87 protein-coding genes, 1 tRNA gene, 1 rRNA gene and 1 pseudogene (1 of these 90 cut by a window edge) are annotated in these 108,870 nt (G+C 70.5%); 58 read left to right on the top strand and 32 right to left on the bottom strand.

Annotation, left to right across the window (positions count from 1 at the left end):
* The 3 genes from rrf to ACZ7P3_RS35865 form a co-directional block, all read left to right on the top strand.
* A 5S ribosomal RNA gene (rrf, locus tag ACZ7P3_RS35875) occupies window positions 1-86 on the top strand; the annotation flags it as partial.
* 114 nt (window positions 87-200) lie between these two features.
* Window positions 201-863 carry a DegT/DnrJ/EryC1/StrS family aminotransferase gene (locus tag ACZ7P3_RS35870; protein ID WP_472088161.1) on the top strand — a complete coding sequence of 221 codons (663 nt, stop codon included), beginning with the start codon at window positions 201-203 and terminating at the stop codon, window positions 861-863.
* Window positions 864-947: 84 nt separating this feature from the next.
* A tRNA-Thr gene (locus ACZ7P3_RS35865) sits at window positions 948-1,023 on the top strand.
* A 98-nt stretch (window positions 1,024-1,121) separates the two neighbouring features.
* Here the strand turns inward: ACZ7P3_RS35865 and ACZ7P3_RS35860 are convergent.
* A complete protein-coding gene (locus ACZ7P3_RS35860; protein ID WP_472088155.1) occupies window positions 1,122-3,878 on the bottom strand; it encodes a SpoIIE family protein phosphatase in 2,757 nt (918 codons plus the stop codon).
* 413 nt (window positions 3,879-4,291) lie between these two features.
* Here ACZ7P3_RS35860 and ACZ7P3_RS35855 point away from each other — a divergent pair, with 413 nt between their 5' ends.
* The 9 genes from ACZ7P3_RS35855 to ACZ7P3_RS35815 all read left to right on the top strand — a co-directional run bounded on the left by ACZ7P3_RS35855 (window position 4,292) and on the right by ACZ7P3_RS35815 (window position 18,954).
* On the top strand, window positions 4,292-9,751 hold the full coding sequence (locus ACZ7P3_RS35855; RefSeq protein WP_472088153.1) for a HAMP domain-containing protein: 5,460 nt from the start codon (window positions 4,292-4,294) through the stop codon (window positions 9,749-9,751).
* A gap of 274 nt (window positions 9,752-10,025) precedes the next feature.
* The gene (locus tag ACZ7P3_RS35850; RefSeq protein ID WP_472088151.1) at window positions 10,026-10,706 is read left to right on the top strand and encodes a response regulator; all 681 of its coding nucleotides are present in this window, start codon (window positions 10,026-10,028) and stop codon (window positions 10,704-10,706) included.
* A 124-nt stretch (window positions 10,707-10,830) separates the two neighbouring features.
* Window positions 10,831-13,605, top strand: a complete 2,775-nt coding sequence (locus ACZ7P3_RS35845) for a DNA translocase FtsK (RefSeq protein ID WP_472088149.1) — start codon at window positions 10,831-10,833, stop codon at window positions 13,603-13,605.
* Window positions 13,606-14,059: 454 nt separating this feature from the next.
* Complete coding sequence (locus tag ACZ7P3_RS35840; RefSeq protein ID WP_472088147.1) at window positions 14,060-14,902, top strand: helix-turn-helix domain-containing protein; 843 nt, start codon at window positions 14,060-14,062, stop codon at window positions 14,900-14,902.
* Window positions 14,903-14,995: 93 nt separating this feature from the next.
* Entirely contained in the window at window positions 14,996-16,468 is a 1,473-nt protein-coding gene (gene rimO, locus ACZ7P3_RS35835) for a 30S ribosomal protein S12 methylthiotransferase RimO (RefSeq protein ID WP_472088145.1), read from the top strand.
* The gene (pgsA, locus tag ACZ7P3_RS35830; RefSeq protein WP_472088143.1) at window positions 16,465-17,259 is read left to right on the top strand and encodes a CDP-diacylglycerol--glycerol-3-phosphate 3-phosphatidyltransferase; all 795 of its coding nucleotides are present in this window, start codon (window positions 16,465-16,467) and stop codon (window positions 17,257-17,259) included. The genes rimO and pgsA overlap by 4 nt, the downstream gene beginning before the upstream one ends.
* A complete protein-coding gene (locus ACZ7P3_RS35825; RefSeq protein WP_472088142.1) occupies window positions 17,256-17,801 on the top strand; it encodes a CinA family protein in 546 nt (181 codons plus the stop codon). The genes pgsA and ACZ7P3_RS35825 overlap by 4 nt, the downstream gene beginning before the upstream one ends.
* Window positions 17,802-17,910: 109 nt before the next feature.
* The gene (locus tag ACZ7P3_RS35820) at window positions 17,911-18,285 is read left to right on the top strand and encodes a helix-turn-helix domain-containing protein (RefSeq protein WP_189983870.1); all 375 of its coding nucleotides are present in this window, start codon (window positions 17,911-17,913) and stop codon (window positions 18,283-18,285) included.
* 198 nt (window positions 18,286-18,483) lie between these two features.
* Window positions 18,484-18,954: a Dps family protein gene (locus ACZ7P3_RS35815; protein WP_472088140.1), complete on the top strand. Its 471-nt coding sequence runs from the start codon at window positions 18,484-18,486 to the stop codon at window positions 18,952-18,954.
* A 442-nt stretch (window positions 18,955-19,396) separates the two neighbouring features.
* Here ACZ7P3_RS35815 and ACZ7P3_RS35810 read toward each other — a convergent pair whose 3' ends face one another.
* Genes ACZ7P3_RS35810 through ACZ7P3_RS35800 form a run of 3 tightly spaced genes read right to left on the bottom strand, consistent with a single transcriptional unit; the run spans window position 19,397 to window position 26,085 of the window.
* A complete protein-coding gene (locus tag ACZ7P3_RS35810) occupies window positions 19,397-20,161 on the bottom strand; it encodes an SDR family NAD(P)-dependent oxidoreductase (RefSeq protein WP_472088138.1) in 765 nt (254 codons plus the stop codon).
* 32 nt (window positions 20,162-20,193) lie between these two features.
* Entirely contained in the window at window positions 20,194-21,039 is an 846-nt protein-coding gene (locus tag ACZ7P3_RS35805; RefSeq protein ID WP_472088136.1) for a DNA-formamidopyrimidine glycosylase family protein, read from the bottom strand.
* Between the two features lie 45 nt (window positions 21,040-21,084).
* The gene (locus tag ACZ7P3_RS35800; RefSeq protein WP_472088134.1) at window positions 21,085-26,085 is read right to left on the bottom strand and encodes an ATP-dependent helicase; all 5,001 of its coding nucleotides are present in this window, start codon (window positions 26,083-26,085) and stop codon (window positions 21,085-21,087) included.
* Between the two features lie 103 nt (window positions 26,086-26,188).
* Here ACZ7P3_RS35800 and ACZ7P3_RS35795 point away from each other — a divergent pair.
* The 3 genes and pseudogenes from ACZ7P3_RS35795 to ACZ7P3_RS35785 all read left to right on the top strand — a co-directional run.
* A pseudogene (locus tag ACZ7P3_RS35795) lies at window positions 26,189-27,019 on the top strand (AraC family transcriptional regulator); the annotation flags it as partial.
* 31 nt (window positions 27,020-27,050) lie between these two features.
* On the top strand, window positions 27,051-27,806 hold the full coding sequence (locus tag ACZ7P3_RS35790; RefSeq protein WP_472088132.1) for an AzlC family ABC transporter permease: 756 nt from the start codon (window positions 27,051-27,053) through the stop codon (window positions 27,804-27,806).
* Window positions 27,803-28,111 carry an AzlD domain-containing protein gene (locus ACZ7P3_RS35785; RefSeq protein WP_472088130.1) on the top strand — a complete coding sequence of 103 codons (309 nt, stop codon included), beginning with the start codon at window positions 27,803-27,805 and terminating at the stop codon, window positions 28,109-28,111. Before ACZ7P3_RS35790 ends, ACZ7P3_RS35785 begins: the two co-directional genes overlap by 4 nt.
* Before the next feature lie 12 nt (window positions 28,112-28,123).
* On the opposite strand, the gene ACZ7P3_RS35780 is transcribed toward ACZ7P3_RS35785, so the two are convergent.
* The gene (locus ACZ7P3_RS35780) at window positions 28,124-29,068 is read right to left on the bottom strand and encodes a prenyltransferase/squalene oxidase repeat-containing protein (protein ID WP_472088128.1); all 945 of its coding nucleotides are present in this window, start codon (window positions 29,066-29,068) and stop codon (window positions 28,124-28,126) included.
* Between the two features lie 80 nt (window positions 29,069-29,148).
* On the opposite strand from ACZ7P3_RS35780, the gene ACZ7P3_RS35775 reads away from it, so the two are divergent.
* From ACZ7P3_RS35775 to recX, 4 genes are all read left to right on the top strand, one after another.
* Window positions 29,149-29,343, top strand: coding sequence for a DUF3046 domain-containing protein (locus tag ACZ7P3_RS35775; protein ID WP_472088127.1), 195 nt, complete (start codon window positions 29,149-29,151; stop codon window positions 29,341-29,343).
* A gap of 49 nt (window positions 29,344-29,392) precedes the next feature.
* Entirely contained in the window at window positions 29,393-30,649 is a 1,257-nt protein-coding gene (locus tag ACZ7P3_RS35770; RefSeq protein ID WP_472088125.1) for an AI-2E family transporter, read from the top strand.
* Window positions 30,650-31,006: 357 nt separating this feature from the next.
* On the top strand, window positions 31,007-32,137 hold the full coding sequence (gene recA / locus ACZ7P3_RS35765) for a recombinase RecA (RefSeq protein ID WP_472088123.1): 1,131 nt from the start codon (window positions 31,007-31,009) through the stop codon (window positions 32,135-32,137).
* Window positions 32,138-32,140: 3 nt separating this feature from the next.
* Window positions 32,141-33,034 carry a recombination regulator RecX gene (gene recX, locus ACZ7P3_RS35760; RefSeq protein ID WP_472088122.1) on the top strand — a complete coding sequence of 298 codons (894 nt, stop codon included), beginning with the start codon at window positions 32,141-32,143 and terminating at the stop codon, window positions 33,032-33,034.
* Window positions 33,035-33,245: 211 nt separating this feature from the next.
* Here recX and ACZ7P3_RS35755 read toward each other — a convergent pair whose 3' ends face one another.
* The 5 genes from ACZ7P3_RS35755 to ACZ7P3_RS35735 form a co-directional block, all read right to left on the bottom strand.
* Complete coding sequence (locus ACZ7P3_RS35755) at window positions 33,246-33,665, bottom strand: rhodanese-like domain-containing protein (RefSeq protein WP_472088160.1); 420 nt, start codon at window positions 33,663-33,665, stop codon at window positions 33,246-33,248.
* Window positions 33,656-34,195: a cupin domain-containing protein gene (locus ACZ7P3_RS35750; protein WP_472088120.1), complete on the bottom strand. Its 540-nt coding sequence runs from the start codon at window positions 34,193-34,195 to the stop codon at window positions 33,656-33,658. The genes ACZ7P3_RS35755 and ACZ7P3_RS35750 overlap by 10 nt, the downstream gene beginning before the upstream one ends.
* Before the next feature lie 67 nt (window positions 34,196-34,262).
* Window positions 34,263-34,424, bottom strand: a complete 162-nt coding sequence (locus ACZ7P3_RS35745) for a putative leader peptide (RefSeq protein WP_472088118.1) — start codon at window positions 34,422-34,424, stop codon at window positions 34,263-34,265.
* A 2-nt stretch (window positions 34,425-34,426) separates the two neighbouring features.
* Window positions 34,427-36,028 (bottom strand): FAD-dependent monooxygenase, encoded by a 1,602-nt coding sequence (locus tag ACZ7P3_RS35740; protein ID WP_472088116.1) that lies wholly within the window; start codon window positions 36,026-36,028, stop codon window positions 34,427-34,429.
* A gap of 145 nt (window positions 36,029-36,173) precedes the next feature.
* A complete protein-coding gene (locus ACZ7P3_RS35735; protein WP_472088114.1) occupies window positions 36,174-36,776 on the bottom strand; it encodes a response regulator transcription factor in 603 nt (200 codons plus the stop codon).
* 314 nt (window positions 36,777-37,090) lie between these two features.
* Between ACZ7P3_RS35735 and ACZ7P3_RS35730 the strand changes: the two genes are divergently transcribed.
* A complete protein-coding gene (locus tag ACZ7P3_RS35730; protein WP_472088112.1) occupies window positions 37,091-37,567 on the top strand; it encodes a hypothetical protein in 477 nt (158 codons plus the stop codon).
* An 81-nt stretch (window positions 37,568-37,648) separates the two neighbouring features.
* Complete coding sequence (locus tag ACZ7P3_RS35725; protein WP_472088110.1) at window positions 37,649-38,095, top strand: hypothetical protein; 447 nt, start codon at window positions 37,649-37,651, stop codon at window positions 38,093-38,095.
* A 63-nt stretch (window positions 38,096-38,158) separates the two neighbouring features.
* Here the strand turns inward: ACZ7P3_RS35725 and ACZ7P3_RS35720 are convergent, their stop codons facing one another.
* The 4 genes from ACZ7P3_RS35720 to ACZ7P3_RS35705 all read right to left on the bottom strand — a co-directional run bounded on the left by ACZ7P3_RS35720 (window position 38,159) and on the right by ACZ7P3_RS35705 (window position 41,679).
* On the bottom strand, window positions 38,159-39,079 hold the full coding sequence (locus tag ACZ7P3_RS35720; protein ID WP_472088109.1) for an amino acid ABC transporter permease: 921 nt from the start codon (window positions 39,077-39,079) through the stop codon (window positions 38,159-38,161).
* Window positions 39,076-39,723 (bottom strand): amino acid ABC transporter permease, encoded by a 648-nt coding sequence (locus ACZ7P3_RS35715; RefSeq protein WP_472088107.1) that lies wholly within the window; start codon window positions 39,721-39,723, stop codon window positions 39,076-39,078. Before ACZ7P3_RS35715 ends, ACZ7P3_RS35720 begins: the two co-directional genes overlap by 4 nt.
* 147 nt (window positions 39,724-39,870) lie before the next feature.
* The gene (locus tag ACZ7P3_RS35710; protein WP_472088105.1) at window positions 39,871-40,788 is read right to left on the bottom strand and encodes a glutamate ABC transporter substrate-binding protein; all 918 of its coding nucleotides are present in this window, start codon (window positions 40,786-40,788) and stop codon (window positions 39,871-39,873) included.
* Between the two features lie 114 nt (window positions 40,789-40,902).
* The gene (locus tag ACZ7P3_RS35705) at window positions 40,903-41,679 is read right to left on the bottom strand and encodes an amino acid ABC transporter ATP-binding protein (protein WP_472088103.1); all 777 of its coding nucleotides are present in this window, start codon (window positions 41,677-41,679) and stop codon (window positions 40,903-40,905) included.
* Between the two features lie 294 nt (window positions 41,680-41,973).
* Between ACZ7P3_RS35705 and ACZ7P3_RS35700 the strand changes: the two genes are divergently transcribed.
* Window positions 41,974-42,660, top strand: a complete 687-nt coding sequence (locus ACZ7P3_RS35700; protein ID WP_472088102.1) for a response regulator transcription factor — start codon at window positions 41,974-41,976, stop codon at window positions 42,658-42,660.
* 9 nt (window positions 42,661-42,669) lie between these two features.
* Window positions 42,670-44,151 (top strand): sensor histidine kinase, encoded by a 1,482-nt coding sequence (locus ACZ7P3_RS35695; RefSeq protein ID WP_472088100.1) that lies wholly within the window; start codon window positions 42,670-42,672, stop codon window positions 44,149-44,151.
* Here the strand turns inward: ACZ7P3_RS35695 and ACZ7P3_RS35690 are convergent.
* Window positions 44,141-45,139 carry a TAXI family TRAP transporter solute-binding subunit gene (locus ACZ7P3_RS35690; protein WP_472088098.1) on the bottom strand — a complete coding sequence of 333 codons (999 nt, stop codon included), beginning with the start codon at window positions 45,137-45,139 and terminating at the stop codon, window positions 44,141-44,143. The two genes, ACZ7P3_RS35695 and ACZ7P3_RS35690, sit on opposite strands and share 11 nt — an antisense overlap.
* A gap of 107 nt (window positions 45,140-45,246) precedes the next feature.
* Here ACZ7P3_RS35690 and ACZ7P3_RS35685 point away from each other — a divergent pair, with 107 nt between their 5' ends.
* Window positions 45,247-45,654: a pyrophosphohydrolase domain-containing protein gene (locus ACZ7P3_RS35685; RefSeq protein WP_472088097.1), complete on the top strand. Its 408-nt coding sequence runs from the start codon at window positions 45,247-45,249 to the stop codon at window positions 45,652-45,654.
* 15 nt (window positions 45,655-45,669) lie between these two features.
* Here ACZ7P3_RS35685 and ACZ7P3_RS35680 read toward each other — a convergent pair whose 3' ends face one another.
* From ACZ7P3_RS35680 to ACZ7P3_RS35670, 3 genes are all read right to left on the bottom strand, one after another.
* Entirely contained in the window at window positions 45,670-47,085 is a 1,416-nt protein-coding gene (locus ACZ7P3_RS35680; RefSeq protein WP_472088095.1) for a hypothetical protein, read from the bottom strand.
* A 581-nt stretch (window positions 47,086-47,666) separates the two neighbouring features.
* Window positions 47,667-48,125 (bottom strand): MarR family winged helix-turn-helix transcriptional regulator, encoded by a 459-nt coding sequence (locus tag ACZ7P3_RS35675; protein WP_472088094.1) that lies wholly within the window; start codon window positions 48,123-48,125, stop codon window positions 47,667-47,669.
* Between the two features lie 89 nt (window positions 48,126-48,214).
* A complete protein-coding gene (locus tag ACZ7P3_RS35670) occupies window positions 48,215-48,574 on the bottom strand; it encodes a DUF6204 family protein (RefSeq protein WP_472088092.1) in 360 nt (119 codons plus the stop codon).
* Between the two features lie 319 nt (window positions 48,575-48,893).
* Between ACZ7P3_RS35670 and ACZ7P3_RS35665 the strand changes: the two genes are divergently transcribed.
* Both ACZ7P3_RS35665 and ACZ7P3_RS35660 read left to right on the top strand, forming a co-directional pair.
* Window positions 48,894-49,643, top strand: coding sequence for a PP2C family protein-serine/threonine phosphatase (locus tag ACZ7P3_RS35665; protein ID WP_472088090.1), 750 nt, complete (start codon window positions 48,894-48,896; stop codon window positions 49,641-49,643).
* A gap of 27 nt (window positions 49,644-49,670) precedes the next feature.
* A complete protein-coding gene (locus tag ACZ7P3_RS35660) occupies window positions 49,671-50,438 on the top strand; it encodes a hypothetical protein (protein ID WP_472088088.1) in 768 nt (255 codons plus the stop codon).
* A 55-nt stretch (window positions 50,439-50,493) separates the two neighbouring features.
* On the opposite strand, the gene cynS is transcribed toward ACZ7P3_RS35660, so the two are convergent.
* Both cynS and ACZ7P3_RS35650 read right to left on the bottom strand, forming a co-directional pair.
* Window positions 50,494-50,964: a cyanase gene (gene cynS / locus ACZ7P3_RS35655; RefSeq protein WP_472088087.1), complete on the bottom strand. Its 471-nt coding sequence runs from the start codon at window positions 50,962-50,964 to the stop codon at window positions 50,494-50,496.
* Window positions 50,965-51,073: 109 nt separating this feature from the next.
* Window positions 51,074-51,667, bottom strand: a complete 594-nt coding sequence (locus ACZ7P3_RS35650) for a carbonic anhydrase (protein WP_472088085.1) — start codon at window positions 51,665-51,667, stop codon at window positions 51,074-51,076.
* A gap of 128 nt (window positions 51,668-51,795) precedes the next feature.
* Here ACZ7P3_RS35650 and cynR point away from each other — a divergent pair, with 128 nt between their 5' ends.
* The 3 genes from cynR to ACZ7P3_RS35635 all read left to right on the top strand — a co-directional run bounded on the left by cynR (window position 51,796) and on the right by ACZ7P3_RS35635 (window position 55,246).
* Window positions 51,796-52,704, top strand: a complete 909-nt coding sequence (cynR, locus tag ACZ7P3_RS35645) for a transcriptional regulator CynR (protein ID WP_472088083.1) — start codon at window positions 51,796-51,798, stop codon at window positions 52,702-52,704.
* Between the two features lie 205 nt (window positions 52,705-52,909).
* Window positions 52,910-54,436 carry a tRNA (N6-isopentenyl adenosine(37)-C2)-methylthiotransferase MiaB gene (miaB, locus tag ACZ7P3_RS35640; RefSeq protein WP_472088081.1) on the top strand — a complete coding sequence of 509 codons (1,527 nt, stop codon included), beginning with the start codon at window positions 52,910-52,912 and terminating at the stop codon, window positions 54,434-54,436.
* Between the two features lie 96 nt (window positions 54,437-54,532).
* Window positions 54,533-55,246 (top strand): class III extradiol dioxygenase subunit B-like domain-containing protein, encoded by a 714-nt coding sequence (locus tag ACZ7P3_RS35635; protein WP_472088079.1) that lies wholly within the window; start codon window positions 54,533-54,535, stop codon window positions 55,244-55,246.
* A gap of 343 nt (window positions 55,247-55,589) precedes the next feature.
* Here the strand turns inward: ACZ7P3_RS35635 and ACZ7P3_RS35630 are convergent, their stop codons facing one another.
* A complete protein-coding gene (locus ACZ7P3_RS35630; protein WP_472088077.1) occupies window positions 55,590-55,862 on the bottom strand; it encodes an antitoxin in 273 nt (90 codons plus the stop codon).
* A gap of 25 nt (window positions 55,863-55,887) precedes the next feature.
* A complete protein-coding gene (locus ACZ7P3_RS35625) occupies window positions 55,888-56,163 on the bottom strand; it encodes a hypothetical protein (RefSeq protein ID WP_472088075.1) in 276 nt (91 codons plus the stop codon).
* 176 nt (window positions 56,164-56,339) lie between these two features.
* On the opposite strand from ACZ7P3_RS35625, the gene miaA reads away from it, so the two are divergent.
* The 6 genes from miaA (at window position 56,340) to hflX (ending at window position 64,870) form a co-directional block, all read left to right on the top strand.
* The gene (gene miaA / locus ACZ7P3_RS35620; RefSeq protein WP_472088074.1) at window positions 56,340-57,278 is read left to right on the top strand and encodes a tRNA (adenosine(37)-N6)-dimethylallyltransferase MiaA; all 939 of its coding nucleotides are present in this window, start codon (window positions 56,340-56,342) and stop codon (window positions 57,276-57,278) included.
* Window positions 57,279-57,386: 108 nt separating this feature from the next.
* On the top strand, window positions 57,387-57,899 hold the full coding sequence (locus ACZ7P3_RS35615; RefSeq protein ID WP_472088159.1) for a hypothetical protein: 513 nt from the start codon (window positions 57,387-57,389) through the stop codon (window positions 57,897-57,899).
* A 173-nt stretch (window positions 57,900-58,072) separates the two neighbouring features.
* Window positions 58,073-58,942, top strand: coding sequence for a diaminopimelate epimerase (dapF, locus tag ACZ7P3_RS35610; RefSeq protein ID WP_472088072.1), 870 nt, complete (start codon window positions 58,073-58,075; stop codon window positions 58,940-58,942).
* 282 nt (window positions 58,943-59,224) lie between these two features.
* Window positions 59,225-61,585, top strand: a complete 2,361-nt coding sequence (locus tag ACZ7P3_RS35605; protein ID WP_472088070.1) for a RelA/SpoT family protein — start codon at window positions 59,225-59,227, stop codon at window positions 61,583-61,585.
* Between the two features lie 85 nt (window positions 61,586-61,670).
* Complete coding sequence (locus tag ACZ7P3_RS35600; RefSeq protein ID WP_472088068.1) at window positions 61,671-63,242, top strand: M1 family metallopeptidase; 1,572 nt, start codon at window positions 61,671-61,673, stop codon at window positions 63,240-63,242.
* A gap of 134 nt (window positions 63,243-63,376) precedes the next feature.
* Window positions 63,377-64,870: a GTPase HflX gene (hflX, locus tag ACZ7P3_RS35595; protein ID WP_472088066.1), complete on the top strand. Its 1,494-nt coding sequence runs from the start codon at window positions 63,377-63,379 to the stop codon at window positions 64,868-64,870.
* 313 nt (window positions 64,871-65,183) lie between these two features.
* Here hflX and ACZ7P3_RS35590 read toward each other — a convergent pair whose 3' ends face one another.
* Together ACZ7P3_RS35590 and ACZ7P3_RS35585 are read right to left on the bottom strand one after the other, a co-directional pair.
* On the bottom strand, window positions 65,184-66,380 hold the full coding sequence (locus ACZ7P3_RS35590) for a trypsin-like serine peptidase (protein WP_472088064.1): 1,197 nt from the start codon (window positions 66,378-66,380) through the stop codon (window positions 65,184-65,186).
* A gap of 149 nt (window positions 66,381-66,529) precedes the next feature.
* Window positions 66,530-67,768, bottom strand: a complete 1,239-nt coding sequence (locus ACZ7P3_RS35585) for a trypsin-like serine peptidase (protein ID WP_472088062.1) — start codon at window positions 67,766-67,768, stop codon at window positions 66,530-66,532.
* A 267-nt stretch (window positions 67,769-68,035) separates the two neighbouring features.
* Between ACZ7P3_RS35585 and ACZ7P3_RS35580 the strand changes: the two genes are divergently transcribed.
* The 6 genes from ACZ7P3_RS35580 to htpG all read left to right on the top strand — a co-directional run bounded on the left by ACZ7P3_RS35580 (window position 68,036) and on the right by htpG (window position 73,281).
* The gene (locus ACZ7P3_RS35580; protein ID WP_472088158.1) at window positions 68,036-68,455 is read left to right on the top strand and encodes a cold-shock protein; all 420 of its coding nucleotides are present in this window, start codon (window positions 68,036-68,038) and stop codon (window positions 68,453-68,455) included.
* A gap of 211 nt (window positions 68,456-68,666) precedes the next feature.
* A complete protein-coding gene (locus ACZ7P3_RS35575) occupies window positions 68,667-69,119 on the top strand; it encodes a cold-shock protein (protein WP_472088060.1) in 453 nt (150 codons plus the stop codon).
* A 118-nt stretch (window positions 69,120-69,237) separates the two neighbouring features.
* Entirely contained in the window at window positions 69,238-70,734 is a 1,497-nt protein-coding gene (locus ACZ7P3_RS35570) for an acyl-CoA carboxylase subunit beta (RefSeq protein WP_472088059.1), read from the top strand.
* 47 nt (window positions 70,735-70,781) lie between these two features.
* Window positions 70,782-71,006, top strand: coding sequence for a DUF5988 family protein (locus ACZ7P3_RS35565; protein WP_472088057.1), 225 nt, complete (start codon window positions 70,782-70,784; stop codon window positions 71,004-71,006).
* 40 nt (window positions 71,007-71,046) lie between these two features.
* Entirely contained in the window at window positions 71,047-71,262 is a 216-nt protein-coding gene (locus ACZ7P3_RS35560) for a biotin/lipoyl-binding carrier protein (RefSeq protein WP_472088055.1), read from the top strand.
* A 180-nt stretch (window positions 71,263-71,442) separates the two neighbouring features.
* Window positions 71,443-73,281, top strand: coding sequence for a molecular chaperone HtpG (htpG, locus tag ACZ7P3_RS35555; RefSeq protein WP_472088053.1), 1,839 nt, complete (start codon window positions 71,443-71,445; stop codon window positions 73,279-73,281).
* A gap of 231 nt (window positions 73,282-73,512) precedes the next feature.
* Here htpG and ACZ7P3_RS35550 read toward each other — a convergent pair whose 3' ends face one another.
* On the bottom strand, window positions 73,513-74,280 hold the full coding sequence (locus ACZ7P3_RS35550; RefSeq protein ID WP_472088051.1) for a thioesterase II family protein: 768 nt from the start codon (window positions 74,278-74,280) through the stop codon (window positions 73,513-73,515).
* Between the two features lie 247 nt (window positions 74,281-74,527).
* Between ACZ7P3_RS35550 and ACZ7P3_RS35545 the strand changes: the two genes are divergently transcribed.
* Window positions 74,528-74,911, top strand: a complete 384-nt coding sequence (locus ACZ7P3_RS35545; RefSeq protein WP_472088049.1) for a hypothetical protein — start codon at window positions 74,528-74,530, stop codon at window positions 74,909-74,911.
* 1,352 nt (window positions 74,912-76,263) lie between these two features.
* Window positions 76,264-77,229, top strand: coding sequence for a transcriptional regulator (locus tag ACZ7P3_RS35540; protein ID WP_472088048.1), 966 nt, complete (start codon window positions 76,264-76,266; stop codon window positions 77,227-77,229).
* A gap of 220 nt (window positions 77,230-77,449) precedes the next feature.
* Here ACZ7P3_RS35540 and ACZ7P3_RS35535 read toward each other — a convergent pair whose 3' ends face one another.
* Window positions 77,450-78,364 carry an ABC transporter ATP-binding protein gene (locus ACZ7P3_RS35535; RefSeq protein WP_472088046.1) on the bottom strand — a complete coding sequence of 305 codons (915 nt, stop codon included), beginning with the start codon at window positions 78,362-78,364 and terminating at the stop codon, window positions 77,450-77,452.
* A gap of 224 nt (window positions 78,365-78,588) precedes the next feature.
* Between ACZ7P3_RS35535 and ACZ7P3_RS35530 the strand changes: the two genes are divergently transcribed.
* Window positions 78,589-78,759, top strand: coding sequence for a hypothetical protein (locus ACZ7P3_RS35530; protein WP_472088044.1), 171 nt, complete (start codon window positions 78,589-78,591; stop codon window positions 78,757-78,759).
* Between the two features lie 561 nt (window positions 78,760-79,320).
* Here ACZ7P3_RS35530 and ACZ7P3_RS35525 read toward each other — a convergent pair.
* Window positions 79,321-80,646, bottom strand: coding sequence for a sensor histidine kinase (locus ACZ7P3_RS35525; RefSeq protein WP_472088042.1), 1,326 nt, complete (start codon window positions 80,644-80,646; stop codon window positions 79,321-79,323).
* A 793-nt stretch (window positions 80,647-81,439) separates the two neighbouring features.
* Here ACZ7P3_RS35525 and ACZ7P3_RS35520 point away from each other — a divergent pair.
* The 4 genes from ACZ7P3_RS35520 (at window position 81,440) to ACZ7P3_RS35505 (ending at window position 88,556) form a co-directional block, all read left to right on the top strand.
* Entirely contained in the window at window positions 81,440-82,948 is a 1,509-nt protein-coding gene (locus ACZ7P3_RS35520) for a diaminobutyrate--2-oxoglutarate transaminase family protein (RefSeq protein WP_472088157.1), read from the top strand.
* 296 nt (window positions 82,949-83,244) lie between these two features.
* Window positions 83,245-85,185 carry an IucA/IucC family protein gene (locus ACZ7P3_RS35515; protein ID WP_472088040.1) on the top strand — a complete coding sequence of 647 codons (1,941 nt, stop codon included), beginning with the start codon at window positions 83,245-83,247 and terminating at the stop codon, window positions 85,183-85,185.
* Between the two features lie 72 nt (window positions 85,186-85,257).
* On the top strand, window positions 85,258-86,106 hold the full coding sequence (locus ACZ7P3_RS35510) for a GNAT family N-acetyltransferase (RefSeq protein ID WP_472088038.1): 849 nt from the start codon (window positions 85,258-85,260) through the stop codon (window positions 86,104-86,106).
* A 473-nt stretch (window positions 86,107-86,579) separates the two neighbouring features.
* Window positions 86,580-88,556, top strand: a complete 1,977-nt coding sequence (locus tag ACZ7P3_RS35505; protein ID WP_472088037.1) for an ATP-dependent DNA helicase — start codon at window positions 86,580-86,582, stop codon at window positions 88,554-88,556.
* A gap of 156 nt (window positions 88,557-88,712) precedes the next feature.
* On the opposite strand, the gene lexA is transcribed toward ACZ7P3_RS35505, so the two are convergent.
* Window positions 88,713-89,492 (bottom strand): transcriptional repressor LexA, encoded by a 780-nt coding sequence (gene lexA / locus ACZ7P3_RS35500; RefSeq protein ID WP_333772146.1) that lies wholly within the window; start codon window positions 89,490-89,492, stop codon window positions 88,713-88,715.
* A gap of 573 nt (window positions 89,493-90,065) precedes the next feature.
* Here lexA and nrdR point away from each other — a divergent pair.
* Together nrdR and ACZ7P3_RS35490 are read left to right on the top strand one after the other, a co-directional pair.
* Window positions 90,066-90,617 carry a transcriptional regulator NrdR gene (gene nrdR / locus ACZ7P3_RS35495; RefSeq protein ID WP_472088035.1) on the top strand — a complete coding sequence of 184 codons (552 nt, stop codon included), beginning with the start codon at window positions 90,066-90,068 and terminating at the stop codon, window positions 90,615-90,617.
* A gap of 165 nt (window positions 90,618-90,782) precedes the next feature.
* The gene (locus tag ACZ7P3_RS35490; protein WP_472088033.1) at window positions 90,783-93,677 is read left to right on the top strand and encodes a vitamin B12-dependent ribonucleotide reductase; all 2,895 of its coding nucleotides are present in this window, start codon (window positions 90,783-90,785) and stop codon (window positions 93,675-93,677) included.
* Between the two features lie 141 nt (window positions 93,678-93,818).
* On the opposite strand, the gene ACZ7P3_RS35485 is transcribed toward ACZ7P3_RS35490, so the two are convergent.
* The gene (locus ACZ7P3_RS35485; protein ID WP_472088031.1) at window positions 93,819-94,352 is read right to left on the bottom strand and encodes a TerD family protein; all 534 of its coding nucleotides are present in this window, start codon (window positions 94,350-94,352) and stop codon (window positions 93,819-93,821) included.
* A gap of 151 nt (window positions 94,353-94,503) precedes the next feature.
* Here ACZ7P3_RS35485 and ACZ7P3_RS35480 point away from each other — a divergent pair, with 151 nt between their 5' ends.
* The 3 genes from ACZ7P3_RS35480 (at window position 94,504) to ACZ7P3_RS35470 (ending at window position 96,827) form a co-directional block, all read left to right on the top strand.
* Window positions 94,504-95,109: a YdbC family protein gene (locus ACZ7P3_RS35480; RefSeq protein ID WP_472088030.1), complete on the top strand. Its 606-nt coding sequence runs from the start codon at window positions 94,504-94,506 to the stop codon at window positions 95,107-95,109.
* Between the two features lie 140 nt (window positions 95,110-95,249).
* Window positions 95,250-95,909, top strand: a complete 660-nt coding sequence (locus tag ACZ7P3_RS35475; RefSeq protein ID WP_472088028.1) for a histidine phosphatase family protein — start codon at window positions 95,250-95,252, stop codon at window positions 95,907-95,909.
* Between the two features lie 12 nt (window positions 95,910-95,921).
* Window positions 95,922-96,827: an ADP-ribosylglycohydrolase family protein gene (locus ACZ7P3_RS35470; RefSeq protein ID WP_472088026.1), complete on the top strand. Its 906-nt coding sequence runs from the start codon at window positions 95,922-95,924 to the stop codon at window positions 96,825-96,827.
* A gap of 497 nt (window positions 96,828-97,324) precedes the next feature.
* On the opposite strand, the gene ACZ7P3_RS35465 is transcribed toward ACZ7P3_RS35470, so the two are convergent.
* Entirely contained in the window at window positions 97,325-98,872 is a 1,548-nt protein-coding gene (locus ACZ7P3_RS35465; RefSeq protein ID WP_472088024.1) for an MFS transporter, read from the bottom strand.
* A 185-nt stretch (window positions 98,873-99,057) separates the two neighbouring features.
* Between ACZ7P3_RS35465 and ACZ7P3_RS35460 the strand changes: the two genes are divergently transcribed.
* The 3 genes from ACZ7P3_RS35460 to ACZ7P3_RS35450 all read left to right on the top strand — a co-directional run bounded on the left by ACZ7P3_RS35460 (window position 99,058) and on the right by ACZ7P3_RS35450 (window position 101,164).
* Entirely contained in the window at window positions 99,058-99,681 is a 624-nt protein-coding gene (locus ACZ7P3_RS35460; protein WP_472088022.1) for a TetR/AcrR family transcriptional regulator, read from the top strand.
* Between the two features lie 80 nt (window positions 99,682-99,761).
* Entirely contained in the window at window positions 99,762-100,463 is a 702-nt protein-coding gene (locus tag ACZ7P3_RS35455) for a ribonuclease HII (protein WP_472088021.1), read from the top strand.
* A 68-nt stretch (window positions 100,464-100,531) separates the two neighbouring features.
* Window positions 100,532-101,164: a hypothetical protein gene (locus ACZ7P3_RS35450; RefSeq protein WP_472088020.1), complete on the top strand. Its 633-nt coding sequence runs from the start codon at window positions 100,532-100,534 to the stop codon at window positions 101,162-101,164.
* 443 nt (window positions 101,165-101,607) lie between these two features.
* On the opposite strand, the gene ACZ7P3_RS35445 is transcribed toward ACZ7P3_RS35450, so the two are convergent.
* A complete protein-coding gene (locus ACZ7P3_RS35445) occupies window positions 101,608-102,228 on the bottom strand; it encodes a hypothetical protein (protein ID WP_472088018.1) in 621 nt (206 codons plus the stop codon).
* Window positions 102,229-102,513: 285 nt separating this feature from the next.
* Window positions 102,514-104,679, bottom strand: a complete 2,166-nt coding sequence (locus ACZ7P3_RS35440; RefSeq protein ID WP_472088017.1) for a RecQ family ATP-dependent DNA helicase — start codon at window positions 104,677-104,679, stop codon at window positions 102,514-102,516.
* Between the two features lie 163 nt (window positions 104,680-104,842).
* Between ACZ7P3_RS35440 and ACZ7P3_RS35435 the strand changes: the two genes are divergently transcribed.
* Both ACZ7P3_RS35435 and ACZ7P3_RS35430 read left to right on the top strand, forming a co-directional pair.
* Complete coding sequence (locus ACZ7P3_RS35435) at window positions 104,843-106,420, top strand: DUF4192 domain-containing protein (RefSeq protein ID WP_472088016.1); 1,578 nt, start codon at window positions 104,843-104,845, stop codon at window positions 106,418-106,420.
* 599 nt (window positions 106,421-107,019) lie between these two features.
* Window positions 107,020-108,870 carry the 5' portion of a glycogen debranching N-terminal domain-containing protein gene (locus tag ACZ7P3_RS35430; RefSeq protein WP_472088014.1) on the top strand. It continues 360 nt past the right edge of the window, so only the first 1,851 of its 2,211 coding nucleotides appear in the window; its start codon is at window positions 107,020-107,022; its stop codon lies beyond the right edge, outside the window.

The raw sequence follows: 108,870 nt of genomic DNA, 5'->3' as shown, positions 1-108,870 counted from the left end.
GTTACATTCCGAACCCGGAAGCTAAGCCTCACAGCGCCGATGGTACTGCAGGGGGGACCCTGTGGGAGAGTAGGACGCCGCCGAACAAATTTTGAAAAGGTCGGATCCTGAACTTCGGTTCGGGGTCCGGCCTTTTTTTGGTTTGCTTAACGTGTCGTTCACGTTGCGCCCCCAGCATCCAGCACATGGGTACTGCTGCAATGCTCAGGGCCGCCGGTGTCGGAGTCGGTGACGAGGTCGTCGTACCGGCCTTCGGGAACGTCGAGGTCGCCGAGGCTGTGGCCCTGGCGGGTGCGCTCCCGGTGTTCGCCGACATAGATCCGGTCACCTACTGCCTCGCCCCGTCCTCCGTGGAAGCGGCCGTAACGTCCCGTACGGCGGCCGTAGTTGTGGTCCACCGCTTCGGCCGGCGCGCCGACATCGCGCGGCTGCACGAGGCCGGACAGCGGCACGGACTGCTCGTGGTGGAGCAGGGCGAGTCCGAGGCGCCGTACGACGAGATGGCGCAGCGCAGGGAGCGGGCCGCCTATCTCGACGCCAAGCTCAAGGGCGTGCAGACGCCCGACGGCGGTGACGGACACACCTACCAGCAGTACGTGGTGCGGGTCCCGGGCAACGGCAGGCCGGACCGTGACGCTTTCGCACGGGCCTTGCGGGCCAAGGGAGTCGAGTGCCGGGTTCCGGTGAAGACGCCCGTGCACCGACTGCCCGAATTCCGGCGCTGTGTGGCGCTTCCGGAGACCGAGCGTGCCGCGGACGAGACTCTTGCGCTTCCCGTGGAGGCCGCGCTGACGAAGCGTGAGATGCAGCGGATCGTCTCGGCCTGCAACGCCCTTGGCGGACTGCTCCAGCCCGCCTTCTGAGCGGGTGCCGAACGAATTTGGGAACTCGGACCTGTTCAGGGTAGTCTTTTCTTGTCGCCGCGAGGGAAACCTCGAAAACGACAGGCCCCTATAGCTCAGTCGGTAGAGCGTCTCCATGGTAAGGAGAAGGTCAACGGTTCGATTCCGTTTGGGGGCTCCAGAAAATAAGGCCTCGCCCTTTCGGGCGGGGCCTTATTGCGTGTTCAGGTGCCGGTGTGTCCGGGCCCGCCCGGGCGGGCCCGGGCGGCCCCGGGGGCTTCAGTCCTTGTGAAGCCCTGGGACCCGCATCGCCAGGATCGCCATGTCGTCGGACGGGGCGTCGGACGCGAAGCGTTCCACCGCGCGCATGATGCGTGCCGCCACCGCGCCCGCCGTGAGGCCCGTGCAGGTGGTGAGGACGTCGGCGAGGCCGTCGTCGCCCAGCATGCGGGTGCCCTCGCGGCGTTCGGTGACGCCGTCCGTGACACACAGCAGGACGTCACCGGGGTCGAGGGTGACCGTCTCCTCGTACAGCTCCAGGTCCTCGATGACGCCGAGCAGCGGCTGGGGTTCGGCCGATGCGACCACCGTGCCGTCCTGGCGCAGGCGGAGCGGGAGCGGGTGGCCGGCGCAGACCACCTTCAGCTCGGCGCTGCCGTCCGGCTGCGGACGCAACTCGCCGTACAGCAGCGTCAGGAAGCGGCTGCGGTCGCCCTCGTCGAGGATCGCGGAGTTCAGGCGCTCGAGAACCGCCGGGCCGGAGAGTCCCTCGCGGGCCAGCAGGCGTAGTGCGTGCCGGGCCAGGCCGGTGACCGCGGCCGCGTTGGGTCCGGTGCCGCAGACGTCTCCGATGGCGAAGCCGTAGGCGCCGTTGCCGATGGGGAAGAGGTCGTAGAAGTCGCCGCCGACCTCGTTGCCCTCGCCGGCCGCGCGGTAGATGACCTCGACCTCGACGCCGTCGATGTGGGGCGTGCCGGGCGGCAGCAGACTGCGCTGGAGGGCCTGGCTGATGGCCGTGCGCTCCGAGTACAGACGGGCGTTGTCCAGGGCGAGGGCGGCCCGGCGGCTGAGGTCCTCGGCCAGTTCGAGGATCTCCTGCCGGAAGTGCTCGTCGGTGGGCTTGCCGAGAGTCAGCATGCCGATGACGCGGTTGCGCGCGACGAGCGGCAGCACGACCGTCTCGCCGCCGACCGCGGAGGCCGTGGCGAGGGTCGGGCCGATTCCCGCGGCCACCTGCTGGATGGGGCCGCCGGCCAGGCCGAGGCTGCGCATCGAGGTGCGCAGGGCCGCCTGGTGGGCCACCTCGCCGGGGGCGGTCCAGACCCGGGCACCCGGCGTCGGTACCGGGTCGGGCGGCGGCATCTTCGACAACAACGACTTGATGCCGTCGATGAGTTCCTCGTCCTCGTGCAGGACGTACGACAGGTACGGCTCGGAGGCCTGGTCGGCGATGGTGTAGACCGCGCACCAGGTCGCCAGGGTCGGGACGGTCATCTGGGCCATCAGGGCCAGGGTCTGGTCCCGGTCCAGGGTGCCGGCCAGCAGGTCGGAGGCCTCGACGAGGAAGCTCAGGGAGCCGCGGCGCAGCCGCTCCAGCTCGCCCAGGCGGGCCGATTCGACGGCCAGGGCGATGCGGTCGGCGGCGAACTGCAGGCGCAGTGCCTCCTCGTTGGAGTACCGGCCCGGTGCCTCGGCCGCGACGCCGAGGGAGCCCGTGAGGCGGCCCTCGACCTTCAGCGGGACCGTGACCACCGAGCGCATGCCGGTGCCGGCCAGGAGCGGTACGGCACCGGGCACGGCGGTGAGGTCGTCGTGGACGGCCGGCATGCGCGCGGAGCCGTAGCGGCCGGGGCCCGCCTCGACGGGGACGCGGGCGAACCGCTGTCGGGCGGAGGGCAGGCCGGTGGAGGCGCGGACCTCCAGCTCCGTCTCGTCGTCGGTCGCAAGGAGCAGGAAGGCCGAGTCGGCGTCGAGCATGTCGCGAGCCCGCTCCACCGTGCGCTGCAGCAGGCCGTCGAGGTCGTCCGGGGCGGGGGAGCCGATGAACACCTCGAAGGGGTCGGTGCTCTGGCCGTCGGAGGCCGGCGACTGGTCGGTGGCGGGGACGCGCGAGGGTGTCTGCAGGACGGCGCGTTCGTGGTCCCGGACCAGCAGGCAGACGGTGGAGGGCTCGCCGCCGGTGTCGCGGACCCTGAGGTGGGAGGCGTACACCGGGGCCACCCGGCCGTCGGCGCCGCGGATGCCGTAGCTGCCCTCCCAGCGCGAGAGCTGGAGGGCCTCGGCGATTCCCGTGCCGGTGCCCGGGGTGTGCGGCCAGGCGGCGAGGTCGGTGAGGGGCTTGCCGATGACCTCGTCCGCGGGGTGGCCGAAGAGTTCCTCCGCGTCCTCGTTCCAGGCGTTGATGGAACCTTTTCGGTCGATCTGGAGAACGGCGACGCGGACCCGGCTGTCGGCCAGCGGGAGCAGCTCGGCGGGGAGCGCGGGGCCGGCGGTGCGGGTGCCGACCGCACGTTCGGGCAGATCGAGGTGGAACCAGACGTTCTTGTGCGTGGGGGTGTAGTCCACGCCCCAGCGGGCGGCCAGGGCCGCGCACAGCTGGAGGCCGCGGCCGCCCTCGCGGTCGGGGCTGCCCATGGCGGCGGGGGAGCTCTGGAGGGGGACCTCGCGCTCCGGGTAGCGGTCGGCCACCTCGATGCGCACGCCGTCCTCGGTGCGCAGGCACAGGACGTCCGCGTGCGTGCCCGCGTGCACCACCGCGTTGGTGACCAGTTCGCTGGTCAGGACCACCGCATCGTCGACGATGTCGGCGAAGCCCCACCCCTGGAGGGTGTCGCGGACGAAGGAGCGGGCGGTTGCCACCGACCGCCCGACGGGCTCGAAACTGGCGGCCGCACGCGCGGTGATCACAGAACTCCTCGGCCGGTTGTCGACGGGCAGGGCTGCATGGCCGACCGGCTCGCGCCGCTGCTGCGGCATCCGCTCGCCCGTCGGCCGTGGCTCCGGGGGATGTCCCCCGGGGATCAGTCCGGTGGTCATGGTCTGCGGCCGCCCCTCCGATGCCCGCTCGTTCTCGTGCCACCGCCCAGGCCGGTCGGAGCCGGTGCGGCTGGACAGCCGGATGCAAGGTTACTTACCTTCGCCGTCCGAGCGGATGCCGGTCGCCGGTGTTTACGCCCCCAGGGTGTGCGGACGATGTGCGAAGCTGCCGAACTGTTATGGCCTGGTTCGGCCGGGGTGAAACACTGGGCAAGCTTCTGATGAAGGTCGGATCAGACTGCGTGTGTTCCGTGCACGGCGGGCAGCAGCCTCTGGTGTGGCCGGATCTCGTCTGGCAGAAATACCAAGCAGTAATGGGTACGCGGAAGTGACCGGTGGGCAGGGTTTCGGCCTGGACCGGGGCGAAGCGGCCGAGCACGGCAGTAATGGTCTACCCCTTCGGGAGGGACACAGTGGAGTCTGGCGCAGCGACGCGGGGCACAAAGGCGCGCGCGAAGGGCGGACCGTCCCTGGGCAGGCGCGGGGGTACCACCGCCGTGGACACGGCTGCCCTGCACCGGCTGCTGGCGGCCCTCGTGTCGATGCGGGACGGCAACTTCCGCAAGCGGCTCACGGTGAACGGCGACGGCGTGATGTCCGAGATCGCGGCCGTCTTCAACGAGGTGGCCGACCGGAACATGCACCTGACCGGTGAGCTGTCGCGGGTGCGGCGCATGGTGGGGCGTGAGGGAAAACTCACGGAGCGGCTGGAGACGGGCGCCTGTGAGGGCTCCTGGGCGAGCGCGATCGACAACTCCAACGCGCTGGTCGACGATCTCGTGTGGCCGGTGTCCGAGGTCAGCCGGGTGCTGACGGCGGTCGCCGAGGGGGATCTCTCGCCGCGCATGGATCTGCGCACGCAGGCGCCGGACGGCACCGGGCATCCGCTGCGGGGCGAGTTCCTGAAGGTCGGCCGTACCGTCAACAATCTGGTCGACCAGCTGTCGACGTTCACGGACGAGGTCACGCGCGTGGCCAGCGAGGTCGGCACCGAGGGCAAGCTGGGCGGGCAGGCCCGGGTGCGCGGTATGTCCGGTTCGTGGAAGGACCTGACCGAGTCCGTCAACACGATGGCGAACCGGCTGACCGCCCAGGTGCGGGACATCGCCCTGGTGACGACGGCGGTCGCCCGCGGTGATCTCTCGCGCAAGGTCACCGTCCATGTCGCCGGCGAGATGCTGGAGCTGAAGAACACCGTCAACACGATGGTGGAGCAGCTGTCCTCCTTCTCCTCCGAGGTGACCCGGGTCGCCCGGGAAGTGGGCACCGAGGGCATCCTGGGCGGCCAGGCGCAGGTGCCCGGGGTGGCCGGCGTGTGGAAGGAGCTGACCGACTCCGTCAACACCATGGCGGGCAACCTGACCGCTCAGGTGCGCGGGATCTCCCAGGTGACGACGGCCGTCGCCAACGGCGATCTCTCGCAGAAGGTGACCGTGCCGGCGCGCGGCGAGGTCGCGCAGCTCGCCGAGACGATCAACCAGATGACCGAGACCCTGCGGATCTTCGCGGACGAGGTCACGCGCGTGGCCAACGAGGTCGGCGCGGAGGGACGGCTCGGCGGGCAGGCGAACGTGCCGGGCGCGGCGGGTACCTGGAAGGACCTGACGGACTCCGTCAACACGGTGTTCCGGAACCTGACCACGCAGGTGCGGGACATCGCCGCGGTGACCACCGCGGTGGCCAGCGGTGATCTCTCGCAGAAGGTCACGGTGGACGTGGCCGGCGAGATGCTGGAACTGAAGAACACCGTCAACGGCATGGTGGACCAGCTGTCGGCATTCGGTGCCGAGGTGACCCGGGTCGCGCGGGAGATCGGTGTCGAGGGCGAGCTGGGCGGCCAGGCGCAGGTGTCGGGCGCGGCGGGTACCTGGAAGGACCTGACGGACTCCGTCAACACGGCGTTCCGCAACCTGACCGGTCAGGTGCGCAACATCGCCCAGGTGACCACGGCGGTGGCCAACGGCGACCTCTCCCAGAAGGTCACCGTCGACGTCTCCGGTGAGATGCTCCAGCTGAAGAACACCGTGAACACGATGGTGGACCAGCTGTCGAGCTTCGCCGACCAGGTCACGCGGATGGCCCGGGACGTGGGCACGGAGGGCCGCCTGGGCGGTCAGGCCCGCGTGGACGGTGTGTCGGGCACCTGGAAGGAGCTGACGGACTCCGTCAACTTCATGGCCGGCAACCTGACCTCCCAGGTGCGCCAGATCGCCCAGGTGACGACGGCCGTGGCGCGCGGTGACCTGTCGCAGAAGATCGACGTGGACGCGCGCGGGGAGATCCTGGAGCTGAAGAACACCATCAACACGATGGTCGACCAGCTCTCCGCCTTCGCCGACCAGGTGACCCGGGTCGCCCGGGACGTGGGTACGGAGGGCCGCCTGGGCGGTCAGGCGCAGGTGCCGGGCGTCGCCGGTGTGTGGCGCGACCTCACCGACTCGGTGAACGGCATGGCCGGCAACCTCACCGCACAGGTGCGCAACATCGCCCAGGTTGCCACCGCGGTGGCCCGTGGTGACCTCTCCCAGAAGATCACCGTGGATGCGCGCGGGGAGATCCTGGAGCTGAAGAACACCCTGAACACGATGGTCGACCAGCTGTCGTCCTTCGCCGAGGAGGTCACGCGGGTGGCCCGTGAGGTGGGCACGGAGGGCATGCTCGGCGGGCAGGCCGAGGTCCAGGGCGTCTCCGGCACCTGGAAGGACCTCACGCAGTCCGTGAACTTCATGGCGAACAACCTGACCATCCAGGTCCGCAACATCGCCGAGGTCACCACCGCGGTCGCCAAGGGCGACCTGTCCAAGAAGATCACCGTTGACGCGAAGGGCGAGATCCTCGAACTCGTCACGACGGTCAACACCATGGTCGACCAGCTGTCCAGCTTCGCCGAGCAGGTGACGCGGGTGGCCCGTGAGGTGGGCACCGAGGGCATCCTGGGCGGCCAGGCGCACGTACCGGGTGTCACGGGCATCTGGAAGGACCTGAGCAACAACGTCAACCTGATGGCCAACAACCTGACCATGCAGGTGCGGAACATCTCCCAGGTGGCGGCGGCGGTCGCCAACGGCGATCTGACGCGGCAGGTGACCATCAAGGCGAGCGGCGAGGTCGCACAGCTCGCCGACACCATCAACACCATGGTGAAGACGCTGAGTTCGTTCGCCGACCAGGTCACCAAGGTGGCCCGCGAGGTGGGCACGGACGGCATCCTGGGCGGCCAGGCGCACGTACCCGGTGTGGCCGGCACGTGGAAGGACCTCACCGAGTCGGTGAACGGTATGGCGTCCAACCTGACCGGCCAGGTGCGCAACATCGCCATGGTCACCACGGCCATCGCCAAGGGCGACCTGACGAAGAAGATCGACATTGACGCCCGCGGTGAGATCCTCGAGCTGAAGACGACGATCAACACGATGGTCGACCAGCTGTCCAGCTTCGCCGAGGAGGTGACCCGGGTCGCCCGCGAGGTGGGCACCGAGGGGCAGCTCGGCGGCCAGGCGCGCGTGCGTGACGTCGACGGCACCTGGCGGGACCTGACCGAGTCGGTGAACGAGATGGCCGGGAACCTGACCCGGCAGGTGCGCGCCATCGCGCGCGTGGCGACCGCGGTGACCCGCGGCGACCTGAACCTGAAGATCGACGTCGACGCGTCCGGCGAGATCCAGGAGCTGCAGGACTACATCAACAAGATGATCGCCAACCTGCGCGACACCACGATCGCCAACGAGGAGCAGGACTGGCTCAAGGGCAACCTCGCCCGCATCTCCGCGCTGATGCAGGGACGCCGGGACCTGGAGGACGTCGCCTCGCTGATCATGAGCGAGCTGACGCCGGTGGTCTCCGCGCAGCACGGCGCGTTCTTCGTGGCGATGCCCCTCATGGAGGGCCAGGAGCTGAGCGGCGACGCCGAGGAGCAGTACGAGCTGCGGATGCTCGGCTCGTACGGCTACTCGATGGGCTCCATGCCGACGTCGTTCCGGCCCGGCGAGGCGCTGATCGGCACGGCCGCCGAGGAGAAGCGCACGATCCTGGTGGAGAACGCGCCCAGCGGCTATCTGAAGATCTCCTCCGGGCTCGGCGAGGCCCCGCCCGCGCAGGTGATCGTGCTGCCGGTGCTCTTCGAGGGCAAGGTGCTCGGCGTGATCGAGCTGGCGTCCTTCACGCCGTTCACGCAGATCCAGAAGGACTTCCTCAACCAGATCGCCGAGATGATCGCGACCAGCGTCAACACCATCTCGGTCAACACCAAGACCGAGCAGCTGCTGAAGCAGTCGCAGGAGCTGACCGAGCAACTGCGTGAGCGGTCGGCGGAGTTGGAGAACCGGCAGAAGGCGCTGCAGGCCTCCAACGCCGAACTGGAGGAGAAGGCCGAGCTGCTGGCCCGGCAGAACCGCGACATCGAGGTGAAGAACACCGAGATCGAGGAGGCGCGGCAGGTCCTGGAGGAGCGCGCCGAGCAGCTCGCGGTGTCGATGCGCTACAAGAGCGAGTTCCTCGCCAACATGTCGCACGAGCTGCGTACGCCGCTCAACTCGCTGCTGATCCTGGCCAAGTTGCTCGCCGACAACGCGGACACCAACCTCACCCCGAAGCAGGTCGAGTTCGCCGAGACCATCCACGGTGCCGGTTCCGACCTGCTCCAGCTCATCAACGACATCCTCGATCTGTCGAAGGTCGAGGCGGGCAAGATGGACGTCTCCCCGACGCGCATCGCGCTCGTCCAGCTCGTGGACTACGTGGAGGCCACTTTCCGGCCGCTGACGGCGGAGAAGGGCCTGGACCTGTCCGTACGGGTCTCACCGGAGCTGCCGGCGACCCTGCACACCGACGAGCAGCGGCTGCTCCAGGTGCTGCGGAACCTGTTGTCCAACGCGGTGAAGTTCACCGACTCGGGGTCGGTGGAGCTCGTGATCCGGCCCGCCGGTGCGGACGTTCCGCAGACCATCCGGGAGCAGCTGCTGGAGGCCGGCGCGCTCACCGACCCGCATGGCGACCTGATCGCCTTCTCGGTGACCGACACCGGCATCGGCATCGCGGCCAGCAAGATGCGGGTGATCTTCGAGGCGTTCAAGCAGGCGGACGGGACGACCAGCCGCAAGTACGGCGGCACCGGCCTGGGCCTGTCGATCTCGCGGGAGATCGCCCAGCTGCTCGGCGGTGAGATCCATGCACAGAGCGAACCGGGCCGCGGCTCGACGTTCACGCTGTACCTGCCGCTGCACCCGAGCGAACTCCCGCCCCAGGGCTACCAGCAGTCGGTGCCCGCGCTGGAGGCCGTCGAGCTGGTCGCCTCCGAGGCCCGCAGGTCCTTGGAGCTGTCCGCCGCGGAGATCGAGACGCCGGCCGAGGTGAAGTCGTACCAGGAGACCCAGAACGGGCCGGCCGCGCTCTTCCGGCGCCGCCGCCGGAGCCTGCCGTCGGCCGAGCAGCGGCCCGAGCCGTGGACGATGGTCGCCGAGCAGGAGAGCGGTCCGCAGCAGGCCCGCGCGGTGCGGTTCGGTGGCGAGAAGGTGCTGATCGTCGACGACGACATCCGTAATGTGTTCGCGCTCACCAGCGTCCTGGAACAGCACGGGCTGTCGGTGCTGTACGCCGAGAACGGCCGGGAGGGCATCGAGGTGCTGGAGCAGCACGACGATGTGGCGGTCGTGCTGATGGACATCATGATGCCCGAGATGGACGGGTATGCGACGACCACGGCGATCCGTCGGATGCCGCAGTTCGCCGGGCTGCCGATCATCGCCCTGACCGCGAAGGCGATGAAGGGGGACCGGGAGAAGGCGATCGAATCGGGCGCCTCCGATTATGTGACGAAGCCGGTCGACCCCGATCACCTGCTCGCGGTCATGCGGCAGTGGATGCGGGAGGAGTGACCCGACGGCTGGAGTCGATGTGAACGCTGCGGGAACCTCGGGTGTGCGCGCGGAGTTCCCCTTATCGGGAAGCCCGAAGGTGTGTAGGAATCCCGGATTCCGGGAACCTTCCGATCTCCTGCGGCGTTTCTCTTACGTGCACAGTGACATCGCGGTGACAGGGTGTGGCGACGGGCGGGGTGCGGCTACGATGACCGGCACAAGGACGGGCGGCGAAAGGGAGTCGTCCTCTGGGGCGGCGCCCGGTGTATCGCCGGGGCGAGGAGGGCGGGCCATGGTGCAGAAGGCCAAGATCCTCCTGGTCGATGACCGGCCGGAGAATCTGCTGGCGCTGGAGGCCATCCTCTCTGCGCTCGATCAGACGCTGGTGCGGGCATCTTCCGGGGAGGAAGCGCTCAAAGCACTGCTCACGGACGATTTCGCGGTCATCCTGCTGGATGTCCAGATGCCGGGCATGGACGGTTTCGAGACCGCCGCGCACATCAAGCGGCGTGAGCGGACCCGGGACATCCCGATCATCTTCCTCACCGCGATCAACCACGGCCCCCACCACACCTTCCGGGGTTACGCGGCGGGCGCGGTCGACTACATCTCCAAGCCGTTCGACCCATGGGTGCTGCGCGCCAAGGTCTCGGTGTTCGTGGAGCTGTACATGAAGAACTGCCAGCTGCGGGAGCAGGCGGCGCTGCTGCGGCTCCAGTTGGAGGGCGGCGGCAAGGGCGGGGTCGGCGGGAAGGAGTCCGCCGGGCTGCTCGCCGAGCTGTCCGCGCGGCTCGCGGCCGTCGAGGAGCAGGCGGAGGCGCTGTCCAAGCAGCTGGACGACGAGTCCGCGGATGCGGCGGCGGTGGCCACGGCGGCCCATCTGGAGCGCAAGCTCACCGGGTTGCGTCGCGCGCTCGACGCCCTGGAGCCGGGAGCGGGCAGCGGCAGCGCATCGGTGCCGACGCAGAACTGACGTCCGGCGGGAGCGCAGTTGCCCATGAGGGTGCGTCAGTTCTCCGCCCGGCGGCGGGCGACACGAACGGGTGAAGCAGTGGGCACACGTGTCCGCTGTCGTCTCCCCCGGTAACCTCAGCTCCATGGCCTCACGTCCCTCCGCCGCCAAGAAGCAGCCCGCGAAGAAGGCGGCCGCTCCCGCGAAGGCTGCGGCGGGGAAGGCGGCCGCGAAGAAGAAGGCGCCCGCCAAGAAGGCACCCGCCAAGAAGGCACCCGCCAAGAAAGCCCCGGCGAAGAAGGCCGCGCCGCCCAAGCCGGCACCGAGCCCCACCGGGGGCGTCTACCGGCTGGTGCGCGCCCTGTGGCTGGGGCTCGCGCACGCCGTCGGCGCCGTCTTCCGGGGCATAGGGCGGGGCGCCAAGAACCTCGACCCGGCCCACCGCAAGGACGGCATCGCGCTGCTGCTGTTCGCCATCGCGCTGATCGTCGCCGCCGGCACCTGGGCGGATCTGCGCGGTCCCGTCGGCGACCTGGTGGAGATCCTGGTCACCGGCGCCTTCGGCCGGCTCGACCTGCTGGTCCCGATACTGCTCGCGGTGATCGCCGTACGGTTCATCCGGCACCCGGAGCAGCCGGATGCCAACGGCCGGATCGTGATCGGTCTGTCCGCGCTCGTCATCGGCGTGCTCGGGCAGGTCCACATCGCCTGCGGCTCGCCCGCCCGCAGCAACGGCATGCAGGCGATAAGGGACGCCGGCGGCCTCATCGGCTGGGCGGCGGCGACCCCGCTGACGCGCGCCATGACCGACGTGCTCGCCGTACCGATGCTGGCGCTGCTGACGCTCTTCGGCCTGCTCGTGGTGACCGCCACCCCGGTCAACGCCATTCCCCAGCGGCTGCGCGCACTCGGTGTGCGCCTGGGCGTGGTGCACGAGCCCGAGCCGGAGGAAGACACCGAGGACGACGAGCGCTACGACGAGCAGTGGCGCGAGGCGCTGCCCGGGCGTCCCCGGAAGCGCCGGGGCGCGCCCGAGGCGTACGACACCGAGGACGCCGAGCAGGAGGCCCTCTCGCGGCGCCGCGGCCGCCCCAGGCGCTCCGCGGTGCCGCAGCCCGATCTGCAGCGGCAGATGGACGCCGTGGACGTCGCGGCGGCCGCCGCCGCCGCGCTCGACGGAGCCGTGCTGCACGGCATGCCGCCGTCCGCGCTCGTCGCCGATCTCACCCAGGGGGTGAGCGTGGGCGACCGCGAGGAGACCACACCCGTACCCACGCCGGCCCCGGTTCCGGCGCCGGCCGCGCGCCCCCGGCAGGAGGGGCTCAAGCAGGAGAAGCCGAAGCAGGAGAAGCTGAAGGTCGAGAGCGTCCCCGACCTGACGAAGGCGGCTCCGGACGCGCCGCGGGACCTGCCCGCGCGCGCGGAGCAGCTCCAGCTGTCCGGAGACATCACCTACGCACTGCCGTCGCTGGACCTGCTCACGCGCGGCGGCCCCGGCAAGGCGCGCAGCGCGGCCAACGACGCGATCGTCGATTCCCTGCGCAACGTGTTCAGCGAGTTCAAGGTGGACGCCGACGTCACGGGCTTCACCCGCGGACCGACCGTCACCCGCTACGAGGTCCAGCTCGGCCCCGCCGTGAAGGTCGAGCGGATCACCGCGCTGACCAAGAACATCGCGTACGCCGTCGCCAGCCCCGACGTGCGCATCATCAGCCCCATCCCCGGCAAGTCCGCGGTCGGCATCGAGATCCCGAACACCGACCGGGAGATGGTCAACCTCGGTGACGTGCTGCGCCTCGCGGACGCGTCCGAGGACGACCATCCCATGCTGGTGGCGCTCGGCAAGGACGTCGAGGGCGGCTATGTCATGGCCAACCTCGCCAAGATGCCGCACGTCCTCGTCGCCGGAGCCACCGGTTCCGGCAAGTCGTCGTGCATCAACTGCCTGATCACGTCGGTCATGGTGCGGGCGACCCCCGAAGAAGTGCGGATGGTCCTGGTCGACCCCAAGCGCGTCGAGCTGACCGCCTACGAGGGCATCCCGCACCTGATCACGCCGATCATCACCAACCCCAAGCGGGCCGCCGAGGCGCTCCAGTGGGTCGTGCGCGAGATGGACCTGCGCTACGACGACCTGGCGGCCTTCGGCTACCGGCACATCGACGACTTCAACGCGGCCATCCGCGAGGGGAAGGTGAAGCTGCCGGAGGGCAGCGAGCGCGAACTCCAGCCGTACCCGTACCTGCTGGTGATCGTGGACGAGCTGGCCGACCTGATGATGGTCGCCCCGCGTGACGTCGAGGACGCGATCGTGCGCATCACGCAGCTCGCGCGCGCGGCCGGTATCCACCTGGTGCTGGCCACCCAGCGCCCGTCGGTCGACGTGGTCACCGGCCTGATCAAGGCCAACGTGCCCTCCCGGCTGGCCTTCGCCACCTCCTCGCTCGCCGACTCCCGGGTCATCCTCGACCAGCCCGGCGCCGAGAAGCTGATCGGCAAGGGCGACGGGCTGTTCCTGCCGATGGGGGCCAACAAGCCGACCCGTCTGCAGGGCGCGTTCGTGACCGAGGAAGAGGTCGCGGCGATCGTCCAGCACTGCAAGGACCAGATGGCGCCGGTCTTCCGGGACGACGTCACCGTCGGCACCAAGCAGAAGAAGGAGATCGACGAGGACATCGGCGACGACCTCGATCTGCTGTGCCAGGCCGCCGAGCTGGTGGTCTCGACCCAGTTCGGGTCGACGTCCATGCTCCAGCGCAAGCTGCGCGTCGGCTTCGCCAAGGCCGGGCGCCTGATGGACCTCATGGAGTCCCGGAACATCGTCGGGCCCAGCGAGGGCTCGAAGGCGCGTGACGTCCTCGTGAAGCCCGACGAGCTGGACGGCGTGCTCGCGGTGATCCGCGGGGAGTCGGACGGGTAGGGCGGTGCGGCCGCGCCGGTCCGCGCGCCGGCCCGTGCGCCGGTCCCTGCACTGGTCCGCGCGCCGGTCCCTGCCTTGGTCCGGCGGGTGGTTCGGCAGGCCAACGCTGGTCCGCGCGGGGTCCGGCGGGTGGGCCGGTGGGCTCGCGCCGATCCGTTGGGAGCCAGACGGAGCAGGGGGGCGTGCGCCCGGCGTGTCGCCTTTACGCCGGGTGGCGGCACGGCCGTGATCCACCCGTTAGAGAGCTGCGGGCAACCGTTTCCCTTTGTCGTACGTCAAGTTGAGCGAAAGGACAGCTACGGATCCCATCCTGGGGTACGTGTATGTCCCACCATCGGATTGTCCGGTCATTCCGATGGCGTACAAAGTCCTACCGCCCGGTCGCCCCACGCTTTCGCACCCCCCTAGACTGAACCTCCAGCACAGGTGGCTTAAACGCTCGAAAGGCGCCCCCGTGTCCATCGGCAACTCCCCTGAAGACGAGCGTCCGTTCCAAGACGAGTCCGAGGAAGCCCGTCCCTCCGTGGGCCGGGCCCTGCAGCAGGCCCGCATCGCCGCCGGGCTCACCGTCGACGACGTCAGCAGCGCCACCCGTGTCCGTATCGCCATCGTGCACGCCATCGAGGCGGACGACTTCGACCCCTGTGGGGGTGCCGTCTATGCCCGCGGGCACATCCGCACGCTGGCCAGGGCCGTACGCCTCGACCCCGCGACGCTGATCGCGCAGTACGACGACGAGCACGGGGGACGGCCCGCGCCCACGCCGGCCGCGCCGCTGTTCGAGGCGGAACGTATCCGCCCCGAGCGCCGGGGGCCGAACTGGACGGCGGCCATGGTCGCCGCGATCGTCGCCGTCGTCGGTTTCGTCGGGTTCACCGCGTTCAAGGGCGGTGACAGCGGGAACGACGCCAAGTCGCAGGTCGCCGAGGGTGCCACCGCGACCCCCACCCAGTCCGCCTCGCCCACTCCGACGAAGGACAAGCCCGCCGCGCCGACGTCCGAGGCGTCGGACAGTGCCATCGCGGCCGCTCCGCAGGACAAGGTGACCGTCCAGGTCAGCGCGGCCGGCGGGCGCAGCTGGATCTCCGCCAAGGACCACAACGGCCGGATGCTCTTCGACGGGCTGCTGAAGCAGGGCGAGTCCAAGACCTTCCAGGACAGCTCCAAGATCAACCTGATCCTCGGCGACGCCGGCGCGATCCAGCTGTACGTCAACGGCAAGAAGATCGAGGACAACTTCCAGAAGGGCGCGGTGGAGCGCCTCACATACACCAAGGGCGACCCCGAGGCCGGCTGAGAGGTCCTCGGGGAAGCGGATCCGAAGGGGTTGGCCAAGATCGGCCAACCCCTTCGACATGGGGTGTCAGACAGACAAAGTAGTCTTGAGCCCATGCCTGAACGCCGTACCGTCGCACTAGTCACTCTCGGCTGCGCCCGTAACGAGGTGGACTCGGAGGAGCTCGCAGGCCGTTTGGAGGCGGACGGCTGGCAGCTCGTCGAGGACGCCGCGGACGCCGACGTCGCCGTGGTCAACACCTGTGGCTTCGTCGAAGCCGCCAAGAAGGACTCCGTCGACGCCCTGCTGGAGGCCAACGACCTCAAGGATCATGGCAGAACCCAGGCCGTCGTGGCGGTGGGCTGCATGGCCGAGCGGTACGGCAAGGAGCTGGCCGAGGCGCTGCCCGAGGCCGACGGCGTGCTCGGCTTCGACGACTACGCCGACATCTCCGACCGCCTGCAGACCATCCTGTCCGGCGGCATCCACGCCGCCCACACCCCCCGCGACCGCCGAAAACTGCTGCCGATCAGCCCGGCCGAGCGCCAGGAATCGGCCGCCTCCGTCGCGCTGCCCGGCCACGGCCCGGCCGACCTCCCGGAGGGAGTCGCGCCCGCCTCCGGCCCGCGCGCGCCCCTGCGCCGCCGTCTGGACGGCGCCCCGGTCGCCTCGGTCAAGCTCGCCTCCGGCTGCGACCGCCGCTGCTCCTTCTGTGCCATCCCGTCCTTCCGCGGCTCCTTCATCTCCCGCCGCCCGAGCGACGTGCTGAACGAGACGCGATGGCTGGCCGAGCAGGGTGTGCAGGAGATCATGCTGGTCTCCGAGAACAACACCTCCTACGGCAAGGATCTCGGCGACATCCGCCTGCTGGAGTCCCTGCTGCCGGAGCTGGCCGAGGTCGACGGCATCGAGCGCATCCGCGTGAGCTACCTGCAGCCGGCCGAGATGCGCCCGGGCCTGATCGACGTGCTCACCTCCACCCCGAAGGTCGCCCCGTACTTCGACCTGTCCTTCCAGCACTCCGCGCCCGACGTGCTGCGCGCCATGCGCCGCTTCGGCGACACCGACCGCTTCCTGGAGCTGCTGGACACCATCCGCAGCAAGGCGCCCGAGGCCGGCGTGCGCTCCAACTTCATCGTCGGCTTCCCCGGCGAGAGCGAGTCGGACCTGGCCGAACTGGAGCGCTTCCTGAACGGCGCCCGGCTGGACGCCATCGGTGTCTTCGGCTATTCCGACGAGGAGGGCACGGAAGCGGCCACGTACGACAACAAGCTCGACGAGGACGTCGTCGCCGAGCGCCTCGCCCGTATCTCCCGGATCGCCGAGGAACTCGTCTCGCAGCGCGCCGAGGAGCGCGTCGGGGAGACCGTGCGCGTCCTCGTGGAGTCCGTCGACGAGGCGGAGGGCGTGTACGGCCGTGCCGCGCACCAGGCGCCGGAGACGGACGGCCAGGTGCTGCTCACGAGCGGCGAGGGTCTGAGCGTCGGACGTATGGTCGAGGCGAAGGTGGTCGGTACGGAAGGTGTCGACCTGGTGGCCGAGCCGCTGACGGGCTCGTTCGCATGGAGCGAGGAGGCGGGCAGATGACCGGAGTCCCGGCATCCGCCGCGGGCGGCTCCCCCGGTGCGCAGGGCGCCCGGGGTTCCGCCGCCGCTGCCGACGGCGCTGCGTCCGAGGTCTCCGGTTCTGCATCTGGTCCCGCCGCTGCCGGCTCCGCCGGCGCTCAGGAGAGCCTTCAGGAAGGCGCCAGGCCCGCGCGAGGAGCGAAGATCGCGGCCGCGGCCGTCAACCAGGCCAGCGTGTGGAACGTCGCCAATCTGCTGACGATGCTCCGGCTGCTGCTCGTGCCCGGCTTCGTGGTCCTGATGCTGGCGGACGGCGGCTACGACCCGGCCTGGCGCTCGCTCGCCTGGGCGGCGTTCGCCGTCGCCATGATCACCGACCTGTTCGACGGGCATCTGGCGCGCACCTACAACCTGGTCACCGACTTCGGGAAGATCGCCGACCCCATCGCCGACAAGGCGATCATGGGGGCGGCGCTCATCTGTCTCTCGGCCCTGGGCGATCTGCCGTGGTGGGTGACGGCCGTGATCCTCGGCCGGGAACTCGGCATCACACTGCTGCGTTTTCTGGTCATTCGCTACGGCGTGATCCCGGCGAGCCGGGGCGGCAAGCTCAAGACGCTCACCCAGGGCGTGGCGGTCGGGATGTACGTCCTGGCGCTGACGGGGTGGCTGGCAACCCTGAGGTTCTGGGTGATGGCCGCGGCGGTCGTCCTCACCGTCGTCACAGGCCTCGACTACGTGAGACAAGCCATTGTGCTGCGCCGGCGGGGAATCGCCGAGCGGAAGGCAGCGTTGGAGGAGAAGCAAGCGTGAGTTCCCCCGCCACCGAACTGGTGCGACTACTGACCGTGAGGGGCGAGAGCCTCGCCGTCGCGGAGTCGCTCACCGGTGGTCTGGTCGCGGCGGAGATCACGGCCGTCCCCGGGGCGTCCAAGGTCTTCCGGGGTTCGGTCACCGCCTACGCCACCGACCTGAAGCATGAGGTGCTGGGGGTCGACGCCACCCTGCTGGCTCAGCGTGGAGCCGTGGATCCGCAGGTCGCGGGCCAGATGGCGGGCGGTGTACGCAAGGCGTTGGGGGCCGACTGGGGCCTTGCGACGACCGGTGTCGCCGGGCCCGAGCCGCAGGACGGCCAACCCGTCGGGACGGTCTTCGTCGCCGTCGACGGACCGCTCACGGACGGATCCGGTTCTGCCGGTGGCAGAAAAGTAGAGGCCCTGCGGTTGAACGGCGACCGTGCGGAAATCCGTATGGAGAGTGTACGGAGCGTACTCGCACTGCTTCTGAGGGAGCTTGCGGGCGAACAGACTGGGAATGAGCGGGCACAGGATACGGAACGGAACGGGGGGTTTTGATGTTTGCAGCCCTGAGTGAACACGACATCGCTCCCCGCACGGCCGCGGCGCAAGGCGGTACGGTGGGGCGAGAAGGATGCGGCTACGCGGTCCGAGGAGGGAGCCACCGATGATTCTGCTCCGTCGCCTGCTGGGTGACGTGCTGCGTCGGCAGCGCCAGCGCCAGGGCCGTACTCTGCGCGAAGTCTCCTCGTCCGCCCGAGTCTCACTCGGCTATCTCTCCGAGGTGGAGCGGGGGCAGAAGGAGGCTTCCTCCGAGCTGCTCGCCGCCATCTGCGACGCGCTGGACGTACGGATGTCGGAACTCATGCGAGAGGTGAGCGACGAGCTTGCGCTCGCCGAGCTGGCTCAGTCCGCCAGGGCGACCGAGCCCGTACCCGCGCCGGTCCGTCCGATGCTGGGTTCTGTGTCGGTGACCGGTGTGCCACCGGAACGGGTGACCATCAAGGCCCCCGCCGAAGCGGTGGACGTGGTCGCCGCGTGACGTCGGCGTGCGCGGCCTAGCGGCCCGATACGTGTGAAGCCCCGGCCGGGTTTCTCCAGGGGGACCTGGGGAACCCGGCCGGGGCTTTCGTATGGCCCGTGCGTGTGATCCGTGTCTCCTTTGCGTCCATTTGCCGGTATTCGGCGGGACGGTCATGGTGGGAGGGACGTGATGGCGCCGACCCACCGGAGGAAACGGATGTACGTCGTGAAGAGCCCGTTGCCCGACGACGACCTGAAGACCGTGTCCGAGGCGCTTCAGGGCGCCCTCCTGGACCTGGTGGACCTCTCGCTGGTCGCCAAGCAGATCCACTGGAACGTCGTCGGACCCCGCTTCCGGTCCATCCACCTCCAGCTCGACGAGGTCGTTGCCTCCGCCCGCACCCACTCCGACACGGTCGCCGAGCGGTCGTCGGCGCTGGGCGTCCCGCCCGACGGGCGCGCGGCCACGGTGGCCTCCGGCAGCGGGATCGGGAACACCCCGGCGGGCTGGATCAAGGACACGGACGCGGTCCGGGCGATGGTCGACGCCCTCGGTGCGGTGATCACCAGGATGCGGGAGCGGGTGAACGCGACAGGGGAGGCGGACCCCGTCACGCAGGACATCTTCATCGGGATCTCGGCTGACCTCGAGAAGCATCACTGGATGTTCCAGGCGGAGAACGCGTAGGGGTCCGGCCGGGGACGGGTGCCCGGTGTCGGATCCGCTGCCCGGTGCCGGGGCTGCCGCAGAGGGACCGTCGCCCGGCTCCGCGCTGCCGGCCTTCGGTCCTGCCCCGGACCGCCGGAGGGGCTGTCGTGCGGTCCGGCGTTGCATCAGTGAGCCCTCCGTGCGCCTCCCGTGTGGGGCGGGCGGCGTTCTAGCGTCCGGCTGGAGGTGGCGGCCATGGTGAGGCGCGTGGTGCGCTGGGGGACTGTGTTCGGGCTGGGAGCGGTGTGGTGGTGGGCCGCACTGCGGATCGTGCTGACGGACAACGCGGGTGTGCTCGAAGGGGCCGTCGCGGTCGGCGGGTGGGGGCTGAGCCTGCTGCCGGTGCACTGTGTGCCCAGGGGGCGGGCGGAGGGTGCCGTCAAAACGGGGCGCTGGGCGGCCGCCTGGCAGGCCGGCGACGCTACCAGGGCATCGCCACGCCCCCGTTCGGGCGCAGGATCTGACCCGTCGTGAACGCCGAAGCGTCCGAGGCCAGGTGGAGCACCGTGTGCGCGACGTCGTCCGGCTCGCCGACGCGGCCCAGCGGTGACATCCGCGCCATCCGGGACTCGGTGTGCGCCTGCGACTCCCGGTCGTGGCGGTCGGTCATGGGGGTGCGGACCCAGCCCGGTGCCACCGCGTTGACCCGGATTCCGTGCCGGCCGACCTCGGAGGCCAGCGTCTTCGTCAACTGGACCACGGCCGCCTTCGCCGCGCCGTAGCAGAGCAGTCCCGGGCCGCCGGTGTCGACCGCGCCGGACGCCATGGTGACGATGCTGCCCCGGGTGCCGTGGGCGAGCATCAGCCGGGCTGCCTCCTGGCAGGCGTACAGCACGCCCTTGAAGTTGACGTTCAGCACTCGGTCGAGATCCTCGTCCCGCGTCTCCAGGACCGGGCTGCTGTGCATGATCCCGGCGATCGCCGCCATCACGTCCAGACGTCCGCAGGAGCGCACGGCCGCACCGAGTCCGGTCCGGTCGGTGACATCGAGGACATGGGTACGGGCGGTGCCGCCGCGGTCCTCGATCAGCTTGGCGGTGCCGTGCAGTCCGTCCGCGTCCCGGTCGGCGCAGTGCACCGTCGCGCCCGCCTCGGCCAGCAGGACGGCCGAGGCCCGGCCGATGCCGCCGGCGGCTCCGGTGACGAATGCGGTGCGTCCGGTGAGGTCGTACGCCGTGAGGGGCATACAGGGACGGTACGAGCGGATCTGACGGTGCGTCAATTAGTTGGACGGGGATAGCGGCTGCGCCACTGCTGCGGCGCTCCCGGCGCCGGTGCCGGGCCCCTCTGGCAGGCCGGGCACCAGTAGGTGGGGCGCTCCTGCGAACCGTCGCCCTGGTCGGCCACCCGGACCGGGGTGCGGCAGCGCAGGCAGGGACGGGGTGCGCGGCCGTACACGAAGAGGTCCTGCCCGTGCAGGCCCGTGGTCCGGCGGACCGGTCGGTCGCGGTTCGTCTCCAGCAGCTGCCGGGCGAGGGCGGGCAGTTGGGCCGCGCGGTCCGCGGGCAGGGCCCCGGCCGGCAGCCAGGGGGTCACGCCGAGCAGGAAGCACAACTCGCTCTTGTAGACGTTGCCGATGCCGGCCAGATTGCGCTGGTCGAGCAGGGCTTCGCCGAGCGGGCGGGCGGGGTCCGCGAGGAGGTTGGCCAGGGCACGCTCGGAATTCCAGTCCGGTCCGAGCAGGTCGGGGCCGAGGTGGCCCACGACGCGCTCCTCCTCACCCGTGCGCAGGAACTCCAGCACCTGGAGGCGGTAGCCGACGGCCGTGCGGTCCGCGGTGCCGAGGATCGCACGGATCTGGTGCGCCGGTCCGCCCCGCCAGCGCTCCTGCGTGCCGTACACCTTCCAGGCCCCCTCCATGCGCAGGTGCGTATGGAGGGTCAGGCCGCCCTCGAAGCGGGTGAGCAGGTGTTTGCCGCGCGGGGCCGTGTTCAGGACCGTACGGCCGGTGAGGTCGACCGTCGCATACTTCGGCACCCGGAAGTCGCTGCGGGTCAGTACCTTGCCGGCGAGGGCCTCGTGCAGCCGCTTCGCGGCCTGCCAGACCGTGTCACCTTCGGGCATGCGTCCAGAGTGCCACGGTGGGGTGAGGTCCGGCGGGCCGTGCGATCAGGCTCTCAGGCGCAGGCCGCGCGGGGTCGCGATGAAGCCCGCTCCTTCCAGAAGGGTGCCCAGGGGCGAGGTCAGGGCCTGGGCGCCGTTGACCCGCTCCACCGTGACCGTGCCGAGGGAGCCCGCTCGGGCGGCCGCGGCCAGGGCCTCGGCCGCCGTCCGCAGACGCGGGTCGTCGGTGGCGGCGGTGTCCGGTTCGGAGGGCCAGGCCAGCAGCGTCTTGCCGCCGCGCTCCATGTACAGGGTCAGCTCGCCCTCCACCAGCACGACGAGCGAGCCGGCCTTGCGGCCCGGCTTGTGTCCGGCCCCCGTCGGCGGCTCGGGCCAGGGCAGGGCCGCTCCGTAGGCGTTGGCCGGGTCGGCCGCGGCGAGGACCACGGCGCGGGGGTCCGGGACCGGAGGGCGCGCACGGCGCTCGCCGAAGCCGCGGTGCGCCGGCGAGCCGTAGGGGGAGGCGGAGCCACCGCCTCGGGGGCCGCCGTAGCCGGGCGAGGCGAAGAGGTCGTCGGCCGGAGCCAGGTCGCGGGGCGAGACGTATGCGCCTGGTGCGGCGGGACGCTCCTTCGAAGCCCGGCCGAAGTCGCCGGCGCTCGCCGGCGGCCAGGTGAAGTCGCCGTCGAGGCCCGGGTGGGCGAACGCGCCCTCGGCCTGGTCGAAGGCGCTCGGGGTGGTGTGGCCGCCGTCGAGGAAGAGCGACGGGGTACCGCCGCCGCTGCCGAAGCCGTTCGGGAAGTCCGGGGCGGGCGGGCCCTCGCCGCGTTCGCGGGCGTTGGACACCCCGCGGAGACGGTCGACCGCTCCGTCCATCGCGAACTGGGCGGCGCCCAGGCCCTCGACCACGTAACCGCGCCTGGCCTGGCCGCTGTCCTCGAAGGCGGACAGGACGCGGTACACCGCCGAGAAGCCGCCCTCCACGCCCTCCGCGGCGACGGCTCCCCGGGTGACCACGCCGTGCCGGTCGAGGAGGGTGCGGGCCAGCGCGTGGGCGCGCACGGTCGCGTCCGGCTCGGCCGCGGGGAGCAGGGACCAGCGGCCGGCCACCGTCGGCGGACCGGAGCGGGAGGCGGTGCGGGCGGCTGCGGTCAGGGATCCGTAACGCCCGCGCGGGACGGCACGCTTGGCGCGGTGGGCCGTGGAGCCCGCTGTGCGGCCCGAGCCCAGCAGGGAGCGCATCGGGGTGAGCGTGTCATTGGTGAGCCGGCCCGACCAGGCCAGGTCCCACAGGACGTCGGCCAGCTGGGGATCGGTGGCGTCGGGATGGGTGGTGGCGCGGACCTGGTCGGCGATCTGCCGGAAGAACAGGCCGTACCCGCCCAGGAGGGCGTCCAGGACCGACTGGTGAAGCGCGGTCGGTTCCAAGGGATGCGGCGGTGGCAGGAGCAGTGGGGCCGCATCCGCCAGATAGAGGGAGATCCAGCCGTCCTTGCCGGGCAGGGCACCGGCTCCGGCCCACACCACCTCGCCCGCCGCGGTCAGTTCGTCGAGCATGGCCGGCGTGTAGCCCGCCACGCGGGAGGGCAGGACCAGCTTCTCCAGTGCGGAGGCCGGCACGGAGGCGCCCTGCAACTGCTCTACGGCGCGCACCAGTCCGTCGATGCCGCGCAGTCCATGGCCCTTGCCGATGTGCTGCCACTGCGGCAGGAACTGGGCGAGAGCGGCCGGCGGCACGGGCTCCAGTTCGTGCCGCAGGGCCGCCAGCGAGCGGCGGCGCAGCCGGCGCAGCACGGTGGCGTCGCACCACTCCTGGCCGATGCCCGCCGGATGGAACTCGCCCTGGACGACCCGGCCGCCCGCGGCGAGCCGGTGCAGGGCGCCGTCGGTGACCGCCACACCCAGACCGAAGCGTGCCGCGGCGGTGGTCGACGTGAAGGGGCCGTGGGTGCGCGCGTAGCGCGCGAGGAGGTCGCCGAGCGGGTCCTTGACCGGTTCGGTGAAGGCCTCGGGGACACCGACCGGCAGCGCCGTGCCGAGCGCGTCGCGCAATCGGCCCGCGTCCTCGACCGCCGCCCAGTGGTCGGCGCCTGCGATGCGGACCCGGATGGCCCGGCGGGCGGCGGCCAGCTCCCGGGCCCACTGCGGATCGGCGCCCCGCTCGGCAAGGTCGGCGTCCGTCAGCGGGCCGAGCAGGCGCAGGACGTCGGCCACCGCCTCCACGTCCTTGACCCTTCGGTCCTCCGTCAGCCATTGCAGTTCGCGCTCCAGCTCGGCGAGCACCTCCGCGTCGAGCAGCTCGCGCAGCTCCGCCTGGCCCAGCAGCTCGGCCAGCAGCCGGGAGTCCAGGGACAGCGCGGCGGCGCGGCGCTCGGCGAGCGGGGAGTCGCCCTCGTACAGGAACTGGGCGACGTACCCGAACAGGAGGGAGCGGGCGAAGGGGGACGGCTCCGGGGTGGTGACCTCGACCAGACGGACCTTGCGGGACTCGATGTCGCCCATCAGCTCGACGAGGCCGGGGACGTCGAAGACGTCCTGGAGGCACTCGCGGACCGCCTCCAGGACGATCGGGAACGAACCGAACTCGCTCGCCACCTGGAGCAGTTGCGCCGCCCGCTGGCGCTGCTGCCACAAGGGGGTGCGCTTGCCGGGGTTGCGGCGTGGCAGCAGCAGTGCGCGGGCGGCGCATTCACGGAACCGGGAGGCGAACAGGGCGGAGCTGCCGACCTGTTCGGTGACGACCTGGTCGACCTCTCCCTTGTCGAAGGCGACGTCCGCCGCACCCACCGGTGCCTGTTCGCTGTCCCACTCGGTGCCCGCTTTGACGGGCTCCTGGTCGAGCAGGTCCAGGCCCATCAGGTCGGCGTCGGGCAGGCGCAGCACGATGCCGTCGTCGGCGTGCATCACCTGCGCGTCCATGCCGTACCGCTCGGAGAGGCGGGCACCCAGGGCGAGGGCCCAGGGGGCGTGGACCTGGGCGCCGAACGGGGAGTGCACGACCACCCGCCAGTCGCCGAGCTCGTCACGGAAACGCTCGACCACGATCGTGCGGTCGTCCGGGACATGGCCGCAGGCCTCGCGCTGCTCGTCCAGGTAGGACAGCACGTTGTCCGCCGCCCAGGCGTCCAGGCCCGCGGCGAGCAGGCGCAGCCGGGCCTCGTCCTTGGACAGCGAGCCGACCTCGCGCAGGAACGCGCCCACCGCGCGGCCCAGTTCCAGCGGGCGGCCCAGCTGGTCGCCCTTCCAGAAGGGCAGCCGGCCCGGCACGCCCGGCGCGGGGGAGACCAGGACACGGTCGCGGGTGATGTCCTCGATGCGCCAGGAACTCGTGCCCAGCGTGAAGACGTCCCCCACCCGGGACTCGTACACCATCTCCTCGTCCAGCTCACCGACCCGGCCGCCGCCCTTCTTGGGGTCGGAACCGGCGAGGAAGACCCCGAAGAGACCCCGGTCGGGGATCGTGCCGCCGGAGGTGACGGCGAGGCGCTGGGCTCCCGGGCGGCCGGTGACCGTGCCGGCCACGCGATCCCACACCACGCGCGGGCGCAACTCCGCGAACGCGTCGGACGGGTAGCGGCCCGCGAGCATGTCCAAGGTCGCCGTGAACGCCGACTCGGGCAGCGACGCGAAGGGCGCCGCGCGGCGGACCGCGGCGAGCAGGTCGTCGAACTGCCAGGTGTCCAGCGCGGTCATGGCCACGAGCTGCTGGGCGAGCACGTCCAGCGGGTTCGCGGGCACCCTCAGGGACTCGATGGCACCGGAACGCATCCGCTCGGTGACCACGGCCGCCTGGACCAGGTCGCCCCGGTACTTGGGGAAGACCACGCCGGTGGAGACGGCACCCACCTGGTGACCCGCGCGGCCCACACGCTGGAGCCCGGAGGCCACCGAGGGCGGGGACTCGACCTGGACGACGAGGTCGACGGCGCCCATGTCGATGCCCAGCTCCAGGCTGGACGTGGCGACCACGGCGGGCAGCCGTCCCGCCTTCAGGTCCTCCTCCACGAGGGCGCGCTGCTCCTTGGAGACCGAGCCGTGGTGCGCGCGGGCGATCACCGGGGGCGCTCCCTGGGCCGCACCCGAACCGCCCATCAGCTCGGCCGGTGCGTGATGCTCCTCCAGGGGCTCGCCGGTCACCCGCTCGTAGGCGATCTCGTTGAGCCGGTTGCACAGCCGCTCCGCGAGCCGCCGCGAGTTGGCGAACACGATCGTGGAACGGTGGGCCTGGACCAGGTCGGCGATCCGCTCCTCCACGTGCGGCCAGATCGAGGGCCGCTCCGCTCCCTCGTTGCCGTCGCCGGCCGGGGAGCCGCCCAGCACCCCCATGTCCTCCACCGGTACGACGACGGAGAGGTCGAACTCCTTGCCCGACTCCGGCTGGACGATCTCCACCTTGCGCCGCGGCGAGAGATAGCGGGCCACCTCGTCCACCGGGCGCACGGTCGCCGACAGGCCGATGCGGCGGGCCGGCCTCGGCAGCAGCTCGTCCAGCCGCTCCAGGGACAGCGCGAGATGCGCACCGCGCTTGGTGCCCGCGACCGCGTGCACCTCGTCCAGGATCACCGTCTCCACCCCGGTCAGCGCATCGCGCGTGGCCGAGGTCAGCATCAGGAACAGCGACTCGGGGGTGGTGATCAGGATGTCGGGCGGTCGCGTGGACAGGGCACGCCGCTCCGCGGCCGGGGTGTCACCCGAGCGGATGCCCACCCTGACCTCGGGCTCGGGCAGGCCCAGGCGCACGGACTCCTGGCGGATGCCGGTCAGCGGGCTGCGCAGGTTCCGCTCGACGTCGACGGCCAGGGCCTTCAGCGGAGACACGTACAGCACCCGGCAGCGCTTCTTCGGGTCGGCCGGGTGAGGGGAGGAGGCCAGCTGGTCCAGGGCGGCGAGGAACGCGGCCAGCGTCTTTCCCGAGCCGGTGGGGGCGACCACCAGCACGTCCGAGCCCTCCCGGATGGCCTGCCACGCCCCGGCCTGGGCCGCGGTGGGCGCGGAGAACGCCCCCGTGAACCAGCCGCGGGTCGCGGGCGAGAAGCCGTCGAGGGCTCGGTGTGCGGAGCTGACCATGCCTCCCATCCTGCACCCGGCCACTGACAATCGTGCTGACCTGGGAATTCAGCGAGAGACAGGCCGACGGGGCCGGCCCGTCGGCGGGACGGACAATGGGCGTATGGCGGGTTCGGCGGAGCGGGCGCGGCACTGGCGGTACGAGGAGCTGCCCGGCGTCGATCTGCTGCGCGCCCGTTACATCCGCAAGACCTTCGTCCGGCACACCCACGAGAACTTCGTGATCGCGGCCATCGCCGACGGCGTCGAGGTCTTCCACCACCGCGGCTCCGACGTGTCCGCCGGCGCGGGAGCCCTCGCGCTGGTCAACCCGGACACCCCGCACACCGGCCGGGCCGGTGTCCCCGAGGGCTGGCAGTACGGCGCCGTCTATCCGTCGCCCCAGGTGGTGGCGGAGATCGCGGCCGAGACCAGCACGATCCGCGGCACTCCCGGCTTCGTCAGCCCCGTCCTCGACGACCCGTACACCGTCCGCCTGGTCCACCAGGTCCTGCGCGCCGCCGACGAGGGCAATGCACTGGCCGCCGACACCCTGCTGCGCGTGGCCGTGACCAGGCTGCTGCGGCTGAACGGCGGCCCGCTGCCCCAGCGGCGGACACCGGCGGCCGGGGCCCGGATCGCCGCACGCGCGCGTGCCGTGCTGGAAGAGCGGATGACCGCGCCACCGACCCTGGAGCGTCTGGCGACCGACCTCGGGACCAGCCCGTTCGCCCTGCTGCGGGCGTTCCGCGACGCCTATGGCATGCCGCCGCACACCTGGCTGACCGATGCCCGGGTGCGCCGTGCGCGGCTGCTGCTGGATGCGGGGACGGCACCCGCCGAGGCGGCCGTCGCCGTCGGCTTCACCGACCAGCCCCACCTCAACCGGCACTTCACCCGCATCGTCGGTGTCCCCCCGGGCGCCTACCGGCGCGAGCGCAAGAACGTACAAGACCGGGACTGATGCCCGCCCGTACCGTCCGGGTGTGACAGAGCAGACAGCAATGGCGGACAGGACCGGCGGGGGCAGGCCGAAGCCCGACGCGGCCGTCGTACGGGACGCCCTGGGAGTCGGCGTCGCCGTAGGGCTGTCCGGGTTCGCCTTCGGGGTGACCTCGGCCGGCAGCGGACTCGGACTCCTCCAGACCTGCACACTCAGCCTCCTGGTGTTCACCGGCGCCTCCCAGTTCGCCCTCGTCGGCGCGCTCGCCGCCGGGGGCAACCCGTTCACGGCCGCCGCCGGCGCCTTCTTCCTGGGCGTACGCAACGCGTTCTACGGGCTGCGCCTGTCACAGCTGCTGGCCCTCCCGCGCGCGGTGCGGCCGTTCGCCGCCCAGTGGGTCATCGACGAGACCACGGCGGTCACGCTGGCCCAGCCGACCCGGCGTGCCGCGCGGATCGGCTTCACCGTCACCGGCCTCAGCCTGTACCTGCTGTGGAACCTCACCACGCTGCTCGGCGCGCTGGGCGCGAAGGCCGTCGGAGACACCGCGGCCTGGGGCCTGGACGCGGCAGGGCCCGCCGTCTTCCTGGCCCTGCTCGCCCCGATGCTGAAGACGCCCACCGAGCGCGCGGTGGCCGGCCTCGCGGTCCTGCTGGGCCTCGGCCTGCTGCCCGTCCTGCCGGCCGGCGCCCCGGTCCTGGTGGCGGCGCTGGCGGCACCGGCCGTCCTGTTCGCCGAGGGCCGGCGCAGCGGCCGCACCCGGCAGAACGCACCGGACCGGCCGGAGGAGGAGCGATGAACACCTGGATCGCGATCGGCGTGACCGCCCTGGGCTGCTACGCCGTCAAGCTCGCCGGACTGCTCGTGCCCGCGAGCGCCGGGGAGCGCCCGCTCGTCCGGCGGCTCGCCGCCCTGCTGCCCGTCGCCCTCCTGGCCGCGCTCACGGCCCAGCAGACGTTTGCCGACGGGCACGCGCTCGTGCTGGACGCCCGGGCCGCGGGGCTCGGAGCGGCCGCCGTGGCACTGGTGCTGCGAGCCCCCTTCCTGCTGGTCGTCGCCGCGGCCGTGGTGGTGACGGCAGGGGTACGGGCGATCGCCGGGTGAGGCGGGGCCGGATCAGCCCACGAAGCGGCCGTACGCCCTGAGGGTGCACAGCGCCTCGATCGTCACGATGGGGCGCGCCTCCAGCACGGGCGCCGGCGCCCACGGACGCCGGCGGACGGGCCAGCCGCCGTCGTCCTGCTGCTCGGCGGCGAGGAAGTCCAGGGAACGCGCCATCTCCTCGTCCGTGAACCACGCGCGCGCGAGTGACTGCGGGCCCTTCGCGAAGTCGTGCGGGAAGTGGTGCTCGCCCGGGGCGCAGCCCGGCGCGAGCGGGTGCGCGTCGAGGCGGTCCTGCTCCAGCGCGGCGAGCCGCTGCTCGCGCACCAGGCGGCCCAGGCGGCCGGCGGCGGCCTCCGCGCGCGTGCGGTCGGGTGCGGAGTCCAGGAAGGCCACGGCGGCCGCCACTTCGTAGGGGTGCGGCTTCTCCAGGGACTCCACCGCCTGCCAGCAGAAGTCGGTGGCCCGGAACAGCCAGGCGTGCCACACCTCGTTGCGGTGCAGCAGGCCCACCACCGGACCCGTGGCCAGCAGTGCGCTGGGAGGGTCGTCCACGAGCGGGACGAACGGTGCCACCGGATACCCGCGCTGGCCGGGATGGAGCACCGGCAGGGCCCCGTCCGCGGTGGAGACGGAGGTCAGATAGCGGCACACGCGCTCCACGCGCTGACCGCCGCAGCGTCCGACGGCGTCCAGCACGCGCAGCGCGTGTCCGGTGGGCAGGGGCTGGCTCACGGGACCGCGGACATCGGGCTCCAGCGCGTGGCCGTACCCGCCGTCCTCGTTGCGGTAGGCGTCCAGCGCCGCGTCCACCGGATCCGCGGCGCCGTTCAGGAAGTGGTACGCGAAGAGCCGCTGCTCCAGTACGCGCGCGGTGAGCCAGACGAACTGTTCGGCGCGGAAGAGCGGGGAGCGCGCCGGGGGTGTGGAGGGGAGTGGGGAAGCTCCTGTTTCGGACATGCGACAGACCGTAGGACGGAAAGCGGTCTCGGCAAGCGGCCCCGGGCGGGCCCCACCCCCGGGCGCGGGATACTGGAGTCATGCGGTTGACGGTCTTCTGGCAGCGGATGGCGGAACACTTCGGTCCGGGGTACGCCGACACCTTCGCGCGCGATCATGTGATGACGGAGCTCGGCGGACACACGGTGAACGAGGCACTGGACGCCGGCTGGGCGGCCAAGGACGTGTGGCGCGTGGTCTGCTCGGTCATGCACGTGCCCGGGGAGAGGCACTGAGCGGCCGCGAAGGTTCCGGGCTGTCGGTGGCGTGGGCGAGACTTGGCCCGTGGCATCCACTGACGACATCGAGCCGGCACTCCGGCACGCAGCAACCCCGACCGCTACGACGCCGCCCGCCCGGCCCTCGGCCGACGGCGCCGCCGCGCCGGGCGCGCGCATGCCACGCTGGCTGCCGCGCGCCATGGTGCTCGCACTCGCGCTCGTAGCCGCGTTCCAGCTGGGCAGCTGGGCCTTCCACCAGCTGACCGGACTGCTGATCAACATATTGATCGCGTTCTTCCTGGCTCTGGCCATCGAGCCCGCCGTGAGCTGGATGGCGGCCCGCGGTATGCGCAGGGGACTGGCCACCTTCCTGGTCTTCCTCGGTCTGACGGTCGCCGTCGCGGGCTTCATCACGCTGCTCGGCTCGATGCTGGCCGGCCAGATCATCAAGATGGTCGAGGGCTTCCCGGCCTACCTGGACTCGGTCATCCACTGGGTCAACCAGACGTTCCGCACCGACCTCAGACGCGTGGACGTCCAGGAGGGCCTGCTGCACTCCGACTGGCTGCGCAAGTACGCGCAGAACAGCGCCGCCGGAGTGCTCGACGTGTCCGCCCAGGTGCTCGGCGGCCTCTTCCAGCTGCTGACGGTCTCGCTGTTCTCGTTCTACTTCGCCGCCGACGGCCCCCGGCTGCGCCGCGCCCTGTGCTCCGTGCTGCCGCCCGCGCGTCAGGCCGAGGTACTGCGCGCCTGGGAGATCGCCGTCGACAAGACGGGCGGCTACCTCTACTCACGCGGCCTCATGGCGCTCATCTCCGGGATGGCGCACTACATCCTGCTCCAGGCCCTGGGCGTGCCGTACGCGCCCGTGCTCGGTGTCTGGGTGGGCTTCGTCTCGCAGTTCATCCCGACCATCGGCACCTATCTGGCGGGCGCGCTGCCGATGCTGATCGCGTTCACCGTGAACCCCTGGTACGCGGTGTGGGTGCTGGTCTTCGTCGTGGTCTACCAGCAGTTCGAGAACTACATGCTGCAGCCCAAGCTGACCGCCAAGTCCGTGGACATCCACCCGGCGGTCGCCTTCGGCTCGGTGATCGCGGGCACCGCGCTGCTGGGCGCGGTCGGCGCGCTGATCGCCATCCCGGCGGTCGCCACGCTGCAGGCCTTCCTGGGGGCGTACGTGAAGCGGTACGCCGTCACGGACGATCCCCGGGTGCACGGACACCGCACGCGGGGGCCGGGCTCCCCCGGGATGCTCACCCGCATGCGGCGGCTGGCGGAACGGCGGCCCGGTACGGGTACGGAGGAGTCCTCGCCCTAGGGCACCCGGAGCCGACGAGAGGTCCGGGGCCCGAGCCCAGGGCACTCGGCGTCGGCTGAGAGGTCAGGGGGCCCGAGCCCTGAGGCCCTTGGAGTCGGCTGCGCGGTCAGGGGGCGAGAAGGGGCGACGACTCTGGAATGAAGGGGTCCGGACACCGCGCGGTGCGCTTGACACGAAAATCGAACATCCATTCTTATGGAATCTCGGGCGAGGCTCACGGCGGGGATTTCGACACGGTTTGGGTGGTGATGTCCCCCCGTTATCCACAGGCCGGGCCGACGTCGGGGCGCATTGTCAGTGGCAGGCGTTAGCGTCTTTGACGTGAAGCGATCGACTCAAGCAAACCGGGTGGAACCCATGGCAGGAACCGACCGCGAGAAGGCGCTCGACGCCGCGCTCGCACAGATTGAACGGCAGTTCGGCAAGGGCGCGGTCATGCGCATGGGCGAGCGGTCGAGGGAGCCCATCGAGGTCATCCCGACCGGGTCGACCGCGCTCGACGTCGCCCTCGGCGTCGGTGGCCTGCCGCGCGGCCGCGTCGTGGAGATCTACGGCCCGGAATCGTCCGGTAAGACGACCCTGACCCTGCACGCGGTGGCGAACGCGCAGAAGGCCGGCGGCCAGGTCGCCTTCGTGGACGCGGAGCACGCCCTCGACCCCGAGTACGCGCGCAAGCTCGGCGTCGACATCGACAACCTGATCCTCTCCCAGCCGGACAACGGCGAGCAGGCACTGGAGATCGTGGACATGCTGGTCCGCTCCGGTGCCCTCGACCTCATCGTCATCGACTCCGTCGCGGCCCTCGTCCCGCGCGCGGAGATCGAGGGCGAGATGGGTGACAGCCACGTGGGTCTGCAGGCCCGGCTGATGAGCCAGGCACTGCGGAAGATCACCAGCGCGCTCAACCAGTCCAAGACCACCGCGATCTTCATCAACCAGCTCCGCGAGAAGATCGGCGTGATGTTCGGCTCCCCGGAGACCACGACCGGTGGCCGGGCGCTGAAGTTCTACGCCTCGGTGCGTATCGACATCCGCCGCATCGAGACCCTGAAGGACGGCACGGAGGCGGTCGGCAACCGCACCCGCTGCAAGGTCGTCAAGAACAAGGTCGCCCCGCCCTTCAAGCAGGCCGAGTTCGACATCCTCTACGGCCAGGGCATCAGCCGCGAGGGCGGTCTGATCGACATGGGCGTGGAGCACGGCTTCGTCCGCAAGGCCGGCGCCTGGTACACGTACGAGGGCGACCAGCTCGGCCAGGGCAAGGAGAACGCGCGCAACTTCCTCAAGGACAACCCCGACCTGGCCAACGAGATCGAGAAGAAGATCAAGGAGAAGCTGGGCGTGGGTGTCCGGCCGGAGGAGCCCACCGCCGAGCCGGGCGCGGACGCGGCGGTCACCGCCACGGCCGCCGACGACGCCAAGACGGGGCCCGCCACCCCGGCGGCCGCCAAGGCCACCAAGCCCAAGGCCGCCGCAGCCAAGAGCTGACCCGTGACACGACGAACCGACTGGGCCGAGTACGAGTACGCCGCCCCCGGCACCCCGCGGGGGAGGGGCACCGGAGGCGACACGAGCTCCGTCATGGCCGGTGACGACGGGTACGGGAGCGACGGCTACGCCGGAAACGGCGGGTGCGTCGGAAACGACGGATACGGCGGGGACGAGGGGCGCGGATACCAGGACCGCGGGTACGAGGACGGCGCCAGGCACCCGGCCGACGAGCCCTACGGGGGCGGCTCGTCCGGCCGTGGTGCCCGGAGCACGGCGGGCCCGCGAGACGGGCGCGGCCGTGGCCGTGGCCGTCGGCGGGGCGGCTTCGGGGAGCCGTCCGGTGAGGACGAAGGCGCCCCCTCCTCGTCGAGGGCCGAGCGGGGGGAGTCTTCGGGGGACCCGGCTGAGCAGGCACGGGCGATCTGTCTGCGCCTGCTCACCGGGACCCCGCGCACCCGCAAGCAGCTCGCGGACGCCCTGCGCAAGCGGGAGATCCCCGAGGACGTGGCCGAGGAGGTGCTGTCCCGCTTCGAAGAGGCCGGGCTGATCGACGACAGCGCGTTCGCGGACGCCTGGGTGGAGTCCCGGCACCACGGCCGGGGGCTCGCCCGGCGCGCGCTCGCCCGGGAGCTGCGCACCAAGGGCGTCGACTCGGCGCTGATCGACGAGGCCGTCGGACAGCTCGACTCCGAGCAGGAGGAGGCGACCGCCCGCGACCTGGTCGCCCGTAAGCTGCGGGCCACGCGTGGGCTCGACCGCGACAAGCGGCTCCGGCGCCTCGCCGGCATGCTCGCCCGCAAGGGTTACCCCGAGTCCATGGCCCTGCGCGTCGTCCGCCAGGCCTTGGCGGACGAGGGCGAGGACACGGAGTTCCTGGAGGGCGAGGGGCTCTGACAGCAGCCCGGTGCTCAGCTCCGCGCCGCCGTCAACTCCTCAGTCTCGTATCCGCCCTCGGCCCTGTGCCGCCGGTGGCTCCTCAGCCTCGTGACCGGGCCTCAGCGCGGTGTCCGCTGCTCGGCCCTGTGCCGCCGGTGGCTCCTCAGCCCCGTGACCGGTCCTCAGGTGGTCAGTACCGCCGTCGAGTCCCCAGGCCCGTGCCCGGTTCTCAGCCCTGGGTCCGCTGCACCGGCAGGCCCTCCCCGCGCCAGGCCTGGAAACCGCCCACCAGGTCCGTCGCGCGGTGCAGGCCCAGTTGGTGGAGGGAGGCGGCCGCAAGGCTGGATGCGTAACCCTCGTTGCAGATGACGACGACGCGCAGATCGTGGCCGGTGGCCTCGGGGACGCGATGGCTGCCCCGGGGGTCGAGGCGCCATTCCAGCTCATTGCGCTCGATGACGAGGGCACCGGGGATCAGCCCGTCCCGCTCGCGCAGGGCGGCGTACCGGATGTCGACCAGCAGGGCCTCGCCGGTCCGCGCCGCCTCATGCGCCTCTCGTGCCTCGATGCGCCGGTAGCCCGCGCGGACCCGCTCCAGCAGGTCGTCGATGCCGACCGGCCGTATGTTCGTACCGTCGCTCACTGCCAGTCCTCCGGACGCTCGACCTGCTCCAGACGCAGCGTCTGGCCCGTACGGGTGTAACGACGGATGCGTGGCAGCGGCGGGTAGTAGGCGTGGACCGAGATCGCGTGCCGGTCGGGCGACTCGTTGAGCACCTCGTGCACATGGTGGTGGCCGAAGGCGCGGCCCTGCCCGGCGGGCAGCCGGCGCTCACGGTCCACCCCCTCGGTGAGTTCGAGGGTCTTCCAGCCGTCGGTCGGCAGCCGGGCGGCCAGCGAGGACTCCTTGAGTTCGCCGGACGCGGTGAGGAAGGCGCCGACCGAGTCGGCGTGGTCGTGCCAGCCGGTGCCGCTGCCGGGCGGCCAGCCGATCAGCCAGGCCTCGCTGCCGCCGGGACCCTCCAGCCGCACCCAGGTGCGGCCCTCCGGGTCGAGCGGGAGCGAGGCGATCAGCCCGGTGTCGGCGGCCGTGCGCCGCACGAAGTCGAGGAGGTCGGCCTGGGTCGGCACCGAGCAGGCCGCACGGGCGGCGGCGGATGCGGGAGGGGAGACAGACACGTACACCGTCCTGAAGAAGGTTCGCCGAACGGACGCACGAGGCGTCCGGAGAAAAAAGGGAGCGAATTCAGCAGGACGGGCGACACACGCAGCCCGCATAGCGGACGAGGTCCATATGGACCCTCCGCCACAGGCGCACACAGGTGTCGGTCACGATCCGGAGTACAGCACGCTGCTGCACTCCGGTCAACTCACCGTCACCATATGGACAGAGGGTGACCGGGCTCATGGTCAACGGGCGCCGGAGCCGGCCTCCGCCTCTTGCTTCACGGTGCCGCCCAGCGTCGCCTCGGCCGCCGCGTACAGGTCGGCCGGGCGGACCCCGCTCAGCGCGGTGACCAGGTGGCCGTCGGGGCGCACGAGCAGCACGCTGTGCGCGGGCGCACCCGGGTATTCCTCGGCCACCAGCAGCTCGGCCGCATGCGGCAGCGCGGTCACGGCGGCCGCGAGCCGGGGCATGATCCCGGCGGACATCCAGTGCTTGCGGTCCCACACGCCGGTGCCCGGCGCGATCAGCACGACGAGCAGCGCACCGCGACCCAGCCGGTCGCGCAGCTGTACGAAGGAGCCGTCCTCCGCCGTGACCCGGACATCGGTGACCGGTGCGCCGCGCGGGGTGTCGACCGGGATCTCGCCCTCCAGACTCCGGGGCGCGAGCGGCGAGTCGGCATACGCCCCCGGCGCACCGACCGGGCCGCGCCCGAGGTGGCCGTCGGTGAGCAGGGCATCGTGGCCCCGGGTCGCGCCGGGGACGATGTGGCGCAGCCCGCCCCCGCCGCGCAGCACCGGCAGTACCTGATCGGCGGCGCGCAACCGGGCGGCGACCACCGCGCGCCGCTCGGTCTGGTAGCTGTCGAGCAGCTTCTCGTAGTGCCCGTGGTGCCAGGCCGAGGCCAGCTTCCAGGCCAGGTTGTCGGCGTCCTGGAGGCCCTCGTCGAGCCCCTGGGTGCCGAGCGTGCCGAGCAGGTGGGCCGCGTCCCCGGCGACGAAGACCCGTCCGACGCGCCAGCGCCGGGCGAGCCGGTGGTGCACCGTGTGGACACCGGTGTCGAGGAGGTCGTACACCGGTGCGGAGTCGCCCGTCCAGCCCGTGAGGGTCTCGCGGACCTGGGCCACCAGGATCTCGGGGGTGACCAGGTCCTTGCCCGGCGGCAGCAGCCAGTCCAGGCGCCACACGCCGTCCGGGAGGGGGCGGGCGGTCACCTCCCCGGCCGAGGGCCCGGACGACCGCCACGGCGGCATCCGGTGGAGCAACGCCTGGCCCTCCCACGGAAGTTCCACGCGCAGTGCGGCGACCGCGTGCCGCTCCACCGCCGTACGGCCCGGGAAACGGATGTCCTGCAGCTTGCGCACGGTCGAGCGGGGGCCGTCGCAGCCGACCAGATAGCTGCCGCGCCACCAGATGCCCTGGGGGCCGCGGGTGTGCGCGGCGACGCCGGAACGCTCCTGCTCGATCGAGTCGAGCCGGCTGTCCGCGGCGACCTGGGCGAGTGGCTCGTCGGCGATGGCCGCACGCAGGGCGGCGGTGAGGACGTGCTGGGCGATGTGCAGCGGAGCGGGACCGCCCTCGCCGAAGGTGATCTCGCTGATCACCTGCTTGCGCCGCACCGACCGCCATCCGGCCCATCTCAAGCCGTGATCACTGAGCGCCACTCCGGTCAGCCGCTCCAGCAGGGCGGCCGTTTCCTCGCGCAGGACGACGGTGCGCGCCGGGCGCGCGTCGTCCTTGCCGGGGCCCTCGTCCAGGACGACGACCGGCACGTCCTGACGGGCCAGAGACAGCGCGAGCGTGAGCCCGACGGGCCCCGCTCCGACGACGATCACCGGGTCCACGGCGCGGTGCCCCCTGCCTGCAGCGGTGCCCTGACAGCGGTGGGTGAACAGGAAGGTGAAGCGGGGTGCACGATCACAGAACGTATGCAACCCAGTGCGCGTGCTTGCGTCAAGTGACATCGGTCGTCATACGGCTGAGTGTTGGTCAGTCGGCGACGCTGGCCTGCCAGGCGATACGGGCTGCGTGCATCCGGTTGTCGGCGCCCAGTTTCCCGCACAGGGTACGTACATGGTCCTTGACCGTCTCCGGACTGATGTGCAGGGCCTGGGCGATGGCGCGATTGGGGAGGCCGTCACTGAGGAGGACCAGGACCTCGCGCTCGCGTGAGCTGAGGCCGGCCACGCGTTCATGAGCACCGTGCCGGGAGCGGACCGGCGCGGGACAGCCGGGGATGATCGCGTCGGCGATCTCGGGGGAGAGCGCGCGGCTGCCCTCGATGACTGCGGTGAGGGCCCAGGCGAGGTGCTTGGGCGCGGAGCGGTGCAGCAGAACGCCGGCCGCGCCGCGGGCGAGAAGGGTGCGGGCGTCCCGTTCGGTCACGCGCTCCGCGATGACCAGGACGGCGGGGGCCGCCGGAACGCAGGCCACGGTTTCCACGAGCGTGAGGGAATCCCTGCCGCACGCGTCACCGCTGAGCAGAAGATCCGGGCGGGTGGCCTTCACCAGTGAGGTCGCGTCGGTGCGCCTGGACTCGGCCACGACGCTGATCCTCATGTTCAGGTGCCGGTCCAGCAGGGAATGGAGCACTGCGCGCAGTCCCGCGCGTGAGAGCGATCTGTCGTCAATTATTCCCACCCGTAACATACCGCCCCCGTGTGGTTCTGTGCGTGGTCAACGGAACGTGTGACACGCATTCGCCCGGTCATGGCGAATGACGCTCAAATGACCCTCCCGATTGTCGCTGCCGTGTGTCAAGTTCCTTTTTGGACGCTTTGGCGATGTCAACCCCCATCTCGGGGGGTCAGCTATTCACCATCCCCCGAGATGGGGGTTATCGCTCCGTCTCCTGGAACGCAGGATGGAGGCGCTTCGCAAGCCTGAGTGAAAGGAACGGAATTCAGATGGCCAATGTGGCCCGACGCGGTGTGGTGTGGGCAGCGGCCGCAGCCGCCAGTGTGCTGACCATGGGAGCGGCGAGCGTGCCGGCGGAAGCGGCTTCTTCTGCGCCCGCCGCTTCGAGTCTCAAAATCAGTTGCGGCAACCCGGTACTCAAGGTCTGGTACGACTCGGACCAGTTCGGCAAATACCTCAAGGTGTGGTTCGAGACGGCCAAGGGCTGCCCCAAGGGGCGGCAGGTCGACAACCTCGGCGGACAGATCTACTGCACGACCCCGTCTGGGCAGCCCAAGCTGGTCTATCGCGACAATGTCATGCGCGCGAAGGCCCCCGTGGAAACCCTGACGAAGGCGTTGCCGTCGAAGAGGGAATGCAAGTCCTTCTACGCCGAGGCGAAAGTCGTCTACAAGGTCGGCGACAGCAGTACGACGCCGGTGTTCAAGGACACATGGCACTGGAACTGGGGCGAATACCCGGCGTAGGCCGATCTCTCCCGCAAAGCTCACGCCCTCCTCGCTCACGTCTGGGTGCTCCCTGCGCGAGGTCCCTGAAGGAGTTTGTTCATGCGCACCACTGAAGGTACGAAGGTGAAGCGTCGCGCGGCCATGCTTCTCGGCACGGTGGTCCTGGCTTCCGCCCTGGCCACGCCTACCGCGTTCGCGGACGGCCCCTCCGAGATCTATCTCGGCAAGGTGTCCGGCACCGTCAAGGTCGGCGGGTTCCCCACCAAGTACACCTGGGTCGACAAGCAGTACCGCAGCACGTCGCTGCCCAACCTGCGCAAGCACACGATCCGCATCACCTTCCCCGGCTGTGCCGCCTGGCGGGCCCGCGCGTCCGTCAAGTGGGGGTCCAGCTACGACACCGAACAGTCGTCGACCACGGGCTGCAACAAGTCGATCCTGCTCACGCCCATAGGTGACCTGAACGCCAACGTCACACTGGGCATCCATCAGGACCCTGCGGACATGTCGGCCGCTGTTGTCATCAAGCCCGCCACGAGGAAGTGATCACCGTGTGAAGCGAGGGTGCGGGCGGCGCGACCGGCTGCCGCCCGCACCCTCGCTTCCCTGCTACTGCACCACCTGGTCGCCGTCCCCCACGGCGTCGAGCACCGTCGGCTGCTCGGCCGGCTCGGCCGCCGCTGCGACGGCGACACCCGTCTTCGTACGGCGACCCCGCCGCTCGATCCAGGTCGCGAGCGAGGAGAGCGCGAGGCACATCGCCACGTAGATCGCGCCGGCCACGATGGTGACCGCCGTGTACGGGCTCTCCCCGTTGACGATGATGTTGCCGGCCATCTGCCGGGTGGCGTACAGCAACTCGGTGTAGGTGATGACGTAGCCGAGCGAGGTGTCCTTCAGGGTGACCACCAGCTGGCTGATCATGGTCGGCAGCATGGAGCGGACCGCCTGCGGCAGCAACAGGGTCGTCATCACCTGGTACTTGCGCAGACCGAGCGCATAAGCGGCCTCTACCTGGCCCCGGGGCACGGCGCTGATGCCCGCCCGGAACACCTCGGCCTGTACACAGCCGTTGTAGACGGTCAGGCCGATGACCAGGCCCCAGAAGGCGGAATTGTCCCCGATGGCCCCGAGGTCGCCCTTGTAACTGAGGAACAGCACCCACAGGGCGTAGATGGTGATGAGCAGCGGGACCGCGCGGAACAGCTCGATGAATCCGGTCGCGAACCAGCGGACCGCCCGGTGCTCGGACACCCGGGCCACGGCGAGCAGCAGGCCGAGCAGCAGGGACAGCGTGCCGGCCACGGCGAACACCTTCAGCGTGGTCAGCACGCCGTCGCGGATCATGGTGCGCACACCGGCGTTGTTGAAGATGTTCCAGACCTTCGGATCCAGCTGGCCCTTGACGTCCAGCCGGTACATGACGAAGGCGAGCAGGCCGGCCAGCGCGAGCGAGCCGAGCACTGTGTAGAGGCGGTTGCGCAGCCGGGCCTTGGGGCCCGGCGCGTCGTACAGAACGCTCGAAGTCATCGTGCGACCCCCAGGCGCCGCTCCAGCAGCCGGAACAGGCCGCTGATCGAGAAGGTGATGACGAGGTAGCCCAGGGCCACCCACAGGAAGATCCAGGCGATGGCGTAACCCTGGTCGCTCAGCGTCTTCTGCCAGCCGAACAGCTCGGTGATGCTGAACGCGCCGGCGATCGCCGAGTTCTTGGTAAGGGCGATGAAGATGGAGCTCAGCGGCGCGACCACGGTACGCGTGGCCTGCGGCAGGACGATCAGCCGCAGCGTCTGCGAGAAGGTCATGCCGAGGGAGCGGGCGGCCTCCGCCTGCCCCATGGGCACCGTGTTGATGCCCGAACGCACCGCCTCGCAGACGAAGGCCGAGGTGTAGAAGCTCAGCGCCAGCAGCGCCTTCGTCCACGGGCTCATCCCCGGTGTGAAGATCACGGGGACGACGAACCACGCTATGAGGAAGAGCAGCGTGAGGGGCGTGTTGCGGAAGAGGGTGACCCATCCGGTGCCGAACATCCGCAGCGGAAGAACGGGGGAGACACGGAACCCGGCGACGATGACTCCCAGCACCATCGCGAGGAGTCCGCTGGCCAGAGTCAGCAGTACGGTGCCGATGAACCCGTCGCGGAAGTCCGCGAGATGGTCGAGCAATACGTTCACGGGGAGGTCCTCGTGGCGGTGTACGGGCAGGGAAGGCCGCGTCCGGGTCGGTGGCGCCGGGCGGGGCGACGGGCCGCCGCGGACCCGCAGGCACCGGGTCGGCGGCGGCCGGCTCATGTGACGCCGTGACGGCGTCACAGGGTCGCGTCAGTAGCGATCGAGGGCCGGGGGCTCCGCGTAGGTGGAGTTGGACAGGCCGAGCGTGGCGTCGTACGCCTTCTTGTAGTCGCCGTTCTTCTCGTGCTTCTCCAGCGCGCTGTTGACGGCGTCCCGCAGGGCCTTGTCGTCCTTGTTCATGCCGACGCCGTACGGCTCCTTGGTGAACGGCTTGCCGACCACCTTGAGCTTGCCGGGGCGCTGCGCGGCATAGCCCTTGAGGATCGCGTCGTCGGTGGTGACGGCGTCGACCTCGTTGTTGACCAGCTGCTGCACGCACTCGGAGTACTTCGACAGCTCGACGGTCTTCGCGCCGTACTTGGGCTTCTTGATCTCCTGGAGCGGGGTCGAGCCCTTGATGGAGCAGACCGTCTTGCCCTTGAGCGAGTCGGGCCCGGTGATGCCCTTCTCGTCCCCGCGCACGAGCAGATCCGCACCGGCCAGGAAGTACGGGCCCGCGAAGCCGACCTGCTTCTTGCGCTCGTCGTTGATCGTGTACGTGCCGACGTACAGGTCGACCTCGCCCTTGGAGATGGTGGTCTCGCGGACGTTCGAGTCCACGGTCTTGAACTCGATCTGGTCGGGCTTGAAGCCGAGGTCGGCGGCGACCATCTTGGCGATCTCGATGTCGAAGCCGGACCGCTTGCCGGTGGTGTCCTCGAAGCCCAGGTACGGCTGGTCGCTCTTGGCGCCGATGACGAGCTTGCCGGCCTGCTGGGCCTTCTTCAGTGTGGGGGAGTCGATCTTCACGTTGGATGCGACGGTGTACGTCGGCAGCTTCGGCGCGCTGGCGCCGGTGCTCCCGCCACCGGGCTGGTCGCCGGCGTTGCCGGAATCACCGCCACAGGCCGTGAGGGACATTGCCAGGGCGGCGAGGACGGCCGCGGAGGCGGACTTGTGGAACTTCATCGTGGACATCCTTCGAGTCGGCGGGGCCGGTGCTGCGTGCAACCGGACACACGGGGGCACAGGCGCCGGCGGCGCGGGTTCGGTATCGGGGGACGGGGCGGTCGGGAGGTGGTGTCAGTGGTGCAGGATCTTCGACAGGAAGTCCTTGGCCCGGTCGCTGCGCGGACTGCTGAAGAACTGGTCAGGCGCGGCCTGTTCGACGATGCGGCCGTCCGCCATGAAGACCACCCGGTTCGCAGCCGATCGGGCGAAGCCCATCTCGTGGGTGACGACGATCATCGTCATGCCCTCACGGGCGAGCTGCTGCATGACCTCGAGGACCTCGTTGATCATCTCGGGGTCGAGGGCCGAGGTCGGCTCGTCGAAGAGCATGACCTTCGGGCCCATCGCCAGCGCCCGGGCGATGGCCACGCGCTGCTGCTGGCCGCCGGAGAGCTGCGCGGGGTACTTGTCGGCCTGGGTGCCCACACCGACCCGGTCGAGCAGGGCCCGGGCCTTCTCCTCCGCCTGCTTCTTGTCGGCCTTGCGGACCTTGACCTGACCCAGCATCACGTTCTCGAGCACGGTCTTGTGCGCGAAGAGGTTGAAGGACTGGAAGACCATTCCGACGTCCGCCCGCAGCCGGGCCAGTTCCCTGCCCTCGTGCGGCAGGGGCTTGCCGTCGATCGCGATGGTGCCCGAGTCGATCGTCTCCAGGCGGTTGATGGTGCGGCACAGGGTCGACTTTCCGGACCCCGAGGGCCCGATGACCACGACGACCTCGCCACGGGCGATCGTGAGGTCGATGTCCTGGAGCACGTGCAACGCCCCGAAGTGCTTGTTGACGCTCTTCAGGACGACCAGTTCGTCGGTCGCGGCCACGTCTTCCTTGGCCACCGATACTTCGGTCATCGCTCTCAGGCTCCGTCCTGCTCGGGTTTCCGAGGACAGTAGTGAGGCGCTGTGACCTGCGTCATCACATCTGAGGGAGATCTGAGCATCACGATCCGATAGCAATCGGACACGTGTCGTAGCACTTGCCGCTTGTATGCGTATCGGCCGGGTAACGGAAGCGGCGGGCAACCGGAACCCTCTTGACGCCGTCCTTGTCCATCAGCGTCACTGCATGGTGCACGCGCGCGTGCATGCAAGTACCGAGCGCACGAAAACCATGACCGTACGATCGCTGAACCGGAGGGGGCCGGGATGAGGCTGCTGCTCGTCGAGGACGACAACCACGTTGCCGCCGCCCTGTCGGCGGTTCTCGCACGGCACGGGTTCGACGTCACCCACGCGCGCAGCGGCGAGGAGGCCCTCCAGGCGCTCGTCCCCGAGAGCGCCGGATTCGGCGTGGTCCTGCTCGACCTCGGCCTGCCCGACCAGGACGGCTACGAGGTCTGCGGCAAGATCCGCAAACGCACCAGCACCCCGGTGATCATGGTCACCGCGCGTTCCGACGTCCGGTCGCGCATCCACGGCCTCAACCTGGGCGCCGACGACTACGTGGTGAAGCCCTACGACACCGGGGAGCTGCTCGCCCGGATCCACGCCGTCAGCCGGCGCACCGCGCACGAGGACCCCGTGCCCGGCGGCGGGAGCGCACTGCACCTCGGTCCGGTCCGCATCGAACTGCCCACCCGGCAGGTCAGCGTGGCGGGTTCGATAGTCCAACTGACCCGCAAGGAGTTCGATCTGCTCGCGCTGCTAGCCCAGCGACCGGGAGTGGTCTTCCGGCGCGAACAGATCATCAGCGAGGTGTGGCGCACCAGCTGGGAGGGCACGGGCCGGACTCTGGAGGTGCATGTCGCCTCCCTGCGCGCCAAACTGCGCATGCCCGCGCTGATCGAGACCGTACGCGGCGTCGGCTACCGGCTCGTCGCCCCGGCCGCATAGCGGGGCGGGGTGCGCACCAGGCTCCTGCCGCTGCTCATCGTCCTGATGGCGGCCGTACTCCTCGCCCTCGGCGTCCCGCTCGCCGTCAGCGTGGCCGCCGCCCAGCAGCAGAAGGTTGTCGTCGACCGGATCGACGACACCGCGCGCTTCGCCGCGCTCGCCCAGTTCGTCACCGACGGGCCCACCGGCTCCCGCCGTACCGCTCCGGACGAGCGCCAGGAGACGCTCAGCCGCGAACTGGACAGCTACTACGGCGTCTACGGCATCCGCGCGGGCGTCTTCTACCGCAACGGGGCGGCGATGGGCAATGCCCCCGGCGACTGGTTCGTACCGCGGAGCGGAGAGGTCCGGGAGGCGTTCGACGAAGCGCTGCTGAGCCGCCGCAGCCACGATCCCCGGCAGGTGTGGCCCTGGCAGCGCAGCCGGCTGATCGTCGCCTCGCCGGTGATCCGGGACGGAGACGTGGTGGCGGTGGTGGTCACCGACTCGCCCACCGGGCAGATGCGTTCACGGATCCTGCGCGGCTGGCTGTTCATCGGGACCGGCGAGATCGCCGCCATGCTGCTCGCCGTCGGCGCGGCGCTGCGGCTGACCGGCTGGGTGCTCAGGCCGGTACGGATCCTGGACGCCACCACCCACGACATCGCGACCGGGCGCCTCAAGTCCCGGGTCGCCGCGGCCGGCGGACCGCCGGAACTCAGAAGGCTGGCCCGCTCGTTCAACGAGATGGCGGACAACGTCGAGGACGTGCTGGAGCAGCAGCGTGCCTTCGTCGCGGACGCCTCGCACCAGCTGCGCAACCCGCTCTCCGCGCTGCTGCTGCGCATCGAACTGCTCGCTCTGGAACTCCCGGAGGGCAATGAGGAGATCGCTTCGGTCCGCACCGAGGGCAAGCGCCTCACACAGGTCCTGGACGACCTGCTCGACCTGGCGCTGGCCGAGCACGCCGAGGCCGACCTCGCGCTGACCGACATCGGCGCGCTGGCCGAGGAGCGGGTGGCCGCCTGGTCGCCGGCCGCCGCCGCCCGGCGTGTCCGGCTGGTCGGCGGCTGCCCGCCCACCACCGCCTGGGCCGATCCGGTCACCCTGTCCAGCGCGCTGGACGCGGTGATCGACAACGCCGTGAAGTTCACTCCGGAGGACGGCACGGTCGAGGTCACCGTCTCCTCCAACGGTGACAGCTCGACGGTTGTCGTCACCGACACCGGCCCCGGCCTCACCGACGAGGAACTCGCGCGCGTGGGCGACCGCTTCTGGCGCAGCGGCCGCCACCAGAACGTGAAGGGCTCGGGCCTCGGCCTCTCCATCAGCCGCGCCCTGCTCGCCGCGGGCGGCGGCTCGATCACCTACGCGCACCACGAGCCGCGGGGGCTGCGGGTGACGGTGACGGTGCCGAGACACGCGGAGCCGGGCCAGGAGCCGCCCGAAGGGGCCTGGACGGGCCGGACGGGTGGGACGGGCCGGACGGGCCCGTCAGGCCTCAGGGCTTGACCGACCGGTAGTACCGCCGGGCGCCCTCCTGCAGGGGCAGCGGATCGGTGTAGATCGCGGTGCGCAGGTCGACCAGCTGCGCCGAGTGGACGTGGGCGCCGATGCCGTCACGGCTCTTGATCACGGTGCGGGTCACCCACTCGGTCAGCCGGGGATCCATGTCCTTGCGGGTCATCAGCAGGTTGGACACCGCGATCGTCGGCACCGTGGAGCCGTGCTGCACGGACGGGTAGGCCGACTCGGGAATGCTGGTGGCCCGGTAGTAGCGGGCCGAGTCCCCCTCGGCGTGCAGCTTGCCGACGAGGTCGCCGTCGATCGGTACGAACTTGAAGGCGGACCTGCGGGCCAGCGCGTCCAGTCCCTTCGTGGGCAGCCCGCCGGACCAGAAGAAGGCGTCGATCCTGCCCTTCTGCAGCCGGTCGGGCCCGGTGTCTATGCCGTCCGAGAGCGGAGTGATGTCCTTGTGCGGGTCGATGCCCGCGGCCCTGAGCACCCGGTTCGCGATCAGCCGCACCCCGGAGTCGGGCAGGCCGATGGCCACCCGCTTGTGCCGCAGGTCGGCGACGCTGCTGATCCGCGAGTCGCGCGGCACGATCAGCTGGAGGTAGTCGTCGTAGAGCCGGGCCACACCACGCAGCCGGCCGGCGCCGCTGAGGTCCTGCGCCTCGTACGTCTCCACCGCGTCGGCCGCCGCGATGGTGAAGTCGGCCTTTCCGGTCGCCACCCGCTGGACGTTCTCCTGCGAACCGGCGCTGTTCAGCAGCTTCACCGTGAGGCCGGGCATGTCCCTGCCCAACTCGGTGCGCAGCCGCTCGCCGTACTCCTGGTAGACCCCGCGCGGCGTGCCCGTGCTGAAGACGACCGTCCCGCTCGGCGGCGTCTCGCCCAAGGGCAGCAGCCACCACAGCAGCAGCCCGAGGGTCACGACGCCGACGGCCGCACCCTGGAGCGCCCGGCGCCTGCTGATACGGGGGAACACCTTGGACATGCGGGCGATCCTGCCAGGCCCCGCACGGGACTGACCAGGGCCGGGGTCACTCCGGGGCTCCCGGGAAGCGGGAGGGCGCTGTCGGTGGCGGCCGATAGAGTCGTCGTATGAGCCATTCGCCCGCCCGCCTCGTCCAGGAATTCCACCGCGCCTTCGGCCTCGACGCCCGCAGCACACCGACCGAGGTGAGTGCCGAACTGGCCGCGCACCGCGGCGAGCTGCTCGCCGAGGAGGCCGAGGAGGTCGCCGAGGTGTCGGTCCAGGGCCCGCTGGACCGGCTCGCGCACGAGCTGGCGGACGTGGTGTACGTGGCGTACGGCACGGCCCTGGTCCATGGCGTCGACCTCGACGCGGTGATCGCCGAGATCCACCGCGCCAACATGAGCAAGCTGGGTCCCGACGGGGAAGTCGCCCGCCGTGCCGACGGCAAGGTCCTCAAGGGCGAGCACTACCGGGCGCCGGACGTGTCGGCCGTCCTGCGCCGCCAGGGCTGGATACCGGGCGGCGCAGCCTGACGTCCGCGACGGCGCCTACGACGGCAGGGAGCCGCCCGCCAGCTTCCATTCGCGGTGCAGCGTGCCCAGTGGGACGCTCCGCTGCAGCACCGGCGTGCCGAATATGGACAACTGGAGCCGCAGGGTGCCCGACAGGTCGACGCCGCCGTACAGCGCCCAGACACCCTTGGCCTGCACACCGGGGGTGTCGGAGGAGGCGGTGACCGTTCCGGACGCCTCGCCGCGCAGGTACGGCGCCAGGTCGGCGGTGACGCCGACGGCGCCGTAGAGGCCGACGGACGCCTCGGCGCCGAGGGCGGTCTTCACGCTTCCCGCGGTGGTCAGGGAGGCCTGTACGGGCGTGCTCTTCATGTCCGCCGAGCTGACCGGCGTCCAGCCCTTGGCCGGCCCGAAGCTGCCGCCCGCCTTGAAGTCGCCCTTGAGGCTCTGCTCGACGTCGACGGTGACGTGTCCGTCGCCGCTGATCTGGACGTAGCAGGTCAGGTCGAGGTTGACGACCACGGGGACGGGGCCCACCTGCAGGACGGGGTCGGCATGCAGCTTGGCGAACGGGATCCGCAGCGGGGTTCCGGTGGCCGCGGCGGCCCGGCCCTTCACGGCCCACCCCGAGGCCCAGTCGCCGGAGACGCCGAGGTACGCCGAGCCCGGCGCCGCGTCGGTCCCGGCACCGCCGTAGGTGAAGTCGACCTGGGGAGCCACCTGGACGAACCCGGACACCGAGGCGGTGGCCGTCGCCGGGGCGTCCTTGGACGTCGGCACCGAGGCGCCGACGTCGAGGCGGAGGCTGCCGAGCGGCACGGTCGCGCCCTTCGGGCCGACGTGCACGTCACCGGTCTTGGACCAGGAGACCTTGACGTCGGGCAGCAGCTTGTCGACGGTGAAGGACGACGGGTCGACCGGCACGGTGCCCTTCGCCGTGTCGTCGCCCAGCAGCGCGTTCAGCGCCGCCGGTTCGGTCTGGACCTCCGTACCCCGGTCGGTCTCGCCGATCACCTTGGTGACCCTGGCGAGCAGCCCGTGCGGGGCCCCGGGCGCCGGGGCGCTGGCGATGACATCGCCCACGACGGCCTCGTGCGGCGCCGCCGAGGAGGTCGGGGAGGTCGGGGAGGCAGTGGCGGAGGAGGTCGGGGAGGGGGCGGCGGAGGCCGTGGGAGTCCGCGAAGTCCCGTGCGCCGCCTGCCCCTTGGAGATGACGGCACGACGGGTGCGGCCGTCGTAGGAGCTGATGGTGAGCTTGGTCCTGTGCGCCTGCCTGCCCGAACCGGCCGGGCCGGCCGTGGCGGTGGCGGCGGGCGCGGGGGCGGCCCCGACGGTGAGCCGGTGGTCCGTGGGGCCTTCGGCGGCCCGGATGTCCTGGCCGTGGCCCGCCGCCGACGGTTCGGCGTGCGGCGGGGACGAGGAGCACCCGGCGGCGAGGAGAAGGGCGGTCACGGCGAAAGCGGGCAGGAGGGCACGCCTGTGCCTCGTGCGTCTGCGCAAGGTCGGTCCTGTGAGAGGTGGGGGGTGACGAAGATGCACCGACAGCGGCAGGGGTCTACGAATGAGTAGAACCAGCCGGTAACTCGGTGATGGGCCATGAGCATGCCATGGCGGTGGGCACCGTTCCCTCACAATCCGGCCACAACGCAACGTGACCTGAACCACGGTCAGTTCAGGCCGTGCGGTGGCTGGTTCTCAGACGGGCGTCTGGAGGGGGGGCGAATGGCCCGTGGTTGGCGGGGCTCGCCCGCCACTTTGGGGGCAGGCCCCGGCGACACTTCGGGGGCGGCCCTGGAGACCCCGGCGACCATGACGACTCCGACGGCCGTGACGGCTCCGGCGACCATGGCAGCAGCCCCGACGGTCCCGGGAACCCCGGCGACCGTGGCGGCCCCGACGGTTCCGGGAACCCCGGCGACCATGACGGCCCCGACGGTTCCGGGAACCCCGGCGACCATGACGGCCCCGACGGTTCCGGGAACCCCGGCGACCGCGGCGGCCAAGACCCGGCCGCCGAACGGCCGCCGAACGGATCAGCGGGGTGCGCCGCCATGGCCGGGCAGGCCGGTGCCGCCGAGCCGGGTCAGCAGGGGGGACAGCAGGGCGAGATCCCCTTCGCTCCACGCGGGGCCCGCGAAGATCTCGGCGGCGGTCTCCTCGGCCGTGGCCAGCATCTCCTTCAGCCGCAGCTTGCCGGTCCCGGTCAGCGACGCATAGGCCACCCGCGCGTCACGGGCGTCCGGCTCGCGGGTCACCAGCCCGATCCGCTCCAGGGGTGCAAGCCCGCGGGTCACCCCGGATGCGGTCAGCCCCAGGGCCTCGGCCAGGTCGACCCGGCGCATCCGGCCGCCCGGCGCCTGACCCAGGCGCAGCAGCATGGTGAAGTCGGCCAGACTCACGCCGTGCAGTCCGCCGAGCCGTGCGTCGAAGCGCCGTACGAGAGCCGCCTGCGCCCGCACCAGCCGCAGTGAGGTGTCGAGGGCGTCGGTCACTGCCGTTTCCACCCCCGCGCATCGGCCCCGCTCGGCGTATCACTCATCGCATCGGTCCTGGTCATTGCTGTCTCCTTGAGTGCTCAAGTTTATGCGCCGTTGGAACGAGCGGCTCGTCGCTGCCGCTTCCCCAGGGGCGCCTGGGAGAGGTCCTCCGCGCTGGACCGCAGGTTCTTGAAGCCGAAACCGCGCTCGGTCAGCCACGACTTCGCCGCCTCCTCGGCCCGCTCGGTCGCCTCCAGGACGTCCTCCTCTTCCTCCCCGGTGGCCGAGAAGCGGAAGACGAAGGCGGTCCGGGCGGCGATGTCGTAACTGAGGTGCCCCTCGGGCGTGTAGGCGGCGTGCAGCACGTCGTGCTCGGCGGCGTCGGCCAGCAGGCCGGCCCGCTGGGCGGCGCTGAGCCCGTCGAAGACGCCGCGGACGGTGATACGAAAGGTCCGGGTACTCATTGCGCGACCTTAGGCGGATCGGCGGGCGGGCCTCCACCGGGTTTACGGGCACCGGGCCCGCCGGGGACCACAGCGGGACCGCGAGGAACGCCAGAACCGCGAGGAACGCCAGGACCCGCAGGACCCGCAGGACCGGTAAGGCAGGCGGGTTCGACGGGACCGGCGGGACCGATGAGGGCGTCGGTGCCCGCGACACCGTCGACGCCGGCGGTACCGGGGTCGCGTGGCTCACCGGCGGCGATGGCACACTGCTACTAGACTTCAGAGGGAAGCCCGGCCTCCCGGCGGTGTGGCCGGTGTGGGAAGGCGGTGGCGTTCCGTGCCGTACGTGGCTGTGAGCGCACTGAGCCACCCAGGGCTGCTCCGTGAGCGGAACGAGGACAGCCTCGTCGTAGGGCCCTGGACTCTGTGCGCCACCGTGACCGAGAGCCCGCAGACCCTGCTCTTCCCGCTCGGCACGCCCCTCGTCGTCGCCGTCGCCGACGGACTCGGCGGACACCCCGGCGGCAACGTGGCCAGCGCTCTCGTCGCCCGTCGGATCGCTTCCACGGGGACCGCCCTGAGCAACGAGGAAGCCGTCCGCGAGACCTTGGACGCCTGCAACCGTGCCGTGTACCGGGCCGCCGGAGGCGATGCGGGAAGCGACTTGGCCGCCATGGGGACGACGGTCGCCGGAATCGTCGTGCAGTCCGACGGGCTGCTGGTGTTCAACGTGGGCGACAGCCGGGTCTTCGTGGTCTCCCCGGACGGGCTGCGTCAGTTGAGCGTCGACGACAGCCCACCGCTCGAACCCGGGCAGCGCACCACGTCCATCGTCACCCAGTGCCTCGGCGGCAGCCCCACCTACCGCCCCGTCCGCCCCCATGTGGCATCCGTGCCCCTGTCGCCCGGTCACCGCTACCTCATCTGCACCGACGGTCTGACCGATCCCGTGCCGCCGGAGGTGCTCGACGACGTGCTGCGGGAGCACGGCGACAGCCGCGCGGCGTTCGAGCTGTGGAAGGCCGCCATCGCGGCAGGCGGTCCGGACAACATCACGCTGGCCGTCGTGCACGTCATGGACGAGTAGAGGTGCCGGCCGGGCCGGATCGAGGCCGTGAGGGAACCCGCGGCGGAAGGCATTCCGCCCACGGACAAACCCCTGGTCATCAACACCGCCACACCGGGCGCGTCGGCCAGGGTCGGCATCGGGACGGTCCCGCCACCGGTGACCGTCCCGTTCGTACCACCCGCCGACGACCCGCTGCTTCAGCTGCCGGGCCTGATCGGTTACTACCGCGCCGACGCGCTCGGCCTGTGGGACGGCGCCCCGGTGACCAGCCTCACCGACCTCGGTTCCGCAGGCCACCACGGCACCCCCGTGGGCAGCCCGGCCGTGCTCGAGGCCTCGGTGGCAGGCGGTCTCGTGGGCCTGCGCTTCACCGGCGGCCGGTACGAGTCCGCCGGGACGGCGGGCACGACCGGCGCCGCGACCTGGTTCTTCGTCGCCCAGCGGCTGCCGTTCTTCGACTCGGCCCCCAGCCGGCGCGGTTCGCTGCGCACCAACGGGCAGGGCTGGCAGCTGGACTTCCTCCTCCGGACGAACTCCGGCGAATCCGACACGGACTGGGCGGTCTACACCGTCCGCTGCTCGGCCGGACCCGCCCGCCGCCTCCAGACCTTCGCCAACGGCTACCCGTACGACCTGCGCAGGAACGACCGGGTCCGCACCGTCGCGTGGTCCACCCTGGTGCTGAGCCACCGCGACGACGTGAAGTTCCGGGGACTGCTGGCGGCCGCGGTCATCTGCGACGCGGCTCTGAGCGACGAGCAGGTGACCGCCACCTGCCGGTACCTGCTGCACCGCTGTCGCATCCCGGTCTGAGGGCGTTGCAGGAGACCGCGGTCGGGACTGCGGCCCGTTCCGCCGGCGGAGCGGATCAGAAGGGCTTGGTCGGCAGGTACTTGCCGTCCAGGGTGATGACGGCGCGCTCGCCGCCCTCGGGGTCGGCGACCTTCCGCACATCGAGCTTGAAGTTGATCGCGGAGATGATGCCGTCGCCGAACTGCTCGTGGACCAGGGCCTTGAGGGTGGTGCCGTAGACCTGGAGCATCTCGTAGAAGCGGTAGACGGTCGGGTCGGTCGGGACGCCGCCGGGGATCGAGCCGCGGGTGGGGACGGTCCGGAGCAGCAGCGCCGCGTCCTCCTCCAAGCCCAGCAGCTCGACGACCGCCTTCGCGGAGCTCTCCGGCAGGGGGTGCTGGCCGAGGACGGCGGCGGTGGTGAAGGCGACCGACAGGCCGGAGGCGTCGGCGATCTGCTGCCAGGAGAGGTTCCCGCGGGTCTTGGCCTCCACGGCCTGAACGGCCAGGGCCCGGCGGGCGGCGGGGTCGAACTGGGCGTGCATCATGAGCGGGTTCCTTTCGGTGTGTGCCCCTTCGCGCAGCGTGCGCGCGGCGGGCGGGTTCAGGGGCGGTGGTCCCGGGGCGTGCCGTCGGGGCCGGCCCGGGGAGCCGGGGTCAGGCCGCGCGTGCGGCGGGAGAGCCGGTGGCCTTCAGTTCCTCGACGCGGCCGGTGGCGATGTCGAAGACCCAGCCGCGCACGGTGACCTTCTGCTCGGCCAGGGCGCGGGCGACCGACGGGTGCGTGGCCAGGTTCGCCAGCTGGGCCAGTACGTTCTGCCGCACCAGGGCCGGCACGTCCTCGGCGGTGGCGGTTCGGGCCACCGAGGCCTCCGCGAGCCGCAGCCAGGCGGCGACCGCCGGGGCGTCGCCCAGGTCGTGGCCGTGGGCGAGGGCGGTCATCGCGCCGCACGCGGAGTGCCCGCAGATGACGATGTCCGGCACTCCGAGCGCCGTGACGGCGTACTCGATGCTCGCCGCCACCCCGTCGGCGCCGGGGGCGAAGGCCGGGACGAGGTTCCCGGCGGTACGGATGACGAACAGCTCGCCGGGCTCGCAGCCGGTGATCAGCTCGGGGACGACGCGGGCGTCGGAGCAGCCGATGAACAGCGTGTGGGGTGTGTGGGTGGTGGCCAGGCGGGCGAAGAGCTCCTTCTTGGCCGGGAAGACGTCCTGCCGGAAACGCGCGACGCCCTGGGCGAGGTCATGCATGGGGTCACTCCCTTTCGTGGTGGCCCGGTCCCGTGGGGTCCGGCGAGATCCACCATGCATGACCTCGGCTTATAGGGTCCAAGGCGTGCTGGCCATGAGAGTCATAGCTGCCATCTATAGTTCTGGTCATGGCCTTGGAACTGCGTCATCTGCGCTACCTGCTCGCCGTGGCCGAGCACGGCAACTTCACCCGCGCCGCCGAGGAACTGCACATCTCCCAGCCCACCCTGTCCCAGCAGATCAAGCAGTTCGAACGGCGACTGGGCACGCAGTTGCTGGACCGGACCGGCCGCACCGTACGCCTCACCGACGCCGGCGAGGCGTACGCCCACCACGCGCGGAGCGCGCTGCGGGACCTGGCCGCCGCCGAGCGAGCCGTCCATGACGTGCAGGACCTCTCCCGCGGGCAGCTGCGGCTCGCGCTCACCCCCACGTTCACGGCCTATCTCGTCGGCCCGCTCATCGCGGAACTCCACACCCGCCACCCCGGCATCACCCTCACGGTGCGGGAGACGACCCAGGACCACATCGAAGCCGGTCTGCTGGCCGACGAGTTCGACGCCGGCATCGCCTTCCAGGGGCCCCATCTGCCCGGAATCACCGCCACCGCCCTGTTCACCGAGGCGCTCACCCTGGTCACCGGCGCCCACCACCCTGCCGCCGGCCGGCTCGGCCCGCTACCGGCGCGAGATCTCGCCGCTCACCAACTGGCCCTGCTCAGCGGCGACTTCGCCACTCGCGGCCACATCGACGCCTACCTCGAACAACACCGCGTCAGCCCCCGCATCGCCGTCGAGGCCAACTCCATCCAGGCCCTCACCGAGGTCGTCCAGCGCACCCCGCTCGCCACCGTCCTCCCCGACGCCGTCACCCACGACATCCCCCGCCTCACCCCCGTCCCGCTCGACCCCGCCCTCCCCACCCGCACCGTCACCCTCCTGCGACGCACCGGCGCCTACCAGAGCGCCGCCACGCGCGCCTTCACCCACCTCACCCAGGGCCTCGTCCGCACCCGCGGATACGCGCCGGCCCCTTGACCACGCCACCGATCACCCGACCGGCCTTCCTCCGGCGCCTGCACTGGAAGCGCTCGGGCATCTGCACCGGAGTACTCGGGCACCTGCACCGCAGCACTCGGGCATCCGTACCCCGGAGCACGCGGGCACCAGCGCCGGAAGCGCGCGGGCACCGGCATCAGGAACACAGGGACCGGCACCTTCGGGGAGCACCTACCCTTGAGGGATGACCAGCAGCAGCGACCGGAGCCCCGCAGTGGACGTTCACGCCCCCAAGAGCTATGAGATCCGCACCTACGGGTGCCAGATGAACGTCCACGACTCCGAGCGATTGTCCGGGCTGCTCGAAGAGGCCGGGTACGTGCGTGCCCCCGAGGGATCGGACGGCGACGCGGACGTCGTCGTGTTCAACACCTGCGCCGTGCGCGAGAACGCCGACAACCGGCTCTACGGCAACCTCGGCCGGCTCGCGCCGAGGAAGGCCTCGCGGCCCGGGATGCAGATCGCGGTCGGGGGCTGCCTCGCGCAGAAGGACCGGGACACCATCGTCAAGAAGGCGCCCTGGGTGGACGTCGTCTTCGGCACGCACAACATCGGCAAGCTGCCCGTCCTGCTGGAGCGCGCCCGCGTCCAGGAGGAGGCGCAGGTCGAGATCGCCGAGTCGCTGGAGGCGTTCCCCTCCACCCTGCCGACGCGGCGCGAGAGCGCGTACGCGGCCTGGGTCTCGATCTCCGTCGGCTGCAACAACACCTGCACCTTCTGCATCGTCCCAGCCCTGCGCGGCAAGGAGAAGGACCGCCGCCCCGGTGACATCCTCGCCGAGGTCGAGGCGCTGGTCGCCGAGGGTGTCTCCGAGATCACGCTGCTCGGACAGAACGTCAACGCCTACGGCTCCGACATCGGCGACCGCGAGGCCTTCAGCAAGCTGCTGCGCGCCTGCGGCTCGATCGAGGGCCTGGAGCGCGTCCGCTTCACCTCCCCGCACCCGCGGGACTTCACCGACGACGTCATCGCCGCCATGGCCGAGACGCCGAACGCCATGCCGCAGCTGCACATGCCGCTGCAGTCCGGCTCCGACACGGTCCTGAAGGCGATGCGCCGCTCCTACCGGCAGGACCGCTACCTCGGGATCATCGAGAAGGTCCGCGCCTCCATCCCGCACGCCGCGATCACCACCGACATCATCGTGGGCTTCCCCGGCGAGACCGAGGAGGACTTCGAGCAGACGATGCACGTCGTCCGCGAGGCCCGGTTCGCGCAGGCCTTCACCTTCCAGTACTCCAAGCGGCCCGGCACTCCCGCCGCGACCATGGAGAACCAGATCCCCAAGGAGGTCGTCCAGGCGCGCTACGAGCGTCTCGTCGCCCTCCAGGAGGAGATCTCCTGGGAGGAGAACAAGAAGCAGGTCGGCCGCACCCTGGAGCTGATGGTCGCCGAGGGCGAGGGCCGCAAGGACGGCGCCACCCACCGCCTGTCCGGCCGCGCCGCGGACAACCGCCTGGTCCACTTCACCAAGCCGGACCAGGAGGTCCGCCCCGGCGACGTGGTCACCGTCGAGATCACCTACGCCGCGCCGCACCACCTGCTGGCCGAGGGCGCCGTCCTCGATGTGCGCCGCACGCGCGCGGGCGACGCGTGGGAGCAGCGCAATGCGGCCCAGGCGGCCAAGCCGGCCGGCGTGCTGCTCGGCCTCCCGAAGATCGGCGTGCCCGAGCCGCTGCCCGCCGCCACCGGTGGCTGCGGCTGCGACTGACGCCGGCCTCGTCGGACTTCTTCCCACGGCGACCGGCTTCGCCGACGTGCCGACGGAGGACTGACGCCCGGCCCTCCTGCGGTTACGCTGCCGATCATGCTTGTCGCCGCAGCCGTCTGCCCCTGCCCGCCGCTGCTGGTTCCCGAGGTCGCCGCGGGTGCCGCGCCCGAACTGGATGCCGCGCGCGCGGCGTGCACGGACGCCCTCGGTGTGCTCGCCGCCGCCCGCCCCGACCTGCTGGTGGTGGTCGGGCCCGCCGGGCAGAGCGGGCGTGGAGGGTACGCGCAGGGCACCCCGGGATCCTTCCGCGGCTTCGGCGTCGACGTGGAGGTACGGCTGGGCCCCGACAGGGGCGCCGTCATCGAGCGCGAACTGCCCCCTTCGCTGGCCGTCGCCGCCTGGCTGCTGGAGCGTACGGGCTGGGAGGATGCCCCGATCGAGGGACTCGGGATCGGGGAACCGCTCGCGCCCGAGCGGTGCATCGACGCCGGAAGGGACATCGGCACCCGGGCCGGACGGGTGGCGCTGCTGGTGATGGGCGACGCCAGCGCGTGCCGCACACTCAAGGCACCGGGATACCTCGACGAGCGGGCGGCGCCCTTCGACGCCGAGGTCGCGCGGGCGCTGGGGGCGGCGGACGTGGCGGCCGTCCAGGCGCTGGACGCCGAGCTGGCCCACGAGCTGAAGGCCTCCGGCCGCGCGCCCTGGCAGGTCCTGTCCGGCGCGGCCGAGGGCGCGGGTCTGGCGGGCACGCTGCTGTACGACGACGCGCCGTACGGTGTGGGCTATCTGGTCGCCAGCTGGTCGTAGAGGGATCGTCACGCAGGGCCCCGGGGGGCCTCAGGAGCGTTCGGCCATGGCGGGCCCGGGTGCGGATCCCGGCCGTGGGCGGCCTCGGGGGTGTCCCCGGCCGTGGGGGCGGTCCGAGTGCGGACCCCGGCCGCACACAGCCCCTTGCACGGCCCCTTACGCGGCCCCGGGCCTGGCCCCTTACGCGGCCTCGGGCCTGACCCTGTGCGCGGCCTCGGGCCTGACCCTGTGCGTGGCCCCAGGCCTGGCCCTGTCGCGTCCCCGGGCCTGGAATTCGAGCGTGGATACGGCGTACGGCCGGGAGCCGTCGCGCTCCGCGGCCGTACGCCGATCCGTGTGCCGTTCAGGAAGCCGGTGGCGGGCCCTCCGGCCGGGTCGGCGTCGCGGCCTCGCCGGCCTCCGGACCTTCCTTGTGCGCGAGGCGGTCCATCGCACCCTTGGCCTTGTCCGTACCGGCGTGGATCTTGTCGCTGTACTTGCCCTTGGTCCGCTCGTCCACGGCCTTGGCGGCTTTGTCGATGCCGTGCTGGACCTTGTCACCGTGCTGGCGCGCGAGGTCCGACACCTTGTCCTTGGCCGGGGCGAGCTTGGCCTTCATGTTGTCCTTGAGACCCATGGTCCACCTTCCCTCACGGGGACAGTCAGGTGCGGGCGCCCTTACCGGCCTCACGGTCGGCGGCCTCGTCCGCGGACTGCTGCTTGGGGATCTCGGCACCCTCGGCCGCGTCGGTCTCGACGGCCTCGGCCTTCGCCGCCGCCGCGCCCTCACGTCCGTCCTCGGCCGGCCCCTGCGCCTCCGCAGCCTGAACCGCTTCCTCCGTCTCGGCCGCTCCCGGCTCGGTGCCGGCCGGTGCCTCGGTGGTCGACGCCTCCGTTGCCGTCTTCGACCTGCCGAGAAGTCGTGCAAAAACGCCCATATCCACTCCATACGTTACTCGTGCGGGCGAAATCCCGCGTCAAACGGTGCGTCCGTTTGCGCCGCCCGGGTCACCCCGTCCGGAACCGGCGGGCGCACCTCGGTGCAACGACCCGGAATCTCTCCCGTCACGTAACTCGTTCGAGGCATGTCCGCGAGGTTTGCGAGACTGGTGCGGTGAGCAGTGCACCCGCCTCCCCCCGCGTCATCGCCGTCGTCGGACCCACCGCGGCCGGAAAGTCCGATCTCGGCGTCTTCCTCGCCCAGCAACTCGGTGGGGAGGTCGTCAACGCCGATTCCATGCAGCTCTACCGGGGGATGGACATCGGCACCGCCAAGCTGACGCCCGAGGAACGCGGCGGCATCCCGCACCACCTGCTGGACATCTGGGACGTGACGGTCACCGCCTCCGTCGCGGAGTACCAGAAACTGGCGCGCGCCAGGATCGACGCACTGCTCGCCGAGGGCCGCTGGCCGATCCTGGTCGGCGGCTCCGGCCTGTACGTCCGCGGTGCCGTCGACAACCTGGAGTTCCCCGGCACCGACCCCGAGGTCAGGGCCCGTCTGGAGGAGGAGCTGGCGCTGCGCGGCCCGGGTGCGCTGCACGCGCGCCTGACCGCCGCCGACCCCGAGGCGGCCCGCGCGATCCTGCCCAGCAACGGGCGCCGCATCGTCCGCGCCCTGGAAGTGATCGAGATCACCGGCCAGCCCTTCACCGCCAACCTTCCCGGCCATGACTCCGTCTACGACACCGTCCAGATCGGTGTCGACGTCGCCCGCCCCGAGCTGGACGAGCGCATCGCACAGCGGGTGGACCGGATGTGGGACGCGGGACTCGTGGACGAGGTGCGCACCCTGGCGGCGCAGGGACTGCGCGAGGGGCGCACGGCGTCGCGCGCACTCGGATACCAGCAGGTCCTCGCGGCGCTCGCCGGGGACTGCAGTGAAGCGGAAGCGCGGGCCGAGACCGTGCGCGCCACCAAACGCTTCGCGCGCCGTCAGGATTCATGGTTCAGGCGGGATCCCCGGGTGCACTGGCTGAGTGGTGCCGTGGCCGACCGCGGGGAACTTCCACGGCTGGCCCAGGCATTGGTCGAACGACCGGTTACAGCCTGATCACGTCATGGCATCGGGATGCGCCGCCGGTCATCGCGGCCGGTGGCGCCGTGCCATCATCGAGCTGCGATCGACCAAGTGAAGTCCTAGTTGGGAGGGCGCGTGGCGATGGAGGCCGGCCCTCGCGACACCGCACCAAGTGCCGAGCACGTCAGCACCGGCAGCGCAGAACCGGAACTGCCCGAACTGGTCGAGGACCGTCTGACCGACGACGGCCCCGACGACGCCCCGGGCGGTGTGACCGCGGACGGACCGACGCCCGAGGAGATGTACGCGGGCGGTCCGGAGTTCGAGGTCGAGCTGCGCCCGCAGCGGCGGCTGCGGATCTGGCAGCTCGCGCCCATCGTGGCCCTGGCCGCCGGCGGCTCCCTGATGTTCGCCTTCCCGCTCGCCTTCGACTTCGGCGACAGCGGTGCGGTCATCGCCATGCTGGGCCTGCTGATCTGCTCCTGCGCCGCCGGCTGGGGCATGATGGCCGCCCGCCGCGTGGGCTACACCTGGCCGGGCCTGCCCCCGCGCGGCTCCGGCCGCCGCCCCGACTGGCGCGTCGTGCTCGCCTACATGCTGCTGGTGGCCGTCGTGGCCGTGCTCGCGGTGTGGCGGGTGGCCCGGCTGCGCTGAGCGGCCGACATGCGCGCTGCCGCACCCGCCGGTGCGCCCGGGTGCGCGCTGCCGCACCCGTCCGTGTGCCCGCATGGGCGCTGCCGCATCCGCCGGTACATCGGCGTGGGCATGGCCGCACCTGCCCGTACGTCGGCGTCGGCGCTGTCGTACCCACCCCGTACGATCGAGGAATGAGCACGCGGATCGCCTTCCTCAAGGGGCACGGCACCGAGAACGACTTCGTGATCGTCCCGGACCCCGAGAACGCCCTCGACCTCTCCCCTGCCGCCGTGGCCGCCCTGTGCGACCGCCGCGCCGGCATCGGCGGCGACGGGGTGCTGCACGTCGTCCGGTCCGCCGCGCATCCGGAGGCCCGGGAGATGGCTGCCGAGGCGGAGTGGTTCATGGACTACCGCAACGGCGACGGCTCGATCGCGGAGATGTGCGGCAACGGCACCCGGGTGTTCGCCCGCTACCTCCAGCACGCCGGACACGTGGTCGAGGGCGACCTGGCGATCGCCACGCGCGCGGGTGTGAGGTCCGTCCACATCGACAAGGACGGTGACGTCACCGTCGGCATGGGCAGCGCGCGCCTGCCCGAGGGCGAGGTCACGGTGAGCGTCGGCGAGCGCAGCTGGCCCGCGCGCAACGTGAACATGGGCAATCCGCACGCCGTCGCGTTCGTCGACGACCTCGCGCACGCCGGCAGACTGCTCGATCCGCCGCCGGTCGGTCCGGCGTCCGCCTACCCGGACGGTGTGAACGTCGAGTTCGTCGTCGACCGCGGCCCTCGCCATGTCGCGATGCGCGTGCACGAGCGCGGCTCCGGCGAGACCCGCTCGTGCGGCACGGGCGCGTGCGCGGTCGCCGTGGCCGCCGCCCGGCGCGACGGCGCCGATCCGGCCGTCACCGGCGCCCCGGCGACGTACACCGTGGACGTGCCCGGCGGGCGTCTGGTCATCACCGAACGGCCCGACGGCGAGATCGAGATGACCGGACCCGCCGTGATCGTCGGCGAGGGCGAGATCGACGCCGACTGGCTGGAAAACGCGCTCAGCTGACCTGTCGAAACATCGGCCGCGGCGGCTGCGGGCGCCTGGAACTGCGGTTTCGGGTGGCCGGGTCCGTTCGAAACCGCGGCCGAGTGCAGGGCAGGTGGCGCAAACTCTAAACCTCTTCCTCATCGCTCGATTGGGTGATCCGTTTCACGGTCGGCGAGAGGCGGTCGGTCGCACGTGTTCGGCTCGATAGCATCAAGCACCGGCACGGACGGGGGAACGTTGCCATCCCTGAGCCGCGCATGCCCTGGGCTCCGTCCGCCGGTCGACGAGCCGGAGGTGCCCATGAGTGCGGAGGCCACGAACCCTGCGACCCCTGGCCCGGTAGCGCCCACAGCGCCCGCAGTGGCCCGCAGGAAGTCCCGGGCCCGGATCGACCTGCGCAGGCTCGGCCGGGCCGCACTGCTCGGCCCCACTGCCCGCGGCAAGCTGCCCGACGCGATCAGCCACGTCGTCGAGGCGCACCGCGCCCACCACCCCGACGCGGACCTCGAACCCCTGCGCCGCGCCTACGTCCTGGCCGAGTCCTCGCACCGCGGCCAGATGCGCAAGAGCGGCGAGCCGTACATCACCCACCCGCTGGCCGTGACCCTGATCCTCGCCGAACTCGGCGCGGAGACCACCACCTTGACCGCCTCCCTGCTCCACGACACCGTCGAGGACACCGATGTGACGCTGGATCAGGTGCGGGAGCAGTTCGGCGAGGAGGTGCGCTACCTGGTCGACGGCGTCACGAAGCTGGAGAAGGTCGACTACGGGGCGGCCGCCGAGCCCGAGACCTTTCGCAAGATGCTCGTCGCCACGGGCAGCGATGTGCGAGTGATGTCGATCAAGCTCGCCGACCGCCTGCACAACATGCGCACTCTCGGCGTGATGCGCCCCGAGAAACAGGAGCGGATCGCCAAGGTCACCCGCGACGTCCTGATCCCGCTGGCCGAACGCCTCGGCGTGCAGGCCCTGAAGACGGAGCTGGAGGACCTCGTCTTCGCCATCCTCCACCCCGAGGAGTACGCGCACACCAGGGAACTGATCGCCGCGAACGCGGCCCGCCCCGACGACACCCTCGCCGAGATCGCCGACGAGGTCCGCGCGGTGCTGCGTGAGGCCGACATCCCGGCCGAAGTCCTCATCCGCCCCCGGCACTTCGTCTCGGTCCACCGTGTGGCCCGCAAGCGCGGGGAACTGCGCGGCGCCGACTTCGGCCGTCTGCTGGTGCTCGTGGGCGAGGACGCGGACTGTTACGGCGTCCTCGGCGAACTGCACACCTGTATGACGCCCGTCGTCTCCGAGTTCAAGGACTTCATCGCCGTACCGAAGTTCAACCTCTACCAGTCGCTGCACACCGCGGTCGCCCGCGCGGACGGACAGGTGGCCGAAGTCCTCATCCGCACCCACCAGATGCACAAGGTCGCCGAGGCCGGGGTCGTCGCGCTCGGCAATCCCTACGCTCCGCCCGCGGAGGAGCAGTCCCAGGCCCCGGACGGCGAGCGCGCCGACCCCACCCGCCCCGGCTGGCTCTCCCGCCTGCTCGACTGGCAGCAGGGCGCGCCCGACCCCGACACCTTCTGGTCCACCCTGCGCGAAGACCTCGCCCAGGACCGCGAGATCACCGTGTTCCGGCCCGACGGCGGCACCCTGGGCCTGCCCGAGGGCGCCACGTGCGTCGACGCCGCCTACGCGCAGTACGGCGAGGACGCCCACGCCTGCATCGGCGCCCGCGTCAACGGCCGCCTGGCGACCCTCAGCACCGTCCTGAAGGACGGGGACACCGTCCAGCTCCTGATGGGGCAGGACCCGGCCTCCGAGCCCTCCCGCGAGTGGCTGGAGCACGCCCACACCGCGGCCGCCCGCATCGCCATCCAGCGGTGGCTGGCGGCGCACCCGGGCGGGGGAGCGGAGGGCGGGAGCGACGGCGCGGGCGACGGCACGGGCGCGGGCGCTGCGGGCGCGGGGACGGGAAGAGATGCGGCCGCGCCGAGCGGTGCGGCGGACGAGACCGCCGGGAGCGACGGGCACACCGCGGGCGCGGGACGCCGTACGGCCGCGGAAAGCGGCTCGGCCGCACGGCTCGCCGGCTCCGCCCGGTCCGGCGGATCCCCCATGACCTCCGGGGCCGCGGGGACTGGCAGTGCTCCTGCCGCCCGACCGCGTGGTGCTGCCGGGACCGGCGGTGCTGCCGCCCCCCGCCCGCGCGGTGCCGACGTCCTTGCGGACCGGCCGGGGGCCGCTGTGCGCCTCGCCGGGTGTTGCACACCCGTACCGCCCGACGAGATCACCGGCTTCACCGTGCGCGGGGGAGTCGTGACCGTGCACCGCGTGGGGTGTGCGGCGGTGGCGCACATGAAGAGCCGGGGGCGCGCGGAGATGGGCGTGCGCTGGGGAGACACCACCGCATGCCGGGTCACGCTGGTCGCTGAATCGTTCGGCCGCCCCCATCTGCTCGCCGACCTCACCGAGGCGATCGCCCTGGAAGGTGCCGAGATCGTCTCCGCGACCGTGGAACCGCCCAGCCAGCAGCGGGTGCGCCACACCTACACCCTCGAGCTCGCCGACGCCGCCGGTCTCCCGGCCCTCATGCGCGCGATGCGCGACGTGCCCGGGGTGTACGACGTGAGCCGGGCCCAGCACCAGGCGTCGGCTTCCTGAAGACGGGTTTGCCGGACCAACCCGTTCGGGTGGGCCGGGCGCGCGTCGCCGCCGAAGCGCCCCCGCGCGCTGGTAGCGGTGATGCATGCTGCTCACCCCCCGCCCGCGCCCGCACCACCGCCCCCTGCGGCGCCGCAGGGCCGCCCTGCTCGCCTCCGCCGTCTCCGTCTGCCTCCTGGCCGCCGCCGCACCGGCCGAGCCCCTGGGCGTCGGCGACCGGCTCTTCCCGTACCTGGGCAACCCGGGATACGACGTGGCGTCGTACGACCTGTCCTTCACCTATCCCGGCACCAACGACAAACCGCTGCAGGCCGTCACCACCATCAATGCCTGGACCAAGGCCGACCTGGACCGCATCAACCTCGACTTCGCCCACGGCACCGTGGAGTCGGTGCAGGTCGACGGCCGCCCCGCCACCTTCACCAGCGCGGGCGAGGACCTGGTCGTCACGCCGGAGAGTCCCCTGCCCGAGGACAGCTGGACGCGGATCACCGTGAAGCACACCAGCGACCCCGTCGCCGCCAAGGACCAGGACGGCGGCTGGGTGCGCACCTCCGACGGACTCGCCATGGCGAACCAGGCCGACGCCGCCCACCTGGTCTTCCCGTGCAACGACCACCCGTCCGACAAGGCGATGTTCACCTTCCGGATCACCGCCCCGAACGACTACACCGCCGTCGCCAACGGCGTGTCCACCGGCGTGGACCGGGTCGGCACCTCCACCACCTGGACCTACCGCTCCCAGCACCCCATGGCGACCGAACTCGCCCAGGTCTCCATCGGCCGTTCCGCGGTGGTGCGCCGCACAGGACCGCACGGACTGCCGGTCCGGGACGTCGTGCCCAGCGCCGACCAGAAGGCGCTCGAACCCTGGCTCGCGAAGACGCCCGACCAGATCGCCTGGCTGGAGGGCAAGGTCGGCCGGTTCCCCTTCGAGACGTACGGCGTGCTCATGGCCCAGGCCTCCACCGGGTTCGAGCTGGAGACGCAGACCCTCTCGCTCTTCGAGAAGCACGTGTTCACCGAGCCCGCCTACCCCAAGTGGTACATCGAGTCGATCATGGTGCACGAGCTGTCCCACCAGTGGTTCGGCGACAGCGTCAGCCCCCGCACCTGGTCCGACGTCTGGCTGAACGAGGGGCACGCCACCTGGTACGAGGCCCTCTACGCGGAGGAGAAGGCGAACAAGCCGATGGAGGACCGGATGAGGGCCGCCTACGGCTCCTCCGACCGCTGGCGTGAGGCGGGCGGCCCGCCCGCCCTGCCCAAGGCGCCCCTGCCCGGCCAGAAGATCAGCATCTTCCGCCCCAACATCTACGACGGCGCGGCGCTGGTGCTGTACGCCCTGCGCCAGGAGATCGGCCGGCCGGCCTTCGAGAGCCTGGAGCGGATGTGGGTCCAGGAGCACCGGGACTCCACCGCCGGCACCGCCGACTTCGTCCGCCTCGCCTCGTCCGTCGCCGGCCGCGATCTGACGGGCTTCTTCAAGGCTTGGCTCTACGGCGAGAAGACCCCGCCGATGCCCGGCCACCCGGACTGGAAGGCCACGGCACTGTCCAAGGCCAAGGGGTCGTCGCCCAGGGAAAACAAGGGGGCGTCGCCCAAGGGAAGCAAGGGGTCGTCGCCCAAGGCCGCCAAGGGCAGGACCCGGAAATAAGCCGGTGACGAGACGGGCCGTGCCGTGCGACCATCTTCATGTCGGCGCGGCACGGAACTCGGGAATCTCCCGGGCTGCTCGCGCGTTCTACCCTGAGACTGCCGGACCGGCACTCCCATCGACGTAAGGATCCAATGACCTCCTCTTCTTCCCCTTCCCAGGACACCAAGCGCCTCGCGCACGACTATCCCGAAGGTCTTCGGGCCGATGCCCTGATGGAAGAGGACGTCGCCTGGAGCCACGAGATCGACGGCGAGCGGGACGGCGACCAGTTCGACCGCTCCGAGCGTGCGGCCCTGCGCCGCGTGGTGGGTCTGTCCACCGAGCTGGAGGACGTCACCGAGGTCGAGTACCGCCAGCTCCGCCTGGAGCGGGTCGTGCTCGTCGGCGTCTGGACCACCGGGACCGTGCAGGACGCGGACAACTCCCTCGCGGAGCTGGCCGCCCTCGCGGAGACGGCGGGCGCGCTCGTGCTCGACGGCGTGATCCAGCGGCGCGACAAGCCCGACGCGGCCACCTACATCGGCTCCGGCAAGGCCATCGAGCTGCGCGACATCGTCCTCGAAACGGGCGCCGACACCGTCATCTGCGACGGTGAGCTGAGCCCGGGCCAGCTGATCCAGCTGGAGGACGTCGTCAAGGTCAAGGTCATCGACCGTACGGCCCTGATCCTCGACATCTTCGCCCAGCACGCCAAGTCCCGCGAGGGCAAGGCGCAGGTCGCGCTCGCGCAGATGCAGTACATGCTGCCGAGGCTGCGCGGCTGGGGTCAGTCGCTGTCCCGCCAGATGGGCGGCGGCAAGGGCGGCGGCCTCGCCACCCGTGGTCCCGGTGAGACCAAGATCGAGACGGACCGGCGACGGATCCGCGAGAAGATGGCGAAGATGCGCCGGGAGATCGCGGAGATGAAGACGGGCCGCGAGATCAAGCGCCAGGAGCGCCGGCGCAACAAGGTGCCGTCCGTCGCCATCGCCGGCTACACCAACGCCGGAAAGTCCTCCCTGCTCAACCGCCTCACGGGCGCGGGCGTCCTGGTCGAGAACGCCCTGTTCGCGACCCTGGACCCGACCGTTCGGCGCGCGGAGACCCCGACCGGCCGCGTGTACACGCTGGCCGACACGGTCGGCTTCGTCCGGCACCTGCCGCACCACCTCGTCGAGGCGTTCCGCTCCACCATGGAGGAGGTCGGCGACTCCGACCTGATCCTGCACGTGGTGGACGGCTCGCACCCGGTGCCGGAGGAGCAGCTGGCCGCCGTGCGCGAGGTGATCAGGGACGTCGGCGCCACCGGCGTGCCCGAGATCGTCGTGATCAACAAGGCTGACGCGGCCGACCCGCTGGTGCTCCAGCGCCTGATGCGGAACGAGAAGCGCTCCATCGCGGTCTCGGCCCGTACCGGCAAGGGCATCGCCGAGCTGCTCGCGCTGATCGACAGCGAGCTGCCCCGCCCCTCGGTCGAGATCGAGGCGCTCGTTCCGTACACGCACGGCAAGCTCGTCGCCCGCGCCCACACCGAGGGCGAGGTGATCTCCGAGGAGCACACCGCGGAGGGCACCCTGCTCAAGGTCCGGGTGCACGAGGAACTGGCGGCGGACCTGGCGCCCTACGCGCCGGCTTCCGCGGCCTGACCCTCCCCTGCACGCCACGAAGGCCCGCCACCCTTTCCCGGGTGGCGGGCCTTCGTCATGCAGGCAGTACGGGTACTTCAGCTGGTACCGCCGATACGGCTGACACCGGTGGTGCAGGTGGTGCAGGTGCCATTGGCAGTACTCGCGGTACTCGCGGTACTGGCAGTACTGGTGGTTCCGGCAGTACCCGCGGTACAGGTGGTGCCGGCGGTACCCGCAGTGCCGGCAGTACCCGCGGTACTCGCCGTGCCTGCGGGTACTCGCCGTACCCGCGGTACCGGCCGCCGCACAGGCCATGCCGGTGCCGGTGCGGTCACCGCCCGCCGTAGGTCCTGCTCATGTTCTGGTAGAGCGCCTCGGCCTTCCGGCCCAGCTGCGGGCCGGCCAGCCAGGTGTTGTCCGACGGACCGATGGACGTGTTGGACACCAGCTCGGTCTTGCCGTTCACCACCCGGAACCAGCCGCCGCCGGACGAGCCGCCGGTCATCGTGCAGCCGATCCGGTACATCGTCGGCAGCGACGGGCTCAGCGCGAGCCGGCCGGGCCGGTCGAGGCACTTGAACATCTGCAGCCCGTTGTAGGGAGGCGCCGCCGGGTAGCCCCAGGCGCCCATGTTCGCCGCCTCGGCCGCGGACGGCGCCGAGAAGTCGACGTCGAGGGCCGCCCCGACCGTCTCCTCCAGCGACTTCGCCCCGGACTCGGGCTTCACGTGCAGCACCGCGTAGTCGTACGCCGCACCCGCACCGCCCGTCTCCGAGCCGCCCTGGATCCACTCGTTCGAGGTCGACGCCCAGTCCGCCCACCAGGTGCCGTAAGGGGCGACCTGCGAGGTGCTCGCGTTCCCCAGGTCCGCCTCGGACTTGCCGAGGTCGTTGTACGACGGCACGAAGGCGATGTTGCGGTACCAGCCGCCGCCCTTTCCGGCGTGCACGCAGTGGCCCGCCGTCCACACCAGGTTGGACCTGCCGGGGTGGTTGACGTCCTTGACCACCGTGCCGGAGCAGACCATGTGGCCCTCGGGCGAGTCGAAGAAGACCTTGCCGACAGGGGCCGCGTGGTCGTGGTACGGCGTCTTCTCCGCCTCGGCCTGCACCGGCTGCGGCTCCGGATCGCTGACGCCCTGGTCGGCGGCGGCGTCCTTGGCGGTGATCGTCTTGTTGGCCTCCTTCGCGGACTTCATCCGCTCCGGCTTCCACAGTCCGGCGATCACCGGGTTGACGAAGTCCTTGGCCTCACTGAGCCACTTGTTCTTGTCCCAGTTCTTCCAGCCGCCGTTCTTCCACTGGTCGACGTCGATCCCGTGCTTCTTGAGCTTGTTCGCGATGTCGGCCGGGATGTGGACCTTGCCGCCGTCGTCGGCCTGCGAGGCCGAAGCGCCCGGCCGGCCGCTCGCCTTGTCGTCGCCGGAGCCGTTGCAGGCGGTGGCGGTGAGCGCCAGGGCGGCGACGAGACCGGTCGCGGCAAGGGCGCTGCGGCGCGGGCGCGCCGAGGACCTACGTGCGGAACGCATGGTGCGATGACCCCCCGTTGAACTGTTGCTGACACCCCACTATGCCCGTGGGGTTGGGGACGGACGGCGGCGGGACGGTGAAGGTTTCTGTGAGGCGTCCCGCCGCCCCCAGTGGGCCCGCTGTGCGCCGGCGACCACTGCCCGAAGGCCTACCGCCCGGCGAACTTCTTGCTCACCGACTGGTACACGCCCTTGGCCACATCACCCAGACGCGGACCGGCCAGCCAGCCCGAAGTCACCGGGCCGATGGACGTGTTGGACACCAGCGCCGGCTTGCCGTCCGCGCCCGTCTCCACCCAGCCGCCACCGGAGGAGCCACCCGTCATCGTGCAGCCGATCCGGTACATGGTCGGGTCCGCCTTCGCGATCGACAGCCGGCCCGGCTTGTCCTGGCACTGGTACAGCAGCTGACCGTCGAACGGAGCCGCCGCCGGGTACCCGGACGCCGTGATGCTCTGCACCTTCGGCACGGCCGGGGCATTGAAGTTCACCGGAAGAGCGCCGCCGACCGTCTCCTCCAGCGACTTGCCGGCGTTGCCCTGCTCCGGAGTCACATGGATGACGGCGAAGTCGTACGAGGCGCCGTTCCCGCCGGTCTCGCCGCCCTGGTCGATCCACTGCTGCGAGGTCTTCGCCGCGTCGGCCCACCAGACGCCGTAGGGGGCGATCTCGGACCGGGAGGCGTTCTGCAACTGGTCGGCCGAACTGCCCTGGTTGTTGTACGACGGCACGAAGGCGATGTTGCGGTACCAGCCGCCCTTCTTGCCGGCGTGCACACAGTGGCCCGCGGTCCAGATCAGGTTGGACTTGCCCGGGTGCGCCGGGTCCTCCACGACCGTCGCCGAGCAGACCATGGTGCCCTCGGGGGAGTCGAAGAACACCTTGCCCGAGGTGGCCGCGCTGGTGTGGTACGGCGGTTGGACCGACCGTGCCTTCACCGGCGCCGGTGTCGGGTCCGTCACGCCCTGGTCACCGGAGAGGTCGTTGTCGTCGACACCCTTGTCCTTGTCCGGGTCGTTGGCGCCGCGCATCCGGTCCGGGTCCCACAGGCCCTTGATGATCGGGTTGATGAAGTCGTTGGCCTCGCGCAGCCAGTCCTCCCGGTTCCAGTTCTTCCAGGCGCCGTTCTTCCACTTGTCGACGTCGATCCCGTGCTCTTTGAGCTTGTTCTTGATGTCGTCCGGGATCTGGATCTTTCCGTCGCCGGAACCGGCCGCGGTCGCGCCGACGGTCGGCTTGCCGTCGGCTTTGTCGTCACCGTCGCCGTTGCACGCGGTGGCCGTCAGCGCGAGCGTCGAGACGAGGGCGACCGTCGCCAGCACGGGGGAGGTCCGGCGTGCCGCGCTCCTCCCTCGGCGAACGGTGAACGACGGCCGTATGGATCGCATGGTGGTGACTCCCCCTGCTGTAAAGGAACTCGGCACTTCGGCCCTGACAACGGGACCACACACTATGCGTTCGCTGTGGGGGAGTTCCGACGGTACCGCAACGGTTCGGCTACAAGCCGTCTGACCTGGCAATCATCCAGGGACTGTCCTTGCCGTCGGCCACCCGATACCATCGGCCGCGCGCGGCCGGGGGCCGCAACGGGGTTGAGTTGGTCCAGTGGTGTCCAAGTTCTGGTGTCCGAGTTCTGTGGAAGTGTGGAAGTGGCTGTGGTTGCGGGTCGAGTGGTGCGTTTCGACAATGTGCGGGGTTATGGGTTCATCGCCCCGGCGCACGGCGGAGAAGACGTGTTTCTTCATGTGAATGACTTGATGATTCCGGAGGAGTATCTCCGTTCCGGTCTGCAGGTCGAATTCGAGATCGAAGAGGGCGATCGCGGACTGCGGGCAGCGTCCGTCCGGCTCGCCGATGGCGTGGACCGGAATTCTCTGAGAGCCGTACCGGTGGAGCACGTCAACTCGGGGGACGACGGGGAGCCGTTGTGCGATGTGTTCTCCGCGGCGGAACTCACCCGGGAGATCACGGAAATGCTGCTGGCCGCGGCGCCCTCGCTCACCGCTGAGCAGATCCTGCTGATCCGGCGCCGGGTCGTGGAATTCGGGCGCGGTCACGGCTGGGTCGAAGGCTGAGCCGACCGGTCGGCGGGCCTCCCGAGGCCCCCGCCCGAAGGTGTGTTCAACCTCGGCAGACATGCCCGGTGCCGTGAATGCGGACAACGTTGCCGTGTTACTCGGCAGTTGAGATAGACGTGTTCAACTGGTGCACGAACCGTGGTGATGAGCATGGTTACGATCCAGCGCAAGGTGTTGGGCACGGTGCCCGGAGTGAGGGGTTTGTGGGATGGCTGTTGGTCGAGTGATCCGGTTCGACGGGATGCGTGGGTATGGCTTCATCGCGCCGGACCAAGGTGGGGAAGACGTCTTCTTGCATGTGAACGATCTGCTCATTCCCGAGTCGTCGGTGCGCTCCGGACTCATGGTGGAGTTCGAGGTCGAGGACGGTGACCGCGGGCTGAAGGCTTCCGGGGTGCGGCTCGCCGAGTCGCAGAGTCCGTCGCTGCACGCCGTGGTGTCCGGACCGCGGGCCGGGACGGTCCCGGCCGGCCCGGTGGGCGACGCTTCGTCCGCGGAGGGGCAGGACACGATGTGCGACGTGCTCGGCTCGGCCGAGTACACACGAGAGGTGACCGAGCTTCTGCTGAACTCCGCCCCGGAGCTGACGGGCCAGCAGATCCTCGCCATGCGCAAGCACCTCGTCCAGTTCGGCAAGCGGCACGGCTGGGTCGAGGACTGACAGGACGAACGGACCGCCTGCGCGTCCGCAGGCAGACCAGGGCCGGGTGCGCCCCCCGTCGCACCCGGCCCTTCCCTTTTCGGTGCGAGCGAGTCAACCCGTGGAGAGGGGACATGCCATGACGGAGCTGCCCACCATCGCCCCGCCGGAGCCGGCGGCCACCGGGGGCGGACCGAACGGTCGCGAGGCCCTCGCCGAGGAGAACCCGCGCGACCCGCTGATCCGACTGGCGCGGCTGCTGGACGAGGGAACTCTCACCGTCGTGCACGACAGCGACGTCATCACCACGGCGGTGGCGTCCGGCCGGGTCCACGGCGTGGACGTCATCGCGTTCTGCACGGACGCACGGGTGATGGGCGGAGCCGTCGGGTTCGAGGAGTGCCGCCGCATCGCGGACGCCATCGATCTCGCGCTGCGGGAGAACCGCCCGGTCATCGGCCTGTGGCACTCCGGCGGCGCCAAACTCGCCGACGGGATCGAGGCGATGGACGGAATCGGCCGGATCTTCGCGGCCACGGTCCGGGCCTCGGGCAGGATCCCCCAGATCTCCGTGGTGCTCGGCGCGGCCGCCGGCGGCGCCGCGTACGGGCCCGCACTCACCGACGTGGTGATCATGGCACCCGCCGGCCGGATCTTCGTGACCGGTCCGGACGTGGTGCGCAGTGTGACCGGCGAGCAGATCGACATGGAGGGGCTCGGTGGGACGGAGGCCCATGGCCGCAAGTCCGGGGTGACGCACATCGTGGCCGACTCCGAGACGGACGCATACGTACGCGCCCGGCACGTGACCTCGCTGCTCGCCGTACCCGGAAAGGCCGACCTGGAAGCGGTCGGCCCGGCGCGGGACCTGCGCGCGCTGCTGCCCGCCTCACCCCGGCGGGCCTACGACGTACGGCCGCTGGTGACCGGACTCCTGGACGCCGGCCCCGGGTGTCCCGGCGGTGGATCCGGCGACCGGAGTTCGTTCGAGGAGTTCCATGCGAAGTGGGCGCCGAACGTCGTGACCGGCCTCGGCCGGCTGGCCGGCCAGACCGTGGGAGTCGTCGCCAACAACCCGTTGCGCAAGGGCGGTTGCCTGGACTCGCTGAGTGCGGAGAAAGCCGCTCGCTTCGTACGGTTGTGCGACTCCATGGGCGTCCCGCTGCTCAGCCTGATCGACGTGCCCGGCTATCTGCCCGGTGTCGCCCAGGAATGGGGCGGCGTCGTCCGGCGCGGAGCGAAACTGCTGTACGCCTTCGCCGAAGCGGTCGTACCGCGCGTCTCGGTCGTCACCCGCAAGTCCTACGGCGGTGCCTACATCGCCATGAACTCCCGTTCCCTGGGCGCCACCAAGGTGTTCGCCTGGCCCGATGCCGAAGTCGCCGTGATGGGCGCGGAGTCGGCCGTGGGCATCCTGCACCGCAAGGCCCTCGCCGCCGCACCGGAAGCGGAGCGCGAGGAGCTGCGCGCACGGCTCGTCGACGAACAGAAACGACGCGCCGGTGGTGTGGACCGGGGACTCGCGCTCGGGGTGATCGACGAGGTCATCGACCCGTCGCGGACCCGGGCCGCGGTGGCGGAGGTCTTCGCCGCCGAGCCCTGCCGGCGTGGGTCGCACGGGAACATCCCGCTGTGAGAGTCCGGACAGAAGCTGGAACCCCAAGTCCAGAGATGAGGATGATCATGGACAACCACGGTGCACCCAACGTGTTCCTCGCCGGCGCCCCCGCCGAGGCGGTCGCCGGCGAGGAACAGCTGCACTACCTCGCGGATCTCGACGCGGCCAAGGTCAAGATTCCGCGGGGCAACCGCTACGAGCACTTCGAAGCCAGTTCCGAGACCACTCGCGTCGACGACCGCGAACTGCGCGTCTTCGTCTGGACCCACAGCACCTACGTCGCCGAGTAAACGCGTCACCCGGGCAATTGCGCACCCCCAGGAGCCGGTGGTGGAAGAGGTACGAGCCGAGATCGTCGCCGTGGTGAGCGAGGTGCTCACCGCGGCCGGAGACGCCATTGCCGAGGGCGAGCCACTGGTCGTCCTCGAATCGATGAAGATGGAGATCCCGGTCCTCGCCGAGAACGGCGGCCGGATCCTGGAGGTCCAGGTCGTCCCCGGCGACACCGTGCAGGAGGGAGACCTCCTCGCGGTGATCGGCCGATAGGCCGGCGACCAGGGCATATCTGCACAGACGCACGACCCGCACGCTGGAGCCGTGCACGGTCCGAGCCCTGGACGGTGCACGGCTTCAGGCCGGTCGGGGGCGCTTGTCCGTACCGATGCCGGTGTGTCAGATTTCGATGGTGCGTGGGCTCGCACATATCACTTGACCAGAAGGGAACCCATGAGCACCGAGACGCTGGAGTTTCAGGCCGAAGCGCGCCAGCTCCTGCAGTTGATGGTCCATTCGATCTATTCGAACAAGGACATCTTCCTGCGCGAGCTCATCTCCAATGCCTCCGATGCCCTGGACAAACGGCGCCTCGCCGGCCTCACGGACGACAGCCTCCGGGCCGACGACCTCCACATCGCCATCGAGACCGACCGTGACGCCCGCACGCTGACCGTGCGCGACAACGGCATCGGTATGTCGCGCGACGACGTCGTGGGGCTCATCGGCACCATCGCCCGGTCCGGTACGGCCGAGACGCTGCGCCAGCTGCGGGAGAACCGCGAGAACAAGGAAACGGCCGAGCTGATCGGTCAGTTCGGTGTCGGCTTCTACTCGACCTTCATGGTCGCCGACCGGGTCACCCTGCTCACCCGCAAGGCAGGCGAGGAGACGGGTACGCGCTGGGAGTCGGACGGCGACGGCACGTACACCATCGAGACCGTCGAGGACGCGCCGGAAGGCACGTCGGTCACCGTCCACCTGCGCCCCGAGGACGAGGAGGACGCGCTCTACGACTACACCCAGGACTGGAAGATCCGGGAGATCGTCAAGCGGTACTCGGACTTCATCTCGTTCCCCATCAGGATGGGGGACGACACCCTCAACTCGATGAAGGCGCTCTGGGCACGGCCGCGGTCCGAGGTCAAGGACGAGGAGTACCGGGAGTTCTACCGGCACGTCACGCACGACTGGACCGACCCGCTGGAGATCATCCAGATGAGGGCGGAGGGCACCTTCGAGTACGAGGCCCTGCTCTTCATCCCGTCGCGTGCCCCGCACGACCTCTTCCAGCGAGACGGCAGCCACGGTGTCCAGCTGTACGTCAAGCGCGTGTTCATCATGGATGACAGCCGCGAGCTGCTGCCCGACTACCTCCGCTTCGTCAAGGGAGTCGTGGACGCGGCCGACCTCTCGCTGAACATCTCCCGCGAGATCCTCCAGCAGGACCGGCACATCCAGCTGATCCGCCGCCGCCTCGCGAAGAAGGTCCTGTCCACCGTCAAGGACCTCATGACGAACGACGCGGAGAAGTACCGCACGTTCTGGCGCGAATTCGGCCCGGCCGTCAAGGAGGGCCTGCTCGGCGGGGCCGAGGACCACAAGGCGATCCTCGACATCGCCTCCTTCGCCTCCACGGTCTCCGACGAGCCGACCACCCTGGCCGACTACGTGGGCCGGATGAAGGACGGCCAGGACAAGATCTACTTCATGACCGGCGAAAGCCGCGCACAGGTCGAGAACTCCCCGCACATGGAGGCGTTCAGGGCCAAGGAGTACGAGGTCCTGCTGCTCACCGACCCGGTGGACGAGATCTGGGTCGAGGCGGTGCAGGCGTACGACGGCAAGGAATTCCAGTCGGTCGCGCGCGGCGCGGTGGACCTGCCCTCCGAACAGGAGGTGTCCGAGGAGAAGTCCGGTGCGTACGCACCGCTGCTGACCTGGCTGACCGAGGCGCTGGACGATGTGAAGGACGTACGGCTGACGACCCGTCTGACCAGCTCGCCGGCGTGCCTGGTCAGTGATGTCGACGGTATGACGCCGACCCTGGAGAAGATGTACAAGGCGATGGGCCAACAGGTCCCGCAGGTCAAGCGCATCCTCGAACTGAACCCCGAGCACCCGCTGGTCAGCGGGCTCAGGTCCGCGCACGAGGAACGCGCCGTCGACCCGGAGCTGACCGAGACGGCCGAGCTGCTGTACGGCACCGCGCTGCTCGCCGAAGGCGGCGACCTGGCCGACCCGGCGCGCTTCGCCAAGCTGCTCGCCGACCGCCTCGCCAGGACGATGTGACGCCCTGACCGTCCGCCGGCCGTGCCGTACGCGCTCTGTGTGACGCGGGGTCGCCCACCGAAACCGACGGCCCCGCAACCGCCCGGACTGGCCGGGTGGTTGCGGGGCCGTGGTATGAGGGTCGCGCAGAATGACGCGGCGGCACGGGCGCTGCTTCCGTACGGTCTGCCGACGGTGCGGGCGCTCTCGCCGAACGGTCAGCCGGCGGTGCCGGGCGCTGCTGCCGTACCGTCAGCCGGCGGTGCGGGCGCGCTCGTCCTGGAAGTGCTGGTCCACGACCTGGAGCACCTCTTTGTTCCGGTCGCTGATGAAGAAGTGCCCGCCGGTGAACACACGGAAGTCGAGTGATGCCGTCGTGTGCTCGGCCCAGGCCTTCGCCTCGTCCAGCGTCGTCTTCGGATCGTTGTCGCCGGTCAGCACGGTGATCGGGCAGTCCACGGTGGCACCCGGCTCACAGCGGTACGTCTCGACCGCCTTGTAGTCGGCGCGCAGCGAGGGCATCGCGGCCCGCATCATCTCCTCGTCACCGAGCAGGGCCGACGCGGTGCCGCTCAGCCGACGCACCTCGGCAAGAATCGTCTCGTCGCTGCGGTGCGCGTTCTCGTCCCGGTACGTCGACGGCGCGCGTCGCCCGGAGGCGAACAGCCGGACCGGACCGTGACCGTCGGCCTCAAGACGGCGAGCCAGCTCGAAGCCGAGGACGGCCCCCATGCTGTGACCGAGGAAGGTGGTCGGCAGTTCCGGCTGACGTCGCAGCACCTCGTATATCCGGTCGACGAGCACCGCCAGGTCGTCGATGGGCCGTTCCGCACGCCGGTCCTGCCGTCCGGGGTACTGGATGGCGAGTACATCGACATCAGGGCTCAGCGCCGCCGCCACCGGGAGGTAGAAAGACGCCGACCCGCCTGCGTGCGGGAGGCATACCAGCCGAGCAGCCGGGTTTTTGGCAGGGTGAAAACGGCGGCACCACAGTTCATCTCCGGGCGAAGGCTGAGACATGCCACTCCAGAAAGTTGTCACACCGGATCATTAAGTGAAGCCAGAACATAGCGAATTGCCGGAACGCCTGCAAGGCGCGCATCCTGCCTCTACCTGCGGCTATCCGCTCAACTGGCAAACTGATGCAGTTGAACGGCGACCGGGGAGCGGTCTTGATGATAGTTATCTGAACGAGGGCATGTGGCCGCCTGTTGCGTCGTTCCCATGGACCCGGTTACTGTTCCAAAATACGTGGCGACAATGAGAGGTGACGTACGTGGGGCACAAATTCTCCCTGGTTCTCAGCCGGCAGATCACCGATGAGGAGTCGGGAATCCTGCGCGAGGCCGGCTTCACCGACGCGACTTTCGCGACCGATTCACTTCCTACTAATGCAGACGTCGCCGTTACGAAGATTGACTTCGATGACGCGGCTGCGCCCTCCCTGGCCGAGGCGATCGAAACGGCACTTGAGACGGTGAAGAAGGTCCCGGACCTCACCGTCCCGGGCCTCACCGTGCCGGCCGTGCCGCAGGCTCCGGCCGAGGACTCGCGCATCGTGGTCGGCGAGGTGGTCGAGGGTTCGGCCGCCGAGAAGGCGCCCGCGAAGAAGCGCAGCACCAAGAAGGCGAGCGCCGCGGACAAGGCGTAGTCCGCCGCCGTAAGTTGATGGACCGCTGAGAGCGGCCGCCACGAACGCAGCGAAGCTCCGGTTGCCGGGACGACTTTTCCAAGTTGCCCCGGACAACCGGAGCTTCGCTGCGTTCGTGCGCATCTGCCACCACCTGATCGGCCCCGGCTCTGCAGCGGCCGTTCAACTGACGTGGCACTACGGTTGAACACAGCTCCGCATCGAACAGCTTCGGCCATCCAGTTGAACACGAGACGCGGTTGAACACTGCCTTTCAATGGCCTCCACGACCCCGCTCGGCTGGGGCGACGACGGGGGCTTCAGCCTTCCGGCAGCGGGGTTCCAGCCTTACGGGAGCTGGGCGCCCGGGACGGCAACGAGGTCCCTGGGGCAGCAACGCCGGGTCCCTGGGGCAGCATCACCGGGCCCTTGGGGCAGCATCACCGGGCCCCTGGGCGGCATCGCGGGGCCCCGGGCGTCGAGTACCGGGCGTTGGCCGGCGCAGTGCGAGTTGGCGGACGCGCGGGTCGTTCCGGCAGCTGCCACGGACGGGTTCCCGCGACCCCACCATCCGGATCGTGCCCGCGCTGTGGCACCGACCTGCTGACACGTGTCCATGACGGACGTGAAATCGCAGCAATCGGCACACCTGATCCGGGGGGAGGGCTTGGCCGAAAAACGCGGAAGCGGGCTTAGCGAAGAACTGGCCGAAAGTGCTCGTTCATCGAACCTCCACAGTTTCTCCATCTCGGTAAACTCGGTGCCGTTCGGCCTCTCTGACCAGAACGCATGGCCAGGATTCGATGCGAGACCCCCGCTCTTTGCCGCTCTTCGGCGCGACACACCCGCCGGGAGCCCCACGCGGCTTGGCTTGAACGGGTTAGAATCGCTGCGTCCGGATGGCCCCGCAGGTGTAATCGTCTACGATCCGGCGATATCCGCCCTGCGGTGTTCACGGAAGTGCCACGGATCTGTTCCCTGCAGTTCCGTTTTGTTCGGCTGAGTGCAACCTGAGTGAAATAAGCGTGGAGTCAGGACTCTGAGTACTACCGAGCGTAGCGCCGGACGTCCCTATGTAAGCCGTTAAAGAAGTCGTAAATCCACAGGTGCAGCTTCCGTGGAGGAGCGGTGGACTGCTAGCCTGTAGGCGGATTCTAACAATTCCGATAATGGCCTGACCAGCTATTGACTTACGGGGGATCTCGGACTTACGGGGGCTTTCGAGCGACGTTTTGAATCGTGCCTTGCGGGTTCCAGGGCATACGACATGAGTCGGATGAAGCAGCCACTGCTTCTTTGCTGCAAATAACTCGTCGTAGTTGTCATGGGGGTGCAGTATGGGCCTTGCCGGCCGCACTACAATTTCGACTGAAATGGACGAAGGGCAAGATGGTGAGCCAGGAATAGTCTCGGTTCCCATTTTGCAGGTACTACCCGGTGACTCGCCCCGCCTGAAAGGCGAGGACAAAGTCCATGTACTGAGGCTCGCGGCCATAGAGAGCCCGCTTCCGCCGATACTGGTGGATCGAAGAACCATGCGGGTGATTGACGGGATCCACCGGTTGATGGCTGCCTCTCTCAAGGGGCAGAAAGTGATTGACGTCCAGTTCTTCGACGGCAGTCGCGAGGATGCATTTCTCAAGGCGGTTGAGGCGAATGTCGAGCATGGTCTCCCGCTGACCCAGGCCGATCGCACCGCGGCGGCACTGCGCATACTCAAGTCGCACCCCACCATGTCGGATCGCGCCATCGCCAAGTCGACCGGGCTCGGAGCCCGGGCGGTCGCGGAACTGCGGCGCTCCTCCGACTCCGTGCCGCACTCGAATTTCAGGGTGGGGCGAGACGGCAAGGTCCGTCCCCTGAACGGCGCGAAGGGGCGGCTGCGCGTGGCGGAGCTGATCCGGGAGAACCCGGAGGCTTCGCTGCGTCAGGTGGCGCGGACGGCCGGGGTTTCACCCGCGACGGCGCTCGACGTACGGCGGCGCTTAGAGCGTGGCGAAGAGCCTGTCCCCAGCCAGGGCGGCAGCGTCAGTGCCGAAACGGAGACCCCCAGGGATCCCATGCCGGTCGCGCCTTCCTCTGTGATCGGTCCGCCGACGACCGCCACACTCGAAAAGCTCATGCGCGACCCGTCGTTGCGGCAGAGCGAGCTGGGCCGGCGGTTGCTGCGCATGTTCAAGGAGAACGTGCTGGGCGCCAAGGAGATGACCGACATCTGCGCCTCGGTGCCGTCGCACTGCATTGAGTTGATCATCCAGCTCTCCCGTCACAACTCGCAGATCTGGGAAGACTTCGCTCAGGAGTTGAACAGGCGGGCGCGGATCGTGAATCCCGAATAGGACGCGGTGCTGTCGCGCACGACGGTGACAGGGGCATGTTGAGGCAAGGGTGAGGTCAGAGCCCGCACGTCGATCGTGTGGACTCTGGCCTCACCCTTGCCGGTTGCTCGCTGCCCGTTGTCTGTTGTCGGTTGCCTGCTGCTCGTTGCTCGGCAAGCCGGCAGCAGCGGGCATCACGATCCCGTCGGTCGTGGCCGTCGGGCTCTGCGGTGCCGTCGGTCTACCGGACAACGGAGTGCTTGTGGGTCAGGGCGAGGAACGCGTCCTCCAGCGTGGCCTGGTCGACCCGAAGCTGCTCGGGCATGATCCGGCAGTGCGCCAGCAGGGACGTGACCGTGCTCAGTGCGTTGTGGTTGCCGGTCACCACCACGTAGTCACCCTGGCGGCTGACGCTGCTCACGTCGGGCAGCTGCGCGAGCAGGGTGTCGTCGAGCGGCGCGGAGGGGCGGAACTGGATGCGCTGCTCGGTCCTGACCCGTTCGACCAGCCCGGACGGGGTGTCGGTGAGCGCGATGCGGCCCTTGTCGATCAGCGCGATCCGGTCGCACAGTCGCTCGGCCTCCTCCATGAGGTCGGTGACCAGGAGGATGGTGACGCCGCTGTCGCGGACGGTCTCGATCAGCTTCCAGGTCTCGCGCCTCGACTGGGGGTCCAGACCGGTGGTGAGCTCATCGAGCACCGCCACCTGCGGGTTGCCGACCAGGGCCAGAGCGACGGACAGCCGCTGCTTCTGGTCGCCGGACAGGTTGCCGTACGTGGTCCCGCTCGTCGAAGTGAGCCCGAGCGCGTCCATGAGATGCCGCCAGTCGGCGGGGTTGCGGTAGAAGGAACTGTAGAGCGACAGCGCCTCCGCGACCTGCATCCGGTCGGGTAACCGGCCGTCCTGCAGTTGGACGCCGAGCTGCTGGGTGATCTCGGCCCGCTCCTCGCACGGGTCGAGACCGAGCACGTTGATCTCGCCGCCGTCGCGGTTGCGCAGCCCTTCGATGCATTCCACCGTCGTGGTCTTGCCTGCGCCGCTGGGACCGAGAATCCCGAAGATCTCACCTTCCTCGACGGCGAAGGAGACATCATCGACCGCCACGAGGTCGCCGTACCGCTTGTGCAGATGCTGCACCTCAATCACTGCGGACATGGTCTTGTCCTTTCACGTGCTCGTTTTCGTGTGCGTCATCGGCGTCTGTTCGGTGCCCCGCTCATATCGACGGGCCTGTGGCAGGCCCTTCCGACACTACAAAAGATACGGTCGGCCCGCCCGCTGCTGGTATCCCGCTATGCCCCGTGGGAAGTGGGGCTAGCCCCACCCGAGTTCCGGCCCCACGAGTCCAAACATTCGGATGCCGACAAAGATCAGGCCGAATGACCGATGTTGTGCGCGAGTTGGCGAAAATGGCCAGCATCCGGACCGAAAAGTGGTGCAATTGGCCATCCGGGGTCGAGCGAGCCGACTGGGAACGGCTGAAACTGAGCGATGCGGGCGAGCTGTTGCAGCAGATGACCGGCCAGGTGGGGGACGGTGTGGCCGAATGACTCCCCCACTCACTGTGACTGGTGTCATGTTCTCGTTGACGCGCTGGAGAGGGCTGCTCGGCGCATTTCACGTATTCTGCGAGCGTCGCCCGTCTCGGTCCCATATGGGCTCAACCGTGACTCGGTCATGATTCAACAGTGCGCCTTGGGTGGTTATCTGACGCACCGCCTCAGAAATTTTCAAAGGTCACCTGGAAAGCGGTGCAGGTCGGACAAAGAATCGAATCACCGAGCCGGTCGGCCTGCCGAGTCGACTGATCTCCAATTCCGCGTAATTACGGCGTCGTTCTGCCCGCCGGCGCCGCTGTTGGTGGCCGACGGCTCGGAACAGGCAGTCGGCGGCCCGGAAAGGGCGGTCGGTGTCGGCTTCGGTAGCGAGTCCGGGCCCGGCGAACGGCGTGGTCGTCCCGGGTGCCTTCCGGGGTGCTTTCCGGCGGGCGTCGACTGCGGCGCGGAGACCCGCACTGTGGCCCGGAGCCCCTCACCGTGTCCCTGCTCAGCTGACGGACGTCCACGACAACCATGTCCGGCCGTTCGCCGATCAGCGCGTCGACGCTTCGGTCACGACAATGCGCACGGTACCGACGCGGTGATGCGGGTGGGACCGCCCGCCGGACTGTCTATCTCCAGCCTGCCGCCGAACGCCGTCATCCGGCGTTCGATGCCGCTCAGCCCGGAGCCCGGCGAGACGGCGGCCCCACCGATCCCGTCGTCCGTCACGGTCGCGGTGAGCGTCGGCGCGGCATAGGTGAGTTCGACCGCCACCTGGGAGGCCTCGGCATGCTTGGCCGCGTTCGCTATCAGTTCCGCGACGGCGAAGTAGACCGCGGACTCGACGGGGCGTTCGGGCCGCGCGGGTACGGCGCTGTGCACGGTGACCTCGACGGGTGCGTCGAGCGCCAGGGCCCGGACGGCGTCCACCAGGCCGCGCTCGGCGAGCACGGGCGGGTTGATGCCGCGGACCAGGGACCGCAGCTCGGTCAGCGCGGTGACGGACGTGGCCCGGAGGTCGGCGAGGATCGCCTTGGCCGCGGCGGGGTCGGTGTCGACGAGCTGCTCGGCGGCTCCCATCGACATGCCCATGGCCACCAGCCGGGCCTGGGCCCCGTCGTGCAGGCCCCGCTCGATGCGCTCCAGCTCGGCCGCCTGTGCCTGGGTCAGGTCGGCCCGGATGGCCTCCAGCTCGTCCACCCGCTTACCGAGGCGCGAACGCGGGGCTGCTCCCAGGAACCGTATCGCCAGGGGTTCGAAGATCCTCCATGCGACAGGGGCGATGCCCAGGCCGACGACGATCGCGGCGACACCGTAGCCGAGGAGGTCGGTCCCCAATGCCATGTACGCGCCGCCCGCGAGCCCGAGCAGGGGGAGAGCCACCACGAGCAGCATGGGCACAGCGACGATCACGGTCCACACCCCGTCCCAGTGCAACTGCGGATCATGGAACCGGGCCTTCACCCGGGCCCGACGGCGCGCCTCCCGCTCGGACTGGTGATACTCGCTGCCGTCCCACCAGTAGCCCGTCGCCATACGGGTGACCGGCGGAACGGGACGGTAGGCCGCCTCGATCCGCAAGCCCAGCCAACTGTCCGCAAGCCGTCGCGCGGTCCTGGCGAGTACCCGGCTGGTGAGCAGATGCGTGATCCACAGGGCCCCGGCGATCCACAGGATCACCACCGCCGTCTCGCCGAGGAACGCCAGCGCCCCCATGAACCCGGACCCGGTCGACTCCGAGGACCACGCATAGGCCACGCGGGGGCCGAGCAGCCCGATGACCGATCCGACCGCGGGCATCACGCCGACGAGCCCGGTCAGCACCGCCGACCGGTACAGCCCGACCCCGATCTCGGAACACCAGCCCAGCAGACCGCCCTTCACGGGTGGTCCCATCCGGCCGGTGCCCTCGCCACGCTCGCCGTCGTGCCGGCCGGGTCCGTCCGGGGAAGCGCTCGCCGATCGCGGGCCACGTGCCGGGAACCCTGCCGCGGCGTCGGCAGCCGCCCGGTGCATCGGTCCCTGCAGGGCCGGCGCTCTCTCACCGGACATATGGCCACTTCCCTCACTGGTCGGCTCATCGTCGACGGCCGGCCATGGTTTTGCCGGGCCCGCCACCGATCACGGTCAACGAACATCCCCAGGGTGAGCGGCGCGGCCGTCCAGCAGCTGCGGCGACCGACGCCGACCCGGCGGCCGCGAGGGCCGCTCCGGTGATCGGCGGGCGCTGGAGATGGCGGGAGACGAGGCGGCGCAGCAGGAGGACCGTCGATCGGTTCTTCTTCCGGTGCTCCGCTCCATCCCCCTTCGCCCGGCCGACCCTGATGAAGGTACGTTCGTCCGTCCCGCGCCCGGTATCCCGCTACGCCCCGCGGGAGGTGGGTCTAGCCCCACCCTTCCCCGCTGTCACTGCGTACGGCATAGGACGCGTACGACATACGACGCGTAGGGCATGCGCCCGGCGCACGGCGCTGCTCGGCCGGCTGGACGGATTGCACCGATCGGCGATGCCGGGCGAGGCCCCCGCCCTCAGCGCGTGACGTTCACCCTTCAATGGACAGTGATCTCGAATCAACCCGTAACCCCTCGGTCCGTTCGCGGTTGGTAGCGGTGGGGGGCCTGCTGCCTGTGCCCGGTCCCCGCGGATCAACTTGCCTCTGGACGGCGGGGAGGACAGCGAGCCGTGGCCATGACCGAATCGGTGGCTGATGGCGCGTACGGGGGAGCGCGTGCAGTGCACGAGGGGATTCTGCGACGCCAGTCGGCGAGAGAATCCGCCGCGCGCACCTACGCCCGTGCCCTGCCCATCGTGCCCGTCCGGGCACGGGGAATGACCATCGAGGGCGCCGACGGCCGCCGCTACCTGGACTGCCTCTCCGGTGCGGGAACCCTCGCCCTCGGTCACAACCATCCGGTCGTGCTGGAGGCCATCCGGCGGGTCCTCGACTCCGGTGCCCCGCTCTCCGTCCTCGATCTGGCGACCCCTGTCAAGGACGCCTTCATCACCGAGCTGTTCCACACCCTCCCGCCCGGACTCGCCGACCGTGCCCGCGTCCAGTTCTGCGGGCCGGCCGGCACCGACGCGGTCGAGGCCGCCTTCAAACTCGTCCGGGCCGCGACCGGACGCACCGGCATGCTCGCCTTCACCGGCGCCTACCACGGCATGACCGCCGGAGCCCTGGCCGCCTCGGGCGGCGCCCTCGACGTACAGGTCGCCCGCCTGCCCTACCCGCAGGACTACCGCTGCCCATTCGGTGTCGGAGGCCCGCGCGGCGCCGAAATCGCGGCCCGCTGGTGCGAGTCCCTCCTCGACGACCCCAAGTCGGGGGTGCCGCTGCCCGCCGGGATGATCCTCGAACCCGTCCAGGGCGAGGGCGGAGTGATCCCGGCGCCGGACGACTGGCTGCGCCGCATGCGACAGATCACGGCCGACCGGTCCATTCCGCTGATCGCCGACGAGATCCAGACGGGTGTCGGCCGCACCGGCGCCTTCTGGGCCGTCGAACACAGCGGTGTCACGCCCGACGTCATGGTCATGTCCAAGGCCATCGGCGGCAGCCTCCCCCTGGCCGTGCTCGTCTACCGCGACGACCTCGACGTCTGGCAACCCGGCGCGCACGCGGGCACGTTCCGGGGCAATCAGCTCGCCATGGCCGCGGGCACCGCCACCCTGGCCCACGTTCGCGAGAACGGCCTCGCCGAACGGGCCGCCGTCATCGGCTCTCGGATGCTGTCCCAACTCTGCGCATTCCAGAAGGAGTTCCCCTGCATCGGGGAAGTCCGGGGGCGCGGCCTGATGATGGGGGTCGAGCTGGTCGACCCCGAGAGCCGGGCGGGCAGGCCGGACGACAATCCCTCTGCCGGCGACCACCGCATGGCGATGGACGGCCTCGAGTCCACCCGCCCCCCTTGCTCCGCCGACCCCGAGCTCGCCGCGGCCGTCCAGCGGGAGTGCCTCCAGCGCGGCCTCATCGTGGAACTCGGCGGCCGTCACGCCGGCGTCGTACGGCTCCTCCCGCCCCTGACCATCAGCGATGAACAGGCGGCAGCCGTGCTCGACCGTCTGACCGACGCGGTGGCCGCGGCGGCCCGCTGCCAGCAAGGCCACGGCCGCCGTCAGCAGGACCAAGGCCGTCGTCAGCAGGATCACGGCTGCCGTCAGCGTCATGACGGCGGCCCTCCCGAACCGACGGGCTAGCGGCCGTACCCGCCCGGCGGGCTGCCGTACCCGGTCGACCCCGCCGCCGTAGCCCGCGGAAACGGCAGGGCCTGCCTCACACCCCATCTCAACCGCACCTCCGTCCAGGACTTCCCGCCCGACCTCGTCGTTTCCCCACCACCCGACTGACACCCCGACCACTCCCTCTCAGCCCCCGCTCGACGCGGATCCCTCCGGCGCCGCCGGGACGCCCCATCGATGACTGCTCACCAACCGAGCGGACGACAGGACGAGAACCACCCGCACAAGACCCAGCCCAGCCCCGAGGAGCCGTCTTGAACGCCACCCCCACACCCGACGGCCGTTCCGGCAGCCCCGACGACCAGGGAGACTCCGGCGCCCAGCCCTCGCCCGTGCCCCTCGCCGAGTCGGTTCCCCAGCAGAAGAGGCGAACCGCCGAGGCCGCACGGTGGGGAGAGCCCGGCAGCGACCCGCTGGAGCATCCCGACCCGCACACCGCCGCCCAGGCCGCCGCCGTCGAGAACCTCCTCCGCTGCTGGGTACGCGAGACGAACCTCGCCGTCTCCGCCACCGGCACCTTCCGCATCCCCCTGCCGACCAGCGGAACCGCACTGATCGCTCCGGTCCGCTACTGCTCCCCGACGGGCTGGCACCGCATCGGACCACCTCGTCTGACCGGCGCCCCCGAAGCGGCCCCTCCCGTCGACGCGGTCACCCTCGCAGCCCTGCTCGCCAGGGAGACGCCCGGCGGCACGGCCGGCACCACGGGCCCCACCTCCCACGGCGGCGGAGGCGACCTCGTCGCCAGGGTGTGCGACTCCCTGCACCGGACCGCGACCTTCATCCGCGACCGGCGCGAACATCCGGCCGACGGCCCCGACCTCTTCCTCGGCGCCGAGCAGGCCCTCCTCCTCGGCCATCCCCTGCACCCGACCCCCAAGAGCCGGGAAGGCCTGACCGAGACCGAAGCCCGGTGGTACTCACCGGAGTTGCGCGGCTCCTTCCCCCTGCACTGGATGGCGGTCGCCCCTTCGCTGCTCGCGAGCGACTCGGCCTGGACCGAGCGCGGCCGTCCCGTCACCGCAGACCTCCTCTCCCGACGGCTCGCCGAAGCAGCCCTGCCCCTGCCCGACGGATACGCCGCCCTGCCCCTGCACCCCTGGCAGGCGCGCACGGTCGCGCACCGCGAGGCGATCGCCGCCCTGCTCGACTCCGGCCTGCTCCGCGACCTCGGTCCGCTCGGCTCTCCCTGGCATCCCACCTCCTCCGTACGTACGGTCCACCGGTCCGGCGCCCCCGCGATGCTCAAGCTGTCCCTGGGCTTGCGCATCACCAACTCCCGGCGCCAGAACCTGCGCAAGGAACTCCATCGCGGAGTCGAGGTGCACCGGCTGCTGCGCAGCGGCCTGTCCAAGCAGTGGCAGGCGGTACACCCCGGCTTCGACATCGTCCGCGACCCGGCCTGGATCGCCGTCGACGACCCGGACGGCCGGCCCGTGCCCGGCCTCGACGTCGTGATCAGGCACAACCCGTTCACCCCGGCCGACGACGTCGGCTGTGTCGCCGGGCTCGTCTCGCTCCGCCCTCTCGCCACGGCGGGCGCCGACGCCTCGCGGACACAGAGCACGTCGCCGTTCCGGTCCCGGCTGGCCCAGCTCGTCCAACGGCTTGCCGCACGCACCGGCCGGCCCGTCGGAGCCGTCACCGCGGAGTGGTTCCTGCGGTACCTCGAGCAGGTCGTCCGGCCCGTGCTGTGGCTGGACAGCGAGGCCGGAATCGCCCTCGAAGCCCACCAACAGAACACACTGCTCCTGCTCGACCGCGACGGCTGGCCCGCCGGTGGCCGCTACCGGGACAATCAGGGCTACTACTTCCGCGAGTCCCGACGCCCCGAACTCGATGCGCGATTCCCCGGCATCGGTGAGCGCAGCGACACGTTCGTCTCCGACGAGATCGCCGACGAACGCTTCGCGTACTACCTCGCCATCAACAACGTGCTCGGCCTGATCGGCGCGCTCGGCTCCCAGCATCTCGCCGACGAACGACTGCTCCTCGCCGCGTTCCGCCGCTTCCTCACCGGCGTCGCTTCAGGACGCGATTCCCTGCACACCCCGCTGCCCGGCCTCCTGCTCGACTCACCCGTCCTGCGGTGCAAGGCCAACCTGCTGACCGGGCTGCACGGCCTCGACGAACTCGTCGGCCCGGTCGACACCCAGTCCGTCTACGTCACCATCGCCAACCCCCTTCACTCCTGAACGAACCGCACCGTCTTCCTTGCTTTGTCTCCGAGGACCACGACCCCTTTCTTCTCCCGAGAGGAACGCACCGTGCCTCCCACCGACGCGACCGCCGGGACCAGCCCCGGCGCCGTCCCCGTCCACGCGGGCTGCTCAGACCCCCAAGACCTGGCGGGCACGGGTGGCACCGCCTCCTTCGGGGACGGCGAGGACACGCTGGACCTGCACCTGCCCGACGAGTTCATCGCCCGCTTCGCCCGGGGAGCGGCCGAGGAGGATTACGGCGGACTGCAGGCAGGCCAGGACCTCGCCAGAGCCGCCGCCGTGAAGTTCGGCCGAGCTGAAGTGCCCCGTGTCGAGGTCGAGGAGGACCTGCTCGACCACATCTCCACCTGGGGGCCGACCGCCACCCCCGTGGGGCCTTTCCAGCTGGTGCCCGCGCGCATCGAGCACGACCTGCCACTCATCCACCGCTGGATGAACGACCCCACCGTCACCGCGTTCTGGCACCTCGGCGGTCCCCGGAGCGGGACGGAGAACCACCTGCGTGCGCAACTCGACGGCGACGGACGCAGCGTGCCGTGTCTGGGCCTGCTGGACGGCACCCCCATGAGCTACTGGGAGATCTACCGGGCAGACCTGGATCCGCTGGCCCGCCACTATCCGGCTCGTCCGCACGACACCGGGGTCCACCTCCTCATCGGCGACGCCTCCGACCGAGGGCTGGGGCTTGGATCCGCCCTGCTCCGAGCCGTGGCCGACCTGGTCCTGGACCGTCGCCCCGCCTGCGCTCGCGTCGTGGCGGAGCCCGATCTTCGCAACACCCCCTCCGTATCCGCCTTCCTCAGCGCCGGCTATCGGTACGCGGCTGAGGTCGACCTGCCCGGTAAACGGGCCGCCCTCATGATCCGGGACCGAGTCCTGCGCGGTCTGATGTAGCGCCGGGTGGTGGCGCCGTCACAATGAGTACGAACGGCGGAAGGCTCGGGTTCCCGGATCTTCGGAGTCAATCTCTGCCGGATCCTCGAGCCGATCGCGACCGGATCCACCGAGCCGGCCGCACTGCGCCTGCCAGTTGTCGCCGGGTCGAAGATCCCGCACCAACGGGTACTAACCCGTACTAATCCACACCAAGCCGCACCGATCCACACCGATCCGCGCCACCCGGCAAGCACCTGCGCCGTCCCAGTGCCACAGCCATCTGCTCAGCCACGCAGCCATCCGCTCAGCCATCTGCGCCGCCCCGCAGTCATCTGCCCCGCCCAGCAGTCATCTGCCCGCCCAGAGTCGTCGGCTCCGTCCCCGGAGCCTCCCGCACGCCGTCCCACCCCTGGAGCCCCGTCAGTGATCCCACCCCTCGTCCCAGCCTTGATCGCCCGTTTGTCAGTGCCGGGCCGTAGGGTGGTCGGGCTATGACGAAGCCCTCACTCCCCGAACTCCTGCATGCCGCTGTCGCAGCCGTCGGCGGTACGGAGCGCCCCGGCCAGGTCTCCATGGCCGAAGCGGTCGCCGAAGCGATCGACGACGGATCCCACCTTCTGTGCCAGGCCGGCACCGGCACCGGAAAGTCGCTGGGCTATCTCGTGCCCGCGCTCGCACACGGGGAGAGAGTGGTCGTGGCCACGGCCACGCTGGCGCTGCAGCGCCAGCTCGTGGAACGGGACCTGCCGCGCACGGTCGACGCCCTCCACCCGCTGCTGCGGCGCCGCCCCGAGTTCGCCATGCTCAAGGGCCGGTCGAACTACCTGTGCCTGCACCGCCTGCACGAGGGCATGCCGCAGGACGAGGAGGACGGGCTCTTCGACCAGTTCGAGGCCGCCGCGCCCACCAGCAAGCTGGGCCAGGACCTGCTGCGTATGCGTGACTGGGCGGACGAGACCGAGACCGGCGACCGTGACGATCTCACTCCCGGCGTCTCCGACCGTGCATGGACGCAGGTGTCCGTGTCGTCCCGGGAGTGCCTGGGCGCTTCGAAGTGTGCCTACGGAGCCGAGTGCTTCGCCGAGATGGCCCGCGAGCGTGCCAAGCTCGCCGAGGTCGTCGTCACGAACCACGCGCTGCTCGCCATCGACGCCATCGAGGGCGCCCCGGTACTGCCCCAGCACGAGGTGCTGATCGTGGACGAAGCGCATGAACTCGTCTCCCGCGTCACCGGCGTCGCCACCGGCGAACTCACGTCGGGCCAGGTCAATCGAGCGGTGCGCCGGGCCGCCAAACTCGTCAACGAGAAGGCCGCCGATCAGCTCCAGACCGCAGCCGAGGGCTTCGAGCGGCTGATGGAGCTGGCCCTGCCCGGCCGCCTGGAGGAGATCCCGGAAGACCTCGGGTATGCCCTGATGGCGCTGCGGGACGCTGCCCGTACGGTCATTTCCGCGATCGGCACGACCCGCGACAAGTCGGTCCAGGACGAGGACGCGGTCCGCAAGCAGGCGCTGGCCTCGGTGGAGACGGTGCACGACGTGGCCGAGCGCGTTCTGAACGGCTCGGAGTGGGACGTGGTCTGGTACGAGCGCCACGACCGCTTCGGCGCCTCGCTGCGGGTCGCCCCCATGTCGGTCTCCGGGCTGCTCAGGGAGAAGCTCTTCGCGGACCGCAGCGTCGTGCTGACCTCCGCGACCCTCAAGCTGGGCGGCGACTTCAACGGCGTCGGCGCCTCCCTGGGACTGGGTCCCGAGGGCGTCGAGGGCGAGGACCTGCCGCAGTGGAAGGGCGTCGACGTGGGCTCGCCGTTCGACTACCCCAAGCAGGGCATCCTGTATGTCGCCAAGCACCTCGCGCGCCCCGCACGGGACGGCGAGCGCGCCGACATGCTGGACGAGCTGACCGAGCTCATCCAGGCGGCCGGCGGCCGCACCCTCGGCCTGTTCTCATCGATGCGTGCCGCCCAGCTCGCTGCGGAAGAGCTGCGCTCCCGGGTCCCGGAGTTCCCCATCCTGCTCCAGGGCGAGGAGACGCTGGGCGAGCTGATCAAGAACTTCGCGGCCGACCCCGCGACCTGCCTCTTCGGCACGCTGTCGCTGTGGCAGGGCGTCGACGTCCCGGGACCCAGCTGTCAGCTGGTCGTCATGGACAAGATCCCCTTCCCGCGCCCCGACGACCCGCTGATGAGCGCCCGCCAGAAGGCAGTGGAGGACGCCGGCGGCAACGGCTTCATGGCCGTGGCCGCCACCCATGCAGCCCTGCTCATGGCCCAGGGCGCCGGCCGTCTGGTGCGGGCCTCCGGGGACCGAGGCGTGGTGGCCGTACTGGACCAGCGGCTGGCCACAGCCCGGTACGGCGGATATCTCAAGACGTCGCTGCCCGACTTCTGGTACACGACGGACCGCAACCAGGTACGCAGGTCGCTCGCTGCGATCGACGCGGTTGCGAAGCAGGCGGAGACACAGTGATCGCGGGGTAGGCCGGCCCGGCCCACCCCGCGATGCAGGACCGCCCGGGCTCAGCCCGTAGGGTCCGGGGCCCGCACAGCACAGGGCCCCGGAACCGGCGCAGGGGTCCCGGGGCCCGGTCAGGGGACGAGCCGTCCGGCCCGTTCACCGCAGCCGTCACACGCGCCGCAGTACGGCGACGACCTTGCCCAGAATGGTCGCGTCGTCGCCAGGGATCGGCTCGTAGGCCGAGTTGTGCGGAAGGAGCCAGACGTGGCCGTCCTCGCGCTTGAAGCGCTTGACGGTCGCTTCGCCGTCGAGCATGGCTGCCACGATGTCGCCGTTCTCCGCGACCGGCTGACGGCGGACGGTGACCCAGTCGCCGTCACAGATCGCTGCCTCGATCATGGAGTCGCCGACGACCTTCAGGACGAACAGCTCACCGTCGCCGACGAGCTGCCGGGGGAGCGGGAACACGTCCTCGACCGATTCCTCCGCGAGGATCGGGCCGCCGGCCGCGATGCGGCCGACCAGCGGGACGTAGGACGCGGCGGGCTTGCCCGCGGTGTCCGTCGGCTGCACGGTCACGGCCTGGTCGGAACCGCGCACCTCGTAAGCGCGCGGGCGGTGCGGGTCTCGGCGCAGGAAGCCCTTGCGCTCAAGAGCCATCAGCTGATGCGCGACCGAGGAGGTGCTCGAAAGGCCGACGGCCTGGCCGATCTCGCGCATCGACGGCGGGTACCCGCGTCGCTGCACGGAGTCCCTGATGACCTCGATCACCCGGCGCTGCCGGTCGGTGAGTCCGGAGCTGTCCGCCCGGATGCCTGGAGGTCGGCCCGGTAGAGAGCGCTTGTGTCCCTCGGGATTCGTGGCTTCGTTCATCGCATGTACCGGCTCGACTCGGCCCTGGGAGCGGTCCTGGGCAGTGATGGTGGCACTGTCTGCGGTGGTGGTCACGTCGGCCCCTCTCGATGGTCTCCCTGCTGGACAACGGTAGTTGCTTTCGAAAGGTTGCGCCAAACACACGTTCGAGTGAAAAAGTGCGATTCGCCTGACGTGATCGTGTGTCCGGGTGTATGGCTAACGCGATCCCTGGCCGACAAAAGCGCCCATTGTTGTACTCTTCACCGCCGGGGCAGACCACCTTGTGGGTTGCTTCCCCAGTCTGCCATCCGGAATCCCGCCTGCCGGGACCTGGGCTCCTTCTGTGCCGGAGTCCCACGTGTCCTCCGTGCGGCGCCCACGGTATCTCCGTAAGCGCCACGGGGAAACGACTGTGCGTCCGCGTGTTCGGTGGGGCGTTCGCGGAGGTCCGGGGCCTGTCTTTCCGCAGCGACACGCGAGTCTGCCTTGGTGTATGAGCCAATCCCCACATCTAGTGGTTGGATGGCTACAGCGGCCCACAAGTTGTGTTTGTACGGGTCCCCCGGGTCTCCGGGGCCTCCGCGATCGCCTATGCTTGGGGCTGCTTCGAGGGGCCCCTGAGGTCCAGCGAGGCTATTGAGTCTGCTGTGAGGAGGGTTGGAGATCATGCACTGCCCCTTCTGCAGGCACCCCGACAGCCGTGTGGTCGACAGTCGTACGACCGACGACGGCACGTCGATCCGCAGGCGCCGCCAGTGCCCCGACTGCTCCCGTCGTTTCACGACCGTGGAGACGTGCTCGCTCATGGTGGTCAAGCGGTCCGGAGTCACTGAGCCGTTCAGCCGTACCAAGGTCATCAACGGCGTGCGCAAGGCATGCCAGGGGCGGCCTGTCACCGAGGACGCACTCGCCCAGCTCGGCCAGCGGGTCGAGGAAGCGGTGCGGGCCACCGGAAGTGCCGAGCTGACCACCCATGACGTGGGTCTGGCCATACTCGGCCCGTTGCAGGAACTCGACCTCGTCGCCTATCTGCGATTCGCCTCCGTCTACCGGGCGTTCGACTCGCTCGAGGACTTCGAGGCCGCCATCGCGGAGCTGAGAGATGCCACGCGGGACCCCGCTGCGGACGACGAAGACGCGGGAGCGGGGAGCCAGGAGGACGACCGCGGGCCCGGAGGGACCACTCAGGTTCCCGTGCCCGCCCGCGCCGCCGACTGACCGGCGGACCGGAAACCGGACGGAGACCCGGGTTCCGGCCGGTAAGCGGCGAGCGAAGACCTGTTGCGGGCGGCAGCGTGAGGATGCCCGCAACACCAGACACAACACCGTGCCACGGGAACATCGTGGCACTTCAGGGCGTTTTAGCCCGTACAGGGAGGCGGCATGACAGAGACGGCGAGCGGTCCGGCACGGGGTTCCCGATCCAAGGGCGCCAAGGCCAGCAAGGGGCTGCGCATCGAGCGTGTCCACACCACCCCCGGCGTACACCCGTACGACGAGGTTGCGTGGGAGCGCCGTGACGTCGTCATGACCAACTGGCGCGACGGCTCGGTCAACTTCGAGCAGCGTGGCGTCGAGTTCCCCGACTTCTGGTCGGTGAACGCGGTCAACATCGTCACCAGCAAGTACTTCCGCGGTGCCGTCGGCACCCCGCAGCGCGAGGTCAGCCTCAAGCAGCTGATCGACCGCATCGTGAAGACGTACCGGAAGGCCGGTGAGGACCACAAGTACTTCGCCTCCCCCGCCGACGCCGAGATCTTCGAGCACGAGCTGGCGTACGCCCTCCTGCACCAGATCTTCAGCTTCAACAGCCCTGTCTGGTTCAACGTCGGAACCTCGCAGCCCCAGCAGGTCTCTGCCTGCTTCATCCTGTCCGTCGACGACTCCATGGAGTCGATCCTCGACTGGTACAAGGAAGAGGGCATGATCTTCAAGGGCGGCTCCGGCGCCGGCCTGAACCTCTCCCGCATCCGCTCCTCCAAGGAACTGCTCTCCTCCGGCGGCAACGCCTCCGGTCCGGTCTCCTTCATGCGCGGCGCCGACGCCTCCGCGGGCACCATCAAGTCCGGCGGCGCCACCCGCCGCGCCGCGAAGATGGTCGTGCTCGACGTCGACCACCCCGACATCGAGGACTTCATCCAGACCAAGGTCAGCGAGGAGGAGAAGATCCGCGTCCTGCGCGACGCGGGCTTCGACATGGACCTGGGCGGGGACGACATCACCTCCGTCCAGTACCAGAACGCCAACAACTCGGTCCGCGTGAACGACGAGTTCATGAAGGCGGTCGAGGGTGCCGGCAAGTTCGGCCTGCGCGCCCGCATGACCGGTGAGGTCATCGAGGAGGTCGACGCCAAGGCGCTCTTCCGCAAGATCGCCGAGGCCGCCTGGGCCTGCGCCGACCCGGGCATCCAGTACGACGACACCATCAACAACTGGCACACCTGCCCCGAGTCCGGCCGGATCACCGCGTCGAACCCGTGCAGCGAGTACATGCACCTGGACAACACGTCCTGCAACCTGGCCTCGCTGAACCTGATGAAGTTCCTGAAGGACGACGGCAAGGGCAACCAGTCCTTCGAGACCGAGCGTTTCCAGAAGGTCGTCGAGCTGGTCATCACCGCGATGGACATCTCGATCTGCTTCGCCGACTTCCCGACCCAGAAGATCGGTGAGAACACGCGCGCGTTCCGCCAGCTCGGCATCGGCTACGCCAACCTGGGCGCCCTGCTGATGGCCACCGGCCACGCGTACGACTCCGACGGCGGCCGCACCCTGGCCGGTGCCATCACCTCGCTGATGACGGGCACGGCCTACCGCCGCTCGGCCGAGCTGGCCGCGGTCGTCGGCGTCTACGACGGCTACGCCCGCAACGCCGACGCCCACAAGCGCGTCATGGTCCAGCACGCCGACGCCAACGGCAAGGCCGTGCAGACGGACGACCTGGACTCCCCGGTGTGGGCGGCTGCCACGGAGGCTTGGCAGGACGTCCTGCGCCTCGGCGAGCAGAACGGTTTCCGTAACTCCCAGGCGTCCGTTCTCGCCCCGACCGGCACCATCGGTCTCGCGATGTCCTGCGACACCACCGGTGTCGAGCCCGACCTCGCCCTGGTGAAGTTCAAGAAGCTGGTCGGCGGCGGCTCGATGCAGATCGTCAACGGCACCGTCCCGCAGGCCCTGCGTCGCCTGGGCTACCAGGAGGAGCAGATCGAGGCGATCGTCGCCCACATCGCCGAGCACGGCAATGTGATCGACGCCCCGGGCCTCAAGCCCGAGCACTACGAGGTCTTCGACTGCGCCATGGGCGAGCGTGCCATCTCCCCGATGGGCCACGTCCGCATGATGGCCGCGATCCAGCCCTGGATCTCCGGCGCCATCTCCAAGACGGTCAACATGCCGGAGACGGCGACCGTCGAGGAGGTCGAGGAGATCTACTACGAGGCCTGGAAGCTGGGCGTCAAGGCGCTCGCCATCTACCGCGACAACTGCAAGGTCGGCCAGCCGCTCTCCGCCAAGACGAAGGACAAGGCGAAGGCCGAGATCACGGAGAAGACCGAGGCGGTCATCCGTGAGACGGTCGAGAAGGTCGTCGAGTACCGCCCGGTCCGCAAGCGCCTCCCCAAGGGCCGCCCGGGTATCACCACGTCCTTCACGGTCGGTGGCGCCGAGGGTTACATGACCGCCAACTCCTACCCGGACGACGGTCTCGGTGAGGTCTTCCTGAAGATGTCCAAGCAGGGTTCGACCCTCGCCGGCATGATGGACGCCTTCTCCATCGCCGTCTCCGTCGGCCTCCAGTACGGCGTGCCCCTGGAGACCTACGTCTCGAAGTTCACCAACATGCGCTTCGAGCCGGCCGGTATGACGGACGACCCGGACGTGCGGATGGCGCAGTCGATCGTCGACTACATCTTCCGCCGCCTGGCGCTGGACTTCCTGCCCTTCGAGACCCGCTCCGCCCTCGGCATCCACTCCGCCGAGGAGCGCCAGCGTCACCTCGAGACCGGTTCCTACGAGCCGTCCGACGACGAGGTCGACGTCGAGGGTCTGGCCCAGTCGGCGCCGCGCCAGACGGAACTGAAGGCCGTCGCCACCCCGAAGGCCGAGTCCGAGGCGGCCAAGCCCGCACCGCAGCAGGCGCACACCAGCGCCGAGCTGGTGGAGATGCAGCTGGGTATCCAGGCCGACGCACCGCTGTGCTTCTCCTGCGGTACGAAGATGCAGCGGGCCGGCTCCTGCTACATCTGCGAGGGCTGCGGCTCGACCAGCGGTTGCAGCTGATGACGCGAGGTTCCTGAGGTAAGGGGCGCCGGCCATGGGCCGGCGCCCCTTACCTTTTGCGGCGCGTTCATCTCCCGCGGGTCCGGTACCGAGCACTGCCCCCGGGGCGGCCTCGATCTGGGTTCCGTTCGGGGCCGGCCGTCAGGGCTGGGTGGCCCTGCCCATGACCCGGGTGAAGGTCGCAGGATCCTCGTCGAAGCCGTGGACACCGGCGTGGAAGTTCCACGCGCCGGACTCGTCCCGCACGAACTCGGCGATCGTGGCCGCTGTGGCTCCGAGCACCGAGGAGAAGTCGTCCTCGGCAAGCACGGTGTAGCCCTCGCGAATGCGCATGGCCGGATTCAGGACGTCGACGAACGTCCGGTGCCCGGGCTGCTGTTGGATGACGACGCCGACCACCACGCGCGCGTACTGGCTGCCGAGCCGGTCGAGCTCGAGCGTCATGACCTCGTCCCAGCCGAAGCCCCGCCCGTCCGTGCTGTCGCGGTTCAGGAAGATCGTGCCGTCCGGCGAACGGCTGTCGAAGTGCACCAGATAGGCCGGAGCCCCGTACGCGTCACCCGACAAGAACGTCGCCGCGACGACGTCCAGATCGGTGGGCGGCTGACCCGCGGGACTGGGGTCCCACTTGAGCCCGACCTCGACCTTGCGGATTCCCTTGCTGAAGCCAGTCACCGGGCCTTCCCTTCCCCCTGAGGATCCCTTTTCCTCAACTCCCTTGGACTCGGCACCTATTGTCCATCCTGCCATGCGCACGGGGTGCGGGGGCGGGTGATCTCCGCCGGAGCGTGACCGGCGCCACGCCCGCTGGCCGTACGATGGCGCGGTGCTGGTCAAGTGGATTCGCTGCACCGTGGTGGACCGCCGCGGCTTCGAGCGGGGGCAGCGGAAATGGGCGGGGCTTCTGGGGGAGCCGGGTTTTCGGGGACAGGGCGGAGGCTGGAGCCGACAGCGACCCGGAGTGGCGCACATCTTCGCCTTCTGGGAGAGCCGCGCCTTCTACGACTCCTTCATGGCCCGCTCGCACGACCGTCTGGCCGCCGCGCAGTCCGGCACGTTCAAGGATCCCCAGGTCAAGCTGTTCGAGTACCGCTTCGATGTGAAGACCGGCTTCGAACCCCGGTTCACGGACACCGACCTGATCCGCGTGGCGCTCTGCCGGGTGCACGAGGACCGCGTCGAGCACTTCACCCTCATGCAGGAGAAGGTCTGGAACCCCGCGATGGCCGGATCGCCCGGCATGATCCGGGGCATGTTCGGCGAAGCGCCCGCGCAGGAATTCCTGATCCTTTCCATGTGGCGGTCGGCGGCGGAGCACGGCAAGTACCGCACGGAGCGGGTGGAGCGCCTTGCGCTGCGGGCCCAGACGGAGGCGGACATCGCGGCCCTCTCGGGTGACATCGTGGAGCTGGAGCCGTCCTGGACGGTGTGAGGCGACTCTGTGAAGGTTTGAAAAGCAAACGCTCATACGGTCTGCCCCATAGCGCCCCTGGACCAGGTTTTCATGTGACATACGCCGTATGGAGCCCGTACGGGTGCTCGACCGTCCCCCGTTCGATCTAGGGTTTTGGCATGGCACGACCACGGCGCATTGTCCTTGTCCGGCACGGCGAATCGACGGGCAATGTTGATGACGCCGTGTACGAGCGGGAGCCCGACCATGCTCTCGCGCTGACCGAGCGTGGCCTTCGGCAGGCCGAGGAGACCGGCAAGGAGCTCAGGGAGCTCTTCGGCCCGGAGCGGGTGAGCGTCTACGTCTCCCCGTACCGCCGCACGCTCGAGACCCTGCAGGCCTTTCACCTCGATCCGGACCTGATACGGGTACGGGAGGAACCCAGGCTGCGCGAGCAGGACTGGGGCAACTGGCAGGACCGCGACGATGTGCGCCTGCAGAAGGCGTACCGGGATGCCTACGGCCACTTCTTCTTCAGGTTCCCGCAGGGGGAGTCCGGCGCCGACGTGTACGACCGGGTCGGCGGCTTCCTGGAGAGCCTGTTCCGCAGCTTCGAGGACCCCGACCATCCGCCGAACGTGCTCCTGGTGACGCACGGGCTCGCGATGCGGCTCTTCTGCATGCGCTGGTTCCACTGGACGGTGGCGGAATTCGAGTCGCTGTCGAATCCCGGGAACGCCGAGGTGCGGATGCTCGTTCTCGGGGAGGACGGCAAGTACACACTCGACCGGCCCTTCGAGAGCTGGCGGGACCCGGTGCCGCACTGGGTCACCGGATAAAGTGGCAGAGCGATGACCGCTGACTCCTCTTCCCTCGGGCGCCTGGACCGCGCCCTGGCCAGCCTGCGCGGACTGGCCCTGGGCGACGCGCTGGGCTCCCAGTTCTTCGTTCCGGCGAACTACCCCCTGCTCAAGCGTCGTGAGCTGCCCGCCGGGCCCTGGCAGTGGACGGACGACACGGAGATGGCCTGCTCCGTGGTGGCCGTCCTGGCCGCCCACCAGCGCCTCGACCAGGACGCGCTCGCCCGCTCCTTCGCCGAGCACCACGATTTCGACCGGGGCTACGGCCCCGCCGTCAACCGGCTCCTGCGTCTCGTCCGGGAGGGCCAGGACTGGCGAGAGCTGGCCGCCCGGCTCTTCAACGGGCAGGGCTCCTGGGGCAACGGCGCGGCCATGCGGATCGCGCCGTTGGGCGCCTGGTACGCGGACGATCCGGAGCAGGCGACCCACCAGGCGGAGATCTCGGCCTACCCCACCCATCAGCACCGCGAGGCCGTGGTGGGTGCCATGGCCGTCGCCGCGGCTGCCGCGCTGGCCGCCTCGCCGGACGGGCCGCCCAGCCCCGAGGCACTCCTCGACGGCGTCGTCGCCCTTGTGCCGAAGAGCGCCGTCGGTGCCGGTCTGCGTCGCGCCCGGGACATGCTCGACTACGGCGATGCGGCCACCGTCGCGGCCGTCCTCGGCTGTGGACGCCGTACGTCCGCCCATGACACCGTCCCGTTCGCCCTCTGGTCCGCTGCGCGGGCTCTGGGTGACTTCGAGGCGGCGTTCTGGGCGACTGCCCAGGTGGGCGGGGACGTGGACACGACCTGCGCCATCGTGGGGGGCGTGCTCGCATCCGGCAAGGCGGGCGCGCCGCCCACGGGATGGGTGGAGCGCACCGAGGCGCTGCCGGAGTGGGTGCCTACGGGCCTCTGAGGCGGCCGGCGGCCGGCTCCACGAGGCTTTCAGTGGAGCGCGCTTTTCGTCGGACCGTTTCGGCGGGGAGTACGGGATCCGTCGGTCCCCGCCGCCTCGGAACCTCCCGACCCCTGATCCGCTCGGAAACTCTCCGTGCCCGATGGGAACTCTGCGTAACTGTCGGGCGTTTTTCCGGTATCCGTCTTCCTGCCGTGAGTCGCATGAGCGCTCGGGCCGACTGGCGGGGGTGAGTAATCCGAGGGGGTGGGGCGATGTCGTGCGCACTGGCTGCGTGGGCTGTGTCGACCGTGGCGGTGGTGCTGGGCGTGCGGGCCGTGGCGGTTGCGCGGGCCGTGCTGGCCGAGATGGTTGCGCTGGTCGCCCGCGCAGTGGGGAGCTCACTGGTTCGGGCGGCGGGGGTCCGGGCCGTGGTGCGACCGGCCGGACCACTGCTCATGCCGTCTGTCCCCCGGCAGTGGTCCGGCCGGCCGCCGCTTCGCGCGGTTCGGGGTGGGTCAGCCGATGCCCGGGCCTGCCGTTCCGGCGAGGGCCTCGAGGTCGCTCTTGCGAACCTTGATCACCAGCAGGGCAGTGAGGAACGCGAGTCCGGCCATCGCGGCGGCGGGGACGAAGGCGACGGAAATGCCGTGGGCGAGCACCTCGTGACCCCAGGTCCCGGGCAGCTGGTGCGTCTTGGCGAACTGCGCCTTCTGCTCCGGCGAACCACCAGTGAGGAACTTCGGCAGTTGCTTCTTCGCCTCGTCCTTGCTGGCGGAGCCGAAGACGGTGGTCAGGATGGACAGGCCCAGCGAACCGCCCACCTGCTGCATGGCGTTGAGCAGCCCGGACGCCGCACCCGCCTCGTGCTGGGCGACACCGGAGACCGCCGTGACGGTGGCCGTCACGAAGTTCAGGCCCATGCCGAGGCCGAACACCAGCATGGGACCCAGCACTCCGCCGAGGTAGGAGCTGTCGGGGCGGATGAAGGTCTGCCAGACCAGCCCGATCGCCACGAGCGCCGAGCCGGTCATCATGAACGGTTTGGGTCCGAGCACGGGCAGGAACCGCTGCGACAGGCCTGCGCCGACCGCGATCGCCACCGTCACGGGAAGGAAGGCCAGGCCGGCCTTGATCGCGCTGTAGCCGAGCACGTTCTGCACGAACAGCACGATGTAGAAGAACATGCCGAACATCGCCGCAGCCAGGCTCAGCATGATCACATAGGTGCCCGAGCGATTGCGGTCGGTGAACATCTTGAGCGGGGTGATCGGCTCCTTCGCCCGCATCTCGGTGAGGACGAAGGCGACCAGCAGGACTGCCGCCGCGCAGAACGAGCCGAGGGTGAGGCCGTCGTGCCAGCCCTTCTCCGAAGCGCGGATGAAGCCGTAGACCAGCGAGGCCATACCTGTGGTCGAGGTCAGTGCACCTGTGATGTCGAACCGGCCCGGGTGCCGCTCGGACTCGCTGATGTACAGCGGTGCGAGGGCGACGATCAGCAGGCCGATGGGTACGTTGACGAAGAACACCCACCGCCAGTCGAGCCAGTCGGTCAGCATGCCGCCCGCCAGCAGGCCGATGGCACCGCCGCCCGCGGAGACGGCGGCGAACACACCGAACGCCCGGTTCCGTTCGGGGCCTTCGGGGAACGTGGTGGTGATCAGTGCCAGCGAGGTGGGCGAGGCTATGGCACCGCCCATGCCCTGCAGGGCGCGTGCGGCCAGCAGCTGCCAGGGTTCCTGGGCGAGGCCGCCGAGCAGCGAGGCGAAGGTGAACAGCAGAATGCCGGTCATGAACACGCGGCGGCGGCCGAGGATGTCGCCGGCCCGCGCACCGAGCAGCAGCAGGCCACCGAAGGTGAGCGTGTAGGCGCTGACCACCCACGTGAGGTCCGTGGTGCTGAACTTGAGAGCGTCTTGAATGTGCGGGAGTGCGATGTTCACAATCGTCGCGTCGAGTACCACCATGAGTTGGCAGGCCGCGATGACGGTGAGAGCGATGCCGGGGTGCCCCTCCCGGCGGGCCGCGCCCGGTTTCTGTTCCTGCAGCAGTTGAGAGGTTGTCACTATGGTTCCCCCATGAAGGCGTTAGTGAACGCTCGCGTTCACTGTCGCGCCAACGGTAGTGAGTCCTCGACAGTGAACGCAAGCGTTCACTTAATTCCGCACCGCGTGTTGCGTCCCCCTTTGCTGCGACGTGGTGCACCTCGCCCCGGAACCCCCGCTTCCCCTTGTTTGCTGGAGAAACTCAGATGGTTACCTCGCGCTGGACGGCCGCCCCAGATCAGACGGCTTCCCCACGTCGGCGCGGTGCGGTGCTCGAGCGCGCGATCCTGGATGCCGCCCTGGAGCAGCTCAGTACGGTCGGCTGGAGTGGCCTGACGATGGAGCGCGTCGCCGCCGGCGCCCAGACCGGCAAGGCCGCGCTCTATCGCCGCTGGCCCTCCAAGGAGGATCTGGTCGCCGATGCGCTCCAGGCCGGACTGCCCCGCCTGGAGGCGGTGCCCGACCTCGGGAGTGTGCGCGAGGATCTCCTGGTTCTGTGCCGGCGTGCACGGGACGCCATGTACTCGCGCCCCGGTGTCGCGCTGCGTTCCGTGATTCACGAGTGTGATCCCGTGCAGGCCGAGCGCTTCCATGGAGTGATCTTCGAGGGGGTGGTGCAGCCGATGATCATGTTCTTGCAAGAGGTGATCACTCGTGGAATAGAGCGAGGAGAGGTACGGTCCGACGCCGCCAACGGCTATGTGTTCGACGCCATTCCGGCAATGATGATGTACCGCTCGAAGATGTGCACAAGTGAATGGAGTGACCAGGACCTCGAGGGGATGATCGACCAGTTGATGCTTCCGCTGCTGCGGCCGCACGGGGTCTGAACCGGGTCACCGCGGCCCCCTGCGTCGACCGGGGGCCGGGGTGTCGCGGCAGGTCCCAGGCGGCGTAGGCTAAGGGCGCCATGCCGTACGAACCACCTACCCACACCGTCGAGCGCTCACTGCGCGCCACGACCGGAGCGAAGATCATTGCCGGTGTCGACGAGGTGGGGCGGGGCGCATGGGCCGGACCCGTCACCGTCTGTGCGGCGATCACCGGACTCCGCCGACCGCCTGAGGGCCTGACCGACTCCAAGCTGCTGACCGTCAAGCGGCGCACGGAACTGGCCGGGATACTGCGGTCGTGGGTGACGGCCTACGCCCTGGGGCATGCTTCCCCCGAGGAGATCGACGAACTGGGGATGACCGCCGCACTGCGGCTCGCCGCCGTCCGTGCCCTGGACGCCCTGCCGGTCCCTCCCGACGCAGTCATCCTCGACGGGAAGCACGACTATCTCGGAGCCCCGTGGAAGGTGCGCACGGTCATCAAGGGCGACCGGTCGTGCGTGGCCGTTGCGGCGGCATCGGTGATCGCCAAGGTTCAGCGCGACAAAATGATGGCCGAACTGGGTATCGACCATGCAGACTTCGGATTTGCGGACAACGCCGGGTATCCGTCCCCCGTGCACAAGGCCGCACTGGAGGAGCGGGGGCCCACCCCGTACCACCGCTTGTCGTGGGCGTATCTTGATGCGCTGCCCCAGTGGCGGCACCTCAAGAAGGTCCGGGGCTGGGCGGACGGAAGCGTTCCGGAAATCGAGGGTCAGCTCGGCTTCGATTTCTGACGGTTCCGGTCGCACTGATGTGCCACCCGGTCATCCGCGTCGCACCAACGTTTGATAAATATCAGCTCATGCCTCTCCTTCCCGAGGAGCCTCAGATTCACGAGAGTGCCCAGGGTCCCCGCGCCACTCCGGCCAGTGGCCGCACCGCGCCGACCCCTCGTCCCGTACCCGGTCCCCGCCCCGCGGCTCCGTCCCGCCCCGGTCGTCCCGGGCCCCAGCGGCCCACACCTCCGGTGCAGCGCACGTCGCGTGATGTGGGTCCGGCCAAGCCAGGTCCGTCGGGCCCGGCCGCTCCCGCCGCCACGGCGGCGACTCCGCAGATCCAGCTGATCCCGGCCTCGGCCGAGGGCGCGCTCGACGCCGCCGAGGAGGCGGTGGACCTGCTGTTGGACTCCGGCCGTGCCCCGGGCGACGTACTGGTGATCACCACCGGTGCCCAGCACCCCTGGGCCGAGCACGAGCTGTCCTTCGGTGAAGACGCCTACTGGGCGCAGCATGACACCGGTGACGACGTCTTCTACACGGACGGCGCCGTCGCCTCCCGTGCCGCGTGCCGCCCCGTGGTCGTTGTGGCTGTCAACGGTGGCCCCGCTGCCGCTGCCGGCACCGTCCTCCCGCTGGCCCACTCCCGGGCCGGTGCGCTGCTGATCGTCTGCGGTGACCCGCAGCAGATCAACTCGGTGCTGGGCGCGGGCGTCTGAGTCACGTCCGGCACCCCGGCGCATCGGGGTGCCGACGGAACCGCTCCGACGGCATCCGCACGGTGTGGCCTTTGGCGTGCCCGGATGACCGGCAGCGGCCGTTCCTCCTCGTGGGACGGCCGCAAGCAGAGCGGTGAAGGACCGGGGCCAGGGTGCCGGCATTGTAGGGATGTGCCCTGCGACGGGCCGCCCGTGAGCCGTGGGTGCCGGTACGGACCATCCTGTTCGCGTCCCGGTGACGTGCCGGCCGCTATGCATCGGTTGCGAGTCCGGTTGTCCCGTGACCAGTCGGCGACGTCCGGGCCGAGCGGCCAGTGAGACCCTTCGCGGCTTCTGCACCGCACTTCCCGTCAGTCCGCTGTCCCTTCGTCCGCTGGCCTGCGAAGGCATGGCGCCGGCCGTGCTGGTGCCGCGCGGGGGAGCCGAGCCTTCAGCCCTGCTCCTCAGCGGGCGGCCGCGCGGCGCAGGACCTCGGAGACCGGGCCTCCGGTGCGGGGCGTGAGCGGCGGGACTTGCGACATGGCGAAGGGCTCCGGCTCCGAGTGGGCGCTCGGGTGGCGCCCTCCGCGCCCCTCGCCGAGCACCTGCCAGCCGTCCCCGGTCAGCGTGATGTACGCCCCGCAGCGCAGCCCGTGCAGTGTGCACGCGTCCCGCAGCCCCCACATCCAGGCGCCGTCCTCCTCGGTCCAACGGGCATCGCCCTCACGGCAATAGAGCAGTACGGCCGTACGCACCGGGGTGCGGCGGCGCAGGTCGTGCGGAATGACCAGGCGCAGCTGGGCGAGCAATGAGTTGCGGAACATCCAGCCGTCGGCCGGCGCGGAACGCCGGGTGAACGAGGCGCTGGCGCACAGCCGTTCGTCAGGATCGAGGACGGCCACGATCGCTGTGGACGGCTTGGGGTGATGGCGGGCGTGCAACCCGCTGACGACCTCACGGGGGTTGCGCAGCAGTGGGATTCCAGCGGCGGCCCACTCTGCGGGCTCGAGCAGGCGACTGGCGGAAGCGGCGGACGCGGACGTCGACACTGATGCCGCCGAGGACGAGGCGAATCCGAAGGTCACGTTCCTCCCTTCGGCTACGCGCCCACACTGCGGGCGAGGTCGGATTCGGGGGGCGCGCACCGCAGCAAAGCCCAACCGGATCACGGACGCGCCGTGCGGGGAGCGGACCTCAATTCTTCCTGTCGAACTTGGATGCGGCAACGAGCAATTGGGGCCACCGACTGTTATTTGGCGGTGCGTGGCTTATATCCCTACCCACAGGGGCCACTGATCAGCCCCGGGACGTTCGATCACGGCACGTTCGTACGCCGTGACCAGTGCCGACGCCCCACGCGCCGCCGTGCGTCAGCCCTGGACGGCCAGAACCAGAGGCAACACCTCACCGGCCCCGGCCCTTCTGAGCAGGCGTGCCGCGACCGCGAGGGTCCAGCCGGTCTCCGTGAAGTCGTCCACCAGCAGGACCGGACCACGGGCCTCGGCGAGCGCGGAGGCGAGAGCGGGCGGAACCGCCAACGCGCCGTCGAGGGCCTTCAGGCGCTGGGCGCTGTTGCTGCGTGAGACCCGCGGCATGTCACCGCAGTACTCCACGGAGCCGAGCAGGGGCAGCCGCCCGATCTCGGCGATGCGGGCTCCCAGGGAATGGATCAGCATCGGCCTGCTCCGCGAGGCGACGGTGACCACACCCATGGGCCGTGGCGTAGCGCCGGCCGCACCGGAGGCCCAGCCGCCGGGCCCCCTGGCCCAGTCGGCCAGCACGTCCACCACCGCTTGCGCCACGTCGTCCGGCACGGGCGCATCCGGTGTCTGGAGCGCGAACAGGGGGCGCAGCCGGTTGCCCCAGCCGATGTCCGAGAGGCGACCCAGCGCCCGCCCAGGGGCGGCCTGATCACCGGCCGGAATGCGTCCCTTGAGGTCGATGCCGATCGCCGGAAGGCCGGTCGGCCACATGCGGCGGGGCTCCACCTCGACCCCGGCACGGCCCAGGTCGACACGGGCGGCGTCCAGCGCCGCCGTGGACGTGCCGGCGGTGAAGCGTGGCCCCGCGCAGTTGTCGCAGCGGCCGCAAGGCTTGGCGCCCTCGTCGTCCAGCTGGCGCTGGAGAAACTCCATCCGGCAGTCCGTGGTCGCCGCGTAGGCACGCATCGCCTGTTGCTCGGTCGTGCGCTGGCGCGCCACCCAGGCGTACCGCTCGGCGTCGTACGACCACGGCTGCCCGGTCGCGATCCAGCCACCCTTGACGCGCTGCACGGCTCCGTCGACGTCGAGGACCTTCAGCATCGTCTCCAGCCGGGAGCGGCGCAGCTCCACCAAGGGCTCCAGAGCGGGCAGCGACAGCGGCCGGTCCGCCCGGGCCAGGACGTCCAGGGTGCGGCGCACCAGGTCCTCGGAGGGAAAGGCCAGCGACGCGAAGTACTCCCAGATCGCCTCGTCCTCCTTGCCCGGCAGCAGCAGCACTTCGGCGTGCTCGACGCCGCGCCCGGCGCGGCCGACCTGCTGGTAGTAGGCGATGGGTGAGGAGGGCGAACCGAGGTGCACCACGAATCCGAGGTCCGGCTTGTCGAAGCCCATGCCGAGGGCGGAGGTGGCGATCAGCGCCTTGACCCGGTTGGCGAGCAGGTCGTCCTCGGCCTGCTGGCGGTCGGCGTTCTCCGTCCTGCCCGTGTACGAGGCGACGGTGTGACCACGCTGGCGCAGAAACGCGGTCACCTCCTCGGCGGCGGCCACGGTGAGCGTGTAGACGATGCCGGAGCCCGGCAGGTCGTCGAGGTGGTCGGCGAGCCAGGCCATCCGGTGTGCGGCGTCCGGCAGCCGCAGCACGCCGAGACTCAGGCTCTCCCGGTCCAGCGGTCCGCGCAGTACCAGCGCGTCCGAGGTGCCGCCGGTACCGAGCTGTTCGGCGACGTCGGCGGTCACGCGCGCGTTGGCCGTGGCGGTGGTGGCCAGCACGGGTACACCGGGCGGGAGGTCGCCGAGCATGGTGCGCAGCCGACGGTAGTCCGGGCGGAAGTCGTGTCCCCAGTCGGAGATGCAGTGCGCCTCGTCCACGACGAGCAGGCCGGTCGCCGCAGAGAGCTTGGGGAGGACCTGGTCGCGGAAATCGGGGTTGTTCAGGCGCTCCGGGCTGACGAGCAGCACGTCGACCTCACCGGCCGCGATCTCGCTCTGGACGGACTCCCACTCCTCGGTGTTGGAGGAGTTGATGGTCCGGGCGTGGATGCCGGCGCGAGCCGCGGCCTCCACCTGGTTGCGCATGAGCGCGAGCAGCGGCGAGACGATCACCGTGGGTCCGCTGCCTCTGGCCCGCAGCAGCGAGGTCGCCACGAAGTACACCGCGGACTTGCCCCAGCCCGTGCGCTGCACGACCAGGGCCCGACGCCGGTGGGCGACCAGCGCCTCGATCGCCCGCCACTGGTCCTCGCGCAGCCGGGCTGTGCCCGTGGCGTCCCCGACGAGCCGGGCCAGGACGGTGTCGGCCTGTGTCCGGAGGTCCGCGTTGCTCGTGTGCTCCATGCGTCCCATACAACAGGACTGCACTGACAGCCGGGCGCGAGCGGGCGGTCGCGACGGTTCTTGTGTGGAAAAACACCGAGTCCGGAAACGGGCTTGTCGTGCCCCTGATCCGACTTATCCACAGGGTCAAGCGGAGTCCCGAGATCCGCGAGATCGTCTGCGCATGACGAATCACGGCGAAACGACTGGACCCCTCGAAAACGGCGACATCGCAGGGCAAGAGCCATGGAACGAGCGGTCCGCACACGACACCCAGGTCACCCTGCGCACCCCGGCCGAGCTGGCCGACGCCCTGCCCTATCTGCTCGGCTACCGCCCCGAGGACAGCATCGTGCTGGTCGCCCTGCACGACCGGGAAGGCCGCGGCAGGTTCGGGGGCCGGGCACGGCTGGGCATCCCCGCCGCCGAGGAGGACTGGGCGACGGCCGCACGACAGCTGATCCAGGGGCTCGTGACCGGCAGCGAGCGGCGTGGCACCCGGCCCGAGCGGATGGTCGCCTACGTCTGTCAGGAACCGGGCCGCGGCGAGACGGGGCGGGACGTCATGCTCCGGCTCGCGCCGCTCGCCCATCTGTTGCGCACCGAGTGCGGCACGCTCGACGTGCCGGTGATCGAGGCCCTGTGCATCTCGGACGGCCGCTTCTGGTCGTACTGCTGCCCGCTCGAGGGATGCTGCCCCGAGGACGGAACGCCGATGGGCCTGCCCGGCACCTCGGTGCTGGCCGCCGCGGCCGCATATGCGGGGATCCAAGTGCGCGGCACACTGCGCGAGTTGCGCGCGAGGCTGCTGCCCTGGGAGACCAGTGCGGCCCTGGCGCAGGAGATCGCGCTCGACGCGGCCGGCATGTCCCTGGTGCCCCGCATCCTGGACGACGCCGCCCGCGGGAGCGTGGCGCAGGAGACCATCGAGCTCGCCGAGCGGATCATCCGCAGGTTCGCCGCGGCACTGCCGGTGACCGGCACGTACGCGGCCGACCTGCGCGACGACGAACTGCTCGCAGACGACGAGGCGGCGACGCTGATCCTCGGGCTCCAGGACCGCACGACGCGTGACCGGGCGGCAGCATGGATGGAGGGCGACGAGGCAGCTCCGGCCCTGCGACTCTGGCGGGCGCTCGCCCGCCGCTGCGTCGGCCCGTACGGCGAGCACGCTGCCGCCCCGCTGACTCTGGCGGGCTGGGTCGCCTGGTCGGAGGGTGATGAGCTGGAGGCCCGGGAGGCCCTTGCCATGGCACTGGGCGCCGACCCCGACTACCTGTTCGCCCGCCTGCTGCACCAGGCCTGCAACGAAGGACTCGACCCCGAGTCCATCCGACGCTGTCTGCGCGCGGATCGCGAGGACCGAGCACAGGCCGGGAGCGCGCAGCGGGCGGGTACGGCGGTGGAAGCAGCCCTGGATGCACCTGCGGACGCACCTTCAGATGCTCGGTCGGGAACCGACGTCACAGATTCCGGAAGTTCCCCTCGAGCGGATGGCTGCACTGCCGGTCCGGCCTCGGGGAGTGGTTCTCGGCGGCGCCGCCGAACGCGTTCCGCGCCGAGCAAGGGCAGCAGTTCCCGTCCGTCCCGAGGGGAGGCCGGACGCCAGCGTCCGACCGGCTCCCACCCCCAGGCGCCGACCGCTGGACCTTCGCGTTCGAGTAGCGCGAGGCCGGGTGGCACGCGCACACGTTCAGTCGACGGTGCAGGCCGCGGCACCTCGGCGGGCAGCGATCAGCTCGAGACGGAGGGAGGCGGATGAGCGCCCAGCCGGGGAGCGCCGGCCGATGCCAGGACGTGCTGCCGGCCGGCAGCACGGCGCGGGGGCATGCCCCAGCAGGACAGGAAAGGGAGAGGGAAGGTGCACCGCGTCGGCGGGCGTCGGGCTTCTTCACTTCGCTTCGACGGGCGTCGGGCTTCTTCAAACCGCGTCGATGGGCGGCTGGTGCCTGCACACCGAGTCGATGGGCGGCAGGTGTTGTCAGGATGAGCCGCTTCAAGTGGGTGCGGTGGTGCTGTGGGGAAGGCCCCTTGATGAACCCCGCCCGTCGCTCTCGTCGCCCGAACCGCTTCGGTGGCATGGGCTTGAGCCGAGCGCGCCGCCCGTACCGCCCCAAGGTGCCGCTCGCCCGACGGACGTTCGAACCGGTGAGCGCCTCGGCGACCGGGCGCCCCTCTCCGTCACATGGCCGTTCCACCGGCTTCCTCCGTGCGAGGCGTGACCCCGACGAGTCCCTCTCCGTTCACCTGAGTGGCGGAACGCCCGGACGGGTGGAGCCGCCGCACGACCCTTGCTCCTCCGGGCGCTCCACCCCGCGCCCAGCACGTCCGAGGCGCACCGAGCGCAGAAGAAGCCACTCCATGCATCAGCAGCAGACTCGGCCCTTCGCCGCCGACGACATCGGCCCGCCCCAGGGCGGGCGCGGTCCCCTCCCGCAGGCCGGGGCCGGCAACAGCGCACCAGCAGCCGGCCGTGTCCTGGGTACGCCTCCGAGGTCCCCGGTGGCCCAGGGCTCCCCCCACGCTCCGCCTCCGCCCGCGCGCGGCCCCCTCCGCACCGCGACCGTGCCGCCTCCCGGCGCCTCCGCGCGCACTCCGTACCCGACACCCCGGCCCGCCCCGGACCTGCCGTCCACGCACACCGCGCTGATCTGCGTCGCTCTACCAGGGCTCGCCATCTCCGGCGGGCAGGGAGAACTGGCCGGCCGGGGGCTGGAAGGCTTCTACCGGGGCGGCAGGCGTCTGCTCTCGCGATGCCAGGTCCGAGTGGCCGGACGGGAGCCGCTCGTGGTGCAGGCCAGAATGGCCGGGGCCGACCAGGCCCGCTTCGTCGGGACGCTTCGGGCCTCTCCGGCCGCGGGCCCGGATCCCGACGTCGTCGTCGAGCGAACCCGCAACGCGGACGGGACCGAGCGCATCACGCTGCTCAACGCCTCCCTGCGTCCCTTGCGCCTCCCGGTCGAGGTCGCCCTGGGCACGGATCTCGCCGACCTCGGCGCCATCGCCTCCGGTTCGGCCGGCCCCGAGCTGCCGGCCAGCGTCCACGACTCGGGCCTGCGCTGGGCCGCGGCCGGCGTCGGAGCCTGCGTCACCGCTCACCCGCCGCCCGCCGACGCGCTGGCCTCCGCCGGACTGCTGCGCTGGGAACTGGAACTGCCTCCGGGCGGAACAGCGGACGTGGAACTACGGGTACGCCCCGACGGACCGGGCGGAGCACCGCTGCGCGCCGTACGCCAGGCCGCGACGAGCCCCCTCGCGCCCGCACGGGCGGCAGGTGACGACCCTCGGGCGGCCGCACTGCTGGGGGCCGCGGTCGACGACCTCCAGGCCCTGCTGCTGCGCGATCCCGCGCATCCCTCCGACACCTACCTGGCCGCAGGTGCACCCTGGCGCTGCGGAATGGCACCGGCCGAGGCGCTTGCCGCCGCCCGGATGACGCTGCCTCTCGGCACCCGGCTTGCCGCGGGCACACTGCGCGCCCTGTCCCGCACACAGCTTTCCGGCCCCGGCCCGCGGGCCGGCCTCATCCCCGGTCCGCGACGCGATGCCGGCGCGCTCCTCCCGCCCGCGTGCACGGGCACGGAGGCCACGCTGCTCTTCCCGGTCCTGCTCGCCGAGGCCCGCCGCTGGGGGCTGCCCGAACAGGAGACACAGGACCTGCTGCCCGCGGCAGAGCGCTGTCTGACCTGGCTGCGGGCCACCGCAGGTGACGGCACGTACCTTGCCGACCCGCAGCCGACGGGTCCGGTCCGCTGTGAGACACAGGCCCACGCTCACCGGGCGGCCGTCCTCGGCGCCGATCTGCTCGACGCCTACGACAGGCCGGGGGGAGCCGAGTTACGGCAGTGGGCCCAGGCCGCGCGGAACGCCTTCCGGAAGGACTTCTGGGTCGAGGACCGCAGCGGCGGACGCCCGGCCGCGGCCCTGGCGCAGGACGGCCGTCCTCTTGTGCACCTCGGTTCCACCGCCGTGCATCTCCTCGACACCGGGCTGCTCGGCGCAGGCAGACTCGCCGCCGGCCTGCTCGACAAGGTGCAGACCGAACACCTTGCCCGGCTGCTCGGCGGCCCGGCGATGGACACGGGGTGGGGGCTGCGCGGTCTCGGAGTCAAGGAGGCGGGACACAACCCGTTCGGCCACCGCAGCGGAGCCGTCCGCGTCCAGGAGACCGCACTCGCCGTCGCCGGACTGGCCGCTGCCGGTTACGAGAAG

The organism is Streptomyces sp. NPDC107581 (assembly GCF_055657175.1).
Note: the sequence above shows the minus strand (reverse complement) of the source record. Positions and strands in the feature narration are given on the sequence as shown.

Bases quoted from the DNA above. Each gene is read 5' to 3' on its own strand.
- hflX (WP_472088066.1), top strand. From the start codon at position 63,377: ATGACCTCCTCTTCTTCCCCTTCCCAGGACACCAAGCGCCTCGCGCAC.
- ACZ7P3_RS35530 (WP_472088044.1), top strand. From the start codon at position 78,589: ATGACCGATGTTGTGCGCGAGTTGGCGAAAATGGCCAGCATCCGGACC.
- ACZ7P3_RS35525 (WP_472088042.1), bottom strand. From the start codon at position 80,646: ATGGGACCACCCGTGAAGGGCGGTCTGCTGGGCTGGTGTTCCGAGATC.
- ACZ7P3_RS35540 (WP_472088048.1), top strand. From the start codon at position 76,264: ATGGACGAAGGGCAAGATGGTGAGCCAGGAATAGTCTCGGTTCCCATT.
- ACZ7P3_RS35435 (WP_472088016.1), top strand. From the start codon at position 104,843: ATGACGAATCACGGCGAAACGACTGGACCCCTCGAAAACGGCGACATC.
- ACZ7P3_RS35710 (WP_472088105.1), bottom strand. From the start codon at position 40,788: ATGAAGTTCCACAAGTCCGCCTCCGCGGCCGTCCTCGCCGCCCTGGCA.
- cynR (WP_472088083.1), top strand. From the start codon at position 51,796: ATGGCCTTGGAACTGCGTCATCTGCGCTACCTGCTCGCCGTGGCCGAG.
- ACZ7P3_RS35870 (WP_472088161.1), top strand. From the start codon at position 201: ATGCTCAGGGCCGCCGGTGTCGGAGTCGGTGACGAGGTCGTCGTACCG.
- ACZ7P3_RS35455 (WP_472088021.1), top strand. From the start codon at position 99,762: ATGCCGTACGAACCACCTACCCACACCGTCGAGCGCTCACTGCGCGCC.
- ACZ7P3_RS35600 (WP_472088068.1), top strand. From the start codon at position 61,671: ATGCTGCTCACCCCCCGCCCGCGCCCGCACCACCGCCCCCTGCGGCGC.
- recA (WP_472088123.1), top strand. From the start codon at position 31,007: ATGGCAGGAACCGACCGCGAGAAGGCGCTCGACGCCGCGCTCGCACAG.
- ACZ7P3_RS35585 (WP_472088062.1), bottom strand. From the start codon at position 67,768: ATGCGATCCATACGGCCGTCGTTCACCGTTCGCCGAGGGAGGAGCGCG.
- ACZ7P3_RS35505 (WP_472088037.1), top strand. From the start codon at position 86,580: ATGACGAAGCCCTCACTCCCCGAACTCCTGCATGCCGCTGTCGCAGCC.
- ACZ7P3_RS35490 (WP_472088033.1), top strand. From the start codon at position 90,783: ATGACAGAGACGGCGAGCGGTCCGGCACGGGGTTCCCGATCCAAGGGC.
- ACZ7P3_RS35635 (WP_472088079.1), top strand. From the start codon at position 54,533: ATGCTTGTCGCCGCAGCCGTCTGCCCCTGCCCGCCGCTGCTGGTTCCC.
- ACZ7P3_RS35590 (WP_472088064.1), bottom strand. From the start codon at position 66,380: ATGCGTTCCGCACGTAGGTCCTCGGCGCGCCCGCGCCGCAGCGCCCTT.
- ACZ7P3_RS35570 (WP_472088059.1), top strand. From the start codon at position 69,238: ATGACGGAGCTGCCCACCATCGCCCCGCCGGAGCCGGCGGCCACCGGG.
- ACZ7P3_RS35730 (WP_472088112.1), top strand. From the start codon at position 37,091: ATGGCCAATGTGGCCCGACGCGGTGTGGTGTGGGCAGCGGCCGCAGCC.
- ACZ7P3_RS35775 (WP_472088127.1), top strand. From the start codon at position 29,149: ATGCGGTTGACGGTCTTCTGGCAGCGGATGGCGGAACACTTCGGTCCG.
- ACZ7P3_RS35535 (WP_472088046.1), bottom strand. From the start codon at position 78,364: ATGTCCGCAGTGATTGAGGTGCAGCATCTGCACAAGCGGTACGGCGAC.
- miaB (WP_472088081.1), top strand. From the start codon at position 52,910: ATGACCAGCAGCAGCGACCGGAGCCCCGCAGTGGACGTTCACGCCCCC.
- cynS (WP_472088087.1), bottom strand. From the start codon at position 50,964: ATGATGCACGCCCAGTTCGACCCCGCCGCCCGCCGGGCCCTGGCCGTT.
- ACZ7P3_RS35670 (WP_472088092.1), bottom strand. From the start codon at position 48,574: ATGAGTACCCGGACCTTTCGTATCACCGTCCGCGGCGTCTTCGACGGG.
- ACZ7P3_RS35685 (WP_472088097.1), top strand. From the start codon at position 45,247: ATGAGCCATTCGCCCGCCCGCCTCGTCCAGGAATTCCACCGCGCCTTC.
- ACZ7P3_RS35460 (WP_472088022.1), top strand. From the start codon at position 99,058: ATGGTTACCTCGCGCTGGACGGCCGCCCCAGATCAGACGGCTTCCCCA.
- ACZ7P3_RS35805 (WP_472088136.1), bottom strand. From the start codon at position 21,039: ATGCCCGAAGGTGACACGGTCTGGCAGGCCGCGAAGCGGCTGCACGAG.
- ACZ7P3_RS35550 (WP_472088051.1), bottom strand. From the start codon at position 74,280: ATGTCTCAGCCTTCGCCCGGAGATGAACTGTGGTGCCGCCGTTTTCAC.
- ACZ7P3_RS35450 (WP_472088020.1), top strand. From the start codon at position 100,532: ATGCCTCTCCTTCCCGAGGAGCCTCAGATTCACGAGAGTGCCCAGGGT.
- ACZ7P3_RS35785 (WP_472088130.1), top strand. From the start codon at position 27,803: ATGAACACCTGGATCGCGATCGGCGTGACCGCCCTGGGCTGCTACGCC.
- ACZ7P3_RS35575 (WP_472088060.1), top strand. From the start codon at position 68,667: ATGGCTGTTGGTCGAGTGATCCGGTTCGACGGGATGCGTGGGTATGGC.
- ACZ7P3_RS35745 (WP_472088118.1), bottom strand. From the start codon at position 34,424: ATGAGCCCGGTCACCCTCTGTCCATATGGTGACGGTGAGTTGACCGGA.
- ACZ7P3_RS35700 (WP_472088102.1), top strand. From the start codon at position 41,974: ATGAGGCTGCTGCTCGTCGAGGACGACAACCACGTTGCCGCCGCCCTG.
- ACZ7P3_RS35565 (WP_472088057.1), top strand. From the start codon at position 70,782: ATGGACAACCACGGTGCACCCAACGTGTTCCTCGCCGGCGCCCCCGCC.
- ACZ7P3_RS35860 (WP_472088155.1), bottom strand. From the start codon at position 3,878: ATGACCACCGGACTGATCCCCGGGGGACATCCCCCGGAGCCACGGCCG.
- ACZ7P3_RS35475 (WP_472088028.1), top strand. From the start codon at position 95,250: ATGGCACGACCACGGCGCATTGTCCTTGTCCGGCACGGCGAATCGACG.
- ACZ7P3_RS35470 (WP_472088026.1), top strand. From the start codon at position 95,922: ATGACCGCTGACTCCTCTTCCCTCGGGCGCCTGGACCGCGCCCTGGCC.
- dapF (WP_472088072.1), top strand. From the start codon at position 58,073: ATGAGCACGCGGATCGCCTTCCTCAAGGGGCACGGCACCGAGAACGAC.
- ACZ7P3_RS35625 (WP_472088075.1), bottom strand. From the start codon at position 56,163: ATGGGCGTTTTTGCACGACTTCTCGGCAGGTCGAAGACGGCAACGGAG.
- ACZ7P3_RS35605 (WP_472088070.1), top strand. From the start codon at position 59,225: ATGAGTGCGGAGGCCACGAACCCTGCGACCCCTGGCCCGGTAGCGCCC.
- ACZ7P3_RS35850 (WP_472088151.1), top strand. From the start codon at position 10,026: ATGGTGCAGAAGGCCAAGATCCTCCTGGTCGATGACCGGCCGGAGAAT.
- ACZ7P3_RS35650 (WP_472088085.1), bottom strand. From the start codon at position 51,667: ATGCATGACCTCGCCCAGGGCGTCGCGCGTTTCCGGCAGGACGTCTTC.
- ACZ7P3_RS35810 (WP_472088138.1), bottom strand. From the start codon at position 20,161: ATGCCCCTCACGGCGTACGACCTCACCGGACGCACCGCATTCGTCACC.
- ACZ7P3_RS35845 (WP_472088149.1), top strand. From the start codon at position 10,831: ATGGCCTCACGTCCCTCCGCCGCCAAGAAGCAGCCCGCGAAGAAGGCG.
- ACZ7P3_RS35720 (WP_472088109.1), bottom strand. From the start codon at position 39,079: ATGACTTCGAGCGTTCTGTACGACGCGCCGGGCCCCAAGGCCCGGCTG.
- ACZ7P3_RS35725 (WP_472088110.1), top strand. From the start codon at position 37,649: ATGCGCACCACTGAAGGTACGAAGGTGAAGCGTCGCGCGGCCATGCTT.
- nrdR (WP_472088035.1), top strand. From the start codon at position 90,066: ATGCACTGCCCCTTCTGCAGGCACCCCGACAGCCGTGTGGTCGACAGT.
- ACZ7P3_RS35690 (WP_472088098.1), bottom strand. From the start codon at position 45,139: ATGTCCAAGGTGTTCCCCCGTATCAGCAGGCGCCGGGCGCTCCAGGGT.
- ACZ7P3_RS35520 (WP_472088157.1), top strand. From the start codon at position 81,440: ATGACCGAATCGGTGGCTGATGGCGCGTACGGGGGAGCGCGTGCAGTG.
- ACZ7P3_RS35615 (WP_472088159.1), top strand. From the start codon at position 57,387: ATGGAGGCCGGCCCTCGCGACACCGCACCAAGTGCCGAGCACGTCAGC.
- ACZ7P3_RS35800 (WP_472088134.1), bottom strand. From the start codon at position 26,085: ATGGTCAGCTCCGCACACCGAGCCCTCGACGGCTTCTCGCCCGCGACC.
- ACZ7P3_RS35820 (WP_189983870.1), top strand. From the start codon at position 17,911: ATGATTCTGCTCCGTCGCCTGCTGGGTGACGTGCTGCGTCGGCAGCGC.
- pgsA (WP_472088143.1), top strand. From the start codon at position 16,465: ATGACCGGAGTCCCGGCATCCGCCGCGGGCGGCTCCCCCGGTGCGCAG.
- ACZ7P3_RS35815 (WP_472088140.1), top strand. From the start codon at position 18,484: ATGTACGTCGTGAAGAGCCCGTTGCCCGACGACGACCTGAAGACCGTG.
- ACZ7P3_RS35780 (WP_472088128.1), bottom strand. From the start codon at position 29,068: ATGTCCGAAACAGGAGCTTCCCCACTCCCCTCCACACCCCCGGCGCGC.
- ACZ7P3_RS35440 (WP_472088017.1), bottom strand. From the start codon at position 104,679: ATGGAGCACACGAGCAACGCGGACCTCCGGACACAGGCCGACACCGTC.
- htpG (WP_472088053.1), top strand. From the start codon at position 71,443: ATGAGCACCGAGACGCTGGAGTTTCAGGCCGAAGCGCGCCAGCTCCTG.
- rimO (WP_472088145.1), top strand. From the start codon at position 14,996: ATGCCTGAACGCCGTACCGTCGCACTAGTCACTCTCGGCTGCGCCCGT.
- ACZ7P3_RS35630 (WP_472088077.1), bottom strand. From the start codon at position 55,862: ATGGGTCTCAAGGACAACATGAAGGCCAAGCTCGCCCCGGCCAAGGAC.
- ACZ7P3_RS35705 (WP_472088103.1), bottom strand. From the start codon at position 41,679: ATGACCGAAGTATCGGTGGCCAAGGAAGACGTGGCCGCGACCGACGAA.